Here is a 114972-nt window from a genome sequence, read left to right as displayed (position 1 = left end):
GTTAGGTATCATAGCCTCTGCGGTTGTTACGTTTGTTGCATTACTTATCGTCTTAATCATTCTCGGCATTCGTTTCGGTGAACCATTAAATATTATCTATGTAAAAGAGGGGTTCCTCGAAGACTACAAGCAAACCAACATAGGTCAGGCGTTTGATAAATGGTCGCCTTGCGCCAACACGGCTTGGGACGAGCAACAAGCCAGCAATGGCATTACCACAGTTGTCTATACCTGCAATATGAAGCTGAAACACTTCAAGCAAGTGGGTCAAAAAGCCTCTGAAGCGGTAACCGGAAAAGTCGATGAAGCCTTTATCTCTCAGGTCACACGCGCATCATTGACGATTCAGTTCCTCATCAATCTCGACGATACCTTTGAAGTGAATACCGCAAGGTGGCAACTGTCATTGAGAGAAGGTAAAGAGTACACCCCGTATATCACCGCCAACAATGCCCTAGATGACATCTACAGTAACTCACTCAACAAGGCTATCGGCGAAATATTCACCCCCGAAAACATCCTCCTCAATCAAGTAACGAAGTAATCAACACGACCAACAGCCTGCTTTAATCAGGACAACATAACAGGGAACACCTATGAATAAGTGCATTCACGCAAGCATCAAACTCGCCATAACGTCGATAAAGACACCGCCAGCAAAGGCAAACACACTGCTTTTAAGCATACTTACAACAACATTACTCGCTGGCTGTGGCGGCTCGGAAGGTGACAGCAACAATGACAACGGACAAGTCACCCCAACGGTCTACAGCATCCCAGCGACGGCAAGCCTTGGCGGGAAAATCAGCCCAGCAATCAACATGGTTGAATCCGGTCATGCAACGACCTTCACTGTGACACCCGATACCGGCTATCAAATCGATGATATCAGTGGTTGCGGTGGCGCATTAACCCAAAACAGCTATACAACAGCGGTCATAAATGCCCAGTGTGCAGTCACCGTATCTTTCAAACTCAGCACGTACAAAATCACCACGCAAGCAACAACCGGAGGCAAAATCAGTCCCGAGAGTATTGATGTCAGTTACAACACCCACGCCAGCTTTAACCTCTCAACGAACATCGGCTATCAAATTGAATCCGTCACAGGCTGTAACGGTACGCTCAATAACAATGAGTACACCACAGGCACAGTGACATCAGATTGCCAAATCAATGCCACGTTTACCAAAATTGGCGATGGTACACTTGCTGAGCGGTACATCGATAACGGCAATGGCACCATCACCGACACGCAAACCAAACTCATGTGGATGCGCTGTAGCGTAGGACAGACTTGGCAAGACGGTAGCTGTAAAGGCAGTCCTACTACTTTTATCTGGCCATATGCCATGGGAATGTCTATCTCTGATGGTAACCACACCGACTGGCGCTTACCCACAAAAGAGGAATTAAGTTCACTGATTTATTGTTCTTCAGGCAAACCAAGTTATTGGAAACCAAACGATAATGTGTGTGAAGGTAACTATAAAAGCCCGACATTAGCGCAATCAGCATTTCCACAGACACCTGACTATGCTGGCTATTGGACATCTACTGCCAGCGATAATAGCCAGTTTGGTGGCAAGTGGCTTATCCAATTCTATGATGGTCATGGACGCTGGAATGGACCTGTCCTTTATCTATACGTCCGGATGGTGAGAGGAAAACAAAAGTAACGGTTTTCATTCAACTCAGTAGCTATTACGGCTTATTCCGCCGTAATACCTATTAATAAATTAGTTGCTTTTCAAGCATGTCTTTATATTTTTAAGGTTTCAGAGTGCAGTATCTAAAATACTTTTATAACTAGAAAATGTAATTTTGTAAAAAAACCATAAAAATAGCTTGAAAAAGTATTATCCTAGTCGAAGCCATACAAACCAAAGAGGAAATAAATGTTCAAGCTTATTCCATGTAAACCAATCATTGTTACTGTATTTTTTGCCGCAACCTTGAATGGTTGCGCAAGCCAAGAACTAGTTGCACCAGCTAAAGTTGAAATATCTAAAGAAGCGCGTCTTTTGTATAAAGGGAACAGTGCTGCAATGATGTCAACCATAGGGATTGTAGGTATTGCAATCGGAGTAGCGATAGATGAAGGCATAGCGAAAGAACTTGAAGAGGGGTTGATATCTACCGGTATAAATAGCCAAACACTTCTACTCACCTGCATGAAACAAGAGTCACAAACCAACTCCAAGACTAATATAAGTCGAGTAACAATAGAAAGCTATGCAATAGTGCCAAGAGATAACGGTTTCTTTGCCACTATTTCAGGTAGTCTAAGTCAAAATGGACAGGATAACACCTTTGAATATGGCCAAAGAGCGTTGGGGAAAACCGCTAACTTAAACCAACTTAAGACAAATCCTATGATAACTAAGGGTTTGATGCTATCCACTTGTAAAGGCTTTTGGGAGAATATTGCTACAAATGAACATAGCAGTCAGAATTAGCTTAGAGTTAATTCATCAAATTCACCGCAGAATAAGGCTCTACGTGGTTATATGTTACGGCCTCAACAGAATACCAAGTAGCAGGCCTACATTCGTGCGAATAGGCTTGAATTTTTTTGCCACTGGCAAAAGCAGCCAATATAGCAGCATAAATCTGCTGATACTGAGGATGATTAATATTAATGTATATTCTATCACCAACAGTGCATTCACCGGGATTACCAAACGCGCCGAAAACCATCAGCCCATTTCCGCGGTCGATATCAATGCGAGTAGGAATAGCAAATGCGGTGAAACTACCAGCCCAAACATTACAAACAAATAGAGACAACAAACTTAATAGTAATCTTTTTTTAAATTTCATACGACCCTCAAATTATAACAATGTAACTCTATAACCATTAACATAATATTGTATTTTTAGCACTCCTTAGCTAACAGGTCCCCAGTCAATATATGCTATAGCATAACGCTGATGCCAACATCAAATTTATATTAATAATCAACAATATAAAGATGAGTGCGGTATATTCGGCAACATGACGCATTACCAAATCGTGGAAGAAACAGCAAAATTAATCAGATAACTATATTTAGAGTAAAAAGAACAAAAAAGTATCGATTAGAGCAACAGCTTAACGATAAAAATAAAATCATAAAGTTAAGCAAATGAAGCTAACAATATGAGATATAACAACTCAACTCTATAGTAGCAGTGTGCCTATATCTTCACCATCTCCCCATCGACTGCAGTTTCCAGTACCAATAATTGTCACCGGTTTACCTGAGAGATAAGCTGCTAATAGCATACTAAATTGGCTTTTCCCGTAGGTAGCGTTTTCGTCTTTTATCATCCAATACTTATAGTGACCTTGAGTACAAGCTGGCATCTCCCCACGTTCCCCGGATAAAACAACCCAATGTAACCCATCCGTTCTGACATTGATTTGCGTAATTAGACCAGTTTGACCACCTGCAAACGCCGAAGACACGGAACATATAAATAACACGATAGACGTGACTATTTTCATCTAACTCCCTCCATAGCTACATACATTTAAAATTACGTCGAAAACTATAAAAGTCTGTTTTTGGACACGACTAGACAATCATTTTATCAGCTAAGGTTCAAATATCGCTAAAGTAGTTGCAAAGCCATTGGCATCTACAGCAGCGTCATAAACAACATTAACAGTAGTATCGGTTTTTTTCGCTGCCAGTAACAATGATAAAAAGCTAGACAATGCAATATCATCTCTCTTCACCGTAAAATGAGACACACCAGATGGCATGGTCTGTAATTTAAAAATCAATGACCCTTTCCATGTATCATGAGTCCAATTACTGCTGTACAAGTTGATCTGAGTAATTTTCGCAGCATACTCAGCTGAATAAATATTGAAACTAAACAACATAAGAAATGTTAAGAACAATTTCATAAAAGCACCACTTTTCAAATACTTCAACAACCTAGGGTAAGTAAACACCAATAATTTCTCCCTGGGGATTACTTCCATTAATGCAATCGTCAAACTTCACCATCACTTTCCTCTCTGCTAACTGAGCTGATAATAACATGGAAAATATCGCATCATATTTAGGATGGTTAGGATTTAAATGATATCTAGAACCAGAACAATCATGTGCAACTATATCAACATAAGTAGAACCTTGAACATTATAGATATGCAAATTTTTAGGAACAACAGCAGGTGTAACCCCTGCTGCTGTACAATTAAAACATAAGAAGTAAGCAAGAGTAAGCGTAAAAAATGTGCGCATATTGAACACCTAAATTTATTTAAAAACCATAAATCTATTGACTATTGGACTGCAAGTAGGATTCTGCGAAAGATTGAAATTAAACCTAATAGGTTTATCGGCCATAAATGCGGCAATTAATATTGAAGCAAGTACAGAATAATCCGCAGCAGTAGAGTCGAGCATAAATCTTGTGCCATTATCACATTGACTTAAATTATGGCGATAGTCAGTCATGAAAATCAACGCCCCTGACGTGGGGTACAATATCTTAATCTTTGTTTCCGAACTCCACACTTCCTCACCTTTAACAGCATAAGGAATACAAGCTAAGCCTAATAAAAATACTTTTAGAAGATTATTCATTAAATGTTCTCACAATAAAAGCTGGCACACCGTAATTAGTCACATTACAGTCATATCCATTTTCTTTATATCCTACGACGACTTTTTCCCCGGCCATTTGTGCGGTAAGAAGTGCAGCATACCTTTCCTTTGTACCGTCATTTTTATTCACATACCCAAGCGTACGCCATGGAGCACCCTCTTGAAAATACATGATTTTTTTTCACATTCTAGCTGAATGTTCAATATTTTTGCAACCTGACAATCTGTTCTTGCAGATACCTCACTTGAAATTCCAACTAAAATACACATTTGAAATTGAAACAAAATCCTTTTCAATACAACCTCAAAAAGCAATTAAATTATACAAGTGAGATTTGACTCTCACACCAATAGAGATTAGATCACTTAGTTAGATCTATCCGAGTCAATATCGGTATTTTAAAAATTGGCTCGCAACCATTAACCCAACCAGATAATCGTCCATTCACATGAAATGTAGATAGCAATGCTGCATACATTTCATTAAAAAGTGGATGTTCTTTTTTCAAGGCAACACCATTGTTACTTGTGCATTGCTCAGTATTTGTCACATCGCTGGGGAAATAGACTAAAATATGCTGGCCAAAGTCATGAACAACTAGTCTATTGATTGAGTCGGCAGTAAATGAGCTATTAGCCCAACAACATGGTGAGAAACAAAAAATTAAAAGAAGAGTATATTTCATTATATAAAAATCCATTATTAACTTTTTAATGTTAAACGAGTGATAAGTCGGAAAGCATCTGGATTGCTATCCCAGGGCTCGCAATTTCCAACATCGTTATAGGATATAGTAATACTACGCTCAGATGCTTGAGCGGCGAGCAGCATCGCATACATTCTTGCGCGACGTTCTGGAGTGTATTTATCGCCTACAGCAAAAGTAGTTCTATCACTACACTGTGAAACAGCCATACCATTATCACTCAATGCGACTAAAATGGTATCCCGATGGGCATAATTGACAATACTAGTTATCTTGCCTGTTGTATTAACCCATGCAGCACAAGCATGTACAGTAAACATACACAAACAGAGTACAAATAAATATTTCATAGAACCCCTTAACTAAGCACTACATAGCCAATATGACAATAATTATTACCTGAAACCTTTTCTTGATTTGTATAAATAGTAATGTTCTTACCGGCTAGATTAGCAGCTATCAAAACAGAAGAATAAGTTTGATAATTACTATCAGATTGATTTACATAGGCCCATTGATGTTCATTTCCGCAAAGCTTTGGCGAGTCTTCCAGCTCAATTCTAAAATCATAATTATTATGACCTGTTACATGGATTGCTTTAACTTTACCATAAACCATTCCATCCCATGCAATAGTGCTAAAGGGTAAGAGCGTTAAAGAAAACACGAGAAATCTGAACGAATTTAAAAACAAATGACTATTCATAGTCCACTCCGTAAACTAGTCAACATTAAAATACTTAAATCGCTAACCGACTTAATTAAGTTGCATATTAAAATGGCATCAACTTACTTCTTCAAGTCCTGTGATGATGCAGATACTTTGAGAGTTATCTACAACATACCTTAGTTTCAATCCTCTTGCCTTAGCAGACATCGCGTAAGCATACATAGACTTATTAAATTCCGTTCCATCCATATTTATTTGTCCACGACCATAAAGGCAATTTTCAGCAAACTGTGGAGATGAAATATAAGCGACACCATTATTCAAGCTTAAAGACCATTCGATTAATGTTTTTGGGGGCCGGTATCTATTAGCTTCTGCGTTTGACGATGATAAACATAAAGTAATAATTAAAAATAAAAAACATGCTAATCTAGAGTTCATAACCCCACCTTAAGGCCATATTGATTAAAATAATGACAGAGAAAATAAGTGACTAAAAATTCATTTCTTCAACATAACATAACTTGGGCGAGGTGAACTTGAATAAGTAGGGATATTCGAGCAATTTAAAGTGCTATTTTGATCGGAATACATCAGGATAACTTCTTTATCATGCACCATAGAGGTTGTTATAATCGAAAACCATAGGCTACAAGTGATAGTATCGACACCATTACTACCATCAGTACTGCAAATCCGTGTATATTCATTTCGCCAACTCCCTTTCAGGATTACATTTTTGTTGCTATCAATATAGGCGTTAGTTACTTTTCCAGCACACCAAATATTGCTAGCACATGCAGCCCCAGAGATAAACACAGAACACTGCATGATAAAGACCATAATGTACAATTTATATTTTATATTCATATCACTTTATTGAACCTATATAGACTGGCGCAGGTGCACTACTATATGTCGGCAAAGTTGCACAAGTTCCATTACCATTATAATAGAACACTGCTTTCTTATTATTATTCTGTATAGATTGCAACATTCCTGCCCAGAGTGAGCATGTTACAGTATCTACGCCTTTAAAGTTTCCTTTGGTATTACAAATATAAGTATACTTACCGCTGCCAGAATGAAGAATATTTACAGAACCATCACTATAGACAAGAACCCGTTGAATATCTGCCTCACAGCTAAATGCAGCGTTTGATTCATTTACCTGACAAAACACTAATATCAACACTGTGAATATATACTTACTCATTTAAATAACCTTAATATTGCTTTTAGCATTTCTAAAAATTGAAATTTATTTCTAGAAATGCATCCAACTTGACCCGCTAAGCAACTGAAATATGAGTCAATAAACACGTTTGTTGACTCATCAACTCAATTGATCGGTTCCAGTGGCCCTAGAGGTTCAAAGCTGATCGCTTGATCCTCAATTTGATAAATATATTCTGGGATATAGTCGCTGTAGAAGCCTAAGGTATAACCAAACTTACGGTAGGCTAACTTTGCTAACGCGCTAAGCGGCAAGGAAATATTCCCAACTACTTTGCCCGCCATACGTGGCAGGCTATAAAATTTATCGTGGGATTGTAGCGCTAGGTACATGGCCTGCCGATATTGGACTTCTTCGGCACCGCCAAAGATTTTCAACATGACGTCAATGGTTGGCAGCGTGACATTCGCCACATGATCGTAAGATGCCGTCGATATCTTACCAAACTCAGTGGCGCTAACGAAATCTTGGATCAACGCTGCCACATCGACCGCTTTCACACGGAAGAAACCGGCCAAAATATCACTCATCATATGGGATGGCGGATCCAGCTCCCAATTAAAGTTATCGGCCTCCTTGATGCTGACCAAATAGGTCATATCTTGGTACTGATCATGCAGTACCGCACTCCAAAAATAGATAGTCCAGTCTGCATAGGATAAAAATCGGTTATCTGCTGGCAGTGGTTTCAGCACTAAGGTGTCTGCGGGGATCTTGACACTGAGGGTATCGCCATCGGCCATCAGCTTACGTTTATAGCCCTTAATGCCCAGATAATGCATCTGCTGCAGATGCTCGAAGGCGCGAGCCGGAGCTGCGGCGCCATGCAGCGCCTCTGATGCAAGAGCGAGATGACGATTACTGATACTCAATAAGTCCATCGTTCTGGATTCGGTACGGATCATATTCATGATCCAATCCAGACTTTCCAAACGTTCCTGATAAACCCATGCATGGCCCTTGAGCCTTTCTAGGTGAAAGGGTAGCGGACGGGATAAATCGACTGATTGCATCTTGTTAATACCTCTAAATCAATACCTTCTAATACTGTGGATATGGTTAACCTTGGGTCAACCATTTCATCTTAGTGGTGCCCAGGGCGCCTGTGGCCGAATCAATGCTCTGCTCTATGGCGATATAGGCCTGCCTTTCTTGCACAACTTCCCTCATTTGGATTGTCATACCTAGATCGTTGACCCGTTTCCTGTCTTCGCGTGACATAGTGCCATTACGGAAAGCATCACTCCCAACATATTCTTCATGCTTGTCCTTCATATGTCGCCAGATATTCTCCTGATAAGCACGACTGCCCTGCTGAGCGCTCTCAGCCATACCTGTAGCATTGACACTTACCTGAGCGGTACCATATTGAGAACTGGGGTTAATACCGCCCTTGGCCTCTAGTTGGATCAAGGTCTTATTGCCTTTTGCATCGGTAACCAGATAGATTTTATCAAACTGCTGGTTTTTACGCTTATCTAAATAGCTGGCATTGAGAGGCGTTACCTCGGCAAACTGTTGCTTAAGTAGGTGTATTGAACGCTGCTCGCCGATAATTTCAGAATAGGTATTAACCTCATATCTGGCTTGGGCAATGTCCTTCTTACTTTGGGCACTTAAGGCACCACGTATCTCACCTTGCTCCAACTCTCTAACGTGATCCAGCTTGGCTTGGCGCATTTGAGTCAGTTCGGCAATGGTAACTGGCGTTTCCTGAGTTGGGATATTCACTTTTAAGTTGTTGAATTCTGGTGTAATTGCGAACTCATCCACCCGGATATTAGCATCACGTTTATAGCCAGGTTTATCGGCGATTTTTACACCAACAACCCTTACCCATCGACCATTGGCTTGTAGCTCAAACCCCTGCCTGTGCTGAGACAAAATACGGTCTTCTGTGATAACGGTATGAGGCACTTGCTGCTTATAAAGATAATAATCTTGCACAGCCTTAGCTTCGGCATCTAGTTCAGCTTTTTTCAATACCCTAGTCGTTGGATCCATAGCATTGAAATGTGCATCATCCATTAGTTTATCTAGACGACTAGCGAATATAGCTCGGTTGGGATTGTTCTTAGCAGCAATATAAATCTCTTCAAAGAGAACTTCGGGTTTCAGCCCTTTAGTGAACTTATCGATGACTATCTCATACATCGCATCTTCGGCTACAGCCTTCAACAAATCTATAAGGAACTCTTGCTTTTTGTCTGCATCAACTATTTTGTTATATTCAGCAGCTGCGGTACCAAACCTTTCGCCCAACTCCCAAGCCGAATAAATGCTCAAAGCTCCCATACTGAGCTCTAATGCAAGTGACAATCCTGGAATAACATTGTTCTGTGCGGCATTTTCGGCACTATTAGCCGCAATTCCGACCTCTAGCTCAGCAACAAAAGCCGCCATACCTCCGGCCAATTTCGCATAGTCAACTCCGAGTTCCTTAATTTTTTTGAGATTGGCAAAATCTGCATCAGTAGGTTTAGTTCTCAATTGATTATACTTGGCCATCAAGGCCTTAAATTGAGGTGTATCAGGCGTCAAAGCTAAAATACTTTCATCATAAGCAAGACCCAGTTCTTGCATTGCCTTAATTAGCTCTTTCTGCGTTTCAGACATCATGGCATGGGTATAAATTTGCGCCGTAGCTTCTCCTACTACAGCCCCAGTGGCACCACTGGTGCAGGCATTACTCGAACTCGTAGATGAACCATCTATTGATGCGCTGGCAGTCCCAAGAGTGCAACCCAATGCAGCATGAGAAATATAACGCATGACTTCGTTAAACTTACCTTCGCTAGTTAGCGAGCCAATTTTATTGGCTACCTTGGCGCCGATGGCATTAACGGCCGAGTGCTTCAGGGATATAACGAGGGCGTCACCGAAATCATCAAAATTGCCTCCAGTAACAATGGTAGAAACACCGGAACTGACAGTGCTCTGTATTAAGGCCTGCTGGGCCTGATAGGCCAAACTACTAGCTTGCTGAGCGAACGTTAACTCGACCCCTGGAACCTCCACTACCTTATGAAAAAACTCGAACCCTTCTAAGGAATCTGAATTCATTATCCCAGCAGTGAGCATAGATGTAGCCAGCGAAGTAACACCGGATTTAGAAGTCAATGATTTTAAGCTATCACCTAGACCATCGCCATTAGCAAGCCCTTGAGCCATCCGAGTGGCTAGAGTAAGCGCGCCAGCCTGAATAGCCGCTTGACTGATTAACGTTGTCCCTCCAATGGAGAGAGCGCCAATACTGCCAGCTGAAGTGCTAGTAGCAATCATGCCTGCCCCTGGCCCCATAGCAACCGCCATAGCAATAGCGATAATCACCATCGCCCCCGCACCCAGCTGACTTGACTTATCATGCTTGTGGATTTTTAACAGCTCAGCATAAATGACTTCTACTTTCTGGCTGTAATCCTCGTCCTCATAGATTTCAGCCATCCAGGCTAAATCGGGAGTATTTTTGAATGCTGCCATTAATTCGTCGAGAGATTGATCTTCCGTCTTGCCAAATTCTAGGGTTAACCCCTTAGTAGCTTGGATATCGACACCACCGACAATCGTGTTGTAAACAGCAGTTTCAACTTTATCTTCAATAGTTTCAGTCTTGATTTTCCAGAAGCCTGTTTTAACACGATTGTAGTAATAGTGATCCTGCTCTTCTGCAAGCAGCATATTCACTTTACCATTAGCGGCATTGATTCGAGTGCCCTGAGTCGACTTTAATTCAGCCGCTTTAAGGGTAATGTCACCAAATTCTGTTGCAAGTAGCACTCCCCTACCAGCATCGAGCGATGAACGGATTGCTATCGTTTGGAGCTTTTGCTCTTGTATAGTGACCTTACGAACCTTTCCTGAACGAGAAGATTCAAACTGATTGAATTCATTAGCAATATATATGCCTTGTGACGCAAGAATTTCAATAATACCTTTATCAGCAAACAAGGTTGCGGCATTAAGTTCTATAGCGCCAGATGCGATAAGATAAATACTGTCTTTTGCACTGAGTCTCGTTGCAGTATGCTCAATAATGGATTGCGACTCATTATACCCACCCACTATTTCATTACGATTATTAGTAGTATATTGAGTCGTTAATTGAATATTCCCATTTGCAGCTAAGGTTATGTTATTGCCAGAAATAGTACCTCCAGCAACGATTAAGTCATTGTAACTATTAATCGTCACATTCCCATTAACAGCATTAACACTTGCAATTTGTCCTAAACGTGTTCCTTGATCGTATTTGGTGGCATATCTATGAACCATTGTTTTTTGCTGATACTGATTAGCAATAATGTTGACATTGTCTTTAGCTGAAAAACGGCCAGATAAGTTTTGTAAAGTACCGCCAACGAGTAAGTTTAAGTCACCTTTTGCAACAACACTTGCGCCTTCATTAACGGTAAAATTACCCGCTGTACTGATAAAAGTCCCTCTACGAGTATAAATTGTGCCAGCATTAACAGTAATAGTATTAAACTTGGCCTCAGCCCCCGAGAATTCGACTCTATGGCTATTCACCAACAACTCTGTAACAGTAGCATCAGTAAGATGAACGACAGGCACAAGGACAGCTTCATTATTTACCAGTCGAGTTTCAGGCCAAATAAAATTATGTCCAAATGAATTAACTTGAGCGCGGGTAATTTTGTCGCCAAACTTAGCGGAAGAAGTAGCGCTGAATTGATAAGCCTGATTATAGAGATCATTTATCTGTTCAACTTCAGTCGAATAAGAGTCATTAAGTAAATTCCTATTCAGCAAGTTAAATATTTGAGATCTTACGAAACGAGTCTGTACATATTGATCTCCAATACGTTTCCCTAATGGGTAGTTAGGGATAATAATAGTTATACCATCATTGATAATAGGGATCATCTGAGGAGAAGGCAGTGCACTTCTCCTGAAAGCTAACAGTTTCTGATGAAATAACTCTATCGTTTGTATATTTGTACCGATAGCATCTTCTATATAAAATGCCTTTTCAAACTGTCTATTATGATTATACACACGCTCAAACTGTGAATTTGAGTTAACATCAGACTCAATAAATGAATCAGATATTAACTCCACAGCTTGTACCGTTGCAGGTAAACAGATTTGCAACAACATTAAGCATGACATTAGATAAGCTGTAAACCTTTGCCAAATAGGTTTTACGTAGGTTACTTTTCCTTTAGTTTTGATACTCATCATGTAATCCTACAATTCTAATATGGTAAATAGTTCATTAATTCAGCAACGGAAATACGCTTAGTTAAATCATGGGATTCAGAGAAACTCCTAGTCCCTGCATATGGCACAGTTACAGTATACTGCTCTGTTTGTTTGTATTTTACTAAAACATCATTCCCACTTAATGAATAAGAGATAAAATTTATAGTATTGGATGTAGTCCCATTCACCTTACGTTCGCGTACTTGTTTGAATGCAGAACTCCATAAACTCGAGTCAATAGTTAGCGTCGATATATAATTTCTGGCTGCATCACTATACTGCTTTTCCGTATATTTCTTAGGCTCCAAGGTGTCTGCTGAGCAAGCATTATCTTTAAGAGTCCCTGGCACTAATTTCATTAAAACTCTAATGGGTATTCGATTACTATAATTTTGAGTAAGAGTATTACTATAAGGAACATGATTATAACCATGAAAAGTATTAGCTTGCTTGTAACCAATAACTACATAGCATCCATCAATTGAATAAGAGGAATATGTCAACAAGCTAGTAACGTTACTGAATGCTTTCTTCTGTGAAGCTGTCCAAGTGACAAACTGAGTTGGTAATGCCTCTACATAAGCTTTACTTGCCGCCTCAAATTGCGCTGGCGTATAGCCAGTTGCTCCCAACTCACGGTCTTTTGCTTCCTCACTCAATAACCAAGTAATACTTACCTGAAAACTGTAATTATCGCACTTACTATACACACGATTGAGTCCCCAACCTTTAAATGTCACCATTTTACATTGAGTACGCACACCTGTAAGCATATCGCCTTGTACCTCTGATTTATTTACAGTTCCATAGTCATAATCATTATTTTTGTAAAAAAATGGTGCTAAGTATTGGTTAATAACATCGATTTCTTTAGCTTGTCTAATATTGATGTTTGCGATATCTAAATCAGATTGAGATGCTATACTTTCATCTACTCCATAAATACTACCACTAACCGAAAATAAAGTTTCAGCCTCTGCAAGCGTCATTACATGTTCACCATCGCAAGTTCGAAACATTAAACAATTTCGAATATCATGCAAAGCAGTAAAATCGTAGTTTTCAGACACTTCTAGTCCAATCGTTTTAATTTCTGTTTGATGAAAATGTGCATCAGAAAACACTTCAAAATAAGACAACTCGTTTATAAACTCTTCGTCTATAGAATCTGTATCTTTGCCATCACTGAATCTAAATTCACCGAAAGAATAAAATCGTGCAGGAGGGGAGTAAGCTATAACTTTCGTTGTAGTGCCGATCCTTGCAGAGTCATACTGCCTGCTCTTATCTGAGCTCATAATAGCCTGATTATAAACGTAACTTTCCATCTGCATTCGATAACGCTCATTACTAAATTTAGGGGAATTTATAACCAGAGTACCAGACTGATTTAAGCCTATTATTGCAGATGAGTTAAGAACATAATTTGATGCTTTAATCTCAAGCTTATGCTCTGCTCGAACAGAAACCTGATTAGCTAGTTGATTATTAACTGAAATCCCAGCACTCCAATCATCTGATGATGATTTTACAATTGAATATGGGTTAATATTTTCAAACGCTTTAGCTTGAATCGATATATTATTTCCTGATATGTGAGCAGATAAATTACTTGATATGGTACCAGTTTCTGAGACATCATAAAAAATCCCAAGCTTAAGAGAAGTTAAATCTGAAGATATAGGCAACCAAGTTGTCGCTATTGTGTAAGGCACTTTATCGCTTCTAGAGCCATTAGTAACATTGCCAGCATTAGCCTTAAGTACTATTTGACTTGCTTTAATATCACCACCATAACTATTATGAATACCATGTTCAGCTTCAACATTGATTATTTTTGACGAAAGCCTTCCACTATTGATCAAATTTCGAGCAGCAATTTCAATCAATTCAGACTGGATATAGCCCGTAACATACGTATCATAGCCTGATATTAAAGATACATCTTTTGCAACGATTGAGTTACCAACATCTAGTCGATTAATTGACTTTATAACAATCTTATTATCTGTTGATAACTTCCCCCACATTACAATATTATTCTTTTTATAGCTGAATGCTTCATTCCCTGCACCTTGAATAAATATACCTTCTATAGGCGCATAGAACTGACCATTTAATGTACTGGTCGAGAGTATGTCAGAAATAGTACTGATATCCGCAGTAGATGTGATTTTAATATTCTGGGGGGTAAGAATGGCCACTGACGCTGCGCGAATTCTACTACTTAAAATAAATTCATCACTAACAACATCAGCAGAATCCACTCTCAAGTTTTCGTAGTTAATGACCATTTTTCCAGGATAAAAACTGACTCCACCCGAACCTACAATTTTACTTCCTTGCGGATGAATTACATATCCGCCTTCAGAATGAATATCAGCCCTTAAATTAAGATCGATATCTCCAGACAAGAGCACTTTATCAGCAATAAACTCTAAAGATTGGACACCTGGAGATTTAATATTTGACAACTGCATACGCCCAGCATTCAAGGTCGTTAACTTACCTACAACACCAGAAGCATGAATTGCTTGCTTAGTGCCAATCGATGCTAATGCAAAAGTTACTCGCCCAACATTATTAAATGAGCATTCTTTACAGGCTGATGCTGAAGACGATATAAATAAAATATTTGCTGGAGCACCAATTATTTCTACTTCATTTGAGATTGAGATATTAGATGATTTAATGATAATTGTATTAGCGGGTGTTATAGAGTGGTTGACGCTATCTGAACCATTAAAAATCACTAATTTTTTAGATAATACTGAGAAGTTTGAAAATTCATTATATGAAATCCCCTTTACAGGCTTGTCTATAATTAATATATCAAAACTCGAATCATCGTGCTGTACAAACTTAGTTTCAGAATTACCAGCAAGCACTGATACCGAACCAAATGCAGGCGCCATAAAACCGAGATCAAAAGTTAATAATAAGAAAAAAAAGGCTTTCAATATTGTAAATTTAGTTCTTTTCATAACATCCCATGTCTTTAGACTTTGATTGAGCCTAGCCTATTACCTAGAAGTAACGTACTAATGCCACCAAAAAAATTGGCGAGACTTTAACACAAAAAACCAAAATGTATCAACCATGTTTCAATTTAAATAATGCTTTTTTTACTGCGACCCGTAAATACCGCATAGCACACCAATAAATAAACCAAATCAGCTATTGGATATTATTTAATCAAATGCGTATGGAGTTATGAATTAGTAGTATTTAATACATGAATACCTAAAACATGAGGCGTCGATTAATACAATAAGCAGCAATAGAAAATAGAAAATAGAAAATAGAAAATAGAAAGAAGAATATAATCACCGATGCAATTATTTACCTAACAAAAACGACAAATAAAATCTATACAAATATTATTTTTCATGCACATTCACTAGTAGCCTAAACGTTATTAAACTAAGAAACTTATCCGCTTTTGAGTTTTTTATCTGATTTTCAGTCGAATTGCAGTGAACTATTCACTTTAGATTTTTTACATAATTGAGCATTTCTAACAGCTCACAGAAACCGATACTAAATTGGTAAATTCAAGTATCACATTACAATTAAGCAGAATATAACAGAACCTTAATCAAATGAGGAATACTGACTTTTAGGATAGACCTGCAGACAATAGGCCACAAGCACAACACCGAACAAGGAGATTTCAGTTCAAAGACTCTACAATTGAAACTGTATTAATATTTATGCGGACAGTTCGTCCCCTTGCGAGTACTGAAAAGCTTCATCAACTCAGTAGTTGGCTTATGAGGGAAGCTGATTGCTCTAGAAAAAAGGCTATCATGACGAAGTTATAGGACTTGACATGTCTATTCGCCTGATAGCCAGTTAACACATGAAGCAACGTAGAATAATGCTTATCCCAAATGAGTTGATTAGCAAGAGCCTAGGAGTGATGTATAAAGCGAAGAGAACTGTGGACATTTTTCATTCAAAAAAATTACAATTATCCCCGTAACGACTCTTATTACATGCTAAAAATTAGCTTCTCACTCCAGCCATCTGACGATAAAATAAGCATTTAAAATAGAAATTCTTCTATTATTTAAAATATAGCTAACAGGTAAGCAATAAAATTAGTGTTTTATCGCATATAATAAGGGCAACAGAACGATTTCGATTCATCTTCTCTATAGCCCTTTATTCTATTGTATTTTTTAAGTTAATAGTCTTTATAACTTAAGCAAGATTTTATTTGCTACTAGTTATGTGTTTTATTCTTGAAAGACCTTGGATGCAACCATCCAAATGTAAAGAAAGTGACTGAGACGTAATATGAGAGGAAAGAATCAGTGAATATATTTCTCCAAAATATGGATGTTTATCATCTAAAATATAATAATCTGATCGCCCACACTCACCTAAATCTGACATCCCCTCTTGTTTTATAAGGACTCCGGTATGCCCCTCATACCACGTTATTATTGTGATCTTGCCAGTGCTGCCTCCAGATGCCGCATTTACAAAACCACAAACTGACATAATTAGAAAAAAAACGATATACATAGTAATTTTCATTCAGGTACTTCCTTGTAAGGATAAAAAATAAAACGGTTGCCTGACAGTGTACAACATGGATTGGTCAGTTTGATAGATGCTATATGATACAGTGCGCATTACTGATTCGAAAAAAGATCTGTACTTTAATTATAATTAAAGTGCATTTTTAGCGCTAAATCGACGTGTTTAGCGCATTCTTTTAATGAGCTCGTGCAAAACTCAGACTGAACTCTGAACAAAATATCGCTTAACAGCTTTAAATCTCTAGGGTTCAAAATAGCCATGAGTGAGGTATTACACTTCTTAATAGATGACAAACTTCAATATGCAACTACACGCCGATACCATCTTTATATCCTGTTCAATGCGGTGAAAATTTTTAGTACAAAAAATATCTAACATTTGTGTGTTTCCAAGCCTCCCAAGTGCTACAAGTCGCAGGAACATCATCCCCATCAAACCACACGCTCCCCATGTCAGCTTGAGTCGCCTTAGCATGCATAAGCATAGATAGCATTGACTTACATGTTTCGGCACTTGTTATATAAGGAGTGCCAGATACACTCCATTCTGAGTTAGGATTACATATAAATACGGCGTTATTCATGCTGCTTAACTTCAGCATTATACCATCTGGTGCGTGAAGACCAACCTTCTCAACAGTACCCCCACACTGAATTGTTGCCGCATGAGAATAAGTGGTTAAAATAAATAAAGCTAAAATGATTTTCCTCATTAATTTTCCTATTTATAGAATGAATGCCCAATGTCTCGATGTACGTTAACTAATCCATTTTTCCTGCTATCTTGCTATGTAGTGGCTGAACAATTTTGCCACTGCAATCGAAACACTTAGTATTCTGAGCTCTTGCTTCAGTTTTGTATTTTAATAACTATTAACATGCAGAAATCGAGCGTTTACGCGCATATTTGAGCGGTTTCAGCAGGAAATGACAGCAAACAGCAGCCCAGATGCTTTTATGCATATAATAGTGCATAAGTAGTCACAATTTCTATGATTAAGCTAGAGAACTCTAAATAGCACGATTAGCTAATGCACTCATTCACGTAGAGTGATGATTAGTTCGTTACTGCACGTATCTCTGCAATCCAACTTCTCATGACAGTCGTCTAGTGAAGTAGTGGCGATTAAGAAGTCATTTATGAGCTTATTCTTAAGTAAAGGGCATAGGTACATTATGTAAAATATAATAAAAATTGGATAAAAAGTCTTGACTCTAACTTATATATGTGTGTAACATTCTTTCAGGGTTGAGGCTAACCTGCGGTTTGCAATGTACTTCTTGCAAAACAAAGCACTCAAACATTTGTGATTACTCTTTCAAAATGTCGAATTGTTAACTCTACGCAAGTAGCATGAAGTACGCCAGTAATCTGGAGCTACATTGTTCATCAATCGAGTTTAACAATGACAACCACAACTTATCTAGCCCTTCAAAAATTCCATATAGTCCCCTTAAATAATCTTGATCCTACTAGCATCAAGATTGCCGCTAAGAATACAATTTGCGATAGAGAAGATATTAAGCACAATTCAAAACTAAACGCTATTGCATCAAGATTAGGCGTTTCAGGCGGATTTGCGAACTACGAGGACTTCTTCAACAATAAATTTGTAAATTTCCTCAATATAAATGGGCTCAAGAAGCGAAAAAATCTACTTAAACACCAATTCCAAGGTGAATATAGACTTTTTCAAGAGCTAACTCACCAACAAGTTTCTGAACGCTTATTCTACTCAGGAAGAAAAATTCCAACAAAAATATTTACTGGGCACAACTTTGATTTTTCTTCTGTTTTCGGTTTGCACGCTATGGATATTGGGGTGATATTGAATCAACTTACAGAATTTGAATTCGTAAAAAATTCGATTAACCTTTATAGCCCATACGATCTTCTTGATTCAATAGAACATATAGAAATAAATGCTTTTAAAGAAATTACATTTGAAATTTACAAACAGAAAATAACTTGTCTATTTATTGATATAGTTATCCTATTTTTCTATAGAGCTAGTTTTAGTTCCAGTTTCTTTCACCTTATATCTGATGTCATAACTGATGACGAAAATACGGATGTTGTTTTATTAACATATACACCTGGAAATCTAAGTGAAGAAGAAAAATCAAAAATATCCAATAACATGAAAAATGAAGTTCGGTTGGTCCAATTATTTAAGAAGAGATTAGCTATATCTGATACCGGATGGGTAAATGTAAAGAAGCTCAATGACAACCTAACCATCATATATGATTGCTATGGCAACTATGATTATTTAATAAAAAATCAAAGAGATAAATTATTTGACCACCAAGTTTTCGGAGAAAATTTAAAGCGTTCACAAATCCCTAGCTTCATTGAAGAGTATAGGTTTCAACGCTGGCACTACTTTGAATATCAAGGTTGGAGAGATCTAGACAACCATTTAGCCGAAGAATTTTTTTATAACAAAGGTAAATCAATAGGTGACTATCCTGGCCAAGATGTCATCCTACAACAGTTACTGATTTCAAAAGGTATATATAGGCCCTTAAAAAGGGCTTATTCTAATGAGTTAAATGGATTTCATAAAGTTAAAATTGACGGAAAAAAATTAATGGTCTCAGATCTAATTACAATTGAAGACTTCATGTATTTTGCCGCTGAAAATGGTGATTATATGAGTTATAGGAACGGTGACAATTTACTCTCAGTAAATTCTGACGATAATAGGAATCTACCTTCATCAGTTAATTTTTATGATGCACTTTCCTATATAAATTGGAAAGAAAGATTAGAAAAAATTCCATTTAGGTTGTTAACGTTGTCTGAATATAAACAGCTAGCTGGCCCCAAAAGCAATTCTTACCGAAATAGCGTATTCGAGTCTGACTTAATTTTTTATAAACTTGATGGCACACAATATGATACACACCCGCCATATATGTCAGAAAATGACTTTCAAGGATTGCGATTGAAATTCGGATATGAACCAAACATTTATACAAATAACAATCTATCATTCATTGATTCTGATTCATTTTGTGAGTGGTTGTTGGAAGGCTGCCAAATACGTTCAAAAAGTCACCTTTCATTCTACTTTGACAAGTTTATAGAACGATCATGTGGACCTAAGTCAAGTACAGGAAAATATAAAGGGTTAAAAACAGGGTTCAGAATTTGCTATGAATTGAATTAGTTCCGCAATTCGATAAGTGATTACCCTAGAAAGTAGGTTTATCTAGGGTAATTCTGCTACGTAAATATCCGACTTAATAAATCTTAACATGCAGAAATCGCGTGTTTACGCGAATATTTGAGCTGTTTTCGAAGCAAGCAGCTAGATTATGTCGATAGACTTCACTTATGCACATAAAACTGCATAAGTAGTCATATTCTGACTCATTTTATTCTACTTGCTCTATTAGAGACAAAGAGAGTTAGACCAGTGTGGCCATATTGAATGAGCTTCGGATGATAATTTCTATGAGGCGACGCCTCAAACACCGTAGCCAAATTCACTATGTCACTACAGACCAAGATGGCTATTCAATCGTGTTCGATTGTAAAACATTTCAAGTACACTCTAGCGTCAAAGTTTTAAGTATCTTGCACATAAAAATCAGAAGGTTAATTTAACCATTAAGTTTGGAACAATAAATGAGTTCGATTGCAAATGAATGGCTTATAAGAAATGTTGACAAGTGATAGTCGAAAAGCTAGATTTATCTAGCCTGTTGGAGGCATACCGCTTGCTTCGATAACCTTATGGACCAACACGATTAACAAAAAATCATTTTTTAGGTATAAACCAATCGGAATAACCTATCAGCTTAGCAAGCTATCTGTACTCTCATTGAGTTTGGGTTATTTCGCTGGAGAACTACCTAATGTCTAAATATGAGTTATTCAAGTCATCGGCTAAAGCTGCGCGCAAAAAATCTAATCCGAGAAACTTACCATTAATGCAGTATATGGACGAGTGCGCTAAAAGTTTCGGGTTTACTAACCTTCACGATGTAAAGCAAGTATCAAGAAGAAATCATGTTGATAGGCGGCTCACCATTGGCTTGCTGAGTATGTGTCCTTTACATACTTTGATAAGAGAGCTAGGTGTTTCAGTCGTGTTAGATATGCTTAATGTATCTAAAGAAGATATGACAGAGTGGTTAGTAGAAGAGCATAATTATAATGTTTTGGACAGGTTTCTTGATGGTGATATGTCTGGTTATGTTGCTGAAACTAATGCATCAATGTTCGGTATTGAAGATTTATATTGTGAGGATATTACTTATGATGTTGAAGAAAGGCACTTTATCTTAGGCTGTACCTTTAGTTATTCAGGAGAGCAAGATGAGGATCGGATTAATTGTGGTAGTAGTTTTTCCGTTTCACTTAACGTGAAAGTTTCTATAGATATACCGACTAGAGTATGGAGTTTCATCGATGAAATTCCATTTGATATTATTTCAATTGAAAATGATCTAGATATAATGATTCAAGCAGAGCATGAGGCTGAAACGACTCTTCAAAGAGAACCATCAACCAAATCAGGTGCTTTAAAAGGTGAGTTGAAGCATTTGCACTTCCTTTTGTATAAAGAAGGAGGAAAAACTGATAGGTATGTTTCCCTATGTGTAAATTCTATCACTGGGGAGCACTATATAAAGTTTGAAGTGTCTAGTAATAATCAATATGGCGAGCACTTTTCTCATATTGAGTTGTTAAATGATGCTAGAAAGAAGCATCCAGAATACTATCGGCAGAGTATTAAATTCCTTAATAATCAATAGTTTGATTTACTTGTGCTAGATCGAGCTTGAACTGACAGTTATCCATTTTTAATGGTGTCTGTCAGCTTAGATTTGTGTAGTGACCAACGAAACCTAGCCAATGAATTAGATATTATCTAGCTTATTTCGGGATAAAAACGAACTAAGTTCATAACTCTAATTCGTGAGTTTCAGATTAAAATATCTACTGACGAAAATTCGAGTTAAGCTGCGCGCCCCTTAGGCTACGTCAGCTTGAATGACTTTAGCTGAGATTTTTGACGATCGTTGACTGGCCATTCTCTTTTACACTTGTAATGCCTCTGTCGCGCAATTCCTCTGAACTGTAAATCTGGCTTGTACCAATAATTTGATAATTTGCCGCTTGCAAATTGAAGAATACTTTTCCATCAGGTGTTCTGCTACGGCGATAACGCACATCTAAAGAGCAGTTGTGCCGTACTGATGCAATCCCATTTTCTGCGCCGCTTTTTGAAGTGTAAAGTTCGCTTTTAAGAATTATCTCACCATTACCTGTTCTGAGATAAAAATAGAATTGTTCTCTTTCATTTCTGTGTAATTCATACCAACCAGTCATTTAGATTCTCCTTTTGTCTTGTAAAGGATATTCGTGTTGCGCATTATCACTAGAGGTATCTATGTTCTCAATTATAATCATGAGATCTCTATAAAATCCACAAAGATCATTCTTCCATTGTTCGACGCACTCAATATCTATGTTTGTTATTGGATCTAGCAATGGATCAAGCGAATTAGCCCGATCCATTTGATGCACGATTTGATGCCGTCTTTTCATTAATGAATCAAGTGACGTGAAGTATTTTCTGAGTGGAACAATTTGAACATCAGCAATTTCTAGGCATTCGGCAAGCTGATTTGATCCATTAATACTCATTGTATCAACGTACTCATTAATTGAGCGTAAGATTATGTTATCGACGAGCATTCCGCTGAATGCTTTTAAGTTGCCTAATAATATTTCTTTTGGCCTATGAGTTGTCTCATGGCCAGCAAAAGGTATTTTATTGAGGTTCTTAGTGTTACCATTTGGAAGACGAAGTAAGAATAAATTACGTACAACTTCCTCTAAAGAGCTGTGCATAAATACTATAGATGCTCTTAAAACATCTTTTCGAAGTTGAATATCACCTATTTTATTGGCTTCAAGTTCATTGTATGCTTCTATTAAGTTTTCTACGCGAGTTATATTCTCCCCGAACTCGCCGTGTGTAAAGTCATACACAATAATATCCTTCCTCTTATAGTTCTTTCCCCTAGGGAATGAACCGCCTCCGATACTGTAGCCATTTTGTAGCATTACAAAAAATTGATCAACGGAATAGTCCGAAAAGTGTTCTCAGTCTGTGAACCAAACACGGAATGTGGCAGAACAAATTTTCATTAGTCTGTTCAGTCATAGACGTGGAATTTAGATCAAAAAGTCTTCGATTGAACGGCCATTTTCAATTTGTTGTTTGAAAACAGTTGGCATTCTACCTTGCCCTGTCCAAGTGACAGTTTCGCCCTCAACTACGATTGAATATTTAGCTGGACGTGGTGCTCTTGTGCTTTTTACTTTAGCAGTAACACCGCCAAGATCATCAAGTGATAAACCAGCTGACTCAATCATCTTCTGAAGTTCTGCAATTTTAGCGATACGCTCAGCATTTGCTTCAGCTTCAGCATTCGCTTCTTCTTCTCTTTCAGCAACGATCTTGCCTAACTTTTCGTATATATCTTTTAGTTCAGCAACAGATAACTCTTTAACAGAAGCTTTTAAACGACGAGCATGAGTTAAAATCTCTAAAAATTCGGACATTGTATTTCCCCAATAAATTTGTATTGCAGCAATATACTGATTTTCAGTTTGTAATGAATAAATAAAGAGTTTCAATTTTAATAACTGTTAAAGTGCATTTTTCGCGTGTTTTAGCGCTTAATCGACGTGTTTTATGCATTATCGTAACAGAGTCATGCAAAACTCAGTTTATGCAACACATTATGCATAAATAGTCACATATCTATCAGTCTTTAATGTTTCACACTTAATCAGCAGAGAAAATGCAATCGCATGACTGAATAGTAAGCGACTCGCTTTTGGACAGAAGCGACTTATATTAAAAATCTCTAATCTGTGAGTATCGGATTAAAATTTCTATGGGATAACTTTTACTTGGGGGGCCGCAGAGCGGTCCCGCACCAAGTTTTTGCTAGCTAGCGATTGACTGCCTAGAAGTTTTTGGTATAGTAGGTATATACTTACTAGTAATTCGGAGGTTTCTGTGTATACATCTAATGCTTACTATCCATCGCCAATAGATGGAAATATATACCCTATATATGTTTTTTTGGCGAATGGGCAACTCGCCGTAGTCCATTTTTTTCAACTGCCAAGTGGACTAAATCTAGTCTATTATGCGCAAACGAATTATGGGCAACCACCAGTGCCAACTCCTGTTTGCGTATCAGTAAATCAAGGTGTTTCAAATTTGGTGTATTTTCAGCCTCAACCATTTGGTCAAAATCAATTGCTGTATTGCACGAGTCACTTAGATCGACAGATTGACTTGATGTTTAACTCTGCATTTCAAGTTTTTTTGCCCGTTTCAGTGTACGACAGAGGAGAGTTAAATATGATGCCTAAAGCAAATGAACAACCAGCGAATAACTACTACATTGACCAATACCCCAATAGACTTCCTGTAAACCCAAACACAGATGTACCACCTGAAATTATCCAAGGTTTACTAGCAGTACAAAATGGTCAGCTAGCTAGTATGGATGTAAACACAAATCAATATGGCTTCTATTTAACAGCTGAAGACAATGATGGAAATAGATTTGTTTTTGAAAAAACTAACATAAACGGAATAAATACAACAAATCAAACAACTGTAATTATTGGCGATTCTAAGATTGAAAGGCAATCGCAGGTAAAGGTCCTTCGCTCAAGAGGAATGACTCAGATTCAAATTGCAAATCATCTTGGTGTTTCTCAAAAAACGATATCAAATGATTTGAAAGAGTTAGGGCTGAATTAATGAAACGCTAGCTAATGCTTCAAACACTGACGCAGCCTTGCTGCGTCCGAGTGTTTTGAATTGCTATGTTTAGTAGTAAATAGAAATATCATGCTCTCCAAACGAGCGTAGCTTTTTATTTATTAGTTCCATCAGGCCACGCCTCTTTATGTTGTAATCTCCAGCCCTTTCGATTAGTTGATTTGGGTTAGTTTTTTCCCTTCGTTTATCGGTAAGGTAAGACTGATAGATGCTCTCTAGTTTTGACTCAAGATTACAAACAAATTTTTGATAGTTTTCATCGCCAATCATACTAGAAGGGACAGCTTGCAAAACAAGACTTCTAGACCAGTTGTCATAGAGGAAACCTGTTTTTAAAAAAGCTTTCGTCAAAACTAAAGCCTTTTCGAAATCATCGTAATTTCGCTCATTCAAAAAATCATCCCGAAATGCGGGGCGATCAAATGATTTTTTCAAAGCTGCTAGGTGGTTTCTAATTTCCGACTGTCCAAACTGTTCTTGAAATAGTTGTTACGCATTTGCTCTTACAGCACTTGATCTATTTATTTCTTGGTTGATGTCAACCCAAAACATCAACTGTACTTTAAAAGGAATCTGTCCTGATAAGTTCAAAGTATTTACATGATTTTGAAGGGTTGCATCTATCCTAAGAGTCGTTGCTAGGATAAATAAATCTAGTTAGATAATTCACTCTTATTAGCCAGATTCGGATTAATATTTCTATGGGGTAACGCCCCAAGCATGGGCAACTTTTAAGCTGGCTCCCGTCGCTTCGCTCCTAATTTTAGCCAACTTAAAATTGTCCCGTTAACTTGGCTTGTTATGTGATTTTTTTCACCTTGATGCCGAACTCATTTTCTTTAAGTTGCGCCTGATATAAAGGTATAGAATGGCCAACAAGTTTCTTAACAATATCTATATCCATCTCACTTGCGCGAACCCCGAACGTTATTGACAAGATTTTCCCTAGGATAGGATATACTTTACCTCCAGTAAACTGAAAATTTCGCCACTCTTTTTCATAACTCCAGTGCTCAGATTTAGTATATAAAACACGCATTAAAGAGTTGTGATGGCCATTTTTCGAAAGCAGTGATTTAACGCTCATTGAAGGATAACTTTTCGTATATGCCACTTTTCTGGTTGCTTTTGGATCACCTAACTCGTTTGTCTCGGTTCGCTCAAACTCAATACAAACTCCCTTATGATCATCTGCATAGTGAGACCACATTAGAATATCCTTTTCATCCTCAGCCAAAGATAAAATACCAAAATCTCTAAGCGCGTTTTTAAAGGAATCAATTTCTCCGGTTAGGTCTTTCCTTGTGTAAGCCATAATCTCACTTGGGTCTTCGTTAGGAAAAACTCTTTTTATTTTTGCTAAATTTTGAGACTGGACTATAGCTGACGAGTTTTTAAAGGAGCATTTTGTATCAAATGGATCATTAAATGAATCTGGCTTAGGATAATAAATCCTATCATTTGCGATAATATCCAAAGTAAATTGGTTTAATGGCTTATACTTAAAGAGTGATTTTATTTCTGGATTATTCATTTATGGCAGATACTCAACTATACCCTAGTCACATAACGCTTCAATCAACCGAAGCGTCAGCGGTCGGTTGCATTGACTTGTTAGATATTTGTTTTAACCAATATTCCATGTTTACATTAATTGCTTTATTCTTTCCGTAAGCAATTAAAGAATATTTATTTAGATCTACACAGTTATCTATCAGCCCTTTGTGATTAATATATTCGAACAGGTTAAACTCTTCAATTTTCTGTTTTAATTCATTTAAACTATCAGAATATAGTACCTGATAAAAAACAAAAATTAACTCTCCATTTGTGAATTCAGAGAAAAGAACCCTGTAATACTTTCTCTTGTCAACTAAATTGCTCTCTTCAATAAAGTCAAAAATAAATTTCAAGTGCATAAAATATGCTTCGATTACAATCGAATGCGTACCTACAAAACTCATTCCTTTAAAAGCTTCTTCGGAGTCACACCTTTCGGGGTTTTCTCCACCATATTGTTCAGAAGAGTAATACTTTTGGTATTTGTAAAGTTGATATCTAAGGTGCTCAAATCCGCAATATCTTATATCTCTATCACAGGAAAATGCACTAGGAACATTATCGTCCTTTTTTACTTCTGTCTCTAGGTACACCCTTATTATATGAGCGATTTGTGATTCGAAACGATTTAACAAATTGAAAAATGTAGCTTCGAAATTTTGAATGTTCACGGATTCGATCTGTTGAGCTTGCGCGTCAGCACTTCTTTTCAATTCTGCTCTAGTAAGCTCCAGCTCCTCTTTTGTCATAGTCAATTGAGATTGTGTCTGTTGTAATTGTGATTTTTGCAATAAAACAGTTATAAGAACGCCAATGAATGCAGAAAAGCTCAGGATAGGATTTAAAATTCCGCCAATGTAGTCCCCAAACACCCCCCAATTTTCGGGTTTATCAGAAATACTCAGATGACCGAAATTAAAATAATATGCTAATGGTGCAAGGCTACATATTAAGATGATTATGGCGATTGAGATGATAATACTTTTTATCATTTACACTCTCAGTGGAAAAATCATATGTAAATCTAACAGCAATAAGTCTTGCCATCCATTTTAGATCAACAACATAATGCACTTTCAGTCTGCCTGCAACCTGCTCTGGCTCAAAAAGTAAATCTGGCATCCATTTTAAATCAACAAAATAATGCACTTTCGGTTTGTCTACAACTTGTCCGAGTTAAAATGCTTAAATAGGAACCATCAACTGTCGTAAGGACTGCATATAAGACAATAAATTGCGCTAATTCCTTTAAAAATGGTTTTCATTCTCAACTCATAAGGTAAAGTTAGCAGTTTATTATTGAGCGTATCCCTCATTAGAATTGTGGTTTGGTAGATTTAGGTTCAGCACTTCAAACCCAATAGATTCAAGGCGAGCAACAATATCGTCATGCTTATATTCTTTACCAAGCAAATCCATGTCTACAGCAACAACTAATTCAGATTCTGCGCGAGTTAACGCGACGTAGACCATATTCCAAGTCTTGTTGAACTTGGTTACACCATCCTGCATTAAGCATTTGAAAATCGCTGTCGTTAGGACTAATACACATACCTTAGACTCTAAGCCCTTAGTTCGTTGGATGCTGCTTATTGCGTACTTGGCCGAATTGTCCTTGGATGAACTGTATTGCTCTGCTGAACGACAAAGCTTCTTGAACATCTCTATTTCGTACGGAATCTCTAGCTTCTTAAGAAATATTTGTATTGATGTCTTGTTGTCATTGTTGGATAACAAGGAGGCAAAGAAACGCTGTAATGAGTATATGACCACACCTTCTTCGTATTCGGAAAACTTCACTGTAAGTAGCTTTTCTACCTCTGGATCAAACTCGGGTAGTGATCCTACTTGTTTGGTTGAGTAATTACCTTCTTTTCTGAAGATGCTAACTAAGCTCCCATTCTCAATGTGATAGCTGAGTACCGAGTCGTAATGGTCATCTTCTGAAGTAATATATGTTAGGCGTCCTTCAATTTCAGACAAACTTATCTGCTCTTGCCCTTTAGGGCAGAAGGTGTTTGAGAGGTCAAGAATTCTCTGTGGAACCCTACGAGAGGTCGTTATATTCGGCAGTACGTTAACTTTTTCGTTGGCTTTGTTCGCAGCTAACCAGCCTTTGAAGGATTTTGGATAATCTATTGCTTGCTTGGGGTCCCCCACCATGTAGATATCAACAGAATTCTCACCTATTTGTTGAAAAGCCTTGAGTGCAGTTTCATCAAGATCCTGTGCTTCATCGAGAAAAATCTTATCAATAGCACTACTTAGGAGTTTATGAACTTTCCTAACTTTAGACTTTTTCTTCTGGCTGCTGTGTTTGGAGTAGTTTTCATCGACAACTCGCCATGCTGCGGAATAAGTTTCATCAACATGTATTACACCAATCTTCTTTAGTCTACTAATAGTGTTCGCCGTTTCTCGCTTCTTTTGTTCACCAGTTTTACCAGGAGGAAAGTTTGAAAACGTTTTACAAAGAGAGGAGGTAGTATATACCTCATTTAAAACGAACGGAGAGTAAGGGTAAATGATCTCATTCAATAAAAACGTGTGAACGGTGCAAACTACGATATATTCTGGCAAGTATCCGAGTTGTTTTATGATGGCTTCGGAGATGTTCTTCGCTGCATTGTTGGTATAAGTGATAGCAAAGATCTTCTTATATGACGAAGCTTCATAGTGCTTGATGATCTTCTCAGCTAGGCCATAAGTCTTACCTGCACCTGCTCCTGCTATTTGGACTTCAATCATTTCATGAATCTTCGGTGCGAGGCATCCCAACAAGAGCTCATGAATAAGTCCTTTTCATTGTTTATATAAACGAAATGCATAGCTTCCATAGATAAGCCTTTTTTACAGCCAGCATCGGTTAACATAAAATATAATTTTGTATCTCTTTTTATTGGGTGCCGCATTAAATATGCCACTGATAATTTTGAGTCACTGACCACACTAGGAATAAGTTCTTCGCCAGGATCGAACAATAGCTTCTCTACACTCCATGAGTTTTCCTCGGAAAATACAAGTTGAGAATAAAATGTAAACAATAAAGATATATAAAATTTATACATTCTTGACGACCCTGAAATAAGCTAACGATCGCGCAATTGGCGCGAGCTTGTGTGCGTCCTAATTGACGCGCTTGCTAGAGGGCTAAAAATCTGGCCATCCATTTTAGATCAACAACATAATGCACTTTCTGTTTGTCTAAAACTTGTACTAGCTAAAATGGCTTAAATGAGAGTCATCAAAAGTTGAAGAGCTAACAATAAATCAGGCCATCCATTTTAAACCAACAACATAATGCACTTTTGGTTTGCCTTCAACCAGCGATGACTTTGTTAAGTAACTGAAATCATTCAGCTGTGTGCTAGGCTATATGCAGGGTGATCATTGGAAGCGAGATATTCCGATAATACCTATTCTTGCTCCCAATTATCCCCTTCTCGGCGACAAACATAGTCATAGTAAAGGGTGGAACTAAAGGGCTGAAATTCCATCTCAATGCCGTTTTCGTAATACTGACCATTTTCGCAGTCCATTCTGTCATTAAGTCGTACTAAGGCATCATGAATACCACCACGTCTAGCATTAATAAGCATCTTGACGAGAATCTCTCTTTGCTGGACAGTTAGTGACTTTAAGAACTCATTTATTTCTGAATTTTCCTGCCTGTTTGGATAGCTCCCTTCTTGCAAGACCCATTTTTCAAATACTCCATCATGTAACTGAGCAAACTCGTCAACAAAGCTTTTCCACAATTCAACTGAACTCATTTTTTCTCCTGAGAGCATAACGCAGTGCCCATGCGCGTAAACTTGTAAATGCCGCGGGTCTCGAATGCCTCACTCTGTTATGTGTCTGCTGCTTCATTAAACAAAATCCTGTTTGAAAACGGATCTGTTACAGTAAAGCAACGATCGCCCCAAGGCGCATCTTCAATACTAGGTTTGTTGTATTTATATGGCTTAGAAGTCACATGAGCAAATAATTGATCAAGTTCACTCACATTCACAAAAACCTTACAGCCAGGAGTACAGTCGCCTGAATGTTCGCTCAAGTGCAAAACAAAATTACCAAGTGAAACTTGTATATAAATCGGGTAGCCATCCTCAAAGCGATGTTCCCAATCTAATTCCATCCCCAGAAAGCCAAGGTAAAACTCTTTGGCTTTATCTTCATCAAAGATCCGCATAATTGGGATTGTCTGAAACTTCATGCCATCTACTCCATCACACATAAGCTTTGTCTAGTGCGCATAAGCATCCAGTTTCAAATCTTTTTTGAAACTAATACCTGCCTTGATCACATTGTTTTTTACTTAAACCTGCTTAAAATGCTGCCATTGAATTTGTATTCCTTAATGATTTGGAGCCGTTACATGAGTGATTTAAGTTTCTTCGCCAAAAAGCGCTACACCACTAAGGCCTTTGATCCAACTAAGACGATTCCTGCGGATAAAATAGCAGAAATCAAAACCTTATTGCAGTACAGCCCATCATCGACTAACTCACAGCCTTGGCATTTTGTGTTAGCGAGTACGGCGGAAGGTAAAGCATTAGTTGCCCAAGCGACCGAAAACTATGCGTTTAATACCCAAAAAATTCTCGATGCTTCCCATGTACTCGTACTCTGTGCTCGCGCTCAATTAGATGAAACACACTTACTGCAAGTACTCGAGCAAGAAGCGAAGGATGGCCGTTTTGCTAATGAAGAAGCCAAGCAAGGCCAACATAATGGCCGCTCTTTCTTCGCTAATATGCATAAATTTGAGCTGAAAGATGCCCAGCATTGGATGGAAAAACAAGTCTACTTAGCGCTTGGCACTTTAATGCTCGGTGCAAGTGTATTAGATATTGATGCGTGTCCGATCGAAGGTTTTGATGCCACTAAAATGAATCAAGTCCTAGGCTTAAGAGAGCAAGGTCTAGGTGCCTGCGTGGTTGTCGCCTTGGGTTATCACTCAGAAAATGATTTCAACGCTAAATTGCCTAAGTCTCGCTTAGATCAAGAAGTGATCTTCACCGAGATCTAGTCCTTCACTCTATGTGAAAATAATCATGCCCTTGATTTTATGTGATATAAACAAGGGCATCATGTCTAAAGCTAGCCCTCTCTTAACTACCTTCCCCTAAAACCTCACTGCTGTTAACGGCTTATTTACGCCGAGAAACCATCTAAAGTAGGAGTCAACCATCACGGTATTGCTCTAAAATTCATCTTTGCCTACACTTTGGCTCTGTGGCATAGTTTGCGGCTCAACTTAGTGAATGATCATTTATCGTCGCCTTTCGAGTCATCTTTGTTGCAGCACAGCGGTTTTATCGGCGCATTGGTAACACTCACAATTTAGGATGGGACAGTCAGTATGTTATTTGCCAAACCCTCACTCACTGAAGAATCTCAATCGATTCGAGTTGCAAACACTAAGGGCGATAACCCACTGATCTGGCCGTTGCTTACGGTTTTACAAGCCTCAAATCAAAGTTGGAAAATCCATCACTTAGCCACTGAATTACAAACCCAAGGGCTGATCCACCAGCTTGATGAAAATCCGGGTAACGATTTATTCAAACGTAACTTCCTACTGATGAATGCCCTGTTTGAACTGCAGGAAATATTACTGCCCAAGCAATGGCTACAAGTCAAAGCCATGGAAATTCAAATCTTCCGCTTAGTACCATCAAACGTTAATCTGCTGATAATGCAAGATACTTCCCTGCGTGAGTATTACCTTGATTGGAATAACTACGACACCAGCGAAAACGTAGTACGAGAATTACTTGAGGCATTCTGGAGCAATTATAAGAGCTATATTGGCTTAAATATCAATCTGATGAACAAAGGTAACGCGCTGCGAGTTTTCGAATTAGACGAGAGTGCTACCGCCCGTGATATCCGCAAGCAATGGCGTCGTTTAGCGCTCAAATGGCACCCAGACAGACCCGATGGCGATGCGGCGCGTTTTCGCGAGGTGTGCGAAGCTTGGCAGTCGCTTAGGGATATTGCGTAAGAATTTAGCCAGTGGTGATGCAGAACAGGGCTTTAATCAACATGCACCGACTTAGCAATGCGATCCTGCCTACAGTCCTGCCAAATCTAAGGTAAAACTTCCATTTAGATCACAGATTTAGCCTACTAGCTTCATGCCAATTCAGTCATAATTAAGCCTTTCCATTTAACCTGAACCTATGTGTCAACGCTGCCATTTTGGCTAGCTTAAATCCTAGGTTGAAGCTCACTCTATCTCTTATGTTGACCGTTGAATACCAACGATAACAACGACTGACATTGTGAATTCAATCCCACCGAATTTGAGGAAACTATGATTAAACAATTAGCCTTGGCTGTAACCTTAGCGATTGCACCATTGAGCACCTTTGCCGCCAATTTTGTTGAAGGCACACATTACACTCAAATCTCGACCAAAGCGCCTAGCAGCGAACCAAAACTCACTGAATTCTATTCATTTTATTGCCATAACTGCTTCAATATGGAAACCAACTATTTGCCTGATATCAAGGCAAACCTCAACAAACAGATAAGTTTCGACAATAAGCATGTCGACTTTATGAATAGCGACATTGGCACCGAAGTGATGCGTTCATTAGCCGTGATCCAAAGCGTTGATAACAAAGACGCCTTAACCCATGCCATGTTTACCGCAATCCAAGGTGCTGAGGGCGCAAACGGCCACGATCACAGTGCACCTGGCCATCAGCATGAGCCGCAAATTAACAGCCGTGATGACATCAAAAAAGTCTTCGCCCAATTTGGTGTCGATGCTGCTAAATACGATGAATTAGCCGATAGCAAAAGCACTAATGAAAAGCTTTCCCTGTGGCGCACCCAGCAGAATGAATTCAAAATCGACAGCGTACCCGCCTTTATCGTGAACGATAAATATGCGGTAAATTTAAACAGCATCAAAACCTTAGATGAGTTAATTGGGTTAATTAACTACCTTGCTGTTGAGAAAGATGCCGCCCCCGCTAAAACCTCATCGGGTGGCAGTCTAGGCTGGTTATTTCTAGTCTTCGCCGCCGCAATTGGTGTGACCCGTCAGCAACGTCTTAGCTAATTTAAAACAATCGTTGAAATAAAAAATGGCCTCCAAATTAGGAGGCCATTTTTATGCGTGTTCAATCCAAGCTATCGATATAAGCGCTCAATATGGGTTATGAAGTTTATTGCCGAATAAAATCAAGAATATGGCTCGCTGCCAAGACGAGATGTAGGATCAAGAAACCAATAAAAGCCTGCGCAAAGACTTGATGATAACCACGCCATGCCAGTGCTGTTGGCGTCCCTTGAACAACAAACCAAACTAGGCCCGTAACCCCTGTAGCCACCAGCAACAGCATGCCAATACCTTCTATGGCACTAAACAGCCCTTTACCACCAGCGACGGGGAATTTGCCTTTAGCAAGTCCAACAATATCTTGCTTTAACTGTGCCCAATCGCCCGCCAACCAGCCAAAGTATTGGTGCCACTTGCCACGCAAGGTATTGCTGAGTAAAAAAAGAATCCCAAGCACAGTGCACGCTAAACCTAAATATACATGCAAATAATCCCAAAAACTGGCGTTATCGGGTATCCGTCGGCCCATAAAAATCCACGGACTGGAACACACGAGTAAAATAGTCGACACGACAATCCACACATGCAGTTGCGCCATAATGACTCGGGATAAGGAGCGAAGTTTAGTCATCATACTGATCATATTTAATGCTCCTTTGCCCTTGTGACTAAGGCATGCATACAGCTTTCAGGGCGCGAATAGAATAGGGCTAAATGAAGCACCGAAATTTGATATCAAGCTTAAGCGCTGTGGATCTGCTCACCAAACTCAGTCACTTTCTGCCAATCCGTATATTCAACATTAGTAACAGGGTCCGTAGGTCCTTTCGTTAACCACATGATGAAACGGATAATATTTCTATCTAAAGCGTTATAGCCTTGGTAATTCAAGTTACCCCCAAAAACGCGCAGCAATTGTGGCCGCCAAGTGGTTTTACTTAAAAATGCCTGCATGTAAGGATTGGTCTCTGGGGTGTTTTTCTCGGGTTTACGTGCCACTAAGCTGACAGAGAAAAAACCACTGACCTTATCCGTCAATACGGCTTGATGCTTTTCAATAAACTCGTACAAACTTGAGTTATGTTTACCATGGCGAATACTGGCGCCTATGATGATTTTGTCGAACTCAGTGAGCACTGGAGCGGCCTTGATATCGGCAGTAACCACTTCATTCCCCAAAGCCATTAACTGCTGTGCGAGCTTTTTAGCAATCTTTTGGGTCTGGCCGTGAACACTAGAGTAAATGATAAGAATTCTTTTCAATTTAGCCTCGATTAATCCCAAGCAAAATAACAATAAGCGGCCTAGAAAAGACGGTGCAGGCGACTTAATTTCGACTCTCTATGCCCGTTCGGCATATCAAATGACATCACAACGCTCAGACTAAATGCGCTAAAAGTAGCAATGGACACTCAGAGTCATTGGCATTCCAGTGGAATTTAACTTGGTATGCAAAAGTAAAATGACAATTATGATATTTCATACTAGGTGATTTACCCGCCAATTTACATGAAATAGATCACGGGCTTAGCGCCAAACACCCCAAGTATATGTGGTAGTTTTAACTGCCTCACAAAAATAACGCCTTAGGTATATTCTCGCTTTAGCGTCTTTGTAACCTAAGGAGTTAATTCGCCTAAACATTGTTACAAAATTGAAAGGGATAAGTCACACCTTATATAGCCAACCTAAGAAAAAAGCATTAGCATTTGAACACTTATCGCCTGAGTCCCTTATCCATGAAAGCTATTCAAGCAAAAGATCCTAAAGCACTCTTGCTGTGGATGACCTTTGTTATGTCGCTCGTGTTTGCCGTTTGGCAGGCATTGCTCAACAACTTCGTGATTGAGAAAGCCCAATTCACTGGTGCTGAAATCGGCATGTTACAAAGCCTGCGCGAAATCCCCGGCTTCTTAGCTTTTACGGCAATTTTTGTGCTGCTGCTCATTCGAGAACAAGCCTTCGCCCTGCTCTCGCTCGCCATTTTATGTATCGGTGTAGTGGTAACAGGTTTCTTTCCTCAGGTCATAGGCCTGTATCTAACGACTGTGTTGATGTCTGTCGGCTTTCACTATTTTGAAACCATCAACCAATCGCTAACGCTGCAATGGGTCGATAAAAAAGACGCAGCTGGATTTATGGGTAAAGCACTGGCGTGGCGTTCGGCGGCCGCTTTAGTCGGTTATGCCAGCATTTGGCTAGTAATGACTTGGTTGAAGCTGGACTACCTGCATATGTATTTGATTATAGGCGTATTAGGTCTCATCATTGTGCTAACCATAACATGGTATTACCCCAAGTTTGAGACAACGGAAATACAACACAAAAAAATCATACTACGTAAACGCTATTGGCTCTATTACTTGCTCACCTTTTTTTCAGGTGCAAGGCGGCAAATCTTTATGGTATTTGCGGGCTTTATGATGGTTGAAAAGTTTGGTTATAGCGTCAGTGAAATCACTGCGCTGTTCTTAATCAACTATGCCGTTAATCTACTATTTGCGCCTGCTATTGGTCGTTTGATTGGACGTATTGGTGAGCGTAATGCGCTTACTGTGGAATATATCGGACTCATCTTAGTCTTTATCAGCTATGCCCTAGTCGAACAAGCCCATATGGCGGCAGCACTCTACGTTATCGACCATTTACTTTTTGCGATGGCAATTGCGATGAAAACCTATTTTCAAAAAATCGCCGACAGCAAAGATATTGCTGCCACTATGTCGGTCAGTTTCACCATAAACCACATAGCGGCTGTGATTATTCCTGTGCTTTTGGGCTTATTATGGTTAACCGATCCCGCCTTTGTATTTTACATAGGGGCGGGCTTTGCCGTATGTTCGTTAATACTAGCGCTGAATGTTCCGCGCCATCCTGAACCGGGTAATGAAACCTTATGGTCTTGGCCAACTAAAAGTGCGAAATCAATCGCTAAAGTCGTTAAATAAAACGGCATAATAACGAACCAAAGAATTGGCTTAACGAGATGCTCAAACTAAAGAGATAATCATCTAAAGTGAGCTACAACCGAATGTAAGAGTTCACTAAGCCCACACCTCAACCACAGTGCAAGCTCAAGGATTAATAACGCGATGAAGGATTCAGATATTTTGCAGTTGGCAGAAGAAGGCGAGTCAGCATCCGAGGTATCCGCTCGCAAAAAAGCCCTGCTACTTGGTCGCCAATTAGGGCTCGCCAGTGAGCAAGAATATCGCCCTGCGAACGCCTCAATAGCCGAGCGAGCTCAACATAGAGCACGCAAGTTATCGAGCGAATATCAGGCCAATGTGGAAACCATTTTTGCCTTAGCCCTCAGTTATACCCACTCAGATGTCACTGGGGTCGATCTTGATCCCGATTGGAGCCATCAATTTTTCTTGATGGCGGAACAAATCCATAACCGTAAGATGCAAGATTTGTGGGCTCGGATATTGTCGAGCGAGATAGTCAATCCGGGCAACTTCAGTCTACGTACCCTAGCGCTGCTCAAGCAACTGACTCACAGGGAAGCACAAATTCTTGAAAAAGCCCTTGGCATGGCGGCGAAGGTAAATAACGAGCAGCGCCTAAAACTCATCAGTGGCTACCGCTTGTCGGGTGGGATTGGCCAGTATTTCCGTAAAACCACCTCAGTCAATTTAGGCTTATCCCAGTTTGGGCTACCTTATTCCAGTATTTTGACCTTAGTCGATGCGGGAATACTTCACAGCAGTGAGTTCGAAACCGGCCTACTCAATAACAAAACACCAATTCAATTTGCCCTGCAAGGCATACAAATGAAGCTTACGCCCAAGAGCGGTAATCTGCTTTTTAGCTATTATCGCTTAACACCGATTGGTGATGAACTCGCCCAACTAGTACAGCCTAAGCCAGATCAAGAATACTTGAAGGCTCTACAGCTCTTGTTTGCTAAAGACTTTAAAATAGAATAATGCTCACGCCATAAAAAATTATGAATCAATGGTATAAGCAGTAAAACCCAGAAATAATAAAGGAGCCTAAAGGCTCCTTTTAAGCAAGATAAGGGCTAAATGTTAAGCTAGCGCTTTTGCCTTATCGGCATTAATGACATTGATCGCCGTTAAATAATCGATTAATGCACGCACTTGAGTCACTAAATCGCCTTTGCTGGTATCTATGGTTAACTCGGCGGCTAATGGCGCTTCATAGGGTGATGAAATACCAGTGAAATTGCTAATTTCGCCACTGCGCGCTTTCACATATAACCCCTTAGGGTCACGCTGCTCGCACACGCTCAAAGGCGTAGCTACATGCACTTCAATAAACTGCCCCGCAGGAAAACGGGCACGAATACCATCACGTTCTTCACGGGTCGGGGAAATAAAGGCCGATAACACCACAAGCCCCGCATCCACCATCAATTTAGCCACTTCGCCCACACGACGCAGGTTCTCATCACGGTCTTCAACCGTAAACCCTAAATCTTTACACAGGCCGTGGCGCACATTATCGCCATCGAGCAAATAAGTGTGGAATCCCGCCTCAAATAACGCCCGCTCTAATGCACCAGCCAGTGTTGACTTGCCCGCGCCAGAAAGTCCGGTAAACCAAAGTAGCACTGGGTTTTGGCCTTTCTGCTCGGCTCTCGCGGCTTGGTCTACAGGATGTTGATGCCACACGATATTTGTCATAAAAACTCCTCAATCCCCATGTTGACTAACCACTAACATAAGGGCAATAAACTCAAGCTAATCACTAAAATGGAAAGATGATCGGCACCATAAATATCACTATCAGGGAATACAGCACAGATAACGGCAATCCAAGGCGGACAAAGTCACTGAAGCGATAATTACCCGCATTAAATACCATCAAATTGGTCTGATAGCCGTAGGGTGAAATAAAGCTCGCGCTGGCACCAAAGACAACGGCCATAATAAAGGGCCTTGCATCGACACCGTAATTAAGCGCAATCGCGTAAGCGATAGGGAACGCCAGCGCCGCCGCTGCGTTATTGGTCACCAGTTCAGTCAGCAATAAAGTCATTAAATACACGCCGACAAAAGCGCCAAATACCCCATAACCGTTAATAACTGAGAGTAATCCTTGGGCTAAACTGTTCGCAAGGCCTGTACTCATCATCAAGTTGGCAAGCCCTAATGCACTCCCCACGATCACCACTAATTCCAATGGGAAACGGCGTTTAAGCTCAGCCAGTGTGACTGCGCCTATGGCAAAATAACTGAGCAGCAATATCACTAAACCTTTAGCCAAGGGTAATATGCCAGTGACACTCAGGATGATCGTTGCCGCAAAGCCCAGCAATACCCAACGACCACGACGACTGTCTAGACGCACATTCAAATCTAAACCACTGATCGCTGCAAACTCTGAACTCAGCTTTGCGCTATTGCTAAAACCATCACCTGGCGTCAATAACAACACATCACCGGGTTGCAGAATAATGTCACCGAGTCCGCCCTTCAGCGGATGATTTCCGCGGCGAATGGCCATCACAGCCGCATCAAATTGCTCACGAAAACGCGATGCTTTCAACGAACTGCCCACTAAACTGGATGACGGTGCGAGTACAGCTTCAACTAAATTTTGTCCTTTGGCTTGATGTTTACCAAACCAATCTAAACCATCGAATTGGTGCAATAACTCAACCGACTCCACCGCGCCACTAAAGCGCAGCACGTCGTCCGCTTGCAACACTAACTGGGGCGGCACAGGACAAATACAAATGCCACTGCGTTCTAATTCAACCAAATATAACTTTTTCAGCGCCCTAAGTTTATTATCCACCACACTGCGACCGACCAAGGACGAACCTTTCGCCACATGGGCTTCGAGCAAATATGGCAGCGCTTCTTCACCTGATTCTTCCCGTCTGTCGGGCAGAATGTTCGCCAGTAAGGTCAGTAACAATATACCCGCGACAACGATCACCACTGCAACTGGCGTAAACTCGAAGAAGCCTAAGGCGGGTAAGCCAGCGTTTTCTACAAAGGAGTTCACAATCAAGTTGGTCGAGGTACCAATCAGGGTCAGTGTGCCACCTAAAATTGCCGCATAATTTAACGGCAATAATAACTTAGCCGGCGCGTGTGCCTGATTGCGGCGCACAACACCAATCAGTGATGCCACGACCGCAGTGTTATTGGTAAATGACGACAGCAAAGCCGTCGAAAAACCGAGCTTTGCCATTGTCATAGGCAAAGAACTATTGCCTATGACTTGACTCAACTTCCCCAGCAGGGACGTTTTTTCTAACGCCGTCGCGGCCAACACCAACAGGACCAGCGTGACTAAGCCAATATTGGTAAAGCTTGTTAATGCGGTATCGAGCGCAACCATGCCAAGCAAATAACAGAGCAAAAATGCAAATAAAAACAATACCGCTGGATTGATACGGCCACTAATTAAGCCAGCCACAAGCCCTATCAAAATAATCGCTAATAGCCACAAGTCACTCACAAATTAAGCTCCAAGCTTAGTGATATCTATCGCTTGCCAATGGGGGAAGTGTTTACGCACTAATGCATTAAACTCGACTTCAAAGGCACTAAATTGTGACGCTGTTTGCTTGTTAACATGTTGACCCGACACCACCATAACCGCGGCAACCGTCGCATTACTCAGGCGGTCGATCAAGATCATTCCGCCCGTATCACGCACTAATGAATATGCATCAAACACTATGTCTTCGGTCAGTTCTAAGGTCACACGCGCAATGGCGTTTAACCCAAGAGTGTCCGTCGCACTGCGTGCTAAGGTATTAACGTCAACCACATAATCGATAGCAGTCACAGAAGCTTGCGTCTTCTTACCAGCCACTTTGATGTCGTATAACTGACCGAGTTGTAATGGCTTTTCATCCATCCACACTATGTCAGCGCTGATCACGTTAGCGACGGCAGGTGCAGAATCGGGTCTTGCCAGTAAATCGCCACGGGAAATATCAATTTCATCTTCCAGCGTGATAGTCACAGCTTGGCCTGCAACCGCTTCTTGTATGTCGCCATCGAAGGTCACAATACGTTCAACCTTGCTGCGTTTGCCCGATGGCAAAGCGACTAACTCGTCGCCGACATTAATGATGCCAGAGGCTAACGTGCCCGCAAAACCGCGAAAATCTAAGTGAGGGCGCGACACATATTGCACAGGGAAACGCACAGGCAATGAGCTGAGTTCACGCTGAGTATCAATGGTTTCTAGCAGTTCAAGCAATGTACCACCTTGATACCAGTCGCTTTGAGTGCTGCGCTCAACCACGTTGTCACCATTAAGCGCCGATAACGGCACAAAGTGGATATCGAGATTACCGAAATCTTTAACAAAATCCGTAAAATCGGCACGAATACGGTTGAATACTTGCTCGTCAAACCCGAGCAAATCCATCTTATTCACAGCAACAACAAAGTGACGAATACCGAGTAATGACGCGATAAACGCATGGCGCTTAGTCTGAGTCTGCACGCCGTAGCGGGCATCGACTAAAATCACCGCTAAATCACAGGTTGATGCACCCGTTGCCATGTTGCGAGTGTACTGCTCATGCCCTGGCGTATCGGCGATGATGAACTTGCGCTTATCACTTGAAAAATAACGATAAGCCACATCGATAGTGATGCCCTGCTCGCGCTCAGCTTGCAGGCCATCCACCAGCAAGGCTAAGTCAATGGCTTCACCTGTGGTGCCCATCTTGGCGCTGTCGCTCTTGAGGCTCGCTAATTGATCTTCATAGATCTGCGCACTGTCGTGTAACAGACGGCCGATTAAGGTACTTTTACCATCGTCGACACTGCCACAGGTTAAAAAGCGCAGTAAGCCTTTGTGCTGCTGCAGGGCTAGATATTCTTTCACACCATGGAGGGTAATTTCTGCCGCCATGAGATTGGTTTTATTGACCGCTTTGTCCATCTTATTCTCACTCTTGATCTGCTTGGCTGAAGGTCGCGCTTTACTTGCGCCACTTTCGCGAAATAGGGTTAACCCTGTAGAGATTAGAAGTAGCCTTGACGCTTCTTCTGCTCCATAGAGGCACTTTGATCTGAGTCGATCAATCGGCCCTGACGTTCGCTCGAACGGGTTAACAGCATTTCTTCAATAATCTTTTCTAGACTGTCGGCCTCAGAATACATGGCGGCCGTGAGTGGGTAGCAACCTAAGGTTCTAAAACGCACCACTTCTTCTTTAATCTGCTCGCCCTCGGCTAACTTCATCCGCTCGTCATCAGCCATGATTAACTGACCACCGCGCTCAACCACTTTACGTTTAGCAGCAAAGTACAAAGGCACTAACTCAATGTTTTCTTGATAAATATATTGCCAAATATCCAGCTCAGTCCAGTTAGATAATGGGAACACGCGAATACTTTCGCCCTTGTTCACTGCGCCGTTATAGGTGCGCCATAATTCTGGACGTTGATTTTTAGGGTCCCATCTGTGGTGACGGTCGCGGAAGGAATACACGCGCTCTTTGGCGCGGGATTTTTCTTCATCGCGGCGAGCCCCACCGAAAGCCGCATCGAAACCATATTGGTTAAGTGCTTGCTTTAAACCTTGGGTTTTCATGATATCAGTGTGTTTCGCACTACCATGGTCGAAGGGATTAATCCCCTGCGCCAACCCTTCTGGGTTGATGTGCGTCAGTAACTCGAAGCCAAATTTCTTTGCCTGCGCATCACGAAACGCGATCATCTCTTTGAATTTCCACCCCGTGTCGACATGCAGCAGCGGGAATGGGATCTTGCCTGGATAAAAGGCTTTACGTGCTAAATGCAACATAACGGAAGAATCTTTCCCGATGGAATACAACATCACAGGATTATCGAATTCGGCTGCAACTTCACGAATGATCTGGATGCTCTCGGCTTCCAGTTGTTGTAAGTGGCTTAATTCACGCCCGGCCATACTATTCTCCGTTACCTTAAATTCGCCGTGTTACCACAGCATGGATTAGCTTAATTTGTTTAACTGCTTAATAGCTTTAACTGTTTGCGGCTTAATTTATCGACGCGCCCGAGACTCTAACCGATTGAGTCTGTTCATCGCTGACCTGAGTCGATTCAATCGCTTCAGGTTTGAACCAATGCAAGGTGTCACTCAGCGTGACGACTTCACCTATGATCATCAAAGCTGGCATTTGTAATTCTGGATCGGCGGCAAGCTGTTCAAGCTCACCTAAACGGCCGATAAAACGACGTTGCTCTTTAGTGGTTGCCTTTGACACTATCGCCACGGGTGTTTCAGGGCTTCGGCCCGCATCGACTAGACCTTGGCGAATAATGCCTGCGTTCAGAATCCCCATATACACGACTAAGGTATTGTTAGGATTAGCATAACCTTGCCAATCCATAGGGCGACTCTCTAACTGACAATGGCCAGTGATAAAAGTGACGCCTTGGGCATGGTCTCTGTGGGTTAGGGGAATTCCCGCATAGGCTGACGTGCCGCTGGCAGCGGTAATGCCGGGAACGACTTCAAACTCAACCCCAGCTTCAACTAAGGTTTGTAACTCTTCGCCCCCGCGGCCAAAAATAAAAGGATCGCCACCTTTAAGGCGCACCACATTTTTACGGGTGTAGGCTTTAGTGACGAGTAACTGATTAATCTCGTCCTGTGCGGCGCTATGCTTGCCCGCACGTTTACCTACGGCAATCTTCTCAGCGTCTTTGGGAATAAGATCGAGGATATCTTGGCTGACTAAAGCGTCGTATAGCACTGCATCAGCAGTTTTAAGGATGCGCCATGCCTTTAACGTCAATAGCTCAACGTCGCCGGGACCTGCACCCACCAGCCAGACTTTGCCTTTGGCCGCTTGGCCCGGTAAAGAGAAAATTTCCATCAGAATCCCCAAGATCACTTTAGTCTGTAGAAATATAGCGCGTCTTATATTCCATAATAAATAGATAATTATTAGTTTTTATATCATTTAGATATAAAAGAATAAGTGACCACTCACTTAAAGTGGGGAAAACCTTAGGTTTCAAAATCAAAAATGCCCTAAATCCAAGTTAACCCATTGAAATAAAAATGACTTAATAAGATTAAGCGAATTGCATCAAAATAATTTCTGTCCGCTAAGTGCATGATTTTGGCACTATGTTATTGCCAAAAATTCTACCTAAACATGTCTCTATGGGACTAAAAATGGCTGACTACAAGATTTGTCATTAAGTGACACAGGATTTTTCCATAACCATAAATTCACTTTCTAATGTTAAGCTGGAAATAACTATCTTTGTTGAGTACGACTGACAAATAAATAAACACATCAAGGAGGGCAGATGAAACCACTTTACTCAGGTATTGCATTGGCAGGGCTATTAGCCTGTACGGACATAAATGCCGAAGAATCATTAGTCAAAGGAAGAGTAAAAGATGAACTTGCCACGGCGGATCTACCTTTTGTGATTACGCCACATAAAGTGAATTACCTTTTACCAGTCACCTACAGCCCAGATCCCAACATGGCACCTTTCACCGAAGATGCAATACTCAACCCCTATTCATTAGATGAGTTTGAGGCTAAGTTCCAAATCAGTTTTAAATTTCCTATTTGGTACAATGTGTTTGGTGATAATGGCCATTTATTTTTTGCTTACACCAATCAATCCTATTGGCAGGTTTATAACAAAGACACTTCATCGCCTTTTAGGGAAACCAATCACGAGCCTGAAGTCTTTATGCTGTTTAATAACGATTGGAAAATTGGCAGTGTGACCAATTCCTTTTGGGGATTTGGTGCCGTACATCAATCGAATGGTAAAGCAGGGCCACTTTCCCGTAGCTGGAATCGACTCTATGCCACTATGATTTTTGATGCAGGCCCACTCGCCTTCTCCACCAAAGTGTGGTGGCGTATTCCTGAAGATGAAAAAACAGATCCATATAAAGCCAGCGGCGACGATAACCCTAATATTGATGACTATATAGGTAAAGCAGAGTTTATTGGCGTTTATGGTATCGATGAACATAGATTCACTTTAACCGTTAAAACCAATCTAGAAGATATCGACAGAGGCTCAGCAGAACTGACTTGGAGTCATCCTATCGTCGGCAACTTACGCTTTTATACTCAATACTTTAATGGTTATGGCGAAAGCCTAATCGATTACAACTATCACAATCAACGTATTGGTATCGGAATTTCACTCAACGATATTCTTTAAGAAAGATATACCCACTTGATCCCGCTATTTAAGATTGTTTGGGTATATAAAGTGACTAAGTACAAAAATCGACCATAATTTGCTGCTAATCTACCAAACCTGCTGCTAAATTGCTCAGATGGACCTGAGTTTAGGGTTGAGTAGGACGATTTACATTGATCCTAATGGCATTTAAGCCGATAGTCGCACACCTTTTTGTGCCTTGAAGCAGCGCCTTAACATCATGGAGGAATATGAGTTTTAGCTACCGCAGCATAGTCATGCTACTCAGTGTCATTATTTTCGCGAGCTTACTTAAGCTCGCGTTTTTCGCTGTGCCAAAAGATAGCGCTGCACCAGTGCTAAATGCACAAGAGGTACGCCAAGATCTCTATGCCTTATTGGATCAAATCGAGCAACACTCAGCGTTTTATGCCTTAACGGCCGACAAAGCCAACCCGCAGCTTAAATTTATGGCTAGCCTTATTGTTGAACAGTATCAAGATATTACTCCCAATGATCGCTTTGCTGCTGAAGTCACTAAATTACTCAATACCCTCAAAGATCCAGGCGCTCAAGTGCATAACTTCGATGATCAAAGCGGCGATCTCCCGTTAACGCTAAGGCCAGTCAACGACCAATGGTTAGCCTTGGATAACGGTAATAATCCAGTCAACAACGACTTCCCCTTTATCACTCATATCGATGGTTTACCTATGAGCAAATGGGTAGCGACCAGCCAAGCCTACTTACCTGAGCCGGCAAAACAGAGTCAAGAAATGCAGTTACCTTGGCTGAAAAAACTTAACCTACTGCGCGAAGACTTAGGACTCAGCATAAAGCCCTATGTGGTCATTACGCTAATTAATGATGACCTGCAAAGCCAGCAGGTGACTCTCGCCCTGCCAAGCCATAAACCGCAAGTTCAATTAGCAACTATCAGTGAAAAAGACGAGACTCAAGATATTAATGTGCTCGAATTTATTAACCAATTATCTCAATTTGAGCGCACCGAATTTCAAGACATGCCAAATCAATTAGAGACGGTCAACAATACGACGGTCAAACTTAAGATCAGCGATCTCTACGCCTTTGAATTAGATAAAGAACAACAGCAAGAACTGCTCAAAGGCATGACACATCCCTTACTAATCATTGATTTACGTGATGCCAGTGGCTTTAGTCCGAAATTATTGACTATGCTGTCGCGATATCAAGATGCGGATTTAAATAACACTTTAACACCTAACGTGATGGGATTTGCGCACTATCGCCGCTCACCAGAGCTGAGAAATGACTATCTACAGCCGCTCAATTTTATGCCTCTGGATGCGTTAGAGTACAGTCCTCCTAGGCTCAAATCTCTCACCCGTAACTTACCCTCTGTCGATAAAGAGAAATTCAGCCCTTGGTATGTCCGCACTAAGCCTGCGGTGGCTCCTGAAGGGCGAAATCGCTTAGCGCTACTCGTGAGTCCCCATTGTCGCCAAGAATGCGAGTGGATTGCCTATCGTACTAAATCTTGGTCTAGGGCAAATTTGATTGGTGAAAAAACCTCAGGCGACTTTGCACGTCAGTATCATTTCAAACTGCCAAACAGTGGATTAAACATAAGATTCAGCAGTTCGTTAACCTATGATGCACAGGGGAGACTCCTGTCCGGTATCGGGACTGAGCCGGATATTTTGCTCCCTCAGAACAGTGATATTCAATGGCAAGGGCTCGTTAGTTTAATGCGCTCCGCCAAGCCCAAAGCGCAACTTGTTCTGCCAGCACAGCACACTAAGTTGGCTCAAGCTAAGCTAAATTAAGCCAAAAAAAGAGCCAGCAATCTGCTGGCTCATTTCAAACAAATATGAGTTTACTAACGCATTACTTCTTTTCAGTCGCTTTAGAATTGGCGACTGAACCTATGACTAAGCCTTGCTTATTCACATCGAAGCTCATTTGAACTCGCATGTTGTAATCTTTAAGCATTTGCATTTCTTCAGGGATCGGCTCACCGCTCATTTCTAACAGTGTTAGCACTGGCGTAAACATCTTGCCGTAATCAGCAGACAAGCTGTACATGCCATTCGCTGACAGTTTCTCGCCTGCTAATTTGTTGGCTAAAGCCAAGCCTTTATCACCGCTATACACCACTAAATGTTGGCCTTTAATCGCCAGCATTGGCTTAACACCTAACTCTGGAGGCAACATCAATATTGGAGATAAATCAGTAGCATCGCCATTATCGGCTAATTGTACTTCAGCCAGCATAGGGGCGAAAGGTTTGACCATATTGAACAACATGGATGGGTTTTCGGCGCTGAGGCTGACTAAAGCATCTAAGCTTTCTAACTTAGGCTCTTGATCTTGTGTGCTCATTTTAAAATCGAGCAATGAAACGCTCATGCCTTTCACACCGTTAGCCATGCCAGTGAACATGCCTAGCATAGCTGGGCTCTGTTGGCTCAACTCAGCCTGCAACTCAGCCAATGGTGCACAGGTCAGTTGTGGCTTTTGCAGATCATCCCAAATAGCCGTTAATGAAGGGGTAATTTCATTGATATCTAAGCCTATTCCCATGGAGAAGATAGTGCTGTCGATATCCGCCAGATGCGATGGAATAAAACCACGCATCTTTTGCATTGCCGCAAGAATAGGTTGATTCTTCGTTTCGACAACAAATGAAGCCGCCATATGGCTTTCTTTTTCAGTCACAGAAAACGCCGTTAAACCAGCAACGGTACGCGGCCAGTTAGCGGCAATCGCAGTCAGTTCGGTACGACATTCTGGTGTTCTGATTTGAGCTAATGGATCTTCCCCCTCACTTTCATCAACAAAAAATTGAGTCAGTTGCTTAGCTAGCATATTGCTATCTGCAGAGGTCAATGCCTTTACAATTTCCACATGGTTAATAAAGCTAATGCTGTCATCTTTAAAACCATGGGTCTTAATAATATCTTCTAATATGCCAGAAGCGGCTAATGACTGCGGCGCCTTCTTAATACCAAATGCCATTTCTAATAACTCAGGCTCGGTAATAGAGGTGCTGAAAGTCATCGTTAATATGCCATCTTTCTGGGCAAATAACAGTTCAGCTTTCTCTGCTGAGCTTTCATCCGATAGTGCATAAGCGCGATAATCAACATCGCCCACTTTACGCATTTCGTGGGTTACACCACTGTCTTTTTCGGCTTTATCTAATACAGCCCAAAATGCTTCAGCCTGATTAACATCAATCTTTAATACTGGCAAAGCACCTAAAGTATAAATATAAGGTTTAACTTCATCGGGGAAACCGAAGGTTTTTAACAGTAAGGCAGGATCTTTCATCCCATCCATATACTGCTGATAAATGCTAACGAAGAACTTGCCCATAGGGCTATCCTGCACACCGAGTTCATCAAGCGTATTACTTGGATATTGCTGATAATTTCCAGAAATAGACTGTAAATACGCTTTTAACGGGAAGGGTTTTAACTGGCCCGAAAATATCGGCGTATCGGCAGGCACATAGTCGAGCAAAGGATTAGCAGAGGCACTAGAACCCGCGCCATTCTGCATATACCAATAACCACCAGCACCTGCTGCAATAATTGCCGCGGCAATCACAATCTTTTTCATTTAAGAAACTCCATTTAATGACATTCAATTTTATGAAAACAATACCTAAAGAACTCACCTTAGGTATTTAAATATTTATCCGCTCTTACATATCCCTTATGCAGATAATGCAAAATCAGAAAACGCAATGACTCAGCCCTACGCAATACAAACCCAGTTTAAAATGCTTAGGCTAAGCGAAACTAAGGTATAAAATTTTCCCGATAATTTAACATTAAACCGACACAGAAGCGAACAGGATAGGAGTTCGCAGCATTAAAAATGCATTAGAATTAACATTTATTAAACACAACTCCAATCTTATTTCAATTCGGTAATAAAACATCTCAAAGTCATCGACGATTAAGCAAAGAACTCAATGACAAATTAAGCTCATCTCACTCAAACTACCTCACCAGAGCGTCATCGTGCTTCGTGGACTTTTTTAAGCGTGACGTCACCTAGCTGACGCATTTGCTTACGGATCCAAGCTGAGCGCTGCTGCACATAGGATGACGGTGGAGACACCTTATAGCGCCAAGGATTGGGTAAAATGGCTGCGAGTAATGAGGCCTCGTATTGGGTAAGTTTTGCCGCTGACTTTCCAAAATAATGCTTTGAAGCCGCTTCGGCGCCATAAATGCCTGGGCCAAATTCTACAATATTTAAATACACTTCAAGAATACGCGACTTATCCCAAGTCAACTCCATCAATAACGTAAACCAAGCTTCCAATCCCTTACGAAAGAAACTGCGACTCGACCACATAAAAAGGTTTTTCGCCGCCTGCTGACTTAAGGTACTTGCCCCGCGGACTTTGGTGCCTTTTTGGTTGTATTTCAGTGCCGAACTTATCGCGGCTAAATCGAATCCAGTATGCTCAACAAAACGTTGATCTTCCGCAGCAATCACAGCCAATTGTAATTCGGGAGAAATTTGCGCTAAATCGCGCCATTGATGCCTGATCTCACCGATAGGTGCTGGTGGAAATAAGGCACGCTCGATACGCCAAGTCCACATCGGTGGATCGACGAATCGTAGTAGGATCACTAATAAAATTGAGCAAATAAATGCCCAAACTAATCCCTTAAATAACCAAGACAATAAACGACGAAAACCACGCTTTCGTCTCTGAGGTGCTGGGTCACTCGACTTATTGACACTTGGACGCCTGACATGATCTCGCATCGCATATAAAGGGGCCGTCATTTATACCATCTCATCCACACACTCTCATTTCTTGTTTCTCATCTATCCAGTCAAGCCATCCCATTGCAAGGATTCTTTGGGGCAACCTAGGCTTACAGAAAATATTCTAAAGCTTTACGCGAGTTGTAAGCTGATCATGCTACGAGAATAAAGGAAACACCAAGGATATCTTACTCGATAATCAAAGATAGGTTGAGAAATAACCATAACAAGAACAAATCACTATTGGAGATTGACTGGGGTCGACTTAACTTGACCTCGGCAGCTTTGACGACAGCTGACCGAGGTAATGATGGCTGATTAACGAGAGCTAGCAAGTCAATCAAACTGCTTGATACTCGCAGGTGCGAGTCAGGTTTTCAACGCTTTCACTGCATCCAATTAAGCCATATCGATACACAGCAAACCCAGCCCATAAATACTGATATACAACCACTTAACCTCATAAAAGACATGAATCATGTCAATTAACGGAGTAAAACGCTTCAAAACCATCTACGGGAACTTCAAAATATAGCGCAGGCTTAACCAATGTGCATAACTCTGTGAGTAAAAATGTACAACATTTTTAGCATTTAAAAATGAATGCAAACTAACTCTATGAATATCAATCTATCTTAGTTAAATGACGCTTAAATGACATCACTTAGCTTCCTCGACAGTCCAGAGTATTAAATTCAATCCCACTTATCTTAAAATGATAAAAAAAACGCCCCAAACTAAGTTGAGGCGTTTAATATTTAAAATCAATAAAATGACTAGATATCGTAGTGCAAACCACACTCACGTTGTAGGCCATTAAAGCGAGTTTCTTCCTCTGTCATGCCTAATTCGAGTGGTTTACTCGAATGGGTATCTCCCACAGAAACATAGCCTTGGTCCCAAAGTGGATGGTACGGCAAGTCAAATTGCGTCAGATAGAGGTGCACATCTTTATTCGACCACTCAATAATCGGCAGTAACTTAAAGCGCGTGCCATGAATCGCCAGTATCGGCAACGCCTCACGGGTACTGGCTTGGCTACGTCTCAGCCCTGCAAACCAAGTGCCGACCTCAAGCTCGGCTAAAGCGCGTTGCATAGGCTCAACTTTGTTTAACCGGTTGTATTGCTCTAGTCCGTTTACCCCTTGCTCCCACAACTGGCCAAAGCGCGCCTCTTGCCATGCCGATGTCATCACGGCTTGGTACACTTTTAAATTCAGTGATAAACGCTCTGTCAGCTCGTCGATAAACTGATAAGTCTCAGGGAATAAATAACCCGTATCCGTGAGAATAACCGGAATATTCGCCTGTGCCTGACTCACCATATGCAGCATTACAGCGGCTTGGATCCCAAAACTTGAGGACAGCGCATGATTACCGGGCAAATAAGTTAAGCCCCATAGCACTCGCTCTTGTGCGCTTAATCCACCTAAGAACTGATTAATACGTTCAAGCTCTATCGCTTGCTCTGCCTTAGGCGCACTCAATAATGCCTTGAGTTCGGCAGCGCTGACCACAGTCGGCACTTTATCACTGGTTTTTTGCTCAAGATCAGCCATGAAAATCCTTAGCGGCATCGATCACCGCCTTCACTACGCCCACGCGGACGGTGAAGTTACCAAAGGTTTCGCCTGCATCACGCTCTACGGCATAGCGGCCAAACAGGGTATCCAATTCGGCGAGAATGTCCGCCTCTTGGATATTTTCTTTATGCATTTTGTTCAAACGAGCCCCTTCAAAACTTGCACCTAAGTACAAGTTATAACGGCCCGGCGCTTTACCCACAAGGCCAATTTCAGCGGCAAATGGGCGGGCACAACCATTTGGACAACCCGTCATCCGCACCACAATCGCTTGCTCGCTAATGCCGTGTTTTGCCTGCAGCGCATCGATATGATCGATAAACTCAGGGAAATAACGCTCGGCTTCCGCCATCGCTAATGGGCATGTCGGCAACGCCACACAGGCAATCGAGTGACCGCGGGTTTGCGTCAACACTTGGCCCAGCAGACCATGTTTACGGGCTAAACCTTCAATGGTAGCTTTATCTTCCGCTGCGACGCCTGCGATGATCATGTTTTGATTCGAGGTCATGCGGAAATCGCCCTTGTGGATCTTAGCAATTTCACGCAGCCCCGTTTGCAGGGTTTGGCCTGGTAAATCTTTAATACGACCGCTTTCGATAAATAAGGTTAAATGCCACTTACCGTCAACGCCTTCGACCCAACCATAACGATCGCCGCGATCACCGATCACGACCTCACGCTTAGGTTCAAACTTCACCCCAGCACGTACTTCAACTTCGGCTTTAAATTTCTCATAGCCGTGGTCAACGATAGTGTATTTAAGGCGCGAGCGCTTACGATTAGAGCGATTGCCCCAGTCACGTTGCACAGTCATCACAGCTTCGGCAAACTTCATCACGTCTTCAGTTTTGATAAAACCAAAGTCGTCCGCTAGGCGTGGAAAGGTTTCTACTTCGCCATGGGTCGAGCCCATGCCGCCGCCCGCGGTTAAGTTAAAGCCAACTAGCTCGCCGTTTTCGGCAACAGCAATAAAGCCTAAATCGTTAGTGTAAACGTCAACATCGTTATCGGGAGGAACCGCAACCGCCATTTTGAACTTACGTGGCAGATAGGTTTTGCCATACACAGGTTCAACGGTTTCATCTTCGGTTGAGAGTAACTTTTCTTCATCTAACCAAATTTCGGCGTAGGCGCGAGTGTGGGGTAATAGATGATCAGACAGTTGTTTCGCCACTGCATAAGCTTGCTCGTGCAGTTTCGATTCCACCGGATTGGGGTTACACATGACGTTTCGGTTAACGTCACCACAGGCAGCAATCGAATCCAGCGCTTCGCGATCTAAGTCTTGAATAATGGTCTTCAAGTTACGCTTAGGAATACCGTGGTATTGGAAGGTTTGACGGGTCGTCAAACGAATGCTGTTCGAGCTGGTGAGCGTCGAGGCAATTTTGTCCACGCCTAACCATTGCTGTGGAGAACAAATACCGCCAGGTACACGGGCGCGCAACATAAAACTATATAAAGGTTCGAGTTTTTGCTCTTTACGTTCGTTACGTAAATCGCGGTCATCCTGCTGATAGAAGCCATGAAATTTGATCAGCTGCTGATCGCCGTCACTGAAACTGCCAGTCACGGAAGAATCTAAACCTTCTTTGATGGTCCCGCGCAGGTAATCACTGTCGGTCTTTAGGTATTCGTTTAACGCTAACTTTTGCTCACTCATGGCAACTGCCTCTTAAAATTGGGTTCGCTGGCTGCACAGGTCATCACGTGTGCAGCTTTAGCTATTCTTATGCGTTTCTTATCTGCGCAACGGTTGAGATTAATACACGTCTTTTTGGTAACGTTTATCGCTGCGCAGGGTTTCAAAATAGGCTTCGGCAGCTTCGGTATTCAAACCACCGACTTCGACTGCCACCTCAATCAAGGCTTGGTGAACATCTTTCGCCATACGTTCAGCATCACCACAAATATAAAGATGCGCGCCATTTTGCAACCATTGCCACAGGGCTTGGCCTTGCTCTTTAATGCGGTGCTGCACATAAATCTTATGGGCTTGATCGCGGGAGAACGCTACATCGATACGGCTGAGATCGCCATTTTTCAAATACTGTTGCCACTCAGTTTGATACAAGAAATCCTGCTCAAAGTGTGGATTGCCGAAGAATAACCAGCTATCGCCTTGAATACCTTGGGCTACGCGCTCCTGCATAAAGGCACGGAACGGCGCAACACCGGTACCAGGGCCCACCATGATCACCGGTGTTTCTGGATTTTCGGGTAAACGGAAATGCTTGTTCGACTCAACATAAACCTTAACTTGCGTGCCTTCCTGCGCAGACGCTAAGAAGTGTGACGCGCCGCCAAAACGTGCTGAGCCGTGGCGCTCATCTTCCACTAAGGCCACAGTTAAGTGGACTTCGGTTTCCACTTCACTTTGGCTTGAGGCGATAGAGTAAAGTCTTGGCGTTAATGGACGCAGTAGCTCAAGCAGTTTTGCTGCATTTAAGGTTACTGAGTTATTTGATAACGGATACTGAGTGACTAAATCGGCAAATTGATGCTTAAGGATAAAGTGGCGCACTTGTTCTTTATCTTCGCTCAATGCCAGCAGTTCAGCGCTGCCACTCAATTCGGCCCAGGCTTTGACTAATCCAGGGTATAACTGAGTCAATTCTTTCTTATCGACCAAAGCCTGCTTAAGGGTCAAAGATTCTGTGCCTAGGGTCACTAACTCATCGGCGGCCAATGACAGACCCGCTAAGACTTCATCGACTAAGACTTCGTTATTACTAAACCACACACCAAGGGCATCACCCGCTTGATAGGTTAAGCCTGAGTCGCCAAGGTCGATTTCAACATGGCGCACATCTCTGTCTGATCCACGGCCGGTAATTTTCTGGCTTACAAGCACTTCGGCGCTATAGGGGTTTTGCTTAGTAAATTCACTTTCGCCAATCGCTTTAGCGGTGCCGATGGATACCACACTGGCGGACGAGGTTTCGATTAGCGGCTTAACGGCCTCTAATACATCGGCGTGCCACTGGCCAGCGGCTGCTTCATAATCCACATCACATTCAATTAAAGGTAACAGTGATTTAGCACCGAGTGCTGCTAGGCGGGCATCGAAGTCTTTACCGGTTTGGCAGAAAAATTCATAGCTAGAATCCCCCAGCGCAAGCACAGAGTAATGTAGATTGTCTAACTTAGGGGCACGTTTCGATGCTAAAAACTTGTGTAATTCAATCGCATCATCCGGCGCTTCACCTTCACCATGGGTGCTGACCACCAATAAAAGCACAGCTTCTTGCTTTAATTGGCGAACATTGTATTCGCCCATTGAAGCCAGATTGACCGCATAACCTTGCGCCTGTGCCTTATCGGCGAGCGCTTTAGCGACACCACGGCCATTACCCGTTTGGCTGCCATAGAGGATAGTCACAGTTTGAGCCGTTTGCGTTTGCGCGACGGGCGCTAATTGGCCCGCATTGGCTGTGGCAGCAAGATAGCCACTCACCCAGGCCAATTGCACAGCACTTAACTCAGAAGTGAGTTGTTTTAGCTTCTCGACTTGTCCTTGAGACAATGGCGAAGCCAGCGATGAAAGTTCTTTTAACAACATGAGACGGCCCTATGACAGTGTAATGTCCACAAGCTTATCGCGGTTTAAGAAAAGCAAAAAAGAATAAAATAGGATTTTTAATTCCATTTTGGAATATACAAAGTGCAAAATTTAAGCTACAAAAGTGTGCACTGGTTAAAAGTTTTTGATCCGACCAGTGCAGAAACGGCCTGCTTGAGAAATATGCACTTGTGCCAAGCTAAAGTATTGCCACAATGGTCATGAGCCTGTCGAACAATAATTTCTGTTGCCCACAGAATAGTTTGTTTTAAAAACAAAAAGTGTCCATCCTAGATTGAATGCCCTAACTGACTCGAATCACCCGCCGAATAAACGCTGGTGACGACAGATTTTGCAGTTGAGTACGATGAAGGAAGAACAGCAGGCGGAACGATTATATAAACCATCAGGGAGTAGTCATGCAGATTGGAATACCGAGAGAAAGTCTCGCCGGTGAAACTAGGGTCGCCGCGACCCCAGCCACCGTTGAGCAGCTTAAAAAACTCGGCTTTGAAGTTGTTATTGAGGCCAATGCGGGTCAACTGTCAAGTTTCGATGATGCAGCCTTTGAAGCTGCGGGCGCGAAGGTGACAACAAACGTTTGGCAAGCCGATCTGATCTTTAAGGTCAATGCGCCAAGCGACGCCGAAATTGAACAAATCAAAGACGGGGCGACTATCGTCAGCTTTATTTGGCCCGCACAAAACCCTGAGCTGGTTGCGAAGTTATCTAAACGTAAGATCAACGTGATGGCGATGGACATGGTGCCACGCATCTCCCGTGCCCAGTCACTTGATGCCCTCTCCTCTATGGCAAACATTGGTGGATATCGCGCCGTTGTTGAAGCCGCACATCAATTTGGCCGTTTCTTTACTGGCCAAATTACCGCTGCTGGTAAAGTACCGCCCGCCAAAGTGTTAGTCATTGGTGCTGGTGTAGCTGGCCTTGCCGCCATTGGTACTGCTGGTTCGCTTGGCGCCATAGTGCGCGCCTTCGATACCCGCTTAGAAGTGGCCGAGCAAATCGAATCTATGGGCGGCCAATTCCTTAAACTGGATTTTGGTAACGAGGAAGGTGGTTCATCGGACGGTTATGCTAAAACCATGTCGGATGAATTTATTGCCGCCGAAATGGCACTGTTTGCCGAACAAGCCAAAGAAGTCGATATCATCATCACCACAGCGCTAATCCCTGGTCGTCCAGCGCCTAAGCTCATCACCAAAGCCATGGTTGATAGCATGAAGAGCGGCTCAGTGATCGTCGATTTAGCCGCTGCGACGGGTGGTAACTGCGAATACACGCAATCGGGTGAGCTGTTTGTTACCCCTAACGGCGTAAAAGTGATTGGTTATACCGACCTTCCCGGTCGTCTACCGGCGCAATCGTCACAGCTTTACGGCACTAACTTAGTCAACCTGATGAAGTTAATGTGTAAAGAAAAAGACGGCACAGCCAGCATCAACTTTGATGATGTAGTCATACGCAATATGACAGTGATTAAAGAAGGTGAAGTGACCTTCCCGCCACCACCGATTTCGGTTTCTGCGGCGCCAGCAAAACCAGCGGCGAAAATCGAGCCTAAAAATACCACTCCGAAGGCACCATCTAAGCTCAAATACGTGCTCGCCGCCTTAGGCGTTGCAGGATTTGCTGCCGTGGCATCGGTAGCACCACCAGAGTTCCTGTCGCATTTCACAGTATTCTTGCTGTCCTGCGTTGTTGGCTATTACGTGGTATGGAACGTATCCCACTCACTGCATACGCCTCTAATGTCAGTCACTAACGCGATTTCGGGCATTATCGTGGTCGGCGCCCTACTGCAAATCGGTCAGGGTTCAACTTTGGTCACTGTACTGGCGTTTATCGCCGTGCTGATCGCCAGTATTAACATCTTCGGTGGCTTTACCGTCACTCAGCGCATGCTGAAGATGTTCCGTAAGGATTAAGGGGGTTTAACGTGTCTCAAGGACTGGTAACAGCAGCTTACATTATTGCCGCCATTCTCTTCATCTTCAGTCTCGCGGGACTGTCGAAGCAAGAGACGGCAAAACACGGTAATTTATTCGGTATCTTAGGTATGGCAATCGCCCTACTGGCTACCATTTTCAACCCCGATACTAACGGAATTGCGTGGATCTTAATCGCTATGGTGATTGGCGGCGCGATTGGTATCCGTTTAGCACTAAAAGTCGAAATGACTGAAATGCCTGAACTGGTTGCTATATTGCACAGCTTTGTGGGTATGGCCGCGGTATTAGTGGGTTTCAACAGTTTTATCGACTTACACCCACAGGAAGTCTCACAAGTCGTGGTGGCTGTCGGTGGTGATATCAATACGACCCTCGCCGCAGTACAAGATGCGCTAAGTGAAGCGGTGAAGACCGCCAGCAAAGAGCACCTCACTGGCGCTATGCTTAACATTCACTTGGTCGAAGTCTTCCTCGGGATCTTCATTGGTGCGGTGACCTTTACGGGTTCTATCGTTGCCTTTTGTAAGTTACGCGGACTGATTTCATCTAAACCTCTGATGCTGCCACATCGCCACAAGCTGAACCTAGTCGCAGTGCTAGTGTCTTTCGCCCTGTTGGTATACTTCGTACAGACAGGCGGCACTATGCCAGCACTGCTGTTGATGACCTTGATTGCCTTCGCCTTTGGCTGGCATTTAGTGGCATCCATTGGCGGCGCGGATATGCCAGTGGTTGTGTCTATGCTGAACTCCTACTCAGGTTGGGCAGCGGCAGCGGCAGGCTTTATGTTGTCGAACGACCTCTTGATTGTGGTCGGCGCATTAGTAGGTTCATCGGGTGCTATTCTGTCTTACATCATGTGTAAGGCCATGAATCGCTCGTTTATTTCAGTTATCGCTGGCGGCTTTGGCACAGATGGTGTGGCCTCGACTGCCGATGAAGAAATGGGTGAATACCGTGAAACCAACGCCGAAGATGTGGCGGATATGCTGAAAAATGCCACTTCAGTCATCATCACTCCGGGTTACGGTATGGCAGTGGCGCAGGCGCAATATCCTGTTGCGGAAATCACCCAAAAACTACGTGATCGCGGCGTGAAAGTGCGTTTTGGTATCCATCCAGTTGCTGGTCGATTACCAGGCCATATGAACGTACTGCTCGCTGAAGCGAAAGTCCCCTACGATATCGTGCTCGAAATGGACGAAATCAACGAAGACTTTAAAGACACAGATGTCGTGCTCGTTATCGGCGCCAACGACACGGTTAACCCCGCGGCAATGGAAGACCCAGGCAGTCCAATCGCTGGTATGCCAGTGCTGGAAGTGTGGAAAGCGCAAAACGTGATTGGCTTTAAACGTTCGATGAACACAGGTTATGCCGGCGTGCAAAACCCACTGTTCTTCAAAGAAAATACCCAAATGCTGTTTGGGGATGCTAAGGCCAGTGTTGAAGCCATTTTAAAGGCACTTTGAGCTTGATTTAATATCAACAGAGTAAAAATCGTTTAGGCGATAAACACTATTCTAAAGAAATGAAGGGAGCCAATGGCTCCCTTTCTTTTCACATTTTTTTAAGCCTATTAAGCTAGTCTCTGCGCCAATATGATGCGAGGCTTATCTGCCCACAATGCTGATATGCTTAATGTAAGCTAAAACAGTAAGTTAAATCTAAAGCTGGTTTAAGGAAATAATAAATGTTGCTTGGGCTGTTTATCCTGTCTGCCGTATTAATCAAAACCTCATTACTCGGGCTTGGCTGGATATCGATTACCATCGGCCTGAGTGGGTACCTGTTTTGTCGATGGTTTAATATCAAGTTAGATATCAAACTGATTGATAAATTTAAACGACTCTTTATCACTGGCGCGGCTCTGCATCTTCTCGTCTATATCGGCTTAATCACTAAGCTTTTCCTTATCGACAGCTTTGAAGACTTGCCCACATTCCTGATAAGTCACTTAGTCTTCCACCACGCAATCAGCGCCGTGATTGCTGCCGCATTAACCTTCTTGGCGATTCGCCTCTATCTACAACAGCAAAAATTAACTCAAGCCTATCGACAGGAATTAAGCTAACTCAACAAGGTTTTGATGACAAATGCAGACGAATAAAAGCTGGCTAGATTCATCATTAGCTTAAGTGCCATAAAATACTGGGGGACTAAAGCTGATCAGGCAGAGATGTTGTCAGCAACACTGAATTCATCAATGGATTCAAACATCAGGGATAAGAATGACCCCTGATGTTTTTGGGGGGAAGCTAAGCCAAGATACGTTAGTCGACGGCAATATCGTTATCTTTAAGCTCTTTTGACAGGGTTTCATAATTCGTTTTGAGTTTTGGCAAAGTATCTTCTTTGATTTTACTCAATACATTTTGCAACTGATCCTTACCGTAAGAAACGCTATAGTGACGGGTTTCAATATTGCTAATGATCTTCTCAGACTCTAAATACAAACGACGAATATCAGACAAAATATCACTCGGTGTTTCTAGCGCATTGGCAGAATAGCGCATGTTATCCCAGACAAATAATCCCATCTGCGGATGCATTTTCACTAAACTATTACTACTCACAGTCTCAACTGTGTCAGCGTAATGACTCAAGATTTCAACATTGTCACTCACTTCGTCATATAGGGCATGACGCAAATGATAGTTATTCTGCATATTGCTCAGGGCATCAAATTTAATTGCCTGTGACAACCCTTCTTGCGCGGCTAAATACACGCCAACAACAGTCGCAATGATTATAAAAATCTGACTCACCCAAAAACTGGTTTTGATAAGCTCAGTGTTATCAAGCTTAATGGCGTGTTTAGGCATATCTGCCTCATTAGAGATGGGGGTCATGTCCATATGTTTTATCCTGTCAAATCAAGAGTAAAAGGCAATATCACTAACTTAAATCATTGTTAAGTGGTCATCCTACACTATTGGGGTATGACTTACCTCAGTACAAATCACGATTTTTACCCACAAAAAAGGAGCCATCTGGCTCCATTTTTATATTCATTGGTCAGTCTATTATGCTGCTTTTGCCACATCAAAATTGGATAACAACATCACAGCTGTACGGCCTAATAAATGGTTGATCGTGCGATCGCCCGCTAAGCCTAACTCAGCAATCGCTTGCTGACGCGCTGTACTCACCGCTCTAAAGAGGGTAATTTCATTATTCGCACCACCACAAAGACTAAAGAACAGTCTTAATACTGCGCGGTAATGCTCTTCCTGCATTGCCTGCATCCAGGATGTTTCTAATGCCTCTTGGCTAGAAAAATCCAGCGCAGCAACAAATAGATTGCCGATACGACTATCTAAACGAACAAGAAAATCGCTTTTGCGTGGAAAATGGTGACTAATACCTGTGCGACTAATACCCGTTGCTTCAGATAACGTAGTATAAGACATAGTCTCAAAGCCGATAGTCAAAATTTGTCTTAACGCTTCATCCATAATTTGATTTATGGTTTGCTCAGTTTGTACTCGCGAGCGCTTAGCCATAGTAATGTCTCCCCTCTTATTTTTAGGGGGAAAGCTTACCAAAGCCGCTCAGGGATTACTGCTGTTCACTGGGCCGTAACCAGCGTATTTCACTTTTGTTCAGCTAGGGTTCAGTTTAAAACAGGCTTCACCACTGATTTAATTAACACATTCATAACATTGAATTTTGTACCAACCAGTTATGTGCTTTTTCTTCGCCCATGAGTAAAACGAACGTCGGTTGGAGATAGTGTCCAAGATCGGCTTTTCGCCAAAATAGATATTCAGGAAGGGGTTGCAATACACTCGCGCCAAAAGTGCGTTGCATTAAGCTCGAATACTCACCTAATAATCTCGGCTCTAATTGCTCGGCTTTAGGGTAAAAATTCGTTAAAAAGTCCCGATATTCGGCAAATTTAGCCACTTGAGCAACATCGTATCGATGCAACACTTGTATCAACATTGGCGAACTCCAATGCGACAAATATTGCGGGCTTGTTAATGCATCAAGGTTACGTCTGTGGTATTGCTGCCACGCCAAGGCAAAATCATTTTTCTCCCGTGCGATACGCCAAACCAAATAAATGTCAGCTAGCCATTCATGTTGATATGCACTCAAGTGAGTAGGTAACACAGAGCCTTGCAGAGCAAGGTTCTCCAAATGACCGAGCTCATGCCATAGGGTTAATTGCGGCTGTTCAAGCAAAGGTAATTGATAGGTCACCATATCGACACTGGCTAACTGTACTTGTGGTGTCAGCTGCTCATTCACTAAGACTAGGCCCGCAATTTTATTGTCATCGACGGGCATGACCATGGCACTTCTGCGGCCTAAATCAAGCCTAAATTGTTCGAGTGTTGCAGGAAGCTGCACCAACACTTGCTCTGGCAATAATGCCAAGCAAGTGCCAAGCTCTGGTAAAGGGCAAATCAAAGCCTGCTTATCGGCAATGGGCGTCCAAGTCAGGCTAGATGCGAATGCCAGAGCGACTAAGCTCACTGATTCGCCATGATATTTTGTATAATCGCCGTGGTTGAAATACCATCCTCAAAGCCCAGCACTTGCACTTGACCACCTGCGGCAATCACTTCAGCGCCACCAGCAATATCCTCAAGCTTATAATCACCACCTTTGACCAGCAGATTTGGCAGCAATCGAGTAATGATGCGCTGCGGCGTATCTTCACTAAAAGGCACAACCCAATCGACAGAAGCTAAGCCAGCGAGCACAGCCATACGACGATCAACCTGATTAACTGGACGGCCTTCACCCTTGAGGCGTTTAACCGAGGCATCATCATTTACCGCGACGATCAAACGATCGCCCAAAGCTTTCGCCTGTTTAAGATAGCTCACGTGGCCCGCATGTAAAATATCAAAGCAACCATTAGTCATCACCACACGTTCACCGCGTAGTTTGGCTTGCTCTAAGGCGTAGGCCAGTTGATCTTCACTCACCACCCCAAAACCCGATTCTCCATGGTGCAAAGCTAAAGCTTCAATAAGCTCAATGCGGCTCACGGTAGAAGTGCCAAGTTTACCGACCACAACGCCTGCGGCGGTGTTCGCAATCGCACAAGCTTGCGGTAAATCGGCGCCCGCGGCTAATGAGGTTGCTAAGGCCGAAATCACAGTATCGCCAGCCCCCGTCACATCATAGACTTCACGGGCAACGGTAGGAATGTGCAACTCAGGCGCATTAGCGGTCACTAAGGTCATGCCCTTTTCAGAGCGGGTGACTAAAATGGCATCAAAATGATGTTGCTTGAGTAAACCACGGGCTTTTTCCAGCAGGTCGGCTTCAGAGGTCACAGTGCCAACAACAGCTTCAAACTCGCTCATATTTGGGGTAATGAGTGACGCACCATGATAACGACCAAAGTCACTACCCTTAGGATCGACTAATACCATCACACCTTTCGAACGCGCTAATGCAATAAAATCTCGCGGCTGATCGATAGCGCCCTTTGCATAGTCGGACAACACCACGACATCGACAGAATCGAGTAAAGCCTCGGATTGTTTCAATAAACGCACGCTATCGGCCTTGTCGAAGGCTTCTTCGAAATCGAGGCGGATAAGCTGCTGATTACGTGATAACACCCGCAGCTTAGTGATGGTTGGTTTATCAGCAATACTTAACCATTGGGGCTCAACCCCTAAAGTTTGCACACCGAGCGTTAGGGCATGGGCAGTATCGTCTTGACCGACGAGCCCAGCAAGTTGGACTTGCCCCCCTAAGGTCGCGATATTGAGCGCCACGTTGGCCGCGCCGCCGGGTCTGTCTTCGACTTGATTAATCTTCACCACAGGTACGGGGGCTTCAGGGGAAATACGTCCCGTAGGGCCAACCCAATAGCGGTCTAACATCACATCGCCGACGACTAACACTCTGGCTTTTTCAAATGCTGGCAGAGAAACCTTCATAGTGCTCTTATCTTTATGCAGAAATTAAACCGTGATTGTACCTAATTTTCAGCAAAAATTGAGTTAGAATGAGCAGTAATTTTCAAAAGTAGTGAGTATTTTTGTGGTCGAGAAAGCCGAGTTTTCATCTTCTTTATATCATCCTAAGCATTGGCCCATGTGGTTTGGCGTATTTTTGATGCGTTTAACTCAGCTTCTACCGCTTCCTTGGCAGATGACGCTAGGGAAGGGATTCGGTCGCTTAGTAATGAAATTCGCAGCTGGCCGCACCCACACAGCGCGCCGTAACTTGACCCTCTGTTTCCCTGAAATGACGGAAGCACAGCGAGAAGATTTACTCACGCGTAACTTTGAAGAAACGGGCAAAGCCATTTTCGATACCATCAATGCATGGTGGTGGCCCGATGAAAAAGTGCAGCAGCACATGAGTATCAAAGGCGAAGAACACGTACAAAACACGTTAAATGCTGGCCACGGAGTGATCCTCTTTGCCGTGCATTGTTTACCGCTGGAAATGGGCGCACGTATCTTCGGCCAATTCCAACCCGGCGTGGGGGTTTATCGCCCACACAATAACCCAGTGATGGAATACCTGCAGGTCAAAGGCCGTTTACGCTCCAATAAAGGTCTCGTTTCTAAACGCGACTTGCGCCAAATGATACGCTGCCTACGCAATCCCGATGTGATTTGGTACACGGCCGATCAAGACTTTGGCCGATCAAGCGCGGTATTTATCCCATTTTATGCCATGCCAGATGCGGCAACGATTACCGGTGCCACCACGTTAGCTAAACTCGGCAAAGCTAAAGTCCTGCCTTTTTTTGTGGAACGTACTACTGATGATAAAGGCTATCGAATTGAAGTGATGCCACCGCTGGATAATTTCCCCGGCGAAGATGAATTAGCCGATGCGATTCGCGGTAACAAGATTATCGAATCCATCATAGATAAAAACCGCGCCCAATATATGTGGTTACATCGCCGCTTTAAGACCCGTCCCGACCCAACGGACAAATCTTTATATCAATAAGCTCAATTAGCTTTGAATACAAAAATGCCAGCAAATAAGCTGGCATTTTTTATGGTGACTTTCGATAGTAAGGACCATCTAGCACATAGGATTAGAGCGCATTCTCAGTCGGTAAACGAATACCTACGTTAGTGACTTTACCTTCATACAGCCCCGCCACCACCCAATGCAACGACTGCCAGTGGAACTGATCCCCAAGTACAGGATTGGCACCAAGCTGAGATACCACAAGGTCTGCGACTGTCATATCATCAGCGAGATTATCTAAACTCAAACCATAAATAGGCGCGAGATCCGCAAGCTTAACGTCTGTTTCAATAAAGAAATCACCGAAGAATCGTTGTACTTCTTTATTTTCTGGCGCTTGGCTAAAGAGGTTACTCAAGGCTTCTAAACTTTTCTCCTGACCCAGCACACAGAGTATATCGCCCGCCTCGAGACGAGTGCTACCCGATGGATGCAGCAAAGTGTCATCCCTAAATACCGCCGCAATCCGTGTCCCATCTGGCATAGCCAAGCGCTTTAGCGGCTCACCAATACACCACTTACTTTCACTCAAACGATAGACAAACACTTCCCATTCGCTGCTCGGGTAAATTTCAACTCCCGAGCGCGAAACGGGTAACGGCTTTGGGGGCAGTTCCACCTTAGCTAAACGCGCTGCAGTGGTCAAAGATGCACCTTGAACCAGCAACGACACTAATACAACGAAGAAGGCTAAGTTGAAGTACAACTGAGCACCCGGTAAGCCCGCCATCATAGGGAATACTGCTAAGATGATAGGCACTGCACCGCGTAGTCCTACCCAAGAAATAAACCAGCGGTCGCGACTGCTAAAGCTCTTAAAGGGCAATAGACTGATCCATACGGCGACAGGGCGAGCAAATAAAATCATTCCGAATGCCAAAGCAAAACCTGGGATCATGATATCGACTAAATCTGAAGGGGTAAGCAATAACCCTAATACGAGGAACATGCCGATTTGACTGACCCAAGTCATACCATCCAGTACGTTCAAAATCGCATGACGGCCACGGGTTGGCTTATTGCCGAGGAACAGACCCACTAAGTAAATCGACAAAATACCGCTACCACCCAGTTTGTTGGACGCAGCATAAATAATCAGACCACCGCTTAAAACTAAAATAGAGTACAGACCATCAGCTAACTTGCTTAAATTGACGAGCTTCCACAGCATCCAGCCGCCGCCCAAACCTAAACAGATCCCCAGACCAAATTGCTTAATAAAGCTAATAAGCATAAAGCTGAAGGACAACTCACTGTCGACATTGGCAAGAATGGCAATCAAGGTTACGGTTAAGAATACCGCCATGGGATCGTTACTGCCGGACTCAATTTCTAAGGTCGCACCAACCCGCTCATTAAGGCTACGCCCTTTAAGCAGGGAAAATACCGCGGCGGCATCGGTCGAGCCCACAATCGCGCCCACCAGCAAACCTTGCAACCAATGCAAATCGAACAACCATGCTGCCATCATGCCGGTGATACTGGTCGTAATGGCAACGCCAAAGGTCGCCAACGATAATGCAGGCCATAGCGCCACCCTAAAACTGGCAACGCGGGTGCGCATACCGCCATCGAGTAAAATAATCGCTAAGGCTAAGTTACTGACTAAATAGGAAGTTGAATAATCATCAAACTGGATTCCACCAAGGCCATCTTCGCCAGCCAAAATACCCACAGCGAGGAAAATCAATAAAATAGGGATGCCCAAACGGGAAGACATAGGACTAAGTAAAACACTCACTGCTGTAAGCAAGGCGCCAATCAGAAAAAAACTATTGATGGAATCTGCATCCACAAACGCCTCCTTAATACAGGTTGTTTAGTTAAACGATAGACAAATCACCGAGGTTAAAAATGACTCAACTCACAATTTTATGATTTTATATTAGCACAAAAATATCGAATTATTGGAGCGTTAAATATTAAATTTCAATCATCTACATAGAAAATGTCATAAAAACAACTTTCTATTAACCTTTAGATAAAGGCTAACGTAAAACCTAAAGGATAGCAGAACATCACCACACGACTTAATAAGCATTAAAATAAATGAATATCAAATAGTTAAAAATAACAAACTGAACGTAAACTCAAATCATTCAAGCAAAACTCAGCTCACAAACCTGTATAAACTAACGGTATCATAGCCAATTTAGTGCCAGATAAAATAATGTCGTGTAAAGGGTGAATATTTGAACATTATCCTTAAGCTAATTGTTTTAACTCCATTTATTTGCCAATGAGATGATTTAAACTCACTTTATCCGATGAGCAATAGCCTTGTGAGAAAAGGACCACACACTGTTTTCCCAAAACAAATCAATTCAGTTCCAGTAACGCCATACATGCTCGCCATTCCAACAGACACGTTTTAGATTGGTTAACATCAAGCAGGAAGGCATGCACAAGACAATTGAGTACAGCAGGTTTTAACGACAAGACTAAATACTGACAATTGACGCCGCCAAGGAAAACCGTTAAAACAAAAAATTAAGCGATAAATACGCCGTACTGATCATATTTCAGTTGAAATAATGTCCAAAATAAGGAAGGATGCGAGCTTCGCGCGCCAGTGCATTTTGCTCGTCAAATTGCCGCTCTCGTTTTAAGAGAGAAAGCTGCGTTAAACACGCTTTTTTATTAACAGGAATCGTAGTATCCGCTTATGAGTATGCTTCGCACCACAGCTTTATTATTGACTTTGGTTTTCCCTAGTCTGTCCGCTTTAGCAACGGAATATCCTTTACCAGCCGCCCAAAGCAGGCTAATTGGCGAGAACCAGTATTATACGGTTCCAGAGGGTAAACACACTCTCGAAGATATCGCAGCCAAATACCAGCTTGGTCTCAGTAACTTACTCGAAGCTAACCCAGGTGTGGATCCATTTCTGCCAAAACCAGGTAGCCAACTGATCATTCCATTGCAATTGATCCTGCCAAACGCTCCCCGTGAAGGCATAGTGATCAACGTGGCTGAAATGCGTTTGTATTACTATCCAAAAGGCAAAAAGACTGTTGAAGTGTTGCCTATTGGTATTGGCCAAATTGGTAAAGACACACCAGAAAACTGGGTGACCACTGTACAACGCAAGCGTGCGAATCCAACTTGGACACCCACACCGCGCATTCGTAAAGAATATGCTGCTAAAGGTGAAATCCTGCCAGCGGTATGGCCAGCGGGTCCAGATAACCCTATGGGACTGTATGCGCTGTATATCGGCAACTTGTATGCGATTCACGGTACTAACGCAAGTTTCGGTATTGGTTTGCGTGTCAGTCAAGGTTGTGTGCGTTTACGCCATGAAGATATCGAGCATCTATTCAAGACTGTACCAGTGGGAACTCGGGTACAATTTGTGAACCAGCCGATTAAAGCAACCGAAGAGCCAGACGGTAAACGCTACTTAGCCGTGCATCAACCATTGTCTCGCACTGTGGCGGAGTTTGAATCAAATGAGCCCGTTGCGATATCACTGCCAAAAGAGATCGCTAAGTTTATCGCTAAAGCTGACACTGATTCTTCTGTGATCAAGAAGCTACTCGATGAACGTACTGGTGTGCCAATGCGAATTAATCAATAATTCACTGGCGAATACCACCTAAAAAAATACCCGCAATCTGCGGGTATTTTTTTGTCATGTCAGGCTATTCACTAACGTAATAGACTAACATATCAATCACATAAAGGTGCACACAGGGCCAAGAAGTGAGTCATAGCAGCACTGTTTGCTAATACGCGTTGATCGAAGTTTTGCAACGCAGGCGTTTCAGTACAAGCACCGACACGAGCACCACTTCGCACTAAACAAGCTTCAAAAGACGTATCAAAATGATTGAAGATCAAACCATCCTTTACAGGACACCCATCAATCTCACCGTCTACCGCAATCGGGAAATAACCACCTAAAGTATCGCGCAGATCGAGACTAAAACGTCCAGGCACTTGGCTTGGCTCAAAAGAATACACATAAGCTTCACGACTCAAGACATCTTCATGGCAAGTTAAAATACCGTCTCGACTCGCAGCAAGCAGTAACTGTGCGTGCTCTAACAATAGCTTACCTTCAACCGATGTATGTTCATTCGCTTTAGGTTTACCGTTCTCAAATACAAAACCACGATTTGGGTTTTCGCCGTATTTATTAAATCTATGACCACGACTGAATCCAGTAGGATTGACGAGAGGTAATAAACTCAAGTTCACCCGTTCAAATAGGTCTGCTGAAGCTTCACTCAAAAAATGCAACAAACCCCATGGGCCTGCAGATTCTTCGCCATGAAATCCTGTGCTGATCAATAAAGAAGGTAAGCCTGACTTAGCGGCCGGTGACTGATACAAGCTAACATCGTATTTACCCACTTCACCCAATGTTTTCTCAACCATGCCCAAACGGGTCATTTCCTGCTCAAGCAGCAGATAGAAATTATCAATATCAGTGCTTTCACAGTTAAAAATATCGCTTTTCCACTGAAAGGATTCGAACGGAGATCTGCTTACCATATCTTGTACTTATGCCAGAAAAAGAACTGTGCCATCATAGCAGTTCTTTTCAAAAACTGAATGCTATTCAACTGATTTCGATGAAATCCGAGCAGTCGTCGACAGTGGTGCAATCTGTATCGATACCTGCGAATGTATCAATTGCCTGTCGTTAATGGTATCCAGCTTGAGTAAGACATTTAACGAATTAAAAAATAAGCTCGGCAGGACGCACTTATGAACACTCAAATCACCTTTTTTATCGCCATTTCGGCCAGTGTTTTCAGTCATACGCTACAGGCCCAATGCCGCGCCGAGCAAGATGCACAAGCCTTATATGCGCTCGAAGCGAATATAGAGACCTATACGCTACAAAATGGCCTGACTGTGCGATTACTGCCCATGGCAGATAAACATACAGTCACAGTCGCCAGCCAATTTAATTTGGGCGCCCGCAATGAAGCCCAAGGTCAGAGCGGTTACGCCCATCTGTTTGAGCACATGTTGTTTAAAGGGAGTGAAAATGCCCCCGGCGATACCTATGCTCAGCAGTTCAGTGCTTTAGGTGCACGTTTTAATGCCAGCACGCATTTTGACTACACCAACTACTATGTGACGCTGCCAAACCAAGCATTAGAACTGGGCTTATATCTCGAAGCCGATCGCTTTATCCGCCCTAGCCTTAATACCACTACGGTTAAAAATCAGCAGGAAACCGTACTGCAGGAAATGGCACAAACCATAGATAATCAGCCCTATATCCGCAGCGCGATGACGTTTTTACTCGAGCAAGTAAAAGGTACTCCTTACGGTCACGGTATTATTGGCAGTCGCGAAGATATCTTGCAAGCCACGCCAGAAAACCTAACGGTCTTTCACCGTGCTTATTATCGTCCCGATGCGATGCAGCTTTCCCTTGTCGGCAAACTAAGCCCACAAACCCGACAATGGATTGAGCAAAATTTTGCGGCTTGGTCTAGGCCAAGAATTGCTGAACCTGAATTTTCTGAGTTAATAATCCAGCCTAAACAAGTACATGCTGAGTTAGTGGATAAGCGCGGACCTTGGCCCGGATTACTGCTCGCTTGGCATACAGTAGGTAAAGATCACCCCGATGCTGCGGCAATTCGGCTGCTAGAAGGCTATTTATTTCAAAACACCGCCAGTGCACTCGCTAAACTCAGTCTGCATAATCCCGAACAAATGCTCAGCTACTCCCTGCCCTTTGAGTTAGAAAATCACGGCATAGCGAATATCGTCTTGGTTCCACGGGCACGGACCTCACTCGATGCCTTAGTGCAAAAAGTGTTGGGACTTGTGGCACAAACGCAGCAAGATGCTCTGGATGAAGCAAGTCTTTGCACACTTAAACAAGTGTGGTTAAACAATCAATTACAACAACTGGATGACACACAGGCCTTAGCCATCAAGCTTTCCGCAACGTCGCCTCAAGATAAAGACCATCCCTTTACCGCGCAGTGGCAACGGATCAACGCAGTCACGGCCGACGATATCCAAAGCGTCGCAAAACGGTATTTCAACCAAGATTATGTCCGAGTCGACCTACTGCCACCTTGGTATATTCGCTGGGGTAAAACGCTACTGGAATGGCTGCCTAACGATATGAGTGACAGTTTAGAGGATGCGGTATTATGACGACTCAGACAATGTCAAAGCAGCTACAAGGCTTAATGTTCTGCGCTGTGGCTTTATCACTAAACGCCTGCCAGCAGACGCAAATCGTCTTCACGCCGAGCGAACCGCCGAGTTTGGCCCATTTTGAAACGCCAAACTCTTTAGCCCATTCTTTGCCTAGCTCTTTGAACAATCATTTACCCAAAAGCGGCGTCATTATCCCCGTAACGGATGAAATTTTTACCGATAAAGTCCATACCGAATTGGATTTACCCTATCAGTTACATCGCCTTGCCTCAGTTCAAATTAATAACAGTGTGAGCAACAGGGTCAGTTTAGCGGCTGTGAGCCCGCAAGTTCCCTTCAATAATCCTGATATTTTACAGATTGCCTTTCAAGAAAAGGCCCGCGCACTTGCCATTAGCCGCGCAAATCCCTGTCTTGAGACTTTCAATATGCGTGTCAGCTTGCACAGCATTAATTTAAGCCTCACTTGCCCCGACGATGTTAACCATATCTACGGCTTACTACTGCAATTTTGGCAGCCAGATGCCTTTGTTGATGCGACAACAGCCCCCGCCGATGTCGACAATATTCGCCGTCAACTCAAGCTCAATAAACACTTAAACGCCTTTAGTGGCGCCGAGATAGATAAAGTGTGGCGCGATAAACTGCTCGGCCCTGAACATCCCTACAATAGAGTGATCAATAATAATGCATTGTTCGATTCACTCAGCCTAAGGCAACTACAACAAATCCAACAGCAGGCGGTAACACAAGCACAGTGGCATCTTTTTCTACCCAACTCTTTGGCAAATAACGCTAAATTTGACCTTCAAGCTAGCCTTAAACTGTGGCCATTATTGCCTAATTCAGTGCCGAAAGCGGATAAACCAGAGACAGTAAAGCCTCAGCAAATCAAGAGGATTTACCTTATTGATGCGCCGGGCAGCGTGCAAACCCAAGTCCGCCTAGGTTATGCCATAGATCATGTCCTAAGTGATGCATCAACTCAGCAGCAACTGAACCCACAGGAAGTCGCCTTAAGCTGTCGCAGTTTATCCGCACTCATGGGCCGCAGTTTTTCGGGCAGACTCTACTATGATTTACGGGAAAAACGCGGCCTCACCTATGGCATCTACGGCCAGTGCGCCAATGCACCGCTGTCCAGCAGCATCAAATTTTACGGCAGTACAGCCATAGAACATACGGGCGCGTTTGTGGTGGGTATACTCGATCACCTCGCACTGGTTAAGACGCAAGGTGCTAGCCAAGGTGAAATCGATGCACTTAAAACCTATTTGATCGGTGAAGATTTGCTCAGCCAAGACAACAGCATTCAACGTGAAAACCAATATATCCACCAAGTCGCGACAGGATTAACTCAAATTGAAGTTCAGCAGCTAAATGCAGGATTACAGGCTCTAACGCCCGACAGGCTACAACAGTTAGCAAACGCGGCTTTTAGTGGTAATCCATTGATTATTTTGCGGGGCGATGTTGATCGAATTCTTCCTGACTTAAAAACCAAGCTACCAGAGTGGCAGTTTGAAAGGGTCAAGGTTGGCCTAACTGACAACTAAAGCCAAATAATCCTTCTAAAAGATTCAAATGCGCGATCGACAGATTAGAGCTTATTGGTCGCACTGTCGCTGGCAGGCGGTGCACCATTATTACCCTGCGTCATCTGTTCATGGCCTTGTTCCATTTGTTGTAAATCTTCCATCGCCGAATCCTGCTGCATGGCCTGCGGATCAGGATCCGCTGCCGGTAATACCGCCATATTGTCGGCATTCGCGCTATTTGGCGTAGCAGGTTGATCAGGAGCCATACCATTTACGGCCTTAAGCCCCTCGATTGCCGGAGACACCTCAGTTTTCAACGTGCTGTCACTAAGATTCGGTAACCACTCACGCAATTGCTCGGGTCCAAAACTAAAACCTAACGCTATGACGACAGTTGCCACTGCAACATACAGCCAAGGGCGAATCGCCAGGTGATCACCTCTTAGTAAAGTGCTTTCACTGGCATATAAATGCGCATCCGAGCGTTGAGCTATTGGCGCGAGTGCTTGTAGCATGTCCGGCAAGGCATCGAGTTCAGGACCTTTAATACGCTGACCAATAAACTGCCCACCTTCGTAAATCTCCATCTGATGACTGGCGACTTCACCGTCAACCACACCAGAACTGGTAATAATCAACTTATTACAACAGACTCTTCCGCGAAATACGCCACAAACCCGCAGCTCATCACAACTGACTTCACCAGAGATTTCGCCGCCAAGTTCGATCTTAATTTGTCCTGCTGATCTAATCTTGCCCTGCAATTTACCCGCAATGAATGCCGCGCTCTCTAACTGAATGTCGCCCTCAATCAAGGTTTGTGCACTGATAACCGTAATGCCATTGCCCTTACTCGCCATAGGATTCATTCCATATCATTATTTTTGTGACAAAGATGTTATGGTAAAAGTCCTCGAGAATAAAGCACTGGTTTCGCTTAGTATTTAACCTAAGCCCCAGAGCGGGACTTAAGTCACGCCAGCGACTATGTTACCCTGAGCATCTTGCCATATGGCTCCCGAGTACCTGAATATGAGTAACAGGATGCCTCAAAAAGGTGAGTGTTGATATCGCACTAAAACAAAGCTAAAGAACACACTAGCAGCAAACACCGAAAACAAACCGCCAACGAGACCCCGACATGGCACATTCAAACTCCGCTAGCTCGCAATCGATAACCCCAATCGTGACACCACTTGAAGCGTATCGCGCCAAGGTGAGCATAGATCTCATTGACGATCCCGCGCAGCAACAGGCGATGTTGGCGCTCGATGTGCTATTTAAGCAGTTGATGCTACAGCCACATTCAGCACAGTTTTCCCTTATCAACAAACAAGCAATCAAAGGTCTGTATCTGTGGGGCGATGTGGGTCGGGGCAAAACGTTTCTGATGGATTTGTTTTTCGATTGCTTGCCGAGTGAAGGCAAGTTAAGACTGCATTTTCACCGATTTATGGCGCGGATTCACCAAGCATTACGCGAGCATTCGGGCAAACGAGATCCGTTAACACTCATAGCTAAAAATCTCGCAAAAGAGTGCAAGGTGCTGTGTTTCGATGAGTTTTTTGTCTCGGACATTGGCGATGCCATGATACTCGCTGGGCTCTTTGAATGCCTATTCAAACAAGGGGTGGTGCTGGTCGCCACCTCAAATATTCCTATTGAGCGCTTATATGAGAACGGCCTAGCTAGACACAGATTTTTACCTTGCATCCAACTGCTGCAAACACACACTCAAATGCTGCATCTCAATGGCAACCAAGACCATAGGATGCACGCTAGCAATCCTTCATTAAACAACGAGATTGGCATTGATAGCGCTGAAGTTAACGCCTCGATTTCCCGCAATATCGGCATTACCGGAACACTCGATTTTGAGCAGATTTTTGACAAGCTAGTGAATAGGTTAACGCCAAATAGACCCAATATGAGCGCTATTGGCATTAGTGATAGCAGAATGAGTAATGCTAGCCTCACCATCTGCAACCGTGAAATCCCTGTGATCCGCGCCGCTATAGCGCCAACAGGCAACTCAGTCGCTTGGTTCGACTTTTATGCCCTATGTGACGGCCCGAGATCCCAGCTCGATTATATCGAAATAGCCAGTCGATTTAAGATCTTAATGGTGAGCAGCGTTCCCAAATTAGGCGGCGAAGTAAAAAGCTGGATCCGTGCCCGCGGCACAGAAGACGGTACAGGTGATAACCAAGCCGCAGCCACGGGCGAGCGCAAACTCTCCTATGCGGCCAACGACGACCCAGCACGGCGCTTTATTAGCTTGATTGATGAGTTATACGATCAAAATGTCAGCTTATATCTCAGCTGCGACGTGCCACTGAGTGAACTCTATCAAGTTGGCGCACTCAGTTTTGAATTCCGCCGCACCTACAGTCGATTAATAGCAATGAGTCGAAGTGAATGACCGTAAAACATTAGCGATTTATCGCTCTGTTGAGTTAGACCAAAAGCCTAATATTGATAAGCAAGAAGTTAGCCATCACGATAAAAATTCGAGGAACAATTAGTGACAAGATAATTCATGCATTCAGAATATAACAAGTCAAATACGCTATTTGCAGATACAAGCCTAGAAAGATGAATAAGTACCTAAATTGAAAATCAGCAATCATAAACAAACTAGTACAGTAAAAACTATTATAATAATTTAAAATCAAATACATAAAATAGAAAACCCATCCTCCATCATCGATTCAATCCACACAACCAAATGACTCATTACGTTCAATTTGCTTCTAGCTGTTGCTAACCTTGAGTTTTAAGGTACGGTGTAACTTAGTTTCAATTGTTCTAATTTACAGCCTATAGGTTTAAATCGTTCAAATTTACAACCTGCAACATAAAAGCTCAAAAATATAATCTATAGTTTATGCAATCAACTAAAGACTCATGATTCTGACTAAGCACCATGACACTTAGTTCGAAATATTCGCTAGACAATATTAAGAACAGCCTTAAACGGAACTCTTTTAAATACAGGGACGATTAACTTATGTGGTTACGACAATTTAAGATTGGCTCACGATTAATTGCTGCGTTTGGATTACTTGCTCTTGTGTTGCTACTTCAAGGAATCATGTCATTACAGACAATGTCATCCATGCGCTCCACTGCTGTAGAAATTGAAGATAATACCCTACCTTCGCTAGTCAGTCTGTCGAGCATCAACCTCAATGTGATGCGCGCTAGGGTGTTTACATTTCGCCTGTTATTAGCAAATTCGACTGCTGAACTTAACAAAGGACTCGATACATTAAGGCAAATCCGCCAGAGTATTAAAACGGATCAAAAAAACTATGAGCCTTTAATTAGCCTGCCAGGTGAGCAGGAGCTCTATCAAGAATTTAGTGGCAGCCTTGATCTGTATTTAAAGCATCAAGATGAGATGATCAGCAAGCTACAGGCGAATGATGCAGCCGAAGCTAAACGGATCATGGATGATGTCATGATAGTGCAAGCCGAAAAAATGACAAAGACGCTCATTAGCATTGGCAGCTTGAATACTGAATATGCAAAGGAACAAGGTCAAATAACTGCACAAGCCTACGACGAGAGTAAATGGCTAAACAGCATTATGATAGTGGGCTCCTTAATCGCTGCATTTATGGTGGCAATATTTTTAACTCGCAGTATCGTGCAGCCAATGAAGGAAGCTGTAGGCATTTCAGTAGCAGTCGCAAGGGGGGATTTAACGCAGAAAATCAGCACAGTGGGTAAAGATGAAACCAGTCAACTGATGCAATCATTAGCTGAAATGCAGCAAAACCTGCGCGACACTTTATCCCATATAGCAAACTCCTCTAGCCAGCTCGCCTCCGCCGCCGAAGAACTCAATTCAGTCACTGAAGATGCTTCCCGCGGCATACAACAACAAAATGATGAAATACAGCAAGCGGCAACTGCGATTACCGAAATGAGTTCGGCAGTGGATGAAGTAGCCAATACGGCGGTGCTCGCTTCAGAAGCCTCTGAAGAAACCGCCCGCAGTACCGAATTAGGTAAAAAACAGGTAGATCAGACAGTCGCAGCCATTATCGACATGAATCAGGATGTGACGCAAAGTTCACAGGTTGTTCAAACCTTAGCGATTCAAGCGAGGGATATAGGTAAAGTTCTCGATGTGATCCGCGCCATTGCTGAGCAAACGAATTTACTGGCCCTAAACGCAGCCATTGAAGCGGCGCGAGCGGGCGATACAGGCCGTGGTTTTGCGGTTGTTGCTGATGAAGTTCGCGCCCTAGCCCATCGCACTCAGTCCTCGACCAGTGAAATTGAAGACATGATTAACAAAATCCAGCACGGTACCGAAACGGCTGTGCAATCAATGCAGCATAGCGGCCAAAAGGCTGAACAGGCACTCTCAGTCGCAAGATTGGCAGGGGATGCATTAAACACGATTAATCGCCAAATCAGTACGATGAATAACAGCAACATGGTCATCGCAAGCGCCGCCGAAGAGCAAGCGAAAGTCGCACGTGAGGTCGATAAAAACATTGTGAATATTAGTGATCTTGCCAGCCAAAGTGCTGCGGGGGCACAGCAAACCAGTGCCTCGGCACATGAACTCTCAAGACTCGCCGTTGAACTGAACAATCTACTGACGCGATTTAAAGTCTAGAGTATCGCTTTATAATGGAATCTGAGGGTAATGGCGCAAGATGTGTTCAACCGTTACCCTCAATGCATAACGCTATGATCTAGTTTAATAAAGCTTCCATAATACAAGCAAGACTCAAGAGTGCTAGGACCGAGTTTGCGGTGCATGATTAAAGTGCATAGCCAATTCACTGATATCAGTGGCAACCCATTCTGGCTCGATACACTCGACCAAATGCGCCGCCATAAAGTCCACCAGTTGCATGGCGGCATAGGGCAAACGGCGATCTTTACGGCCAACTAGATACCAGTTACTTTCGAGCGGAAACCCCGTAACAGTTAGAATTGCAGGTTTTTCGCGCCCTTCTTGCAAGGTATGCGCCGAAATCACCGACAAACCTAAGCCCGACGCGACGCTCAAGCGTATCGCCTCATTACTCTCGATTTGCATAGTATCACCGAGCGTGATGCCTTGTCCGCTGCACCAAGACTCGAACATTAAGCGGGTGGCTGACCCCGGTTCGCGCACGATAAAACGCTCATTCTTAAGCTCGTTAAAATTCACTTGTTCACGACCCACTGCCCAATGCTCCTTTGGTGCAATCAGTTGCAGCGGATTTTTAATGATGCGTGCAGATAACACGTTATCGCCACTTGGAGGATGACTGAACAGGTATAAATCATCTTCTTGACGTTCAAATCTGCCTAATACATGGGCACGGTTACCAATGTTTAAGGTCACTTTAACCTGTGGAAACTGCCGATAAAATGCCCCTAAAATCCGTGGTAACACGTATTTTGCGGTAGTGACAATACCGATATTAATGTGACCGACACTGCCACCTTTAGCCTGCTGCATAAAAGCATCGAAATCCTCAAAACGACTCAAGGTATCGCAGGCTGCGCGGTACAACTCATTACCAATCAAGGTCGGTAACATGCGGCCATCACGACTCTCGAGTAATGGCTCGCCCAACACATCGGCCAGTTTTTTAAGCTGTAATGACACTGTGGGTTGAGTTAAATGCAATGCCCTCGCCGCTGCGGAAATATTACCTAACCGCACCACTTGCACATACACCTGCAGTAACCGAAAACTCAAATGCCGCAATTTAAGCTGAGTCGATGACGAACGCTTATCCATAGATAATTATCTATACCTAGGTGGTAAACAATTTATTTTTCAATATAACTAATTAGGTCCAAAATCACCAGCCATCAGGATCACTCGACAAGCAAGCGCGTTTTGAACCGCTTAAAAGTCAAACTTAATGAGATACTTATGCCAGATATTGTCATTGCCTTTTTCGCCTTAGGCCTGTTAGCTGGCCTAGTGAAGTCAGATCTTAAAGTCCCACCCGCGATCTACGAAACCCTATCCATACTGTTAATGCTTACCTTAGGTTTAAAGGGCGGAATGGCGCTCCACGGTCACACTCAAAACTTAGTGTTCACTGAGCTGTTAACGGTTGTTGCCTTAGGTTTGATTATCCCCTTGGCCTTATACCCTGTACTAACCCGGCTGGTTCGCATTGGCCATACCGATGCCATTAGTATTGCCGCCCATTACGGCTCCGTCAGTGCGGGAACCTTTGCGGTGGTGATGGCTATGGTTGAAAAATCTGGGCTGATCTTAAGGCCAGAAACGACCCTGTATCTCGTTCTGCTGGAACTACCTGCTATTGTCGTAATGCTCTGGTTACACAGATACTTAAGTGCCAAAAAAGCAATTGAAACATCACCCAAAAATGAAACTCAATCAAGCGTGTTGCACGAAGCCTTAACCAGTCGTGGCGTTGTATTACTCCTTGGCGGTGTGGTGATAGGTTGGCTTTACGGCCCAACGGGACTTGCGCCGCTTACACCTGTGCTACTAGGCGGATTCAAAACCTTACTGGCATTATTTTTACTGGAAATGGGCTTAGTAACGGCCAAAGTGTGTTTGCCGCTACCACTTAAACAATGGCGGTTATTAATGTTTGCCGCCGTAGCGCCCTTTGTATTGGCTTGGTGTGGTATTGGTGTAGGTGTTTGGCTGGACTTACCTTCAGGCAGCATTTTAGTGTTAGCGGCATTAAGTGCCAGCGCATCTTATATCGCAGCGCCAGCGGCCATTCGTGCCGCAATCCCCGAAGCCAATATAGGGCTGGCTATGCTGGCCTCACTCGGCATTACGTTTCCGGTTAACGTGTTAATTGGCTTACCCTTATATCAACATTGGGTAACGCTCATTACAGCTTAGTACTTCTTCGCCGAATAAAGTCCAATGAAAAGGGAGGCATTATTGTCTCCCTTTTCATTGGCATAAGCGTAAACAATTTAAGATGCATCACTGTGATGTGTGGCTTTATCCTGATACATGGCTTTATCGGCGGAATCTAACAGATCCTCTAAGCTCATATCCGAATCCGGTGTCCAATGGGCGATACCTATGCTGGTCGCCAATCTATGTTGCTTAGGATGCTGTTGATTATATTGATCAAGTAACTGCTTAAAACGCTCGATGACCCGATTGACTGTATCTCTATGCACAAAACTTAATAACACCACAAACTCATCACCGCCAAGCCTTGCGATCACATCCGACTCCCTAAAAGCAGTCATTAAGATATGGGCAAAATCGTATAACACTTGGTCGCCCTTGCGATGACCAAAGCTGTCATTCACTTCCTTAAAAAAGTCGAGATCGAAGAAGAGTAAGGCCGCCTCAGATTCGGTACGTCGACAACTCGCCAGTGACTGATGGGCCAGTAATTCAAAACCACGTCGATTCGAAATAGCCGTCAAGGGATCTAAGGTATTTTGCGCGATAGAGAGTAATTCAGCCTCTACCATTTGTCCTAAATCCGTTAAGGTTTCAATGTCTTCAGCCGTAAAATCCCGCGGTTCAGTACCGATTAAACACAAAGTACCCACCCGATATTGCTCGTGAATGGTGAGGGGATAGCCGGCGTAAAAGCGAATATGCGGCTGCTCAGTCACCAGAGGATTGTCACTAAAGCGGGGATCTTTGAGGGCGTCGTTCACGATGAAAATGCCGTCATGATTGATCGCATGTCCACAAAATGAAATTTCCCGAGGTGTTTCAGTCACCTCCAATCCTTGACGGGATTTAAACCATTGCCGATCGGCATCTACTAAGGTCACAACACAGATGGGCAAGGAGAAAATTCTGCGCGTAAGCCGAGTAATACGATCGAAACGTTCCTCGGCATCGGTGTCGAGCACATTAAGTGCCCGTAACGTAGCCAAGCGTTGCAGCTCGTTTTCAGGAATTGTAGGTAATTGCATGGCACTCTCAGCTAACTGCTCTCATTAAACTCTAGCCTAAATGGTGTATTCTTGCGGTGTTAAGGCTGAAATTCGTATCAGCCTTAATCCCCTTAAAGACTGCACTATTCGAGCACAGCACGATAAATGTTTAACACCCGCTCAGCATGGTCTTCTACCTCTGACACTGGTAACTGCCCCGCCTTTTGTTGCAGAGTCAGTCGATGATTTTCATCCCGTAGTAAGCAATATGTCTGAGTTAAATGCTGGGCACTCATCATTGGCAAAAGTTCAAGCTCAGCTAACACACCAAAAATCCGCACATTGTCAGACCAAATCGTTAGCTCTGGATACTCGTGAGCATTAGCCAGCACTAAGTACTGGGCAATAAACTCAATATCGGCAATCCCGCCTGGACTCTGCTTTAAATCAAACATGCCATCACTGACTTTAAGCAAGTGATCGCGCATCTTCTGACGCATCTCACGTACCGCTTTTTGCAGCTCAGCTTTATCACGGGGTTTTTCCAATACTGAAGCGCGAATATGACTGAATTTAACCGCTAAACTATTGTCGCCAAAAACAAAACGCGAGCGAACTAAAGCTTGATGTTCCCAAGTCCACGCCTCATTAGCTTGGTATTCGCCAAAACGCTCAATCTCACTGACCATCAAACCCGAGGCGCCAGAAGGACGCAGGCGCATATCCACTTCATACAACTCCCCCGAAGTGGTGCGAGTCGAGAATAAATGCAGAATGCGCTGGGCGAGTTTGAGGTAAAAATGACCAACTTCAATCGGGCGATCACCATTGGTCAGGCCGTTCTCTGTTTTATTTTCACACAAGAAAACTAAATCGAGATCGGAGCCGTAACCCAATTCAATCCCGCCGAGCTTGCCATAACCGACAACGGCAAAGCCTGTGTCACTGCCCTCAAGGTGTGCGGGCACGCCGTGGCGCACTGAAACCTGTTGCCACGCCTGCATCACCACTTGTTCGATAATAGCTTCGGCTAAAAAAGTTAAGTGATCGCTCACTTGCATCACGGGTAAAACACCCGTGACATCGGCTGCGGCGATTTTAAGTTGTTGTGAAAGCTTAAATTGTCGCAGCGCTTCCATTTGCTGCTCCATATCATCCTCGGGCACGCGCATCATGTACTGACGCAGCTCGCTCGGATAATCGTCGATGGAGGTCGTGTCATAGAGCTGCGACGGATCGATAAGCTCATCGAGCAACATGGGGAATTTAGCCAACTGCGCGGCAATCCAAGGACTGGCGCAACACAAGCTCACTAACTGCTGCCGCGCACCAGGGTTTTCACACAAAAGCTCAAGGTAAGTGGTGCGAGTTAAAATCTGCTCCAGCACCTTAGACACGGGCTCAAAAGCTGACGATGGACTCTGTTGATTAATCAATTCTTCCAATAATCTTGGCATTAATTTATCTAAGGTTTCTCGCCCGCGTGGACCAATCGAACGCTTAGTCACTGTTTCGCGCCAACTGCTGAGCATAGGGCACAGCTTGTCATCATCAATTTGCTGTTCGGCCAACAACGCGATGCCATCATCAAGGTCTTGCATGTTCCACAGCTGCGTCGTCCAATGTTCAGCTTTTTCTTCGCCTTCTTCGCCGCCCACTGTGGCTTTAAAATGACGATGGATTTTGCTCATTGCCGCTTCAATATGAGTGCGTAAATCAACCTCATTAGCCATATCGAGTACATGGCACAATCGAGCCCAATCCAATGGATTATTCGGTAAGGTTTGGGTTTGTTTATCGTCAATGGCTTGCAGCAGATTCTCAACCCGGCGCAGCAGTAAATAACTGTGTTTAAGCTCATCCACCGCCAAATATTCAAACTGCCCTAAGCTGTAAAGCGTATCGATAGCACCGAATAAACTCTGCTGACGCAACGCAGGCTCACGGCCGCCACGGATCAATTGAAAACTTTGCACCACGAACTCGACCTCACGAATACCGCCTGCACCGAGTTTAATATTGTCGGTCAAATGACGGCGCCGCACTTCTTGCGCGATGAGTTGCTTCATTTTCCGCAGGGATTCAATTGCCGAAAAGTCGATATAACGGCGATACACAAAGGGTCTCAGGAGGCTGTGTAGTTCATCGGAGAAATGGTTCCAAGGCCCGAGCGCACGCGCCTTGACCATGGCATAACGCTCCCAGTCTCGTCCTTGTTCTTGGTAATAATCCTCAAGACCGCTAAAACTCACCACCAAGGGGCCACTTTCACCGTAGGGACGCAAACGCATATCCACACGGAACACGAAACCATCGACTGTGACTTGATCGAGCAAGTTCACTAACCTTTGCCCCATGCGGATAAAGAATTGTTGATTGTCTAAACTGCGACGACCGCCGACGGTTTCGCCATGCTCAGGAAACGTGAAAATCAAATCGATATCGGAGGAGAAATTAAGCTCGCGGCCGCCTAACTTACCCATGCCTAAAATCAGTAGCGGTTGCGGATTCCCTTCTTTGTCCATAGGCGTGCCATATTGAGCGCACATATCTTTATAGAGCCAATCGCGGGCGCAGATCACTAACGCTTCGGCGAGCGCCGACAGATCAAGCAAGGATTCCTCTAAACTGGCATAGTCTAAAAAGTCACGCCAAGCTAAACGCACCATTTGATAGTTACGAAACCGTCGCAGGGTGGTTTTAGCCATCTCCTCAGTGGTCGTGCTAGCCAGTTCTTCATGTAAATCAACATCAAAGTTTTTACGATCAATCAGGCTTAACTCGCCCGCAAACAGCATAGCGATCCACTCGGGATGTCGGCATAGTTGAGCCGTCACATAATCACTGAGTCCCAAAACCGTTTTGAGTTCTTGCTGCTGAGCAGGCGTTAATTGCGCAAGTCCTTCGGACCATGCTTCCTCTAATCGCAGCCAATTGCGTTCAGCGGTTTGATTAATAAGAATAGACAATGACTTATTACTGTCTTTTTGCATGGTCATAATAATCCCTAACAAATTTAGCTATCGACATATTATGTCGTAAATGATATAGATTGACGCCACATCATGTTATGTTCGACGAGACTTGCAGCTACCTGATGTAACACACAAATAAAGGTTTACACTTTTATCTGTGGCATTTAAGGGTACTATAACCTGCGCGGCAGGCATATTGGGCAAGCGGATTATTATTGCCTGCAAGTATTTGAGTTTTATTTCATTACCTTTTGGAGAAAACATGGCAGGAATGCTAACCCGTGTTCTCACATCGATACTTTTTTTAGCCGTTTCGCTATCGCTGACGGGTTGTGGCGATGACAGACCGGATAAAATCGCGAAGTATCAACAACTCACACAGCAACGTCTCGCTACGCTCACGACGATGATCGATGACGGCCAGTTGCGTAACGCTAACCTCTTAAAACAATACACGACACTGCTAAAGCAGCAGAAACCCGATTTAGCACCCTTACTCGATGAATTAGCAAAGGATTCTGGTACCCAAGGTCCCATGTATACCTCGCTAAAACGTCGTTTAGATGAATCGAAAGTGGCGAGTAACTTTGCCGATCTCGATCAACAGCTGGCCGAAGCAGAAAATCTTTATCAAGCCGCAGATCCCAGTCTGTTTAACGATATGTTGTCTGATCCCGTCAACGTGGTCGCCGATATGTCCGACGGCAAACTGGCTCGCGTAAATGCGATTAGCCGTGAGGCCGCAACATTAGCCAATGGCGGTGAAGATTTCGGCCCTGGTAGTCAACTGGTCGGCAATCCCTCTTACGGTAACTGGCAAACCGACTCGAGCGGCACTTCGTTTTGGGCTTGGTATGGCATGTATTCGATGTTTTCGAATGTCTTCAATCGCCCAGTTTCCTACGATCGTTGGTCGGGTAACCGAGGTTATAGCTATTACAATGACGTAGGTCGTTATCGCTATACCTCACCCAAACAAGCGGATGCGCAAAATAAGACCTTCGAACAAACGAAAAAACGTTTCGACTCACAAGGCAAGCGCTTTGACAGCCCTTATGCTAAACCGCGAACTGGTGGCACGGCGTTATCCCGTGAAAGTACCAGCGCACCTAAGGCCAGCACGACAAGTGCGAGCAAGAGTTCGAACAGTAAGTTTCGATCTAACTATGCTAAAGACAGCAGTTTCCGCAATTCCAGCAATCGCACGACCCGCAGTGTGCGCCGGGGCAAGTAACTAAGGATTTCCAATGACATTATTTCAGGATTTCGGTATCACACCAGAGCTAGCCATCATTCTGGCTATCGATCTCACCATAGCCGTGATTTTGCTAACGCTAATGCGTTATTTGCAAGGTTGGAGTGTAAAGGTCAATAGCAGTAAGGAGCTGGCAGAGCGGGATAACTTTGCCTTTGGCATAAGTACCGCTGGCGCAGTTGCCGCCCTAGGCATAGTGCTTACAGGCGCTATCACAGGCGCTGCGGCACACTCTTATCTTACCGAAGCGATTGGCATGAGCTGCTATGGTTTATTCGGTTTAGTACTGATTAAACTCGGCCGTTTTCTCCACGATAAAATAGCGCTAAATGAGTTTGATAAGAACGAGCAAATCATCAAAGGTAATGTGTCCGTCGCTATCGTCGATGCTAGCGTTGCTATTGCTACCGCCATTATCATTCGCTCCGTCTTGCTGTGGGCAGAAGATTTAACGGTCGATACCTTCATTGCCATCTTCAGCGCCTTTGCGATTTCGCAGTTGATGTTAGTGCTACTCACGCGCTGGCGTGAAAACCGTTTCGCAAGCCGCAACCAAGACTCGTCTATGCAGCAAGCCTTAGCCCAAGGTCATACAGCGTTAGCGCTACGCCATGCAGGTTACATGATTGCTATGGCACTGAGCTTTAATGCCGCCAGTCACTTTATTATTTATAATCCAACGGCTTATGTGACGAATGTGATCGGTTGGTTAGTGTTCTCAGTCATTATGCTGATCGCGCTCTCCTTACTGCTGTTCGTCGTGAAGAAACTGGTATTAGCCCGTATCGATTTAGCCGATGAAGTGGAAAGACAACACAATATCGGTATCGCCGCAGTAGAAATGGCGATCAGTATCGCTATCGCACTTATTCTTACGGCACTGATGGCTTAATCGAATGCAAGAAATTAGCTTAACTCCCTCGGCGGCTAAACCTAGCCGCCTAGGTTGGTTCGACGATGTTCTCTTATTGGGCATTATGGCCGTATTAGCAGGTTGCGGCCTGATCTATGAATATCTTTTATCCCACTATGCGGGCCGCATTTTAGGCGCATTAGAAGCCGCCATTTACACCATGATAGGCTTAATGATTGTCTCCATGGGGCTAGGTGCCTTCGCCGCGCGTAAGATCCGTGATGCCTTTACTGGTTTTGTGATTTTAGAACTTACAGTTGCACTCTGTGGCTCACTCGCCATTTTAATCACAGCAGCGGTGATTGGTTTTGGTCAACAACTGCCATTGATCATTGCTAACACCTTAGGTTTACCGCCAGATCAACTGCCCGAAGGTGGCATGATAGGCTCGCTGCAAAAACTCAGCGAATACTTACCCTATGTGTGGGGTGTGTTATTGGGCCTGATGATTGGTATGGAAATCCCGCTGATTGCGAGGGTTCGCCAATCCCTTTCCGACGAGCATTTACTGCATAACGCGGGCACCATTTATGGAGCTGATTACATAGGCGCAGGCATAGGTGCCGCCATTTGGGTTGGCTTTATGCTCGCCATCGATATCCAACTCGCCGCCGCCTTAACTGCCAGTTTCAATCTATTGGCAGGTTTTGTGTTTATCTGGCGATTCTGGCCTAAAATCCGCCGCCCTAAACTGCTTTTGAGTGGGCATTTTATCGTGACTGGTGTCTTACTCGTATTAGCAATCCACGGCCCACGCTGGGAGCAAGAATTCAATAATTTGCTCTATAAAGACAAAGTGGTTTACGCCAAGGCGACACGTTTCCAACAGCTGACCTTCACCGAGCGGTTGCGCGGTAACGGTCTGCCGCCCGTTTATGCTTTATACATCAATGGTCGCTTACAATTTTCTAGCATAGACGAGCACATCTACCATACGTTTCTCGTTCATCCTACGCTCGCGGCCAGTGCCCGTCACAACAAGGTGCTGATCATTGGCGGCGGTGATGGACTCGGTCTCAAACAAGTACTGCGCTGGGAGCCTGAACAAGTCACGCTGCTCGATCTCGATGTGGGCCTAGTGCAATTATTTAAATCGCCCGATACAGATATGCCCGATAGTCTCAGTCGCGCTATGTTGGCGCTCAATGGCAATGCACTGAACGATCCCCGTGTCACAGTGATCAACGACGATGCATTTAATGGTGTCGATAAACTGATTGCCACAGGCGTGAAATACGATGCGATTATCGTAGACTTGCCTGATCCGAGCCATCCCGATCTTAATAAGCTGTATTCGGACTATTTCTACCGTAAATTAAAGGAACTTATGAGCAGTGATGGCGCTCTGACTGTACAGTCAACATCGCCTTACCATGCCCCTAAGGCCTTTATTTCGGTAGCAAAAACCTTGGCATTGGCGGGATTTGACGTAAAGCAGTACCATCATAATGTGCCCAGTTTTGGCGAATGGGGCTGGAGTATTGCAACATTAGGCGGACTCGATGCACAACACAGATTAGCAAAGTTAACTGAGTTGCCCATCAAAGATGACTGGCTCACTTTAGGTTTAGTGGATGGCGCCTTTGAGTTTCCAGCCAATTTTTATCAAGATGCCGCCAACATAAAACCCAATGAATTGGGTTCATTGCAGCTGTATCACTACCATTTGCAAGATTGGTCCGAAAATCAAGGACTGGATCTTTTTTAATAGGATGAGATAGTACTTGACATATTATGTCTCAGTGCTATCTTTGAATACAGACATAATATGTCAATAAGGACAAATATGAATATCCATACCATTGCCAATCACCTCAACAGTCTTGGCAACAACAGCCAAACTGGCTTTCAATTTGATTGTTATCCAATCGATGGTGAAGTCGAAGTGTTGCAAGTGAATGTGGTCGGCCGTGAAGAAATCCCGGTATTTGTATCGGTAACGGACAACCAAGTACTTTGCATCAGCTACCTGTGGGGCGAGAACGAAGTAAATCAAGAACGTCGCAGTGAAATGTTTGAAACCATGCTAGAGCTCAACATTCCAATGCCCTTGTCAGCTTTTGCAAAAATTGATGACAAATACGTGGTTTACGGTGCGCTATCACTACAATCTAGCATGCTCGAAATCGAGCAAGAATTAGCAGTTTTATCTGATAACTGTTTAGAAGTTATCGATGAAATGGTCGATTATCTGAAATAAGGAGCCACAAAATGGGCATTCTGAATAAAATTTTAACAGCGTTTCGTGGTGGTGCTACCGAAGTGGGTCAAGGCATCGTTGACGCAAACTCAACCCGTATTTTCGAACAGGAAATCCGTGACGCAGAAAAGCATTTAACCAATGCTAAACGTGAACTGACCGATGTCATGGCGAAAGAAATGCAAGCCAGCCGTGAAATCGACCGCCTGAAACGTTCGATTGCAGAACACGAAGGTTATGCAACTCAAGCATTGGACAAAGGTAATGAAGCCTTAGCGATTGAAATTGCTGAAAAGATTGCTCAGTTAGACCAAGAGTTGTCTGAGCAACAAAGCGCCAACGATAGCTTTAGCGCCCATGCTGCACGCTTGAAAGACTTAGTGAAGAAAACCGAACGCCAACTGTCTGATTATCAACGTCAGTTGAGCATGGTTAAAACCACTGAAAGCGTACAAAAAGCGACGGCAACCATTACTGACTCGTTCGCGTCTAGCAACTCTAAGCTGCTGAACGCTAAAGATTCACTAGAACGTATCAAGGCACGTCAGCAACAATTTGACGACCGCCTGAAAGCGGCTGAAACCTTAGCCGATGAAAACAGTGATAAGTCGTTGCAAGCCAAACTAGCCGAAGCGGGTATTGGTGAGCAAAAGTCAAACGCAAATGCAGTGCTAGATCGAATCAAAGCACGTAAAAGCTAAGCAATGATTGACCGAATGCCGAGTCTCAGTGGGATCATCACCCCCTACTGACCTCGGCATTTTTTTGTTTCATCCTCATTAAATAAAAATGACCACTATTGCCCGTGAATATCTGCTGCCAATCAATATGAGGCCGCACGCGAGCATAGTCAGCAGGAGTCACTATGGGATTTTTCAATAGTATTTTTGGTAAGAAAGCAGCGCCACAGCGCGAGCTCAATCACCCATCCCAGCTCAATGTGGGCGACATGATCTCAATTGATGACAGTTTTGCCCTGCCGCCACAACTTCGTGGTCAACAATTGAGGGTCGAAGCCGTACATACCTACGAGTCTGAACGTAAACAGCAAACCGAATGGTTACTCAAAGGTCATGGCAGCGATACACTCTTTTTAAGTATCGAAGAAGACGACGAAACCTATCTCGCCTTTTCGATTAAGATTTCCCGCGCCCAAGTGGAGCAATTATTCGATCTCGAGCAATTCAGCGCCCTGTTCGAGGAACCGGGTCATGCCGAGTTAACTACGCAAGTATTACCGGCCGACTTAGCTGAACAACTTGAACAATGGCTTGGAAAACAATACCACCAAGTGACTTTTGCCGCTTTTGGCTATTTCCATCGTCAGGATTATCGTGGCCAAAAGCCGCCACAGGATGCCAATGGCGCCACAGGTGAGCCCTTTGAGTACTATTTATTACTTGATGACAATGAAAGCTGCGCCGTCGAAGTGGAAGTCTACGAAGGGGGTGATACCGATGTTGTCTTGACCCTATATCGCCCGCTAACGGATATTCGGGAATACTGGCCGGCGAAATAACACGAAAATAAGATAAAGTGCGTGCTCGCACTTTATCAATAATCCCAATACAATCTCACAGATAAGCGCTAGAAACGGTTGATAGCAATAGGTAATACGCCATGAGTAAAACCAAACACCCTCTGCCCGAGCAATGGTTAAAGAACCAACAAGCCGCTAAGGCGACACAGGTTGCCTTCGATCTCGATGAAAAATTTCAATACTCTATTCGTAAAGCCGCGTTAGATGCAGGCGTTAGCCCTTCTGATCAAATTCGCACTATTTTAGGTCTTAGCGTATCGAAACGGCCAACGCGTCCGCGTCTTACCGTGTCACTCAATGCAGATGACTATGTGCAACTGGCAGAGAAATATGGTTTAAGTGCCGATTCACAGCTAGAAATTAAACGCCGTGTACTCGACGATTTAGTCCACTTTGTTGATGAAACCTAAAGCAACGCTGATCTCAAGTGCCAACCCTTCTAACCATTGGCTGGCGCGATTAATCGATATATAGCCCTTTTATTTACTCAGTAAATTTACTCACAGCCTAAAGTCTTTTACTTTAGTAGTGATATTCGCCGCACTTAACAGGGATCATGTTTGGCATGACAGATAAAACCCCATGGTCGCTTCGCACCCTTGGCACTCCTTCTCCATTCGAAATGGCGATGATGCTATTGTCCTTGCTGTCGGTGATCATAGTACTTGTCATGACCTTCGGCCGCCTAGATAGCGAAACCTACCGCTTGCTCTTCTTTGTCGATACCAGTATTTGTATGATTTTTATGATTAACTTCTTTGTTGGGTTGATCCGTGCTCGCGATAAACGCTTTTTCATTAAACACCATTGGATTGATTTTATTGCCAGTATTCCGGCGATTGAAGCCCTACGTATGGCACGGCTTTTTCAAATCCTACGGGTAATACGCCTGATCCGCATGAGTCGCTCACTGCTGCTCCCACTGGTAAAACAACGTAAACAAGCCACCTTAGCCAGTCTACTGGTTGCTATGGTGACGATTCTGACATTAGCTTCCGTCATTATGCTCATTGTCGAAAGCGGCACCGAAGGCGCCAATATCCAGACCGCTGAGCAAGCGATTTGGTGGGCATTAGTCACTATCTCTACCGTCGGCTACGGCGATTATTATCCTGTAAGCACAGCAGGCCACATCATAGGTGGTGTGGTCATTGTCAGCGGTGTGAGTTTTTTTGGGGTGATTTCAGGCTATATGGCGTCGGTATTTGTTGCGCCAGATGAATCTGAACGTCAAGAACGCCAAGATGCTCATAAAGCCGAAATCAAATCAGAGCTTGAATTAGCCTTAGCAAGAATGGAAGAAAACCAACAAAAAATAGAACAAAATCAAGCGCAAATGCTGGCTCAAATTGCAGAACTTAAGCAGGCTATCAAAACAAAAAATAGCTGACTTTGTTGCGAAAACAGACTAATGAAAAGGCTCAATCTAATATAGATTGAGCCTTTTCCGTTTATCAGCGATAAAAAGTAATACTACCAGTAGACCAGCTGTTGCATCGCGTTACGGCGTGTCGATTCCATAGCAAACAACAAACTCTGCTGCTTGTCTTCCAGCCACTCAGCTAAATTGATATCTAACTCCCGACTCGCATACTGTAAGGCGCGATAACAAGCCAAAGTTTTAATCCCAAGCGCGAGATCTTGCCAAGGTGCACGAAATGCGTCCCGTGATTTCGCCTCATATAAACTGCCGTAGGCATGACCCACAAGAATGCTCGCATCCAACACTGTGGCCACTTGTAGATAATTCGCCGCTGTCATGACGCTATTGAGTGGCATGACCTCAATTATCGCCACCCAAGAAGCTTGCTGAGCACGATCGGCATGCTGGCGTAAGCTAGGCTGATGGGTGATGTCCACTTCACCAGCACTGATCTTTAGCAACAGTTCAACAATAGCCAGCTGTAATTGACCATATTCGGTCTGTTGCCATAGGGAGAGTAAGCGTTCCGTCAGATTAATCTCTGTCAGTTGCGCCAGAAGTCGCGCCTTAACTTGGGCATGTTGGCCAAGTTTAGCAAATAAGCCTCTTTGGCTACCAAGCAAAGCGGTCAACACCTGTGCCTGCTCAATAAAATCGAGCTGCTTTTCAATCAGCATAAATTGGCTAGACAGTGTCACATTCAATAATTCGAACTGATTTAAGGTCATCCGCAGCAAACGAATACAGGCGCGCATCCGCCACCATAGTGCCACACAGGCTTCAGGGTCGCTTTCCTCTGCGATCATGCTCTCTAATAATTGCCAGCGCTCAAGGGCGGTTTCAAGCAGGATTTGGCAGTTTGCACTTAAATCCAGTAAAGAAGAATCGTGTGACTCGGCCAGTGGCAGAAATTCCAATGCTTTTAAATCGAGCGGCTTAGCCTTACCCGCCAATCGATAGCCCCGCTGCGCTTTACTGGCCTTACCTAAACGCACGGGCACAACGCTCGCCACTTGCATCGCCAGCTTAAGTAGCGCCTCAGTATCGCCACTGAGGAGTTCAAACTCGAGCTCACACAGGGCTTCTTGCTGGCCATTAGCGGTGATTTCACCTATGTCTAACGCAACTTCGACCACGCTGTTATCAATCTGAACATGCCAAGCGCGACGATGAAAATCGGTGTGAAATATACAAGTTAACTGAGCTTGAGTTGCCGCTAAATCGGCATCAGTGGGCCAAATGCTGGTAGGAAATAGACTTAAATCTGGGCTATCGGATTGGATAGTCACATTGTATTCGGGCCGCGAATGAATGCCGCCCACGACTTGTCCTGCGGTTTTTATGGTCTGCTCTCGGTGCGCATCGTAACCGCGCACCCGCAATCCCATGTCCCACTGACGTAATTGCAAGTCAGGGGTGTCGAAGTAACCATTCGCCAAACGACGTTGACCTTGAGGTACGGCATTATCGAGACTATCTAACTTATTTATCAGGGATTCTTGATATATCGGCAGGAAAAACAGTTTTAATTCAATCTCAGCATTCATTGCGTAACCGCTCACTTTGTCATCAAATATTCATCGATGCGTCATCTTTAGTTCATAATGTCACAAATGTGTCATAAAAATCCCGTAGGATTTGGTTTTGCAGTTGGTATATAACCCGTTAGAATAAACCTGTCGTTTTTTCTGAAAAAACACAGTTTCAATACGCGGACGCATAGGTTAACATGCGCCCGCTTTTTCCAATAATGGAACAATCTAAATAGGTAAACGGCAATGCCAGTAAACTCTATTTTGGGCGTGTTTGCAAAATCGCCAATTAAGCCTCTTCAAGAGCACATGGACAAAGTACACGATTGCGCATCGTTACTCGTCCCCTTTTTCGAAGCCACTATCACAGGTAACTGGGACAGTGCAGTTCAATTACGTAAGCAAATTAGTTTAGCCGAGAAGCAAGCAGATTCACTGAAGCGTGAAATCCGCCTTACTCTGCCAAGCGGTTTATTTATGCCAGTAGAACGTACAGATTTATTGGAACTTTTAACTCAACAAGACAAGATAGCCAACAAAGCCAAAGATATTTCCGGTCGTGTTATCGGCCGTCAGCTGTTAATCCCTCAGGTCATGCAAGTCCCATTTATTGCTTATCTACAACGCTGTATCGATGCGGTAGCACTAGCAAAACAAGTCATTAATGAACTCGAAGATCTGTTAGAAACAGGTTTCCGTGGCCGTGAAGTCGACTTAGTGGCAAAAATGATCAACGAACTCGATATCATCGAAGAAGATACTGACGATCTACAAATTCAGTTACGCCGTCAGTTATTCGCTATGGAATCTGAATTGAATCCTGTCGATGTGATGTTCCTCTACAAAACGATTGAATGGGTCGGTGGTCTTGCAGATCTTGCCGAACGCGTCGGTTCGCGTCTTGAGCTTATGCTGGCTCGCGTTTAACAAATTAAGGTTATCAAGGTATCAATATGGTTGATGCAGGTATTGAGGTGGCTAACGTCTTAGTCACCAATGGCCCGTGGCTTATTGCCATTGCGGCTGCATTTGGTTTTCTCATGGCATGGGGTATTGGGGCGAATGACGTTGCCAATGCGATGGGAACCTCTGTAGGTTCAAACGCAATTACAATTAAACAAGCGATTATTATCGCAATGATCTTTGAGTTTTCCGGTGCATTTTTAGCTGGGGGCGAAGTTACCAATACCATTCGTAGCGGTATTATTGATTCTAGCTATTTCACTGCGACTCCTGAATTGCTGGTTTACGGCATGATAGGATCATTGTTGGCAGCAGGTATTTGGCTTGTCGTCGCATCGGCCCTTGGCTGGCCGGTATCAACGACTCACTCCATCGTCGGTGCGATTATTGGTTTCGCCGCCGTGGGTGTTGGTGCAGATTCAGTCTCATGGGATAAAGTGGGCGGGATTGTAGGCTCTTGGATCGTAACCCCCGCTATTTCGGGCTTTATGGCATTCATCCTCTTCCAAAGCACTCAAAAACTCATTTTCAACACTGACGATCCATTGAGTAATGCTAAGCGTTTCGTACCTTTCTATATGGCATTTGCTGGTTTCATCATGTCATTAATGACGATTATGAAAGGCTTATCCCATGTTGGTCTGCATTTCTCAGTTACCGAGTCTTACCTACTCGCAGGTGCTATTGCTGCTGTAGTTGGTATCTTAGGTAAAATCGCCATTTCACGCTTACAAATGAGTGATAAAGCAGATCGTCAAACCCAGTTCAAAAACGTTGAAAAAGTGTTTGCGATCCTGATGGTTCTGACAGCTTGTTGTATGGCTTTTGCCCATGGTTCAAACGATGTAGCAAATGCGATTGGTCCATTAGCGGCGGTTGTTTCAGTCGTCAATAGCGGTGGTGAGATTGCAGCGAAATCACCTCTAGTCTGGTGGATTTTACCTTTGGGTGCCGTAGGTATTGTGATGGGTCTGGCGATTTTTGGTCAGCGCGTTATGCAAACTATCGGAAAAAACATCACTCACTTGACGCCAAGTCGTGGTTTTGCGGCAGAATTAGCCGCGGCAACAACTGTAGTTATTGCTTCTAGCACTGGTTTACCTATTTCTACCACACAAACCTTAGTGGGTGCGGTATTAGGTGTAGGTATGGCCCGTGGTATCGCAGCGATTAACATTGGTGTGGTACGTAATATCGTCGTATCTTGGGTTGTGACCCTACCAGCAGGTGCTGGCCTATCAATCATCTTCTTCTATATGATTAAAGGTATTTTTAATTAAGAAGTCTCGCTAAATGTGTTGCTGACATTAAGCAGTATTAGCGCCTAGGACTAGAAGGTCGTAGGAAAGATTGAATTAAATTGGAATGGTCATAGCATGGATGCCGTAAAGTTGAGGGAAGTCTATGACTTCCCTCTTGCATTACAGGCCTCAAATCCCTAGCATGTGCAGACTATTTCGTTGATGAGAATACAAAAGTGTTTAGACTCCTGACTCTGGTAGGAATGATCTTGCTGTCTTCCAACCTGCTGGCCGAAGGCCAATCCCGCTACATCTCGGATAACGTGTTTCTGTATCTTTTAGGTGGCCCTGGTACTGAGTTTCGAATTGTTGGATCAATTGAAGCGGGTCAACCTGTGACACTGCTCAACGAAACTCAAGGTGATTACTCCAAAATAATCGACCATAAAGGCCGTGAAGGTTGGGTACAAACCAACTTGATCAGTTCGACTCAAAGTTTCCGTGAGCAAGTCCCTGCGTTAACAACTGAACTCGCACAGGCCAAAGCTAAGTTAGCAGAAGTATCAAGTTCAACGGATAATCATGCCGGCGAACTGCTCGAATTAAAGGCTAAACTAAGCGAGTTAGAAACCAACCTAGCTAAAACGACTCAAGAACGTGATCAACTGAAAAATGCGGTAGATCGCACCGCTCAAGACGAGCGTTTTGAACTTTGGCGCCAAGGTGGCTTAATCGCTGGCATGGGCTTAATCCTAGGCATTATTTTAGTGTATTTACCTAGACCACAACGTCGCAATAAAAAACGTTGGATGTGAGTCTGACACACAAAAAGTCTTAATTTACCTTCCAAAAGCCAGTGTTTTCAAACACTGGCTTTTTTGTCAATCAAGCGTTACATCTACTTATTAACAAGCTAATCAAACAAGCTTCACAATCTTTCACGCTATAGTGTTGTCCGTCACATTTTGGTTGTATAATCTGCGCGCGCAAACCTTCATATTGTATACAAAATATCAAATGCGTTTGGCGCCTCCCAATTTGTTTCAACAATAGCGCCCCAATAACGGCCAAGATGGAAGCGATAACTATGTTCAAAGCGAGTGAAGTGCTGGCAGGCCGCTACGATTCTGCCAATCTCGACGAACTGTTCAAAGCAGTCAGCGACAACTACATTGTCGATGAAGAACAATACTTGTCAGAGCTAATCAAACTAGTTCCCTCAAGTGATGAAGCCATAGAGCGCGTCACTCGTCGTGCCCACGAACTGGTCAATAAGGTTCGTCAATTCGATAAAAAAGGCTTGATGGTCGGCATAGATGCCTTCCTGCAACAGTACAGCTTAGAAACACAGGAAGGCATTATCCTGATGTGTTTAGCCGAAGCTTTACTGCGAATTCCCGATGCGGCCACTGCCGATGCGCTAATTGAAGATAAGCTTTCAGGCGCTAAGTGGGATGAGCACATGAGCAAGAGTGACTCAGTGCTAGTTAACGCATCGACCTGGGGCTTAATGCTCACAGGTAAAATCGTTAAACTCGATAAAAAACTCGATGGCACCCCAAGCAACTTGCTGAGCCGCTTAGTGAATCGTCTGGGTGAGCCTGTGATCCGTCAAGCCATGATGGCAGCGATGAAGATCATGGGTAAGCAGTTCGTACTGGGCCGCAACATGAAAGAAGCCCTAAAGAACAGTGAAGACAAACGTAAGTTAGGTTATACCCATTCCTACGACATGCTGGGCGAAGCGGCGTTAACTCGCAAAGATGCCGAGAAATACTATACCGATTACGCCAATGCGATCACTGAGCTCGGTGCTCAAAGCTATAACGAAAATGAATCACCGCGCCCAACAATCTCCATCAAGCTGTCGGCATTGCACCCACGTTACGAAGTGGCCAATGAAGACCGCGTCTTGACTGAACTGTACGACACAGTGATTCGTCTGATTAAACTGGCACGTGGCTTAAATATCGGTATATCTATCGATGCTGAAGAAGTCGATCGCCTCGAGTTATCACTAAAACTGTTCCAAAAACTGTTTAATGCTGAAGCAACTAAAGGCTGGGGATTACTCGGCATAGTCGTACAAGCCTACTCTAAGCGTGCCCTGCCCGTACTGGTTTGGTTAACGCGTCTGGCGAAAGATCAAGGGGATGAAATCCCAGTTCGTCTGGTAAAAGGTGCCTATTGGGATAGCGAACTTAAGTGGGCGCAACAAGCTGGCGAAGCCGCTTATCCACTCTACACTCGCAAAGCCGGTACTGACGTTTCTTACCTCGCCTGCGCCCGTTACTTGTTATCGGATGCGACTCGCGGCGCTATCTACCCACAATTTGCTAGCCACAATGCGCAAACCGTGGCGGCAATTTCCGATATGGCGGGCGATCGTAACCATGAGTTCCAACGCTTACACGGCATGGGACAAGAGCTGTACGACACGATTCTGGCTGAAACCGGTGCTAAAGCGGTACGTATTTATGCGCCTATCGGTGCCCATAAAGATCTACTGCCCTATTTAGTCCGTCGTCTGCTGGAAAACGGCGCGAATACTTCGTTCGTCCACAAACTGGTCGATCCTAAAACCCCCATAGAGTCATTAGTGATACATCCGCTAACAACGCTGACGGGTTACAAAACCCTGGCTAACAACAGAATCGTTTTACCTGCCGATATTTTCGGTAGCGATCGCAAAAATTCCAAGGGACTCAATATGAACATCATTTCCGAATCTGAGCCATTTTTCGCGGCACTAGAACAGTTTAAAAATACCCAATGGCAAGCGGGCCCTCTGGTTAACGGTAAAACCTTAACTGGCGAACATAAAACGATTGTTAGCCCATACGACACTACCCAAACCGTAGGTCAAGTCGCCTTCGCCGACAAAGCTGCAATCGAAGCAGCCGTCGCGTCTGCTGAAGCAGCATTTGCCTCTTGGGCACGCACACCAGTGGAAACCCGTGCATCTGCACTGCAAAAATTGGCCGATTTATTAGAAGAAAACCGCGAAGAATTGATCGCCCTGTGCACCCGTGAAGCGGGCAAGAGCATTCAAGACGGTATCGACGAAGTACGTGAAGCCGTTGATTTCTGTCGTTACTACGCAGTACAAGCCAAGAAGATGATGGCAAAACCTGAACTGCTTCCAGGCCCAACGGGTGAACTGAACGAACTGTTCCTCCAAGGCCGCGGCGTATTCGTGTGTATCAGCCCATGGAACTTCCCATTGGCCATCTTCCTCGGTCAAGTCTCTGCGGCATTAGCGGCGGGTAATACAGTCATCGCAAAACCCGCGGAGCAAACCTCGATTATTGGTTACCGTGCGGTGCAACTCGCTCACCAAGCGGGTATTCCTGTCGAGGTGCTGCAATTCCTACCCGGTACTGGTGCGACAGTGGGTAGCGCAATTACGGCCGATGAACGTATCGGTGGTGTGTGCTTTACCGGTTCAACTGGCACGGCAAAACTGATTAACCGTACACTGGCCAACCGTGATGGCGCGATTATTCCATTAATCGCCGAAACCGGTGGCCAAAATGCCATGGTAGTGGACTCAACCTCTCAACCCGAGCAAGTGGTTAACGATGTGGTTTCATCGTCATTCACCAGCGCGGGCCAACGCTGCTCAGCGCTGCGCGTGCTTTTCCTCCAAGAAGACATCGCCGATCGCGTGATCGAAGTCCTGCAAGGCGCCATGGATGAGTTAGTGATTGGCAACCCAAGTTCAATCAAAACCGACGTAGGCCCAGTGATTGACGCCACCGCTAAAGCCAACTTAGATGCGCACATCGACCATATCAAGCAAGTCGGTAAGCTTATCAAGCAAATGCCGCTGCCTGCTGGCACTGAGAACGGTCACTTCGTGTCGCCCACTGCGGTTGAAATAGATTCAATTAAAGTGCTGGAAAAAGAGCACTTTGGCCCAATCCTGCACGTGATCCGTTACAAGGCATCTGAACTTGCCCATGTAATCAATGAAATCAACAGCACAGGCTTTGGCTTAACCTTAGGTATCCACAGCCGTAACGAAGGCCATGCCCTTGAAGTCGCGGATAAAGTGAATGTGGGTAACGTGTACATTAACCGCAACCAAATCGGCGCTGTGGTGGGTGTACAGCCTTTCGGTGGTCAAGGTCTGTCAGGCACAGGTCCTAAAGCCGGTGGCCCACACTACTTAACCCGTTTTGTGACTGAAAAGACTCGCACCAACAACATCACCGCTATTGGTGGTAATGCCACGTTACTGTCACTGGGTGATGGCGAAGAATAAGCACACTGAACTTGCTTTAGAATATCGCTATGCATCTTTAGCCATCGCGATAACAATAAAAAAGCCAGACTGAGTCTGGCTTTTTTATTAGAGTCTAAAACGGTACTTATCTATGACGTAACAATTTAATCAAAATCTCAGTCATTACATATCCGTCATTAATACGGGTTGGCCAAAACCTTTAAGTTCAGCATGGGAGGACTCAAAATACTGTTGCCAAAACTGTTTCAACGGCAACATTACTTGACCGCCTCTAAATCCTTTTGATGTAGCAGGAACCCAACCCGCACCTAATACGTAAATATCTGCCTGCTTAAAATCACTCAGCATGTTCGCTTTTTGTATTTTTAGCATTTCTTGCTCAGGTTCGATAACTTTTAAGGTGTTTTTACTGTAAAAGCTGGTCACATCTGAATTTTCAACCATATCGGACACAAGTAACAATACTCGGCGTCCTTCGGTATCGGCAGCCACTTGCGGCGCAATAACCTGAGATAAATTACTGAGGATTTCAGTTTTAGGCAAATCCACATCATTAGGTTTAAAAGCATGTTTTATATGGGCATCAATTTTACTTCTAACGAACTGAGCCTGCTTATTCATGCAATTATCAAAAGCCATTAGATTTTTCTTCGATACGTCATCCCTGTCAGCAATATCAGTATCCAGCCTGCCACTAAACAAAACATCGGTATAAAAATCTTTTACATAAGCACTAAAGCTAATGATAGTGATTTTATCCCCAGCTTGTAGGAAGAGATGCACTTTCTCATGAACTAACTGTTTAATATTTATGTCCGGAGAAAAAGTACCATCGATTGCCACAAACAAATGTCGGCCAGAAACTGTCTTTGCCGTTAGTGGATCAATTTTGGCAAACTCGTAGCAACTTTTAATATCATTTCTCTCAGCAGCCATCGCAGGCAAACACATAGAAATAGCTAAAGTGCCAAACAAGCCAGTAACCACCAACTTAGCAAGCTTTGTCATTCCTGTCATGAACTTAACTCTCCAAGTATCTCTTTGCGTAAACGATCGCGCATCTGTTCTTCCGTTTCAACAACCTTTTTTTGCTGAGTTATTTCAGCAAGCAGCTCTTGTCGAATACGTTGTTCAGCTTGTTCTGGCGTTTCGGCCTCTGCAGCCTTTTTAGCATTCGCTTCAGCAACAAGCTCGGCTTTCAATCTTGCTTCCATCGCCTCTGGTGCTTCGGAAGTTTCTACCTCAACAACATGAGACGTTGCCACCACAGCGGCACTTTTCATCGCCTGATGGCTGGTTAATGTTTGATGCTCACGTAAACGTACCGATTGATCATATCGATTTTCGGCATTACCTAAATCTTCCATATACGTCAGGAATGAACGCTCACCGCAGGCCTCTAACACCTCTAGCACCTTAGGATCTTGGCAATTAGTTTCGGCTTTTTGATTCATTCTTTGCTGCAAGTTAGTTAGGCGCTTCTGGGCTACACGCGCGACTTGCTGCTTTAAACGAGAATAATGCGTCTTAAACTCACGCTCACTTTTAAAGTTGCCAATTTCTTTACGCGCATCTTTAGAATGTTTGCCAGCAAATCCGGTTTTAAAACCAATTAAAATACCGAAAATCTGTAATAGGATGAATAAGAAAGCAAGAAAAATAAAAGTTCCCCAACCGCCTTTCTGTTCACGATCCCACACGTCATCCTTTGCTTTATCACCTGCACTTTTAGACTCATCCAGTAAGAGTGCTGGAGGTGCTTCAGCATAGGGGTCTTGTTCTTGATACAATCCACTCGTTTGCTGAATATTAACTTCATCAATGTGCATTTTTTCAAGCACTTGACCACGCACATAGGTTGCCAATACTGCAATCACTAGGATCGCAATAGCTGTAACCGTAGTAATGAAATAACGGGGCTTAACCTCTGCGTTAGTAGAGATCCGATTAATAAGTTGCTTATATTGAGGCTCATTATCATCCTCAAAGGTTTTATCTAAATTAATACGAGTATTAGGTGCCAGTTCTGGCGTCGATTTGTCGCGGTTTTTAGCATTTTTCCACCAGACCTTGGCCTTTTTAATGAGCGAGTTAGCATGCAGCTCATGTCCAGTAAAGTGAGTTAAACCTACCAGTAAAACCGAGATGATGAAGGCGATACCCACAGCACCTTGCTGCTGTAGTTTTTCCGATGCTCCGGGAATCGTGAAACCTGAAAGAACGTAACTAAATCCCATTGCTTCAACAAACACTAAGGCGGCAATCAATATCCACCCCAAAATATGTAAGTTGTTACGACCATTTTCAGTCACTTTACCTAAATAGTCTTGGCTTTTACTGAAAAGCTCCTCGTCCTTATTCACTTTCTCATAATGAGCCGCAAAATCAGTACATAGTGCGACTTCAGTATTCAACCAATCCTTATCGTAAATCTTAACTTGGGTTTCATAATCTTTCGCTAAGCGACTCTCCTTACCGATTACCGGAAAGGCATACCATGTATTAAGCCACCAGAAACTGACCTTATCCCACCAAACCGTAATAATGACCACTAATACCATCAACGAAAGTAACAGCGACACTAACGTGCGATACTCATTAAATAACATAGACACAAAATCCATTTACCGCTCCTAAGCACATTGCTTATAACAATTTGGGTTCAAAATCGGCTTCATAAACCGTTTTATTCTTCTCGTAGTACAACTTGCCAGCAATCGCGGTCGCTGAACGATCGATTGGCATCACCACATCTATACAGCGCACAGGAGAGTCTTTGTCCGTTGTAAAAACACGATATAACAAGCCTTTATCACCATAATAAGTCTCTACATGGCTCGTAAGCTGATAATTTGGATCATCTTTACTTGAACCTTTGTAATTCTTCCAAATATTCACTTTAGGCGCAGAAACAGCCGTGCCACTGTCCTTAATTACAGCAACAGGGGTCAAACCAATATAATGGCCATTCACTTTATAACCCCAAGCAGTACCATTCATACCCGGTAAATAATCTGCTGTGTTGTAATCCTTACGATTATAGCTCTCACCTGTGGCTAAACTCTTCACGTCCCCCGTGACTCTCGGTCCCTCAACGGCGCAATTTAGGCTAGAGACTTCAGATGCATACGCCTTGCTAAATAATGCAAAACCGCTCTCTTTTTTAGCACCCACTAACTGGGTAAAGTTTGTCGATGGGTCGAGCATTTTCTTACCGCCAAAATCTACCAAGGCTTTTTGCAGTTTCACTGGCTCAAGTAACTTGACGATTTCCGACTCCGTCATTTGTATTTGAGCTGGTGAAGTGCTCGGTTTATTTGGCTGAGTTGTAGGCTGCTTTTCCACTTGAGTCGTAGGCTTGGCTGCTGCCACTTTATCCTGCGATCGGCGGGATAAATAACTCAAATTTGCCTTCTGTTTGTATGAATAGGCCAGTAATTGATCCGGTTTACCGTCAATTTCAATAATTTCTACTCGACGATTTTTTGCTTTGCCAGCGTCATCACTATTAGCTGCAACAGGCTGTGACTCCCCTGCTCCTTGGAAGAATAATCGCTCAGTCGGAATGCCAGCTTGATTAAAGAGGGTTGCCACATAACGCGCTCTCGCTTCGCTAAGCTCTTGATTTAACGATTCAGCACCACTGGCATCTGTATGACCTGTAATCAAAATGTTTTGTTTAGAGTCTTTATAGATAGCGGCGAGTTTTTGAAATTTTTGTTTAGCTTGTGGCGTCGCCTCTGAAGCTCCAGAAGCAAACATCACTTCACTATTACTCGAAACTGTCGCAGCCATACCCACAACTTGATAATTAGCGTACTTTTCTGAATCTTCCTTCGACATGGTTTGTTCGGTTGAACTGATCAGTAAGCTACTTTGTTGTTCATCTGATGCTTTTGAAGCGCTGATTGAAGTAAATTGAATATCAAGATTTTCTGTTTTCGCTAACTGTTCTAATGCTTCGCGTTTTTGCTGAAAATCATAACCAACGGTACAACCAATCGCAGCACCAGCAGCACCGCCATAAAGCATACCTTCATTGCCACCTAAATAATTCCCAATCAATACACCTAAACCAGTACCAATAGCACAACCAATAACAGTTTCTTTATTATCTTCAACAGATTGAGTGATGGCACAACTGCTAAGCGCTAATACGCCAGCAACTGCGAGCGATATGGATTTCAAATTTGACTTCATAGTCATCCCTAACTTTTTAAAAATTCAAAATTGAATTTTAGATGCAATAAATTAAGTTAAGGATTAGAAGGAATTAGCCCTAAAAAGTCAATCTAAAGTTGATACTGATGTAACCAAAATATTAATTAAGGCTGAAATTTGTGAGCAACTTTATATCGAAGATATTTAAGCGACTGACACAGGAGTTGTCATAAAACAGTTTTATCCTAATGTGAAGTCACAATCACTATGCAAAAAAATCATTACTGGGAATCGTTTCTCAGTTGCACCAAATCTTTCATAGACCTCATAATCTGCACATGACTAATCTCTCTCTTTCTCCCCATATTACATTTTACTAAGGTGGCTATGACATTTTCGTTGTTAGATATTTCTGCATTGGTGTGGTTTATCGTTTCTTGGGCTGGCTACACCGCCTTTGCCCGTAGCAAGGCGAGAGATACCGACTGTATTGCCCGTGGTCTGCATAAGCATAGAATTTACTGGATGCTTGAGGTGATGACCCGCGGTGTGCGCGTGGGTGATGCGGCACTACTGGCCAACTTAGAACGCAATATTGCATTTTTTGCCTCGACTACGCTGTTTGTGCTCGCGGGTGTACTGACCTTATTTGCACAAGTTGAACGACTAGAAAGTGTTATAGCAACCATTCCCTTCGCCACGCCACCGAATCATGCGCTAGTGCAAGTCAAGTTAGCTCTACTAGTTGGCATTTTTGTGATGGCCTTCTTCCAGTTTACTTGGTCGATGCGCCAATACGGTTTTGTGAACGTGATGATAGGCGCGGGTCCTCTGGACACCGATGGCTCAAATGACAATCTCAAAGCCTATGCAAGACAAATGGCGACAGTGCAAGATCAAGCGGCACACTCCTATAACTATGGTTTACGCGCCTATTACTTTTCAATGGCGGTATTGTGCTGGTTTGTACACCCGATACTCTTTATCTCGGCCAGCTTATTTGTGGTAGCAACCTTATATCGCCGCGAGTTCAAGTCCCGTGCCGTTCTGGCGATCACGGCAGCGAAAGGCCATCTCCAAATAGAGAGCCAAGTGCGGGAAACCGCCCGCAACCACAAAATAGAATCATAGCCTTGGCGGTTTAGGCAGCTGCGTCATCTTGATTGGAATTATTGTTCTATACTCTTTGGGTCATGTTTCTATTGAATTACTGGGAGAGTGCCATGAGCGATAACTTATTAACCTTAGATGAAGTGTGCAAAATGCTAGATAAAACACCAGCGACCATTAAACGCTTCGCTCGGGAGAATTTACTCTCAAGTGTTCAAGATGGTGACGAATTAAAATTCCCTGAAGCGGAAGTTAAACGCTACCTCGCCTTTTCACAACGCTTAGGCTAAAACGCATCAAGTAACTCACGGCAAATAAAACTGAGTCATCAGTATTTAAGCCGTTTGAGTTTGTGAAGGTGGCTTGAATTGAAATGTGATACTCGAATTTAAGTACACTGCTTAAGTTTAAGTCGTTGATAGCGAGTTCAAACAGACAGTGAATGCGATATGGACAGTGAAGCTCAAAGGGATTTGAACTGAGCCATAGCGGTTTGTTGCGATGGATTGGTTAGCCGAATTTAGCGGTGCAAACCATAAAATTTAAGCGATGAAACTTTAAGCTATTAAGCCTCAAGCTGTTAATCCAAAAGATTGAACCATTACTTATTATTTAAAGCCTGCTGCAACTGCCGATAGGATAACCACTCTCGCTGCACTTCACTTAGGCCTAAGTCAGCGGCGAGTTGTTGCAATTGAACTTCATACTTAGGCAACAGGGTTTCATCATTTGTCATAATCGCGAGTTCAGCAAAATCCCCTAAACCTTCGATATGATCGATTGTTAGATGAAATTCACCCAGAAAATAGATACTGCGGCGCTTTTTAATTTCCAGTACACACTCATAGCCTAAGGTCTGCAGCATACTTTTTGCTTTTGTTGATTCAGTGATATTCACGGCTTCACAGCGGTCTTTTTCTGGCCCTTTCACTATCCACAGCATTATCCCCGATGGCTGCATCTCACGGATACACAAGCTCTTGTGCTCACCTTTAAGTGACTGTGATGGCAGATCAAAGTAACAGTCATGCTCAAGGTTATCTTCGAGCATGACCTCGGGATTTCTCATTTGTAAGGCAGCGAAAAAAGCGTGGCGATCCAGTAAGTGGTATTTAAGCTCGACCTCAAACTTACCATTAAAATGGGCATTAATTTGTGGGGCTAATGCTTCCGGCATCGCAGGGTTCATAGATTCATATCCGCTTTTAATGGGTAAAATATATCGCTATTTATAATATTGAGCGCCAACGTCTTAATTCCAAAAGATTAAATCCAAAACCTTAAGCGAGTCTTTGGTACAAGGCCTGATACTCTGCACTGTCTTCAATTAAGCTCTGGTGAGTACCAGACGCAATAATCTTCCCCTGACCGAGTAAATGAATTTGATCCATCTTCGCCATAGCCGTTAAACGATGGCTAATCATCAGCAAGGTTTTATCCTGAGCAAATTCAAACAGTAAACTTAAAATTTCCCGCTCGGTGCGTTTATCTAGCCCTTCTGTTGGCTCATCGAGCAATAACAGCGGCGCATCACGCAGCAGCGCCCTAGCAACACCAATTCGGCGCTGCTCACCACCCGAAAGCTGACGTCCACCTTCACCAATCCACATATCCAGCGGCTTATCACCCGTGAGTAAAGCGCCAAGTCCAACCCGCTGTAACACATCAATCAAGCGTGCGTCGTGGGCCGTGCGTTTCTCGCCCTCGATAACAGGTAAGGCTAATACTAAATTTTCCCGCAAAGTACCTGCAAACAAATAGATGCGTTGACTAATCACAGTAATCGCATCCCTAAGACCGCGCTCGCTGTATTCTGAAAGTGCATGACCATCGAGCTTGATGTGCCCTTGCTGCGCTTGCCATTCTCGGGTAATCAGCGTCAATAAGCTCGACTTACCGCACCCCGTTGGTCCAAGTAATGCGACTTTTTGCCCGGCTTTTATCTCAAGGGACATACCTTGCAGCACGTTTTGATCGTCTCGATAACCAAAGTGGATATCTTCAATCTGTAATGCGCCAGATTTTGCCCTCAAGCCAGTATCGACAGCAAATTGAATATCGGCCTTTTGTTCGGTGATTTCATTAATTCGCGTTGCGGCCAATACGCAACCTGACAAATGCTGAAACGCGCCCGCGATCGGCATCATCATCTCGACGCAGGCCATAGTCGCAAACACCATAAGTGCAAACATGGGCCCCGGCGGCACGGCATCACCCACACCTTGAGCGGCCAAATACAAGATCATGATCAAGGCTGAGCCCGTGGAGAGGATCAACATGGCTTGGCTGAGTGCAGTAATATTGGCCATCGCGCTTTGGCTGCGAAAAAGTGCAACTTCAGCATCATTCAGTTTTTGCCTGAATCTGTCGTTCGCGCCAAATAGGCTAAGTTCGGCTTGGCCTTGCAACATATCCAATAACTGCACCCGATAATGACGCTTGGTCTCGAGCATAGTTCGGCTTGGCGCGTGTCCAAGGCGATAAAATAGCAGTGGCATCACCAGCCAAACAGCGACTAAGAATAAGCAAAGACTGAGAGCAAGTTTGGCATCGAACCAAGCAAGAAACAGATACAAGAGCCCCGTCATCAGAAGGGATGCTGCCATAGGCGTGAGCAGTCGCAGGTAAAGATGATCGAGGGTATCGATATCGGCCACTAAGCGATTGAGCATGTCGCCACGGCGTAGCCCCTGCAGATTTTTAGCACTTAGCGGCAAGAGTTTACGCCACGCCCAAACACGAAGTTCAGTCAACAACTTAAAGGTTGCCTCATGGGTCGCTAAACGCTCGCCATAACGACTGGCAGTACGGGCAATTGATAAGAAACGTACCCCGCCCGCGGGAGTGAAAAAGTTAAAGGACTGCGCCGTGACTATCGTCAAACCTGCAACAGCGGTAGCGGAAAGAAACCAGCCCGAAAGTGACAGTAAACCTATGCCAGCCATCAAAGTAATAATGGTCAGCAGCAAGCCCACGGACATCATTAGCCACTGGCGCGAGAACAATCGAATAAAGGGGATCAGCACTTTCATTGGGCATCTCCTTTAGTAGACTCGGCGGCACTGTCGAGTGGAGCGTCACTATCAAGCTGAGTATCACTTGCGCTTGCCGATAACGGTACAAGTTCAATATCCGCCACGGACTCAACATTTTCACGCAGTAAAGTTTGGAATAAGCCGTTTGTGTCAGACAAAGTGGTGTAATCGCCCCGCTGCACTATCAAGCCTTTATCGAGCACAAGAATAGTATCCATTTGATCTAACTGTTCTAATCTGTGGGTCACCATAATGCACATCTTACCCGCCATGGCGCGATTCAGCGCAGAACTCACTGCCTGCTCACTCTGGCTATCTAAACTGGCTGTGGGTTCATCGAGGACAAACAAACTCGCCTGCTGCCCAAGCGCTCTTGCTAAGGCAATACGTTGAGCTTGGCCAACGGATAAACCGGAGGATTGTTCACCGACTGGTGCATCTAAACCCAATAGCTGCGCCTTAACGAAGTCGCTGATATTGGCCTCTGCCAGCAAGTGCCACAGCGTATCGTCGGGCAGAGTTGGGGCGGCTAAGGCAACGTTATCCCGCACTGTGCCGTGAAATAACTGCGGTTCCTGTCCAAGCCAAGCTAAATGCTGTCGCCAATAGGCTAAGTCTAATGCGGATAACTCATGGCCATTAATCAACAAATGGCCCTTGTAGGGTAAAAATCCCAATAAGGCGTTGAGTAAACTGGTTTTACCCGCTCCGCTCGGACCAACTAAAGCTAAGCGTTTCCCCTCTTTTAACTCAAAACTCAGCGGGCCAAGTAAACGCGTGCCATCGACACTGAACACCTCAAAATTGTCGGCACTCAGCGTCTCTATGCTATTGATACGGACGTGGCCGGCAAATTCAGGTTCCGGATGTTCGAGCAAGGTAATCAAAGCTTCTGCCGCGCCTATAGCCTGCGCCTTAGCATGGTAATGAGTCCCCATGTCGCGCAGCGGTTGATAAAACTCAGGAGCTAAAATCAGAATAAATAGCCCAGTAAATAAGCTGAAAGGAATACCGCCCATGTCAGGATCTGTACTTGAACTAATATTGGCATGGGCGCCATAGTAGCCAAAATCTAAGTGACCTAAGTAACTGAAACCAAAATAAACCGCCAATACTGCAATCGATACCGCGGCAAAAAACTCTAAGACTGCCGAGCTTAAAAATGCCATGCGTAGCACCGACATAGTGCGGCTACGAAACTCTTCTGAAGCACTCGCGATCACCTTAAGCTCGGCATCACCACGGTGAAAAAGTTTCAACGTGCTTAAGCCTTTTAATCTATCCATAAAATGGCCGCTCAATCTTGCAAGCGCACTGAAGTTTTTGCGATTGGCATCGGCAGCGCCCATGCCAACTAAGATCATAAACATAGGGATTAATGGCGCTGTGAGTAACAGGATTAAGCCTGCCGCCCAGTTAATCGGGAATACCGCCGCTAAAATGAGTACGGGAATAAAACCAGCAAGGCTGATTTGCGGAAGGTATCTGGCATAAAAATCTTGTAAATCTTCGACTTGCTCTAAGACTATGCTGGCCCAACTCCCTGCGGGTTTACCTTTAATAAATGCAGGACCTAGCTTAGTCAACTTGTCCATCACTGCCGCGCGAATATGGCCACGTAGACGCTTACCCGCCTCAAAACTGGCGCGCTCACGCCCATAAGCCAACAAGGCACGCAGTAACATCAAGGCAATTAGCGCAATAAAATGAGGTGTATAGGTATCAATATTCACGCTGGAACTGATCGTTTGGGCATTGTCAGTTAGCGGTATAACTTGCCCTATGATCACGCCATCCAGAATCGTCGCGATAATATAAGCCTGCGCCACCATAGCGACGGCGCTTATCATCCCAAGCCATAACGACAATTTAAGGAACAGGCCACAGGCTTTTTTCTGGGCTTTAAGCCAAACGAGAAGGGATTTTTCTAACGACTTATCCATGGTGCTCCAACAAGAAAACAATTAAGCGACTCGTAGCGGGGATCGACTATCGATAACAATTCAGTTTAAGGGGCTTGCAACAGCTAAAAAGTTCCGATAGGGACGCAGTATCGCAGGCATCTACAACAGATGAAACCCTATCACAGACTTTTGCTAGCGGACTCACAAAAACGAGCTAAAGATAAATAAATCTAGGAGTTAACGGAACTTTACCTAGTACTAGCCTGATTTTAAAAACTTAGGTAGCATGAAGCTCTTTGTATTGAATGTCCTCTATCTATGCCAAATAAAAATGCTGGTTTCACCCTGATTGAACTCGTTGTGGTTATTATTATTCTTGGCGTATTAGCCGTAGTAGCTGCACCTAAATTCATTAATTTACAATCAGATGCCTATAAGAGTCAGCTATCAGGTGCACTGGCTTCGATGAAATCCGCCGTCACTTTATTCAAATCAAAGTCGGAAATTGCTAACAGCGGCACCACGAATAGAGTCGTTTACGACGAAATCCGTGGCGAAAACTATCAGCCTTGGGCTGCCAGCACCAGCGGTATAACGCCAAGTACGGCTTACACGACTCCGCCAGAAATTTTTAAAGCGGCAGGGCTAAATGTGAATGAGTGGTCCTATCGAATTTACACCACCAACGGCACCTATGAAGTTATAGCCACACCAAAGCAAAAACTGAACCTTGCCACGCCCACAGAAGCGCAAGTCGAAGCGACAAATTGTTATATCGACTATAAATGGGAGACAACGGGCGTCCCCACTTATAAAAAAGTCGACACTGGTTGCTAGGCGACCTTAACGATAAAATATCTATAGAAAAAAAACAGCGAATTAACCTGATGTTATCTCGCTGTTTTATTTACGACCTAAACTCATTTTGTTGTTAATGCTTACGTTTACAATTAAGCATTTTTAAAGAGTTCGCGCTTATTACACTCCACCGTATTTCACCAGCACATGCCAGAGCAACTTAAGTTCATGGGCGACTTGCGCACGATTACCGCGGTCGCGCCAATGCTGGGGGGAATGGTATAAATCCCGCGCCGCCACGCCTATGGCATAGGCATCGACTCTGTCTTCTATGGCAATCCGATTAGCCAGCGATGGCATAGTTGGCCCACGGAAATCACTGGGGATCTGCGCCGTATGCAGGCTAAAGCCATCATAATATTGCAGCTCAATATCATATTTATCGCAAATTTTACTTAAGCTTGCGCCAATATCAGTCCCCTTAAAACTGGGGTCCGCCACCAGCATGGCGATATCTTCATCGAGGGAAACATCGCCATGGATCTGCGCCTCTATATAATGGTCAAGATTATTCGATAGCGGCCGCTCGAAACGTGAAAGCAAGGAAGCATTGAGCTGATGCCCCAAATAATGGATCACATTCAGCGGCTTAAAGTCGGATTTGCCTAAGGCATAGTGACGCTCAAAACTCTCAGTCAGCAGCGCCGCTAAAATATCATCGAAACATGACAGCGTGCCTTTCTCTTTCGGATTACGATACGAGTCAAGATAACTAAAGGTTGAGCGCGCCATCGCACTCGTATGAGTCAAAAAATAACAGCTTCCAAAACGTGGGGCGGGACCGTCCTGCCACATCCCCAGATCGAGTGCGCCGTATTTAGGCCGAGATTTAGTGCCCTTGTATACATCCCCAAAAAGCTGATTTTCCCAATGATCCCGTGGGCCACCTAACTCAGGTGACAACTGACCATTGGAAATATGGGTCTCAAACTGGCTGCGGTATTGACCATCGCGCAGTAAACCTTCGGCAACCGTCATACCACGGCTATCAATTCTATCTGGATGAAAATGCAGCGCAATTCGGCAACAGTTGAGCAATTGTTTAAGCGCGAGTTGCATCTCATGCATGGGGATATTTGACATCTGCTGCACATTTTTAATCACAGCGACGGCTTGTTCACTGCGTCCTCGTGCAAGGCGTTCAATATGCTGTATCGCTGTCATAATCCACCTATAAATGAGAGGCGTTTAACCGTTCCCACAATGCCTCATCCTAAAATAAACGTGAGATAAATCGCAAGCATGCAGAGAACTGCTCTTAAGCCACTCCATCTAAATGACTAAGTTAAACATGAATGACTCAGTTAAACGTGACCGTGAAAACACTCAATAATTCTTTCGCTCGGTTCATTGTTAAAAATTCAGCGAATAACATCAATCACGAACTGAACAGATAGCTAAACCAATTGCGTCATTGATTAATTCTACTCCAATCGACTTTAGTTTATACCACTCTCATTATTGTAGCGTGATCTACCGCTAACTCATTCTAACTCTAGATAAAAAATGCCTATGACTTCAATTGATATTATGAAATAAGCCTAATAGTCATCTTATTCCTTGAAATCAATTAACTTCCATAACCTCAAACTCTGCCATCTAAACTTGCGCCTAAAAGATAAGCGAGGCCGAGTGAAAGCCGCCGACAAGCGATTTATGTGCCAATATGAATGAAACCCAGCCCAAAAACCTTTATTAGATGGCACTTAAAGCCCTGATCCTGTAAGCTGCACGCCCGCCAGCAGACCTGGCTATTGACCATAAATGCAGCACAGTGTTGCCACAAGAGACCAATCTATGAGTTTTACCTCCCTGGGCTTATCGGCCCCGATACTTAAAGCCGTTGCCGAACAAGGCTACGACACACCTTCGCCAATCCAAGCTCAAGCAATTCCCGCTGTGCTTCAAGGCAAAGATGTGATGGCGGCCGCCCAAACAGGAACAGGTAAAACAGCAGGTTTCACCCTACCTATGCTCGAACTCCTGAGTAAAGGTAACCGTGCCCAAGCAGGCCAAGTGCGCGCATTAGTGTTAACTCCGACACGCGAATTGGCAGCTCAGGTTGCAGAAAGTGTTGAAACCTATGGTAAGAATTTACCACTGCGCTCAGCGGTGATATTTGGTGGCGTGCCTATCAATCCACAAATCGCGAAATTGCGCCACGGTGTCGACGTATTAGTCGCCACACCTGGTCGATTGATGGATCTATATAATCAAAAAGCGGTGAAATTCAGCCAGCTTGAGATCTTAGTGTTAGATGAAGCCGACCGCATGCTCGACATGGGCTTTATCCGCGATATCCGTAAGATTTTGGCCATTTTACCTAAGCAACGCCAAAATCTGATGTTCTCAGCCACCTTCTCCGATGAAATTCGTGAGCTGGCCAAAGGCCTAGTCAATGATCCAGTCGAAATTTCGGTCACGCCGCGTAACGCGGCAGCGACCACAGTAAAACAATGGGTTTGCCCTGTTGATAAGAGCCAAAAATCGGCACTCTTGATCCAACTCATCAAGCAAAACGATTGGCAACAAGTGTTGGTATTCTCGCGCACTAAACATGGTGCTAACCGTCTGGCGAAAAGCCTTGAAGAGGCAGGTATCAAAGCCGCCGCTATCCACGGTAACAAGAGCCAAACCGCCCGTACTAAAGCCTTGGCCGACTTTAAAAATGGTCAAGCTCGCGTACTGGTAGCAACCGATATTGCTGCCCGCGGTTTAGACATAGACCAATTACCACAAGTGGTTAACTTCGACTTACCGAACGTGCCAGAAGATTATGTGCATCGTATCGGCCGTACTGGCCGCGCTGGCGCATCGGGTCAAGCCGTGTCACTGGTAAGTAACGAAGAAATCAAACTGCTGAACGATATCGAGCGTTTGATCAATCGCGTATTAGACCGAGAAATGGTTGAAGGCTTTAACCATGTATTGCCTGAGTCACGTTTGGGCGGCGGGAAAAGTAGCGGCAAATCAGTACCAAGTCGTAGAAATACCCGCAGCTCAAACCAACCTAGCTCACGCGATGGTGCCCCAAGAAGCGCCGAGCATAAAGACGGTCAACGCAGCGGTGACGTCGCGCGCGGTCACAAGCCAAACGACAAGAACCCAAGACACAGCGGTGAAGCCAGTAGCGCCGCCCGCAGTGATGCCAAACCTCGTCCACCACGTTCAAACGATGGCCGAGCCAATAGCGCAGGCGCTAGTCGTCCAACTGAAAGCCGTTCAGGCGCTGGCGAAAATCGTGGCCAAGCGGGTGAGAATCCTTACGCCAATGGCCCAAAGAAAAACACCCGTCGCCCAAATAACGGTGCGAGTCGTCCAAGACATTCACAGGATTAATGCAAAAGCTAAGCGAACTTGCTTAGCGATTTAGCCGTATTAAGTCCTAAACAGAAACGCCCAACTCCGTATGGAATTGGGCGTTTTTGTTTGTCTTAGTTTGTCTTTATCGATGCTTAGCTCGTTATCTACGCTTTGAACAATCACTGCCTTAAACAACCTAAAACGGCAACCTAAGCTAATTCGCCTTTGTATCTGGCAACTGCTGCAGGACTTCATCCGTAAAATAGGGTTCATCTTCAACCCAAAAAATGTAGTCTAAGCCTAGGTAGTTTTGCGCAAAATCCAACAGCTCAGGCACAGTATTCTTTTTACCCGTTTTAGGATTAATCTGCCGCAAATTACCGTCTTGCACCGCCATACCTTTCACCAGTGTCGCTGGGTAATCTTTAATAAAGGCATAACTTTGTGCCATATGACTTTTACGGTAAGGCATCAGATCTGGGCCACCCACACCCATGTTGAGCGATTTGGCTTGTGCAAATAAGCCTCGCATATAGCCTTTGTCATTCCATGGCAGCCATTCGTCTGGCAAAAAGTTCAAATACACCATAGCGGTTGAATGCTGAAATGACTCAGCTAATACCTGCATATTCTCGCCAATCGCATCGATATAGGCTTTAGGATTAAAATCACTGGGGAAGGTAGTCGTTCCATCGGCGTTTTCAGTCCCCACATCAATTGAGCTTTCACTAAAGTTAATGCCCGCAATTTTCCCATCAAACTCTTGGCCTAGCTGGCGCACCAATTGCTGATAACGCGCACGCACTGAGGGCTCCCACATTTTGGCTGACCAGCCATACTCATCATCCGTCACCGGTTTATTGGGATCACGCTCTGGTGCACTCAACATGCTTTGCTTCAACACACCGCCTTGATAAATAGGATGATCGAGCAAATAACGTGGCACATTGACTCTGGGCGTAAAGGATTTCTCTTGCAGCTGGATCCACAATTTTTTGCCTATCGAATCGAGATATGCAATATCGGCCCTAATCGCGCTGAAATCATATTCGCCCTGCTTAGGCTCTAAACTGCGCCAAGTATAAACAATCTGCGCACCGCCAAAACGGGGATCGCGCAGCGCCTTGTCGGCACGAATGTTTTCTCCGTTAGCCTCACGATGGTTAATGTAGATGAAGTGCTGTAACGGTTGCGGCTCTGGCAGAATTGATGCAGCGCTCGCTGCGCTCAAAAAGATGCTTAGTAAAATAGTCCATCGAAACATAAATACTCCAAACCGATGCAGCCTTATCACCTGACAAAGCCGTTAATCCGCTCATTTATTTTTTACTCAGAATCACTTCTAACACAGGCAAGCTGAGGGGCATATCAATTAAGCAGACAAATACAAAGTGTTACTTAATCGCCCAATAAGATTCGCGGTGAAGTAGACACAAAGGTGTAGTGACTACCGCTATAAAACCCAACAAAAAAGGGAATAAACCTGAGTTTATTCCCTTTAAAAATAGAGCGAATTAAATCGAGGTACGATTCAACTCAAGCTAGGCCAAACTTACTTCATTGGCCAAGCGCGGTAAGATTTTCCTTTAATACGCCCGCCAGTCAGCTTGTTCAGCGCTTTCTTGGCAACCTTACGATTAACGGCCACATAGGCGCGGTAATCGGTCACTTGGATTTTACCCACCTGTGAGCCTTCGATACCGTTTTCGCCTGTCAGCGCGCCTAAGATATCCCCTGGACGCAGTTTTTCCTTCTTACCACCATCGATCTGCAGAGTGATCATGGTTGGCGCTGCAGGCGTGCTACCGAGCAGACTTTCAGATGGCAGTGATTCGCTGGTGATTTCGCGCTCTAAATACTCTTCTAACAAGGCAATTTTGTAACCGTCTTGGTCGTTATAGAAGGTATAAGCGGCGCCTTTACTGCCTGCGCGGCCAGTACGACCGATGCGGTGAATGTGCACTTCGGTGTCATAGGCGACGTGATAGTTAAACACGGCATCCAGCGCATCGATATCTAAACCACGGGCAGCAACGTCGGTCGCCACTAATACACAGGCACTCTTATTAGCAAATTGCAGCAAGGTTTCGTCCCTGTCTCTTTGCTCTAAATCGCCGTGCAAAGCCAATACGCTAAAGCCTAAGCCTTCGAGCTCATCGGCCACTTTTTGAGTTTCGCGTTTAGTGTTACAAAACACCACTGCGCTTTCAGGCTTATGTTCTAACAACAATAATTGCAGCGCTTGCATGCGCGCCTTGTCATCGTCTAAGTGATAAAAATGCTGGGCTATGCTTAAGCTGTCGTGATTACCTTCAACTTTAACCATGCTTGGGTCATACATGATTTGCTTGGCAATTGATTGAATTTGCTCAGGGAACGTCGCGCTGAATAGCAACGTCTGACGCTCACGCGGGGCTTGTTCGATAATCGCATCGAGGGCGGGTTGGAAACCCATTTCTAACATGCGATCGGCTTCATCGAGCACTAACATGTTGAGATTGCTTAAATCTAAGCGATTGCGATCTAAGTGATCGACGATACGACCCGGCGTACCCACAATAATGTGCGCGCCGTGTTCCAGCGAGCCAACCTGTGGCCCCATAGGCACACCGCCGCAAAGTGTTAGTACTTTAACGTTATGAATACCACGGGCAAGGGTACGGATTTCCTGTGCCACTTGGTCGGCCAACTCGCGGGTTGGGCATAACACTAAGGTTTGAATGCGAAAGCGTTTAACGTCTAACTTGTTCAGTAACCCTAAGCCAAAGGCGGCCGTTTTACCCGAGCCAGTTTTACCCTGACCTATCACATCCTGCCCCGCTAAAATGGGTGGCAAACTTTGCGCCTGAATTGGCGTCATCTCGTTGTAGCCCATAGAAGAAAGGTTCTCAAGCAGTTCGGGTTTTAGCTTAAGAGTCGAAAAAGCCATTGATGGATTAGGCTTAGTATCAGAGTTGCTCAAGGTGAATATCCTGTGGTGGGTAACGAAGCGGCTACTAGGTTACTGAAATTGCGTTACTTATCGATTTAACTGGTCTATCAAGATTCAGGTTAGCTTTGGGCTAGCTTGAGTTTAGATTTAAGCTCTAGGCTCGCTCAACCCAAAAGCACGGCTATTGTAGCAACAAAGCGCGGCTTTTGCCTCAAGTCCTTAAGCAATAGACATAGCAGGCGTAAACAGCAACAAAAAAGCCCTGCAGGAATACCTGTCTCTTCTACACAAATCCCTCAGTTTGCCCCGGGGGATTTTTTTGAACCATTTTCAATTACCCTGATCTGATCCTGACCTTTTGTTTCAGATACCACATACCATGTT

At 43.7% G+C, this 114972-nt stretch carries 95 protein-coding genes; 39 read left to right on the top strand and 56 right to left on the bottom strand.

Features of this window, described 5'->3' with window-relative positions:
* The 3 genes from KO531_RS19180 to KO531_RS19170 form a co-directional block, all read left to right on the top strand.
* A partial coding sequence (locus KO531_RS19180; protein WP_219252004.1) for a hypothetical protein occupies positions 1 to 544 on the top strand: 544 nt, incomplete at its 5' end.
* Positions 545 to 596: 52 nt separating this feature from the next.
* A complete protein-coding gene (locus KO531_RS19175) occupies positions 597 to 1679 on the top strand; it encodes a DUF1566 domain-containing protein (protein ID WP_219252003.1) in 1083 nt (360 codons plus the stop codon).
* Positions 1680 to 1898: 219 nt separating this feature from the next.
* Entirely contained in the window at positions 1899 to 2459 is a 561-nt protein-coding gene (locus KO531_RS19170; RefSeq protein WP_219252002.1) for a hypothetical protein, read from the top strand.
* 7 nt (positions 2460 to 2466) lie between these two features.
* On the opposite strand, the gene KO531_RS19165 is transcribed toward KO531_RS19170, so the two are convergent.
* The 15 genes from KO531_RS19165 to KO531_RS19095 form a co-directional block, all read right to left on the bottom strand.
* Positions 2467 to 2823, bottom strand: a complete 357-nt coding sequence (locus KO531_RS19165; protein ID WP_219252001.1) for a hypothetical protein — start codon at positions 2821 to 2823, stop codon at positions 2467 to 2469.
* A gap of 340 nt (positions 2824 to 3163) precedes the next feature.
* Positions 3164 to 3490 carry a hypothetical protein gene (locus KO531_RS19160; protein WP_219252000.1) on the bottom strand — a complete coding sequence of 109 codons (327 nt, stop codon included), beginning with the start codon at positions 3488 to 3490 and terminating at the stop codon, positions 3164 to 3166.
* Between the two features lie 90 nt (positions 3491 to 3580).
* Positions 3581 to 3898 (bottom strand): hypothetical protein, encoded by a 318-nt coding sequence (locus tag KO531_RS19155; protein WP_219251999.1) that lies wholly within the window; start codon positions 3896 to 3898, stop codon positions 3581 to 3583.
* Between the two features lie 31 nt (positions 3899 to 3929).
* Positions 3930 to 4241, bottom strand: a complete 312-nt coding sequence (locus tag KO531_RS19150; RefSeq protein ID WP_219251998.1) for a hypothetical protein — start codon at positions 4239 to 4241, stop codon at positions 3930 to 3932.
* Positions 4242 to 4256: 15 nt separating this feature from the next.
* Entirely contained in the window at positions 4257 to 4586 is a 330-nt protein-coding gene (locus tag KO531_RS19145) for a hypothetical protein (protein WP_219251997.1), read from the bottom strand.
* The gene (locus KO531_RS19140) at positions 4579 to 4779 is read right to left on the bottom strand and encodes a hypothetical protein (protein ID WP_219251996.1); all 201 of its coding nucleotides are present in this window, start codon (positions 4777 to 4779) and stop codon (positions 4579 to 4581) included. Before KO531_RS19140 ends, KO531_RS19145 begins: the two co-directional genes overlap by 8 nt.
* Before the next feature lie 531 nt (positions 4780 to 5310).
* Complete coding sequence (locus KO531_RS19135; protein WP_219251995.1) at positions 5311 to 5664, bottom strand: hypothetical protein; 354 nt, start codon at positions 5662 to 5664, stop codon at positions 5311 to 5313.
* Between the two features lie 8 nt (positions 5665 to 5672).
* Positions 5673 to 6020, bottom strand: a complete 348-nt coding sequence (locus KO531_RS19130; protein ID WP_168826720.1) for a hypothetical protein — start codon at positions 6018 to 6020, stop codon at positions 5673 to 5675.
* Positions 6021 to 6098: 78 nt separating this feature from the next.
* Positions 6099 to 6425 carry a hypothetical protein gene (locus KO531_RS19125; RefSeq protein ID WP_219251994.1) on the bottom strand — a complete coding sequence of 109 codons (327 nt, stop codon included), beginning with the start codon at positions 6423 to 6425 and terminating at the stop codon, positions 6099 to 6101.
* Positions 6426 to 6855: 430 nt separating this feature from the next.
* Positions 6856 to 7200 carry a hypothetical protein gene (locus tag KO531_RS19120; RefSeq protein WP_219251993.1) on the bottom strand — a complete coding sequence of 115 codons (345 nt, stop codon included), beginning with the start codon at positions 7198 to 7200 and terminating at the stop codon, positions 6856 to 6858.
* 125 nt (positions 7201 to 7325) lie between these two features.
* Positions 7326 to 8234 carry an Imm49 family immunity protein gene (locus tag KO531_RS19115; RefSeq protein WP_219251992.1) on the bottom strand — a complete coding sequence of 303 codons (909 nt, stop codon included), beginning with the start codon at positions 8232 to 8234 and terminating at the stop codon, positions 7326 to 7328.
* Positions 8235 to 8280: 46 nt separating this feature from the next.
* The gene (locus KO531_RS19110) at positions 8281 to 12420 is read right to left on the bottom strand and encodes a DUF637 domain-containing protein (protein WP_219251991.1); all 4140 of its coding nucleotides are present in this window, start codon (positions 12418 to 12420) and stop codon (positions 8281 to 8283) included.
* Between the two features lie 17 nt (positions 12421 to 12437).
* Positions 12438 to 15428, bottom strand: coding sequence for a hypothetical protein (locus KO531_RS19105; protein ID WP_219251990.1), 2991 nt, complete (start codon positions 15426 to 15428; stop codon positions 12438 to 12440).
* 1234 nt (positions 15429 to 16662) lie between these two features.
* Complete coding sequence (locus KO531_RS19100; RefSeq protein ID WP_219251989.1) at positions 16663 to 16989, bottom strand: hypothetical protein; 327 nt, start codon at positions 16987 to 16989, stop codon at positions 16663 to 16665.
* A 361-nt stretch (positions 16990 to 17350) separates the two neighbouring features.
* The gene (locus KO531_RS19095; RefSeq protein WP_168826708.1) at positions 17351 to 17707 is read right to left on the bottom strand and encodes a hypothetical protein; all 357 of its coding nucleotides are present in this window, start codon (positions 17705 to 17707) and stop codon (positions 17351 to 17353) included.
* Positions 17708 to 18400: 693 nt separating this feature from the next.
* On the opposite strand from KO531_RS19095, the gene KO531_RS19090 reads away from it, so the two are divergent.
* Positions 18401 to 20170, top strand: coding sequence for a hypothetical protein (locus KO531_RS19090; protein WP_219251988.1), 1770 nt, complete (start codon positions 18401 to 18403; stop codon positions 20168 to 20170).
* Positions 20171 to 20861: 691 nt separating this feature from the next.
* A complete protein-coding gene (locus KO531_RS19085; RefSeq protein ID WP_219251987.1) occupies positions 20862 to 21764 on the top strand; it encodes a hypothetical protein in 903 nt (300 codons plus the stop codon).
* A gap of 244 nt (positions 21765 to 22008) precedes the next feature.
* Here the strand turns inward: KO531_RS19085 and KO531_RS19080 are convergent, their stop codons facing one another.
* From KO531_RS19080 to KO531_RS19070, 3 genes are all read right to left on the bottom strand, one after another.
* A complete protein-coding gene (locus KO531_RS19080) occupies positions 22009 to 22341 on the bottom strand; it encodes a YegP family protein (RefSeq protein WP_219251986.1) in 333 nt (110 codons plus the stop codon).
* Positions 22342 to 23007 carry a HEPN domain-containing protein gene (locus tag KO531_RS19075; RefSeq protein ID WP_219251985.1) on the bottom strand — a complete coding sequence of 222 codons (666 nt, stop codon included), beginning with the start codon at positions 23005 to 23007 and terminating at the stop codon, positions 22342 to 22344. It lies immediately after the preceding gene.
* Positions 23008 to 23193: 186 nt separating this feature from the next.
* Positions 23194 to 23583: an H-NS family nucleoid-associated regulatory protein gene (locus KO531_RS19070; protein WP_219251984.1), complete on the bottom strand. Its 390-nt coding sequence runs from the start codon at positions 23581 to 23583 to the stop codon at positions 23194 to 23196.
* 463 nt (positions 23584 to 24046) lie between these two features.
* Here KO531_RS19070 and KO531_RS19065 point away from each other — a divergent pair, with 463 nt between their 5' ends.
* Entirely contained in the window at positions 24047 to 24805 is a 759-nt protein-coding gene (locus tag KO531_RS19065) for a hypothetical protein (RefSeq protein ID WP_219251983.1), read from the top strand.
* Between the two features lie 69 nt (positions 24806 to 24874).
* On the opposite strand, the gene KO531_RS19060 is transcribed toward KO531_RS19065, so the two are convergent.
* From KO531_RS19060 to KO531_RS19035, 6 genes are all read right to left on the bottom strand, one after another.
* On the bottom strand, positions 24875 to 25261 hold the full coding sequence (locus KO531_RS19060; RefSeq protein ID WP_219251982.1) for a hypothetical protein: 387 nt from the start codon (positions 25259 to 25261) through the stop codon (positions 24875 to 24877).
* A gap of 364 nt (positions 25262 to 25625) precedes the next feature.
* Positions 25626 to 26360: a DUF2971 domain-containing protein gene (locus KO531_RS19055; RefSeq protein ID WP_219251981.1), complete on the bottom strand. Its 735-nt coding sequence runs from the start codon at positions 26358 to 26360 to the stop codon at positions 25626 to 25628.
* A 40-nt stretch (positions 26361 to 26400) separates the two neighbouring features.
* Positions 26401 to 27378: a putative phage abortive infection protein gene (locus tag KO531_RS19050; protein ID WP_219251980.1), complete on the bottom strand. Its 978-nt coding sequence runs from the start codon at positions 27376 to 27378 to the stop codon at positions 26401 to 26403.
* 304 nt (positions 27379 to 27682) lie between these two features.
* On the bottom strand, positions 27683 to 29134 hold the full coding sequence (locus KO531_RS19045) for a UvrD-helicase domain-containing protein (protein WP_219251979.1): 1452 nt from the start codon (positions 29132 to 29134) through the stop codon (positions 27683 to 27685).
* A gap of 668 nt (positions 29135 to 29802) precedes the next feature.
* Complete coding sequence (locus tag KO531_RS19040; RefSeq protein ID WP_251069017.1) at positions 29803 to 30159, bottom strand: DUF6547 family protein; 357 nt, start codon at positions 30157 to 30159, stop codon at positions 29803 to 29805.
* 77 nt (positions 30160 to 30236) lie between these two features.
* On the bottom strand, positions 30237 to 30602 hold the full coding sequence (locus KO531_RS19035) for a glyoxalase superfamily protein (RefSeq protein ID WP_105251592.1): 366 nt from the start codon (positions 30600 to 30602) through the stop codon (positions 30237 to 30239).
* Between the two features lie 162 nt (positions 30603 to 30764).
* On the opposite strand from KO531_RS19035, the gene nfsB reads away from it, so the two are divergent.
* From nfsB to KO531_RS19020, 3 genes are all read left to right on the top strand, one after another.
* On the top strand, positions 30765 to 31418 hold the full coding sequence (gene nfsB / locus KO531_RS19030; RefSeq protein WP_219251977.1) for an oxygen-insensitive NAD(P)H nitroreductase: 654 nt from the start codon (positions 30765 to 30767) through the stop codon (positions 31416 to 31418).
* 333 nt (positions 31419 to 31751) lie between these two features.
* The gene (locus tag KO531_RS19025; protein WP_131524261.1) at positions 31752 to 32396 is read left to right on the top strand and encodes a DNA-J related domain-containing protein; all 645 of its coding nucleotides are present in this window, start codon (positions 31752 to 31754) and stop codon (positions 32394 to 32396) included.
* A gap of 312 nt (positions 32397 to 32708) precedes the next feature.
* Positions 32709 to 33464, top strand: a complete 756-nt coding sequence (locus tag KO531_RS19020; protein ID WP_105251591.1) for a DsbA family protein — start codon at positions 32709 to 32711, stop codon at positions 33462 to 33464.
* Positions 33465 to 33570: 106 nt separating this feature from the next.
* On the opposite strand, the gene KO531_RS19015 is transcribed toward KO531_RS19020, so the two are convergent.
* Positions 33571 to 34098, bottom strand: a complete 528-nt coding sequence (locus KO531_RS19015) for a cytochrome b/b6 domain-containing protein (protein ID WP_105253061.1) — start codon at positions 34096 to 34098, stop codon at positions 33571 to 33573.
* A gap of 107 nt (positions 34099 to 34205) precedes the next feature.
* A complete protein-coding gene (gene hemG / locus KO531_RS19010; RefSeq protein WP_219251976.1) occupies positions 34206 to 34727 on the bottom strand; it encodes a menaquinone-dependent protoporphyrinogen IX dehydrogenase in 522 nt (173 codons plus the stop codon).
* Positions 34728 to 35203: 476 nt separating this feature from the next.
* Between hemG and KO531_RS19005 the strand changes: the two genes are divergently transcribed.
* Together KO531_RS19005 and KO531_RS19000 are read left to right on the top strand one after the other, a co-directional pair.
* Positions 35204 to 36412, top strand: coding sequence for an MFS transporter (locus KO531_RS19005; protein ID WP_219251975.1), 1209 nt, complete (start codon positions 35204 to 35206; stop codon positions 36410 to 36412).
* Between the two features lie 144 nt (positions 36413 to 36556).
* Positions 36557 to 37396 carry a TIGR03899 family protein gene (locus KO531_RS19000; RefSeq protein WP_173242989.1) on the top strand — a complete coding sequence of 280 codons (840 nt, stop codon included), beginning with the start codon at positions 36557 to 36559 and terminating at the stop codon, positions 37394 to 37396.
* Between the two features lie 102 nt (positions 37397 to 37498).
* Here KO531_RS19000 and cysC read toward each other — a convergent pair whose 3' ends face one another.
* The 5 genes from cysC to cobA form a co-directional block, all read right to left on the bottom strand.
* Complete coding sequence (gene cysC / locus KO531_RS18995; RefSeq protein WP_105251589.1) at positions 37499 to 38116, bottom strand: adenylyl-sulfate kinase; 618 nt, start codon at positions 38114 to 38116, stop codon at positions 37499 to 37501.
* 64 nt (positions 38117 to 38180) lie between these two features.
* On the bottom strand, positions 38181 to 39905 hold the full coding sequence (locus tag KO531_RS18990; RefSeq protein ID WP_173242986.1) for an SLC13 family permease: 1725 nt from the start codon (positions 39903 to 39905) through the stop codon (positions 38181 to 38183).
* 3 nt (positions 39906 to 39908) lie between these two features.
* The gene (gene cysN / locus KO531_RS18985; protein WP_113939005.1) at positions 39909 to 41351 is read right to left on the bottom strand and encodes a sulfate adenylyltransferase subunit CysN; all 1443 of its coding nucleotides are present in this window, start codon (positions 41349 to 41351) and stop codon (positions 39909 to 39911) included.
* 83 nt (positions 41352 to 41434) lie between these two features.
* Positions 41435 to 42343: a sulfate adenylyltransferase subunit CysD gene (gene cysD, locus KO531_RS18980; RefSeq protein WP_105251586.1), complete on the bottom strand. Its 909-nt coding sequence runs from the start codon at positions 42341 to 42343 to the stop codon at positions 41435 to 41437.
* A gap of 91 nt (positions 42344 to 42434) precedes the next feature.
* Positions 42435 to 43277, bottom strand: a complete 843-nt coding sequence (gene cobA, locus KO531_RS18975; protein ID WP_168822609.1) for a uroporphyrinogen-III C-methyltransferase — start codon at positions 43275 to 43277, stop codon at positions 42435 to 42437.
* Positions 43278 to 43719: 442 nt separating this feature from the next.
* On the opposite strand from cobA, the gene KO531_RS18970 reads away from it, so the two are divergent.
* Both KO531_RS18970 and KO531_RS18965 read left to right on the top strand, forming a co-directional pair.
* The gene (locus KO531_RS18970) at positions 43720 to 44604 is read left to right on the top strand and encodes a phospholipase A (protein WP_113939007.1); all 885 of its coding nucleotides are present in this window, start codon (positions 43720 to 43722) and stop codon (positions 44602 to 44604) included.
* A gap of 233 nt (positions 44605 to 44837) precedes the next feature.
* Positions 44838 to 46394, top strand: a complete 1557-nt coding sequence (locus tag KO531_RS18965) for a S41 family peptidase (RefSeq protein ID WP_219251974.1) — start codon at positions 44838 to 44840, stop codon at positions 46392 to 46394.
* A gap of 61 nt (positions 46395 to 46455) precedes the next feature.
* On the opposite strand, the gene KO531_RS18960 is transcribed toward KO531_RS18965, so the two are convergent.
* The 5 genes from KO531_RS18960 to KO531_RS18940 all read right to left on the bottom strand — a co-directional run bounded on the left by KO531_RS18960 (position 46456) and on the right by KO531_RS18940 (position 54510).
* Complete coding sequence (locus KO531_RS18960) at positions 46456 to 48192, bottom strand: hypothetical protein (protein ID WP_219251973.1); 1737 nt, start codon at positions 48190 to 48192, stop codon at positions 46456 to 46458.
* 402 nt (positions 48193 to 48594) lie between these two features.
* Positions 48595 to 49380, bottom strand: a complete 786-nt coding sequence (gene mtgA / locus KO531_RS18955) for a monofunctional biosynthetic peptidoglycan transglycosylase (protein ID WP_105251581.1) — start codon at positions 49378 to 49380, stop codon at positions 48595 to 48597.
* Between the two features lie 758 nt (positions 49381 to 50138).
* Positions 50139 to 50921, bottom strand: coding sequence for a phosphoadenylyl-sulfate reductase (locus tag KO531_RS18950; protein ID WP_219233809.1), 783 nt, complete (start codon positions 50919 to 50921; stop codon positions 50139 to 50141).
* Positions 50914 to 52611 (bottom strand): assimilatory sulfite reductase (NADPH) hemoprotein subunit, encoded by a 1698-nt coding sequence (gene cysI, locus KO531_RS18945; protein ID WP_219251972.1) that lies wholly within the window; start codon positions 52609 to 52611, stop codon positions 50914 to 50916. Before cysI ends, KO531_RS18950 begins: the two co-directional genes overlap by 8 nt.
* Positions 52612 to 52710: 99 nt before the next feature.
* Entirely contained in the window at positions 52711 to 54510 is a 1800-nt protein-coding gene (locus KO531_RS18940) for an assimilatory sulfite reductase (NADPH) flavoprotein subunit (protein WP_219251971.1), read from the bottom strand.
* 419 nt (positions 54511 to 54929) lie between these two features.
* On the opposite strand from KO531_RS18940, the gene KO531_RS18935 reads away from it, so the two are divergent.
* The 3 genes from KO531_RS18935 to KO531_RS18925 all read left to right on the top strand — a co-directional run bounded on the left by KO531_RS18935 (position 54930) and on the right by KO531_RS18925 (position 58554).
* Positions 54930 to 56456: a Re/Si-specific NAD(P)(+) transhydrogenase subunit alpha gene (locus KO531_RS18935; RefSeq protein ID WP_131524275.1), complete on the top strand. Its 1527-nt coding sequence runs from the start codon at positions 54930 to 54932 to the stop codon at positions 56454 to 56456.
* Between the two features lie 11 nt (positions 56457 to 56467).
* The gene (gene pntB / locus KO531_RS18930) at positions 56468 to 57952 is read left to right on the top strand and encodes a Re/Si-specific NAD(P)(+) transhydrogenase subunit beta (protein WP_105251576.1); all 1485 of its coding nucleotides are present in this window, start codon (positions 56468 to 56470) and stop codon (positions 57950 to 57952) included.
* Positions 57953 to 58173: 221 nt separating this feature from the next.
* A complete protein-coding gene (locus KO531_RS18925) occupies positions 58174 to 58554 on the top strand; it encodes a hypothetical protein (RefSeq protein ID WP_219251970.1) in 381 nt (126 codons plus the stop codon).
* A gap of 199 nt (positions 58555 to 58753) precedes the next feature.
* On the opposite strand, the gene KO531_RS18920 is transcribed toward KO531_RS18925, so the two are convergent.
* From KO531_RS18920 to hldE, 4 genes are all read right to left on the bottom strand, one after another.
* Positions 58754 to 59338 carry a hypothetical protein gene (locus KO531_RS18920; protein ID WP_219251969.1) on the bottom strand — a complete coding sequence of 195 codons (585 nt, stop codon included), beginning with the start codon at positions 59336 to 59338 and terminating at the stop codon, positions 58754 to 58756.
* A 168-nt stretch (positions 59339 to 59506) separates the two neighbouring features.
* On the bottom strand, positions 59507 to 59986 hold the full coding sequence (locus KO531_RS18915; RefSeq protein ID WP_006082899.1) for a TetR family transcriptional regulator: 480 nt from the start codon (positions 59984 to 59986) through the stop codon (positions 59507 to 59509).
* Between the two features lie 151 nt (positions 59987 to 60137).
* Positions 60138 to 60965 carry a hypothetical protein gene (locus KO531_RS18910; protein ID WP_219251968.1) on the bottom strand — a complete coding sequence of 276 codons (828 nt, stop codon included), beginning with the start codon at positions 60963 to 60965 and terminating at the stop codon, positions 60138 to 60140.
* On the bottom strand, positions 60962 to 62392 hold the full coding sequence (gene hldE, locus KO531_RS18905; RefSeq protein WP_028761811.1) for a bifunctional D-glycero-beta-D-manno-heptose-7-phosphate kinase/D-glycero-beta-D-manno-heptose 1-phosphate adenylyltransferase HldE: 1431 nt from the start codon (positions 62390 to 62392) through the stop codon (positions 60962 to 60964). Before hldE ends, KO531_RS18910 begins: the two co-directional genes overlap by 4 nt.
* A gap of 103 nt (positions 62393 to 62495) precedes the next feature.
* On the opposite strand from hldE, the gene KO531_RS18900 reads away from it, so the two are divergent.
* Complete coding sequence (locus KO531_RS18900) at positions 62496 to 63422, top strand: LpxL/LpxP family Kdo(2)-lipid IV(A) lauroyl/palmitoleoyl acyltransferase (RefSeq protein WP_105251570.1); 927 nt, start codon at positions 62496 to 62498, stop codon at positions 63420 to 63422.
* A 91-nt stretch (positions 63423 to 63513) separates the two neighbouring features.
* Here KO531_RS18900 and KO531_RS18895 read toward each other — a convergent pair whose 3' ends face one another.
* Positions 63514 to 65244 carry a potassium/proton antiporter gene (locus tag KO531_RS18895; protein ID WP_105251569.1) on the bottom strand — a complete coding sequence of 577 codons (1731 nt, stop codon included), beginning with the start codon at positions 65242 to 65244 and terminating at the stop codon, positions 63514 to 63516.
* An 870-nt stretch (positions 65245 to 66114) separates the two neighbouring features.
* Here KO531_RS18895 and KO531_RS18890 point away from each other — a divergent pair.
* Complete coding sequence (locus tag KO531_RS18890; protein ID WP_105251568.1) at positions 66115 to 67029, top strand: L,D-transpeptidase family protein; 915 nt, start codon at positions 66115 to 66117, stop codon at positions 67027 to 67029.
* A 92-nt stretch (positions 67030 to 67121) separates the two neighbouring features.
* Here KO531_RS18890 and KO531_RS18885 read toward each other — a convergent pair whose 3' ends face one another.
* Positions 67122 to 67949 (bottom strand): M14 family metallocarboxypeptidase, encoded by an 828-nt coding sequence (locus KO531_RS18885; protein WP_105251567.1) that lies wholly within the window; start codon positions 67947 to 67949, stop codon positions 67122 to 67124.
* A gap of 216 nt (positions 67950 to 68165) precedes the next feature.
* On the opposite strand from KO531_RS18885, the gene KO531_RS18880 reads away from it, so the two are divergent.
* Positions 68166 to 69584, top strand: a complete 1419-nt coding sequence (locus tag KO531_RS18880; RefSeq protein WP_219251967.1) for a pitrilysin family protein — start codon at positions 68166 to 68168, stop codon at positions 69582 to 69584.
* Complete coding sequence (locus KO531_RS18875; protein ID WP_251069016.1) at positions 69581 to 71146, top strand: insulinase family protein; 1566 nt, start codon at positions 69581 to 69583, stop codon at positions 71144 to 71146. The genes KO531_RS18880 and KO531_RS18875 overlap by 4 nt, the downstream gene beginning before the upstream one ends.
* A gap of 44 nt (positions 71147 to 71190) precedes the next feature.
* Here KO531_RS18875 and KO531_RS18870 read toward each other — a convergent pair whose 3' ends face one another.
* The gene (locus KO531_RS18870; RefSeq protein WP_219252005.1) at positions 71191 to 71988 is read right to left on the bottom strand and encodes a polymer-forming cytoskeletal protein; all 798 of its coding nucleotides are present in this window, start codon (positions 71986 to 71988) and stop codon (positions 71191 to 71193) included.
* Between the two features lie 281 nt (positions 71989 to 72269).
* Here KO531_RS18870 and zapE point away from each other — a divergent pair, with 281 nt between their 5' ends.
* Positions 72270 to 73550, top strand: a complete 1281-nt coding sequence (gene zapE / locus KO531_RS18865; RefSeq protein WP_219251966.1) for a cell division protein ZapE — start codon at positions 72270 to 72272, stop codon at positions 73548 to 73550.
* Positions 73551 to 74138: 588 nt separating this feature from the next.
* Positions 74139 to 75764 carry a methyl-accepting chemotaxis protein gene (locus KO531_RS18860; RefSeq protein ID WP_219251965.1) on the top strand — a complete coding sequence of 542 codons (1626 nt, stop codon included), beginning with the start codon at positions 74139 to 74141 and terminating at the stop codon, positions 75762 to 75764.
* Positions 75765 to 75887: 123 nt separating this feature from the next.
* On the opposite strand, the gene KO531_RS18855 is transcribed toward KO531_RS18860, so the two are convergent.
* On the bottom strand, positions 75888 to 76886 hold the full coding sequence (locus KO531_RS18855; RefSeq protein ID WP_173242949.1) for a LysR family transcriptional regulator: 999 nt from the start codon (positions 76884 to 76886) through the stop codon (positions 75888 to 75890).
* 138 nt (positions 76887 to 77024) lie between these two features.
* On the opposite strand from KO531_RS18855, the gene KO531_RS18850 reads away from it, so the two are divergent.
* Positions 77025 to 77984, top strand: a complete 960-nt coding sequence (locus KO531_RS18850; RefSeq protein ID WP_219251964.1) for a sodium-dependent bicarbonate transport family permease — start codon at positions 77025 to 77027, stop codon at positions 77982 to 77984.
* Between the two features lie 77 nt (positions 77985 to 78061).
* Here the strand turns inward: KO531_RS18850 and KO531_RS18845 are convergent, their stop codons facing one another.
* Together KO531_RS18845 and glnE are read right to left on the bottom strand one after the other, a co-directional pair.
* Positions 78062 to 79033, bottom strand: coding sequence for a sensor domain-containing diguanylate cyclase (locus tag KO531_RS18845; protein ID WP_219251963.1), 972 nt, complete (start codon positions 79031 to 79033; stop codon positions 78062 to 78064).
* Positions 79034 to 79137: 104 nt separating this feature from the next.
* Entirely contained in the window at positions 79138 to 81993 is a 2856-nt protein-coding gene (gene glnE, locus KO531_RS18840; RefSeq protein WP_219251962.1) for a bifunctional [glutamate--ammonia ligase]-adenylyl-L-tyrosine phosphorylase/[glutamate--ammonia-ligase] adenylyltransferase, read from the bottom strand.
* A 238-nt stretch (positions 81994 to 82231) separates the two neighbouring features.
* Here glnE and KO531_RS18835 point away from each other — a divergent pair, with 238 nt between their 5' ends.
* From KO531_RS18835 to KO531_RS18800, 8 genes are all read left to right on the top strand, one after another.
* Entirely contained in the window at positions 82232 to 83203 is a 972-nt protein-coding gene (locus KO531_RS18835) for a hypothetical protein (protein WP_105251557.1), read from the top strand.
* Between the two features lie 13 nt (positions 83204 to 83216).
* A complete protein-coding gene (locus KO531_RS18830) occupies positions 83217 to 84116 on the top strand; it encodes a DUF350 domain-containing protein (RefSeq protein WP_113939026.1) in 900 nt (299 codons plus the stop codon).
* Between the two features lie 4 nt (positions 84117 to 84120).
* Complete coding sequence (locus KO531_RS18825; protein WP_219233820.1) at positions 84121 to 85845, top strand: polyamine aminopropyltransferase; 1725 nt, start codon at positions 84121 to 84123, stop codon at positions 85843 to 85845.
* A gap of 78 nt (positions 85846 to 85923) precedes the next feature.
* Positions 85924 to 86337, top strand: a complete 414-nt coding sequence (locus KO531_RS18820) for a DUF2170 family protein (RefSeq protein ID WP_219251961.1) — start codon at positions 85924 to 85926, stop codon at positions 86335 to 86337.
* Between the two features lie 11 nt (positions 86338 to 86348).
* Complete coding sequence (locus tag KO531_RS18815) at positions 86349 to 87038, top strand: PspA/IM30 family protein (protein ID WP_219251960.1); 690 nt, start codon at positions 86349 to 86351, stop codon at positions 87036 to 87038.
* Positions 87039 to 87202: 164 nt separating this feature from the next.
* On the top strand, positions 87203 to 87856 hold the full coding sequence (locus KO531_RS18810) for a DUF4178 domain-containing protein (RefSeq protein WP_219251959.1): 654 nt from the start codon (positions 87203 to 87205) through the stop codon (positions 87854 to 87856).
* A 101-nt stretch (positions 87857 to 87957) separates the two neighbouring features.
* A complete protein-coding gene (locus KO531_RS18805) occupies positions 87958 to 88287 on the top strand; it encodes a hypothetical protein (RefSeq protein ID WP_028761837.1) in 330 nt (109 codons plus the stop codon).
* 155 nt (positions 88288 to 88442) lie between these two features.
* A complete protein-coding gene (locus KO531_RS18800) occupies positions 88443 to 89267 on the top strand; it encodes an ion transporter (protein ID WP_219251958.1) in 825 nt (274 codons plus the stop codon).
* An 83-nt stretch (positions 89268 to 89350) separates the two neighbouring features.
* Here KO531_RS18800 and KO531_RS18795 read toward each other — a convergent pair whose 3' ends face one another.
* Complete coding sequence (locus tag KO531_RS18795; protein ID WP_219251957.1) at positions 89351 to 90847, bottom strand: CYTH domain-containing protein; 1497 nt, start codon at positions 90845 to 90847, stop codon at positions 89351 to 89353.
* A 231-nt stretch (positions 90848 to 91078) separates the two neighbouring features.
* Here KO531_RS18795 and KO531_RS18790 point away from each other — a divergent pair, with 231 nt between their 5' ends.
* From KO531_RS18790 to putA, 4 genes are all read left to right on the top strand, one after another.
* Positions 91079 to 91759 carry a TIGR00153 family protein gene (locus tag KO531_RS18790; protein ID WP_105251552.1) on the top strand — a complete coding sequence of 227 codons (681 nt, stop codon included), beginning with the start codon at positions 91079 to 91081 and terminating at the stop codon, positions 91757 to 91759.
* Between the two features lie 26 nt (positions 91760 to 91785).
* Entirely contained in the window at positions 91786 to 93075 is a 1290-nt protein-coding gene (locus KO531_RS18785; RefSeq protein ID WP_113939029.1) for an inorganic phosphate transporter, read from the top strand.
* A 224-nt stretch (positions 93076 to 93299) separates the two neighbouring features.
* On the top strand, positions 93300 to 93851 hold the full coding sequence (locus KO531_RS18780; RefSeq protein WP_105251551.1) for a TIGR04211 family SH3 domain-containing protein: 552 nt from the start codon (positions 93300 to 93302) through the stop codon (positions 93849 to 93851).
* A gap of 257 nt (positions 93852 to 94108) precedes the next feature.
* Positions 94109 to 97303: a bifunctional proline dehydrogenase/L-glutamate gamma-semialdehyde dehydrogenase PutA gene (gene putA, locus KO531_RS18775; RefSeq protein ID WP_219251956.1), complete on the top strand. Its 3195-nt coding sequence runs from the start codon at positions 94109 to 94111 to the stop codon at positions 97301 to 97303.
* Between the two features lie 144 nt (positions 97304 to 97447).
* Here putA and KO531_RS18770 read toward each other — a convergent pair whose 3' ends face one another.
* The 3 genes from KO531_RS18770 to KO531_RS18760 are packed head-to-tail and all read right to left on the bottom strand — an operon-like array spanning position 97448 to position 101485.
* Positions 97448 to 98260, bottom strand: coding sequence for a hypothetical protein (locus tag KO531_RS18770; protein ID WP_219251955.1), 813 nt, complete (start codon positions 98258 to 98260; stop codon positions 97448 to 97450).
* A 38-nt stretch (positions 98261 to 98298) separates the two neighbouring features.
* Positions 98299 to 99909 (bottom strand): hypothetical protein, encoded by a 1611-nt coding sequence (locus tag KO531_RS18765; protein ID WP_219251954.1) that lies wholly within the window; start codon positions 99907 to 99909, stop codon positions 98299 to 98301.
* Positions 99910 to 99931: 22 nt separating this feature from the next.
* A complete protein-coding gene (locus tag KO531_RS18760) occupies positions 99932 to 101485 on the bottom strand; it encodes an OmpA family protein (RefSeq protein WP_168822544.1) in 1554 nt (517 codons plus the stop codon).
* 348 nt (positions 101486 to 101833) lie between these two features.
* Here KO531_RS18760 and KO531_RS18755 point away from each other — a divergent pair, with 348 nt between their 5' ends.
* Together KO531_RS18755 and KO531_RS18750 are read left to right on the top strand one after the other, a co-directional pair.
* Entirely contained in the window at positions 101834 to 102577 is a 744-nt protein-coding gene (locus tag KO531_RS18755) for a DUF599 domain-containing protein (protein ID WP_131524297.1), read from the top strand.
* Positions 102578 to 102669: 92 nt separating this feature from the next.
* Positions 102670 to 102846 carry a helix-turn-helix domain-containing protein gene (locus KO531_RS18750; RefSeq protein ID WP_006082937.1) on the top strand — a complete coding sequence of 59 codons (177 nt, stop codon included), beginning with the start codon at positions 102670 to 102672 and terminating at the stop codon, positions 102844 to 102846.
* A gap of 311 nt (positions 102847 to 103157) precedes the next feature.
* Here KO531_RS18750 and cyaB read toward each other — a convergent pair whose 3' ends face one another.
* The 3 genes from cyaB to cydD form a co-directional block, all read right to left on the bottom strand.
* Entirely contained in the window at positions 103158 to 103745 is a 588-nt protein-coding gene (gene cyaB / locus KO531_RS18745; protein ID WP_219251953.1) for a class IV adenylate cyclase, read from the bottom strand.
* A gap of 91 nt (positions 103746 to 103836) precedes the next feature.
* Positions 103837 to 105588, bottom strand: a complete 1752-nt coding sequence (gene cydC / locus KO531_RS18740) for a cysteine/glutathione ABC transporter ATP-binding protein/permease CydC (protein ID WP_219251952.1) — start codon at positions 105586 to 105588, stop codon at positions 103837 to 103839.
* The gene (gene cydD, locus KO531_RS18735) at positions 105585 to 107534 is read right to left on the bottom strand and encodes a cysteine/glutathione ABC transporter permease/ATP-binding protein CydD (RefSeq protein ID WP_219251951.1); all 1950 of its coding nucleotides are present in this window, start codon (positions 107532 to 107534) and stop codon (positions 105585 to 105587) included. Before cydD ends, cydC begins: the two co-directional genes overlap by 4 nt.
* 279 nt (positions 107535 to 107813) lie before the next feature.
* On the opposite strand from cydD, the gene KO531_RS18730 reads away from it, so the two are divergent.
* Positions 107814 to 108332, top strand: coding sequence for a prepilin-type N-terminal cleavage/methylation domain-containing protein (locus tag KO531_RS18730; protein ID WP_105251541.1), 519 nt, complete (start codon positions 107814 to 107816; stop codon positions 108330 to 108332).
* A gap of 141 nt (positions 108333 to 108473) precedes the next feature.
* Here KO531_RS18730 and KO531_RS18725 read toward each other — a convergent pair whose 3' ends face one another.
* A complete protein-coding gene (locus tag KO531_RS18725; RefSeq protein WP_219251950.1) occupies positions 108474 to 109517 on the bottom strand; it encodes a DUF3626 domain-containing protein in 1044 nt (347 codons plus the stop codon).
* Between the two features lie 633 nt (positions 109518 to 110150).
* On the opposite strand from KO531_RS18725, the gene KO531_RS18720 reads away from it, so the two are divergent.
* Entirely contained in the window at positions 110151 to 111692 is a 1542-nt protein-coding gene (locus KO531_RS18720; protein ID WP_219251949.1) for a DEAD/DEAH box helicase, read from the top strand.
* A 178-nt stretch (positions 111693 to 111870) separates the two neighbouring features.
* Here the strand turns inward: KO531_RS18720 and KO531_RS18715 are convergent, their stop codons facing one another.
* Positions 111871 to 112920, bottom strand: a complete 1050-nt coding sequence (locus KO531_RS18715) for a hypothetical protein (protein WP_219251948.1) — start codon at positions 112918 to 112920, stop codon at positions 111871 to 111873.
* A gap of 288 nt (positions 112921 to 113208) precedes the next feature.
* Positions 113209 to 114585 carry an ATP-dependent RNA helicase DbpA gene (gene dbpA, locus KO531_RS18710; RefSeq protein WP_011788211.1) on the bottom strand — a complete coding sequence of 459 codons (1377 nt, stop codon included), beginning with the start codon at positions 114583 to 114585 and terminating at the stop codon, positions 113209 to 113211.
* Positions 114586 to 114972 lie beyond the last annotated feature (387 nt).

The organism is Shewanella sp. NKUCC06_TVS (assembly GCF_019345515.1).
In the GTDB taxonomy this organism is placed as follows: domain Bacteria; phylum Pseudomonadota; class Gammaproteobacteria; order Enterobacterales; family Shewanellaceae; genus Shewanella; species Shewanella oncorhynchi.
The sequence above is the reverse complement of the archived record's forward strand: the minus strand, read 5'-3'. Positions and strand labels throughout refer to the sequence as shown.

Bases quoted from the DNA above. Each gene is read 5' to 3' on its own strand.
- KO531_RS18800 (WP_219251958.1), top strand. From the start codon at position 88,443: ATGACAGATAAAACCCCATGGTCGCTTCGCACCCTTGGCACTCCTTCT.
- KO531_RS19140 (WP_219251996.1), bottom strand. From the start codon at position 4,779: ATGTATTTTCAAGAGGGTGCTCCATGGCGTACGCTTGGGTATGTGAAT.
- KO531_RS18750 (WP_006082937.1), top strand. From the start codon at position 102,670: ATGAGCGATAACTTATTAACCTTAGATGAAGTGTGCAAAATGCTAGAT.
- KO531_RS19175 (WP_219252003.1), top strand. From the start codon at position 597: ATGAATAAGTGCATTCACGCAAGCATCAAACTCGCCATAACGTCGATA.
- KO531_RS19025 (WP_131524261.1), top strand. From the start codon at position 31,752: ATGTTATTTGCCAAACCCTCACTCACTGAAGAATCTCAATCGATTCGA.
- KO531_RS19005 (WP_219251975.1), top strand. From the start codon at position 35,204: ATGAAAGCTATTCAAGCAAAAGATCCTAAAGCACTCTTGCTGTGGATG.
- KO531_RS19125 (WP_219251994.1), bottom strand. From the start codon at position 6,425: ATGAACTCTAGATTAGCATGTTTTTTATTTTTAATTATTACTTTATGT.
- KO531_RS18755 (WP_131524297.1), top strand. From the start codon at position 101,834: ATGACATTTTCGTTGTTAGATATTTCTGCATTGGTGTGGTTTATCGTT.
- KO531_RS18855 (WP_173242949.1), bottom strand. From the start codon at position 76,886: ATGGATAAGCGTTCGTCATCGACTCAGCTTAAATTGCGGCATTTGAGT.
- KO531_RS18795 (WP_219251957.1), bottom strand. From the start codon at position 90,847: ATGAATGCTGAGATTGAATTAAAACTGTTTTTCCTGCCGATATATCAA.
- KO531_RS19115 (WP_219251992.1), bottom strand. From the start codon at position 8,234: ATGCAATCAGTCGATTTATCCCGTCCGCTACCCTTTCACCTAGAAAGG.
- KO531_RS19155 (WP_219251999.1), bottom strand. From the start codon at position 3,898: ATGAAATTGTTCTTAACATTTCTTATGTTGTTTAGTTTCAATATTTAT.
- KO531_RS18965 (WP_219251974.1), top strand. From the start codon at position 44,838: ATGAGTTTTAGCTACCGCAGCATAGTCATGCTACTCAGTGTCATTATT.
- cysI (WP_219251972.1), bottom strand. From the start codon at position 52,611: ATGAGTGAGCAAAAGTTAGCGTTAAACGAATACCTAAAGACCGACAGT.
- cysD (WP_105251586.1), bottom strand. From the start codon at position 42,343: ATGGCCGGGCGTGAATTAAGCCACTTACAACAACTGGAAGCCGAGAGC.
- KO531_RS19170 (WP_219252002.1), top strand. From the start codon at position 1,899: ATGTTCAAGCTTATTCCATGTAAACCAATCATTGTTACTGTATTTTTT.
- KO531_RS18785 (WP_113939029.1), top strand. From the start codon at position 91,786: ATGGTTGATGCAGGTATTGAGGTGGCTAACGTCTTAGTCACCAATGGC.
- cobA (WP_168822609.1), bottom strand. From the start codon at position 43,277: ATGGAAATTTTCTCTTTACCGGGCCAAGCGGCCAAAGGCAAAGTCTGG.
- KO531_RS18875 (WP_251069016.1), top strand. From the start codon at position 69,581: ATGACGACTCAGACAATGTCAAAGCAGCTACAAGGCTTAATGTTCTGC.
- KO531_RS19035 (WP_105251592.1), bottom strand. From the start codon at position 30,602: ATGAAGTTTCAGACAATCCCAATTATGCGGATCTTTGATGAAGATAAA.
- cydC (WP_219251952.1), bottom strand. From the start codon at position 105,588: ATGAAAGTGCTGATCCCCTTTATTCGATTGTTCTCGCGCCAGTGGCTA.
- cysN (WP_113939005.1), bottom strand. From the start codon at position 41,351: ATGGACAAAGCGGTCAATAAAACCAATCTCATGGCGGCAGAAATTACC.
- KO531_RS19165 (WP_219252001.1), bottom strand. From the start codon at position 2,823: ATGAAATTTAAAAAAAGATTACTATTAAGTTTGTTGTCTCTATTTGTT.
- KO531_RS18870 (WP_219252005.1), bottom strand. From the start codon at position 71,988: ATGGCGAGTAAGGGCAATGGCATTACGGTTATCAGTGCACAAACCTTG.
- zapE (WP_219251966.1), top strand. From the start codon at position 72,270: ATGGCACATTCAAACTCCGCTAGCTCGCAATCGATAACCCCAATCGTG.
- KO531_RS18880 (WP_219251967.1), top strand. From the start codon at position 68,166: ATGAACACTCAAATCACCTTTTTTATCGCCATTTCGGCCAGTGTTTTC.
- KO531_RS19130 (WP_168826720.1), bottom strand. From the start codon at position 6,020: ATGAATAGTCATTTGTTTTTAAATTCGTTCAGATTTCTCGTGTTTTCT.
- KO531_RS19110 (WP_219251991.1), bottom strand. From the start codon at position 12,420: ATGAGTATCAAAACTAAAGGAAAAGTAACCTACGTAAAACCTATTTGG.
- KO531_RS18920 (WP_219251969.1), bottom strand. From the start codon at position 59,338: ATGGACATGACCCCCATCTCTAATGAGGCAGATATGCCTAAACACGCC.
- KO531_RS18835 (WP_105251557.1), top strand. From the start codon at position 82,232: ATGGCAGGAATGCTAACCCGTGTTCTCACATCGATACTTTTTTTAGCC.
- KO531_RS19105 (WP_219251990.1), bottom strand. From the start codon at position 15,428: ATGAAAAGAACTAAATTTACAATATTGAAAGCCTTTTTTTTCTTATTA.
- nfsB (WP_219251977.1), top strand. From the start codon at position 30,765: ATGAGTGATTTAAGTTTCTTCGCCAAAAAGCGCTACACCACTAAGGCC.
- KO531_RS19100 (WP_219251989.1), bottom strand. From the start codon at position 16,989: ATGAAAATTACTATGTATATCGTTTTTTTTCTAATTATGTCAGTTTGT.
- glnE (WP_219251962.1), bottom strand. From the start codon at position 81,993: ATGACCATGCAAAAAGACAGTAATAAGTCATTGTCTATTCTTATTAAT.
- KO531_RS19145 (WP_219251997.1), bottom strand. From the start codon at position 4,586: ATGAATAATCTTCTAAAAGTATTTTTATTAGGCTTAGCTTGTATTCCT.
- KO531_RS18720 (WP_219251949.1), top strand. From the start codon at position 110,151: ATGAGTTTTACCTCCCTGGGCTTATCGGCCCCGATACTTAAAGCCGTT.
- KO531_RS18730 (WP_105251541.1), top strand. From the start codon at position 107,814: ATGCCAAATAAAAATGCTGGTTTCACCCTGATTGAACTCGTTGTGGTT.
- KO531_RS18825 (WP_219233820.1), top strand. From the start codon at position 84,121: ATGCAAGAAATTAGCTTAACTCCCTCGGCGGCTAAACCTAGCCGCCTA.
- KO531_RS18715 (WP_219251948.1), bottom strand. From the start codon at position 112,920: ATGTTTCGATGGACTATTTTACTAAGCATCTTTTTGAGCGCAGCGAGC.
- KO531_RS18850 (WP_219251964.1), top strand. From the start codon at position 77,025: ATGCCAGATATTGTCATTGCCTTTTTCGCCTTAGGCCTGTTAGCTGGC.
- KO531_RS19135 (WP_219251995.1), bottom strand. From the start codon at position 5,664: ATGAAATATTTATTTGTACTCTGTTTGTGTATGTTTACTGTACATGCT.
- KO531_RS19050 (WP_219251980.1), bottom strand. From the start codon at position 27,378: ATGATAAAAAGTATTATCATCTCAATCGCCATAATCATCTTAATATGT.
- KO531_RS19080 (WP_219251986.1), bottom strand. From the start codon at position 22,341: ATGACTGGTTGGTATGAATTACACAGAAATGAAAGAGAACAATTCTAT.
- KO531_RS18780 (WP_105251551.1), top strand. From the start codon at position 93,300: ATGATCTTGCTGTCTTCCAACCTGCTGGCCGAAGGCCAATCCCGCTAC.
- KO531_RS19120 (WP_219251993.1), bottom strand. From the start codon at position 7,200: ATGAGTAAGTATATATTCACAGTGTTGATATTAGTGTTTTGTCAGGTA.
- cyaB (WP_219251953.1), bottom strand. From the start codon at position 103,745: ATGAACCCTGCGATGCCGGAAGCATTAGCCCCACAAATTAATGCCCAT.
- KO531_RS18805 (WP_028761837.1), top strand. From the start codon at position 87,958: ATGAGTAAAACCAAACACCCTCTGCCCGAGCAATGGTTAAAGAACCAA.
- putA (WP_219251956.1), top strand. From the start codon at position 94,109: ATGGAAGCGATAACTATGTTCAAAGCGAGTGAAGTGCTGGCAGGCCGC.
- KO531_RS18820 (WP_219251961.1), top strand. From the start codon at position 85,924: ATGAATATCCATACCATTGCCAATCACCTCAACAGTCTTGGCAACAAC.
- KO531_RS19040 (WP_251069017.1), bottom strand. From the start codon at position 30,159: ATGAGTTCAGTTGAATTGTGGAAAAGCTTTGTTGACGAGTTTGCTCAG.
- KO531_RS18765 (WP_219251954.1), bottom strand. From the start codon at position 99,909: ATGGATTTTGTGTCTATGTTATTTAATGAGTATCGCACGTTAGTGTCG.
- KO531_RS18810 (WP_219251959.1), top strand. From the start codon at position 87,203: ATGGGATTTTTCAATAGTATTTTTGGTAAGAAAGCAGCGCCACAGCGC.
- KO531_RS18815 (WP_219251960.1), top strand. From the start codon at position 86,349: ATGGGCATTCTGAATAAAATTTTAACAGCGTTTCGTGGTGGTGCTACC.
- cydD (WP_219251951.1), bottom strand. From the start codon at position 107,534: ATGGATAAGTCGTTAGAAAAATCCCTTCTCGTTTGGCTTAAAGCCCAG.
- KO531_RS18885 (WP_105251567.1), bottom strand. From the start codon at position 67,949: ATGGTAAGCAGATCTCCGTTCGAATCCTTTCAGTGGAAAAGCGATATT.
- KO531_RS18725 (WP_219251950.1), bottom strand. From the start codon at position 109,517: ATGACAGCGATACAGCATATTGAACGCCTTGCACGAGGACGCAGTGAA.
- KO531_RS18950 (WP_219233809.1), bottom strand. From the start codon at position 50,921: ATGGCTGATCTTGAGCAAAAAACCAGTGATAAAGTGCCGACTGTGGTC.
- KO531_RS19000 (WP_173242989.1), top strand. From the start codon at position 36,557: ATGAAGGATTCAGATATTTTGCAGTTGGCAGAAGAAGGCGAGTCAGCA.
- KO531_RS19150 (WP_219251998.1), bottom strand. From the start codon at position 4,241: ATGCGCACATTTTTTACGCTTACTCTTGCTTACTTCTTATGTTTTAAT.
- KO531_RS18960 (WP_219251973.1), bottom strand. From the start codon at position 48,192: ATGAAAAAGATTGTGATTGCCGCGGCAATTATTGCAGCAGGTGCTGGT.
- cysC (WP_105251589.1), bottom strand. From the start codon at position 38,116: ATGACAAATATCGTGTGGCATCAACATCCTGTAGACCAAGCCGCGAGA.
- KO531_RS18940 (WP_219251971.1), bottom strand. From the start codon at position 54,510: ATGTTGTTAAAAGAACTTTCATCGCTGGCTTCGCCATTGTCTCAAGGA.
- KO531_RS19055 (WP_219251981.1), bottom strand. From the start codon at position 26,360: ATGAATAATCCAGAAATAAAATCACTCTTTAAGTATAAGCCATTAAAC.
- KO531_RS18970 (WP_113939007.1), top strand. From the start codon at position 43,720: ATGAAACCACTTTACTCAGGTATTGCATTGGCAGGGCTATTAGCCTGT.
- KO531_RS18760 (WP_168822544.1), bottom strand. From the start codon at position 101,485: ATGAAGTCAAATTTGAAATCCATATCGCTCGCAGTTGCTGGCGTATTA.
- KO531_RS19095 (WP_168826708.1), bottom strand. From the start codon at position 17,707: ATGAGGAAAATCATTTTAGCTTTATTTATTTTAACCACTTATTCTCAT.
- KO531_RS19045 (WP_219251979.1), bottom strand. From the start codon at position 29,134: ATGATTGAAGTCCAAATAGCAGGAGCAGGTGCAGGTAAGACTTATGGC.
- KO531_RS18830 (WP_113939026.1), top strand. From the start codon at position 83,217: ATGACATTATTTCAGGATTTCGGTATCACACCAGAGCTAGCCATCATT.
- KO531_RS18890 (WP_105251568.1), top strand. From the start codon at position 66,115: ATGAGTATGCTTCGCACCACAGCTTTATTATTGACTTTGGTTTTCCCT.
- KO531_RS19020 (WP_105251591.1), top strand. From the start codon at position 32,709: ATGATTAAACAATTAGCCTTGGCTGTAACCTTAGCGATTGCACCATTG.
- KO531_RS18845 (WP_219251963.1), bottom strand. From the start codon at position 79,033: ATGCAATTACCTACAATTCCTGAAAACGAGCTGCAACGCTTGGCTACG.
- KO531_RS18935 (WP_131524275.1), top strand. From the start codon at position 54,930: ATGCAGATTGGAATACCGAGAGAAAGTCTCGCCGGTGAAACTAGGGTC.
- KO531_RS19015 (WP_105253061.1), bottom strand. From the start codon at position 34,098: ATGATGACTAAACTTCGCTCCTTATCCCGAGTCATTATGGCGCAACTG.
- dbpA (WP_011788211.1), bottom strand. From the start codon at position 114,585: ATGGCTTTTTCGACTCTTAAGCTAAAACCCGAACTGCTTGAGAACCTT.
- KO531_RS18790 (WP_105251552.1), top strand. From the start codon at position 91,079: ATGCCAGTAAACTCTATTTTGGGCGTGTTTGCAAAATCGCCAATTAAG.
- KO531_RS18860 (WP_219251965.1), top strand. From the start codon at position 74,139: ATGTGGTTACGACAATTTAAGATTGGCTCACGATTAATTGCTGCGTTT.
- KO531_RS19160 (WP_219252000.1), bottom strand. From the start codon at position 3,490: ATGAAAATAGTCACGTCTATCGTGTTATTTATATGTTCCGTGTCTTCG.
- KO531_RS18925 (WP_219251970.1), top strand. From the start codon at position 58,174: ATGTTGCTTGGGCTGTTTATCCTGTCTGCCGTATTAATCAAAACCTCA.
- KO531_RS19070 (WP_219251984.1), bottom strand. From the start codon at position 23,583: ATGTCCGAATTTTTAGAGATTTTAACTCATGCTCGTCGTTTAAAAGCT.
- mtgA (WP_105251581.1), bottom strand. From the start codon at position 49,380: ATGACGGCCCCTTTATATGCGATGCGAGATCATGTCAGGCGTCCAAGT.
- KO531_RS18915 (WP_006082899.1), bottom strand. From the start codon at position 59,986: ATGGCTAAGCGCTCGCGAGTACAAACTGAGCAAACCATAAATCAAATT.
- KO531_RS19090 (WP_219251988.1), top strand. From the start codon at position 18,401: ATGACAACCACAACTTATCTAGCCCTTCAAAAATTCCATATAGTCCCC.
- KO531_RS19085 (WP_219251987.1), top strand. From the start codon at position 20,862: ATGTCTAAATATGAGTTATTCAAGTCATCGGCTAAAGCTGCGCGCAAA.
- hldE (WP_028761811.1), bottom strand. From the start codon at position 62,392: ATGAAGGTTTCTCTGCCAGCATTTGAAAAAGCCAGAGTGTTAGTCGTC.